The organism is Nocardia beijingensis NBRC 16342 (genome assembly GCF_001612785.1).
GTDB lineage: Bacteria > Actinomycetota > Actinomycetes > Mycobacteriales > Mycobacteriaceae > Nocardia > Nocardia beijingensis.
Genome location: NZ_BDBC01000010.1, coordinates 170496 through 285838 on the forward strand (window position 1 = coordinate 170496; position 115343 = coordinate 285838).

The window sequence follows — 115343 nt, forward strand, 5'->3', positions numbered from 1 at the left end:
TGAGGTCGAGGGATGCTACCGATCGGTTCCGTTGGGATGCTCACCGGCCGAGTGTACGTCCGCGACCTGCACCTTCGACGCGAAATCGCCTGCGCCGTAATTTCTTTCGCCTCGGTCACGAATCCCGCGCGAGTGGCCTCGAGAGTTCGCACGAATTTCGCGCCGAAAGTCTCCGACCAGTCACAACAATCGAAGATCAGCGCCTCTACGTCTCAATCGACCGAAACGGTTCGAACCGACCAGCACCTCGGCGGAGTCGCTCGCACCCGCGTCAGTTCGCCAGTCTCCTGGCCGAGACGCACGAGCACCGCGTCGGCCGCGCGGCGGTTATTCGTTCGACCAGTTGGATGAGGTCACAGTCGTAAATGGTGGCCAGGGCTTGCAGCGTCTCACGAAAGCGGCGAGGGAAATCGACATAGTCGGTGGCCAAAGGCAGCATGATTCGGCCTAGCAGGCCGTCCTCCCCTGGAAGTCGCCAGATCTCTTTGATGTCCTGATCGCGGGACTCTAGTTGCCAGTCGTGGAAGGCAAGGTACTGGGACACCACCGGTGGCGACAACACCGACGCGAATTCTCGGAGAGTGTTCTGCCGCGCGGTGATCGGCAGACCGCCGTCCACGCCGGTCGCCGTCTGAAGATCACCGCTGTCCACGACGTCGCTCATCGCCCCCTTGCCCCATCCCGCAGTGCAGCAACGCTCGCCAACAGTAGCTCAAATCCATTGTGGGATCACGTGTTCGGCGGTGAAAAAACGAAAAAGTGGCCCCGACCGTCCGGTCGGGGCCACTTCTGGGTCGCCGCGGGCGTCAGCCCTTGTGCGCCTTGACCGCTTCGGTCAGCTGGGGCGCGACGTTGAACAGGTCGCCCACGATGCCGTAGTCGGCGATCTCGAAGATCGGCGCCTCTTCGTCCTTGTTGACCGCGACGATGGTCTTCGAGGTCTGCATGCCCGCGCGGTGCTGGATCGCGCCGGAGATGCCCAGGGCGATGTACAGCTGCGGGGAGACCGTCTTACCGGTCTGGCCGACCTGGAACTGGCCCGGATAGTAGCCCGAGTCGACGGCGGCGCGCGAAGCGCCGACGGCCGCGCCGAGCGAGTCGGCCAGAGCCTCGACCACCGAGAAGTTGTCGGCGGAGCCGACGCCGCGGCCACCGGAGACCACGATGCTCGCCTCGGTGAGTTCCGGACGGTCACCGGCGACGACCGGCTCGCGCGAGGTCACCTTGACGACGCCCTCTTCCTGCGCGGGCACCTCGACGGTCACCTTCTCGCCGGCACCGGCCTGCGCGGAGGCCTCGACGGCGCCAGGGCGGACCGAGATCACCGGGACATCGCCGGTGACCTTGGCGTCGACGGTGAACGCGCCACCGAAGATGGAGTGCACGGCGGTGCCGTCGGACTTCACCTCGATGACGTCCACCAGCAGGCCGGAGCCGATGCGGGCGGCCAGGCGACCCGACACCTCCTTGCCTTCGGCGGAGGCGGCGACGATGACGGCGGCGGGCGAGACCGACTCGGTGAGCGCGGCCAGCACGTCGACCTTCGGGGTCACCAAGTAGTTCTCCACATCGTCGGACTCGGCGATGTAGATCTTCTCGGCGCCCGCGGCGGCCAGCGCGTCGGCCAGCTTCTCGCCGGTGCCCGCGGTGCCGAGCACGACGGCGGCGGGCTCGCCAAGGGCGCGAGCGGCGGTGAGCAGTTCGGTGCTGACCTTCTTGATCGCACCCTCGGCGTGCTCGACGAGCACGAGTACTTCAGCCATGTGTGTTCTCTCCTAGGAAGTCTGCGCTACCGAGATCAGATGATCTTCTGGCCGATCAGGTACTGGGCGATCTTGGTGCCGCCGTCGCCCTCGTCGGCGATCTTCTCGCCCGCGGTGCGCGGAGGCTTCGGCGTGGCCGCGGTGACGACGGAGCCCGCGTTGGCGACGCCGACGGTCGAGGGGTCGACGCCCAGGTCGGCCAGCGTGAAGGTCTGCACTTCCTTCTTCTTCGCGGCCATGATGCCCTTGAAGGACGGGAAGCGCGGCTCGTTGATCTTCTCGGTGACGCTGACGATGGCGGGCAGCGTGGCCTCCAGCTTGAACACGCCTTCGTCGGTCTCGCGCTCGCCGGTGATCTTGTCCCCGTCGACGGTCAGCTTGCGCAGGTGGGTCAGCTGCGGCAGGCCCAGGTACTCGGCGATGATCGCGGGCACCGCGCCCGCGCGACCGTCGGTGGCCTCGTTGCCCGCGATGACCAGCTCAACACCCTCGACCTGGCCGAGCGCGCTCGCCAGCACCCACGCCGTCTGCACGGCGTCCGAGCCGTGGATGGCCGGGTCGTTGATGTGGATGGCCTTGTCGGCGCCCATGGACAGCGCCTTGCGGATGGCCTCGGTGGCGCGGTCGGGACCGGCGGCCAGCACGGTGACCTCACCGCCCTGGGCCTCCTTGATCAGCAGCGCCTCTTCGACGGCGCGCTCGTTGATCTCGTCGAGGACGGCGTCGGCGGCCTCGCGATCGAGCGTGAAGTCACCATCGGTGAGCTTGCGCTCCGACCAGGTGTCGGGAACCTGCTTGATGAGTACGACGATGTTCGGCATCGGTCTTCGTCGACCTCCTGTTCTGGTTACACGTATGTGGTGGTCGCACGAACTGCGCCGTACGCCCCGGTGGGTGGCTCAGGCCGTGACATTACCCTACGTTAAGTTACCCGTGGGTAACTTAGTGGCTTCTCTCTCACAATTGGTTACCACGCACTACAGTGCGCCGTTCCAGCGGCCCCTTTCCCGGCGAGCGAAGCCGCACTCCGGGGCGGCCGGGTGGGGTATGCCCCGCGGATGCCGTGCCAGTAACGTCGGAGTGATGAGCGAGGCTGTGATCCCTGCCGCAGTAGGCGACCCGACCGGCATTACCGAGACGACTGTCGGCGCCGTCGAACCACTGCCGCTGACCGGCGAGCGCACCGTTCCCGGTATCGCCGAGGAGAACTACTGGTTCCGCAGGCACGAGATCGCCTACGCCCGCCTGCTCGACCGCTGCGCCGGAAAGACCGTGCTCGAGGCCGGTTCCGGCGAGGGCTACGGCGCCGACATGATCGCGGGCGTTGCCACCAAGGTGATCGGCGTGGACTACGACACCGGCGCCGTCGAGCACGTGCGCGCGCGCTACCCCCGCGTCGAGATGATCCAGGGCAACCTCGCCGAACTGCCGCTGGAGGACGTCTCGGTCGACGTCGTGGTGAATTTCCAAGTGATCGAACACCTTTGGGACCAGTCCCAGTTCCTGCGCGAGTGCCTGCGGGTGCTGCGTCCCGGCGGTGAGCTGCTGATCAGCACGCCCAACCGGATCACATTCTCCCCCGGTCGCGACACTCCGCTCAACCCGTTCCACACCAGGGAGCTCAACGCGGCGGAACTGACCGAACTGCTGGTCGAGGCCGGATTCGAGGTCTCGGAAATGATCGGCGTGCACCACGGACCCGGCCTGAAAGCGCTGGACGCCAAGCACGGCGGGTCCTTCATCGACGCGCAGATCGAGCGCGCGCTGGCCGGGGAACCCTGGCCCGCGGAGCTGACCGCCGACGTCGCGAGCGTCACGGTGGACGATTTCGAACTGCTCGCCGCGGACATCGACGCGAGCCTGGATCTGGTCGCCATCGCGGTGAAGCCTTGACCGAGCGCAGTACCCACGCAGCGAGCCCCGTGCCGGGCCAGTTCACCTTGGTCCTGCACTCGCACCTGCCCTGGCTGGCCAACCACGGGCGCTGGCCGGTCGGCGAGGAATGGCTCTACCAGTCCTGGGCAGCGTCCTACCTGCCGGTCGTCGAGGTGCTGCGCACCCTTGCCGCCGAAGGCCGTTCGCATCTGCTCAGCCTCGGCATCACGCCGGTGCTCGCGGCCCAGCTGGACGACCCGCACTGTCTGGCGGGCATGCACCACTGGCTGGGCAACTGGCAGCTGCGCGCCGACGAAGCCGCCATGGCGGGCAACGTCGCGCTGGGCAGGCACGAGCACCGCCTGGCCGCCGCCGCGCTGGCCGAGTTCGAGCGGCACTGGCGGCACGGCGCGGCGCCGGTCTGGCGCGCGCTCATCGACGCGGAGACCATCGAACTGCTCGGCGGCCCGCTGGCTCACCCGTTCCAGCCGCTGCTGGACCCGCGGCTGCGGCAGTTCCAGCTCACCGAGGGCCTGGCCGACGCGCGGCACCGCTGGGGCCACACGCCGACCGGCATCTGGGCGCCGGAATGCGGATACACCCCCGGCATGGAGGCCGGCTACGCCGCCGCGGGTGTGACACATTTCATGGTCGATGGCCCCGCGCTGCGCGGCGATACGACGCTCGGCCGCCCGGTTCGCGATTCCGACGTGGTCGCGTTCGGACGTGATCTGCAGGTCAGTTATCGCGTGTGGTCGCCGAAATCCGGCTATCCCGGCCACGGCGCCTACCGTGACTTTCATCACTACGACCATGCGACGGGTCTGAAACCCGCGCGGGTCACCGGCAAGACGGTCGCGGGTCCGGACAAGGCTCCCTACGATCCGGAACTGGCCGCCGCGGCCGTCGGCAGGGACGTGGACGACTTCGTGCGAACCGTGCGCGAGCGGTTGATCTCCGAGTCCGAGCGGATCGGCAGGCCCGCCCTCGTCGTCGCCGCGTTCGACACCGAACTGTTCGGCCACTGGTGGCACGAGGGCCCGCAATGGCTGGCGCAGGTGCTGCGCGCGCTGCCGGAGGCGGGCGTCACCGTGGGCACCCTCGCCGACGCCAGAGCGCGTGGCTACCTGGGCGAGCCGGTGCCGCTGGCCGACTCGTCCTGGGGTTCGGGCAAGGACTGGCGGGTTTGGGCGGGCGAGCAGGTGCGCGACCTGGTCGAGCTCAACGACGACATCGTGTGGCTGACCCTGGACACCGTCGACAAGATGCGCGCCGCGCAGGGCGGCGCACCGGGACTTCGCGACCACGTCGCCGATCAGCTGCTCCGCGAGGCGATCCTGACCGTCTCCAGCGACTGGGCGTTCATGGTCAGCAAGGACTCCGCAGCGGGGTACGCGCGCGACCGCGCGCACCGCCACGCCCACGCGGTCCGGGAAATCGCCGCGGCCGTCGGGGCGGGCCAACTCGCGAAAGCACGGCAGTTGGCGGCAGGATGGGGGGAAGCTGACGGACTCTTCCCCGGCGTGGACGCGCGACGACTCACCTCCGCGGGGTCCGTACCCAGCGCCACCGGGGCAGTTTCCGCCGCCGCGCCAGGCCATGGCCCCGCCACCGCGGATCACGGACCGGTTCCGGCGGACCCGGGCTCGGCCGCAGAAGGACTTGCATGAAGATTTTGATGGTGTCGTGGGAGTACCCACCGGTCGTGGTCGGTGGGCTCGGCAGGCACGTGCATCACCTCGCCGTCGAACTGGCCGCGGCGGGCCACGAGGTGGTCGTCCTGTCCCGGCGGCCCTCCGGCACCGACGCCTCCACCCATCCCACCCACTCCTACATCGCCGACGGCGTGCTGGTGGTCGCGGTCGCCGAGGACCCGCCGGTGTTCGACTTCGGCGAGGACATGCTCGCCTGGACACTGGCCATGGGGCACGCCATGGTGCGCGCGGGCGTCGCGCTCGGCAAGCCGGGCATCGGCGACGGCTGGACCCCCGACGTGGTGCACGCGCACGACTGGCTGGTCGCCCACCCCGGCATCGCCCTGGCCGAGTACTACGACGTGCCGCTGGTGTCGACCATCCACGCCACCGAGGCCGGGCGGCACAGCGGCTGGGTCGCGGGCAAGGTCAACAAGCAGGTGCACTCGGTGGAGTGGTGGCTCGCCAACGAATCCGACGCGCTGATCACCTGTTCGGCGTCGATGCAGGACGAAGTCGAGCGGCTCTACGGTCCGGAGCGGATCCCGATGACAGTCATCCGCAACGGCATCGACGTCGGCTCGTGGACCTTCCGCCCGCGCGCGCCGCGCAGCGGTCCGCCGCGGCTGCTCTACGTGGGCAGGCTCGAGTACGAGAAGGGCGTGCAGGACGCGATCGCCGCGCTGCCGCGCATCCGCCGCGCCCACCCCGGCACCACGCTGACCGTCGCGGGCGTCGGCACCCAGTTCGAGTGGTTGCGCGAACGCGCCCGGGTGCATCGCGTGGCCCGCGCGGTGAACTTCGCCGGTCAGCTCGACCACGCCGAACTGCTCGGCTGGCTGCACGGCGCCGACGCGATCGTGCTGCCCAGCCGGTACGAACCCTTCGGCATCGTCGCGCTGGAGGCGGCCGCGGCGGGCACCCCGCTGATCACCTCCACGGCGGGTGGGCTCGGCGAGGCCGTGATCGACGGCGTCACCGGCGCCTCGTTCGCGCCCGCGGACATCGACGGCCTGGTCGACGCGGTCCGCGCCACTCTCGACGATCCCGCCGCCGCGCAGCAGCGCGCCTACGCAGCCAGGGAACGGCTCACCGCCGATTTCTCCTGGGACGTGGTGGCCGCGGAGACCGCCCAGGTGTACCAGTCGGCCAAGCGGCGGGTGCGCAACCCGCTGGGCCGCCCGTCCATCGTGGAACGCCCGCTGCCGGAACGCGATCCGAAGTAGCCGCTAGGCCGCCAGTTTCTTGACGATGCGCTCGATGGTGAGCCAGGTGCGGGTGGTGATGTCCTTGCCGTACGTCTTCTCCAGCCAGGACATGAAGTCGGGCGTCTTGCCCGGCTGACTGTTGTCGATGATCGCGAGGATGGCGCGCGCCGCCGCGTCGTAGCCGACGACCTTGGTGAGCGGATCCGGCTGCTCGGGCAGGGTTGCCGGAGGCTCGGCGGTGTCCTTGAGGAACGTGGCGATCAAGTACGTGCCGCGGCCGTGGGTCAGGCCGTGGAACGGGTCGGTGTCCAGCAGCGCGCGCAGTTCGTCGTGGCTGCGGATGATGGTGCCGCCGCCGATGCCCAAGTCACGGATCAGCGCCCGCTGGATACGCTCCTCGAGCGCGGGCACGTCGGTCTCCGGGCTGCGGAACACGATGTTCCCGCTGGTCAGCACCGAACCGACACCCTCGAAACCGAGCGATTCGAACACCCCGCGCAACTTCGCGTTGCTCATGTTCGGATTGCTCGGCATGATCCCGCGCAACAGGGCGGCGTAGGCAGTCATGGCGCCGAACCTACTCGCCCGCACCGACGAATTCCCGACTCCGCCGCGCTAGGCGTTCTGCGTGGCCCCGTTCTTCTTGCGCGCGATGTCCTCCAGCGCGGCAAGGTATTCGGCGCGCTGCTCGGCGCCCGCCTCCCAGGCCGCCTTGCGGTTCTTGACCACCTTGGCCGGTGCGCCGACGGCGATGCTGTAATCCGGGATCTCGCCCTTGACCACGGCGTGCGCGCCGAGCACGCAGCCACGGCCGACGCGGGTGTCGCGCAGCACGGTCACCTTGGCCGCGATCCAGGTGTCGGGGCCGATGCGCACCGGGCTCTTCACGATGCCCTGGTCCTTGATCGGGACGTTGATGTCGTCCATCTTGTGGTCGAAGTCGCAGATGTAGCACCAGTCGGCGACCAGGGTCGATTCCCCGATCTCGATATCGAGGTAGGTGTTGACCACGTTGTCCTTGCCGAACACCACCTTGTCGCCGATGCGCAGGGAACCCTCGTGGCAGCGGATGGCGTTGCCGTCGCCGATGTGCACCCAGCGGCCGATCTCCATACGGCTCAGCTCGGGAGTGGCGTGGATCTCCACGCGGCGGCCGAGGAAGACCATGCCGCGCAGCACGATGTGCGGGTTGGCCAGTCGGAACTTGAACAGCCGGTAGTAGCGCACCAGATACCAGGGCGTGTACGCCCGGTTCGCGAGCACCCAGCGCAGCGACGCCAGCGTCAGAAAACGCGCCTGCTGCGGATCCCGGCGGCGCGATCCCCGCCAGCGCGAGCGCAACGGTGCGCCCCACATGCTCGTCACGAACGGTTCTCCTGTCGTGGTCCTACCGGCCGTCGCCCGCCTCGGCGGCGACGGGTAGAGCCTATCGCCCGTGGCGAGCATCGCGACGAGCACCCGCTACGACAAGGCCGGGACTCGTTCACCCGCGCAAAGGCCTCCCGTACAGTGACTCCTGCGCCGGACAGGGCGCGGATGCGAGCCAAACGACGACAGGAGTACGGCAGGTGCGAAGCGGCGGCGTACTGGCTACTTCCCTGTGGCGACCGTCCCGGAAACGCGCCGTGGTCGTGCTTGCCGCGGTCGGCGCGCTGACGCTGGCCGGTTGCGGCACCGACTACGACGACATCACCGTCGGCACCGGCAAGGGCTGGACCGCCGCCTATCACGACGGCCGCAACAGCGGCACCACTCCGGTCACCGGATCGCGCAAGATCGGGCTGAGCTGGCAGCGGCCGGTCGGCGGGCCGATCGCCCAGCCGGTCACGCTGGGGCCGGACAGTCAGCTGTTCGTCACCACGCGCCTGCCGAACTGCTCGATCTTCTCCTTCCAGATGGCCACCGGTCGCAAGCGGTTCTGCAACGCTCTCGGCCCGAGCGCGATCTCCGCGCCGTCGGCGGTCGACGGGATGACCAACGTCTACGTCGGCGACGACAGCAGGGTGATCTCCTTCAACTACCTCGGGCAGCCGCGGTGGGCGACGCCGGTGGCCGGAACGCCGGTCTCGGTGCAGTTCACCGGCGACGGCAAACTGCTGACGATCAGCCAGTCCGGTCAGGTCGACGTGCTGTCCAGGCAGACCGGCGATCGGACGGTTCCGACCGTGCAATTGCTCGGCGAACCCGATTTCCTCGCGCACGCCGGCCTCGGCTGGCCGGACGCGGGCCAGGGGTTGGACGACTGCGCCACCGGAGGGCCGCACTGCCCCGTCGCGAACATCTCCCCCATCGACGCGGACGGCCGTTTCTACGTGACGTTGTGGCAGCCCGGACGGCCCGCCGCGGCCCTGGTCGCGCTGCGCTACACCGGCGCCAAGGTCGCGCGGGAGTGGAGCGCCGAACTGCTGCTGGGCGGCAGCGCGACCAGCCCGGCCCTGTCCGCCGACGGCGGCACCGTCTACGTCGGCGACAACAACAACCGCCTGATCGCCCTCGACACCACCGACGGGCGGACCAAGTGGGTCCACCGGCTGGATTGGACGCCGCGCGGCGGCATCTCGGTGTCCGACGACGGCCTGATCATCCCGTCGGGCGAGGAAGGCTACCTGCTCGCGCTGCGGGACAACGGCGACACCGCCGAAACGGCTTGGGAGCGCAAGGATCTGGCGCTGCGCGGCCCGGCCGCGCAGACGGCGGGCGACACCGGCTACGCCACCGCGGCGATCGGTGACGGACTGAACCTCGTCACCTTCGACACGCGGACCGGAGCCACCATCGATTCCGACGTCCTGCCGGGCGCGAAGGGCACCACCACCGGCACGTCGGTCGGCGCGAAAGGCGAGGTCGTGGTCGCCACCCGGATCGGCGAGATCTTCGCGTTCGAGCCGGAGTAGCCGAACCGCAGGCAGCGTTCAGTCGGGATAGACCTGCGGGTCCAGGCTGTAGGCGGGCAACGGTCGCCGCGGCGTGGAGCTATCTTCCTTCGCCCATTCGGCCACGTCTCGGCATCGTGCGAATCGGACATCCGCGCACTCCTGCGCGTACCGCAGCAACCCGCGCAAGGCCATGATCCGACCGGGTCGCCCGGTCAGGAACGGATGCACGCACAGGTTGAAAAGGCTTCGGTAGTGGCGTGCTCCGCGCAGCTCGCAGCGCCACATCTCCTCCACCTTGATCGGTGATTCGATGACCGAGCCGATTCGGGGCTCGGGCAAGAACGCGTACTGTTCCCAGTCGTCGAGCGACCAGTGCACCGGCAGTTCCACGACCGGCGCATGAGGGGTGGCGACCAGGTATGGGCGGTCGTCACCCATCAGCGACGAGTCGTACCGGAGCCCGAACTCGGCGACGAGACCGAGGGTTTCGCGGCTGGCACTCCACATCGCGGCACGGTGCCCCGCGATCTCGATGCCCTGCTGCGCGAATACGTCCAACGCCCGGAGGAAATCGGCCCGCTCCGCGCCCGGCGGCATCGCGGTCGGCGGCCGATGGCTGTAGGAGTGATGGGCGACCTCGTGTCCACGGTCGACAATCGAGCGTGCCAGCCGTGGACGTTGCTCGGCGACCCAGCCGGGCACGAAGAACGTCGCGGGAACATCGAATTCGTCGAGCAGGTCGAGGATGCGCGGGACGCCGACATCCGGCCCGTAGGACTGATGCGACATCACCATCGGATGGTCGGCGAACCGGCCGCTTTCCGCCAGAATCGGTGCTTCGGCGTCGACGTCGAAGGTCAACGTGGCGACGGCCGCGGCTCCGCGAGTCCAGGATGGGGTAGTCACTTGCCGGACTTCCGCCGCCACGCCTGGGCGTTGTCGAGGGTGGCCATGGGATGCAGCATCTCATGGTCGAACACATCCAGGCTCGCTCCGCGCTCGACGCGCCGCGGTAGATCGGGATTGGCCAAGGCACCGCGTCCGAGGGAAAGGACGTCGGCATGCCCGCCGGTCAGCACGTCAGCGGCTTGGGCCAAGTCGTGCATTCCGCCGTTGGCGATCACCGGTCGACCCGAGACCTCGCGGGCGAGCGCCGTGATCGTGGCTCCACTGTCGAACCGGGCCGTCTCGATGAAGTCCCGTCCTTCGCTGGCGATATGCAGGTAGGCGGCATCGACCAGTTCGGCGAAGATCGCCCTGGCATCCGCCTCACCCCCCGGCCAGCGGTGCGTGAAGTCGTTGACCTTGGTCTGCGACAAGCGGACACCGACCGGGAATCCGTCGACAGCATCCCGGATCTTCGTGAGAATCTCAGCGGTCAATCGGATCCGGTTCGTCGCCGAACCGCCGTATTCGTCCTCGCGCAGGTTGGTGTAGTCGGTGATGAATTGATCGAGCAGGTACCCGTTCGCGGCGTGGAGCTCGACGCCGTCGAAGCCCGCTGCCCGCGCGTTCTTCGCCGCCGCGACGAAGCCGGCGACGACCTCGTCGATGTCGCCGCCTGCCATCGCCCGCGGCACCCCCCAAGGGCCACCGGCGCCGCCGTAGTCGCTCAGCATCACCCCGCGAGGACGAACCGCCGACGGCGCGATCGTCCCGAATCCATAGAAGTTGCCCTGCGACAGGGCGCCGGCGTGCATCAGCTGGGCGATGATGGGCGCACCCTCGTCGTGTACCGCACTCACCACGGCCTGCCAGGCGTCGATGTGCTCGTCGGACACCAATCCCGGCTGATTGAAGTACCCCTGGCTGTGCTTGGCGTCGGTGTAGATCCCTTCGGTGATGACAAGCCCGAAACCGCCCGCGGCGAAACCGCGGTAGTAGTCGGCCATCTGTGGAGTGGGGGTGCCGTCCGGTCGGGCGGACACGCGTGTCATGGGCGCCACGGCGAACCGGTTGCGCAGGTTCAGTGTGTCCAGCGCGAGCGGTGCCAGCGCCGGGTGGTCGAGGTCAATGGTCGGCATCTGCGGTTCTCCTGATACTCGTGGGCTGGACTTTCATCGCCAAGGATGTCGGTCCGGTTCCGTTGATGACGTTGTGGTCCTGCGGGCACGCGGAGACGACGACGATGCAATCCATCTCGGCGCGAAAGGTGATGGCGTCTCCGGGCTCGGTCGCGGCCTCCAGCCACGACAAGGTGCCATCGGCGGCGACCGGAATACGCATGAAGACGTTGATCGGCTGAGGGATGACCGGCAGGGCGCCGTGGCCGAGTTCGGCCATCGCGCGGCGCAGGTTCTCAGCACAGCTGGCATGATCCGGGTCACCGTATGCCGCATACCTTTCCGGATCACAGGCGGCGATGAGCATGTCGTGCACACCGGGGGAGGTGTCGTTCCGATACCCGAGAATGGGCCGACGACGGTTCGTGACGAAGTACTCCCCCAGCGCCGGAAACAGCCTGCCGTTGTGTGTGCGCGTATGACCTGCACTGTGGTACTCGGAGATGTCGTATGCGTTGTAGGCGAAAACATCCCCCACTTGCCCACCGCAGAGATCGATCACCGTCAGCTCGTCCCCCCTGCGTAACGTCACGGAGCGGGCTTGTCTCGCCGGGATGGTGATCGGCTCGTAACTCAACGCTGTCATGCGACCAGTCAACTACGACGGGTTCGCACTCAGGAATGTATTTGGATCCATCATTCGGCGGTCGTACCTGGATGTTCACACATAATGGCAGCATCCCGGTCGCGCTACCGTGCGTCATGCCCGATCACTACTCGACCATGAATCGTCACCGACCGATGAGTACCGCTACGGCACTCGGCGCAGCCCTCGACCGACGGGAAACGACGGCCACTCGCCTGACAGCGACCTCATTGGACCTCGGCCATCGCTACGCCTCGGACGCCGCGATGATCTCGCTGACCGAGGACCTGGCCCTTCGGCAGGCCGCTGCAAGCGAACGTCGCCGCGAGCTCGGACACCCTCGCGGCCCCCTCGACGGCGTGCCCATCGCGTGGAAAGACGTGTTCGATGTCCGGGGCACCGTCACGACCTCCGGATCGGCCGCGCACGCCGACGACCTGCCCGCCGTGAACGACAGTTACCTCGTCCGAAAAGCCCACCGCCGCGGATTGATCACGCTCGGCAAGACCAATCTCAGCGAATTCGCGTTCTCCGGCCTCGGAATCAACACTTATTTCGGCACACCGACGAACCCCTTCGACGCGAGCCTTGTCCCGGGCGGATCGTCATCGGGCTCCGCGGTCGCGGTTGCCCGCGGAATCGTCCCCTTTTCCATCGGCACGGACACATCCGGCTCCGTGCGAGTGCCTGCCGCGTATTGTGGCATCGTCGGATTTCGGGTCAGCGCCGGCCGCTACGGGCCTCACGACTTCGCGCCCTTGTCCCGCACGCTCGACAGCATCGGCACCTTCGCGAAGACGGTGACGGATGTGATCGCGCTGGACCGGGCTCTCGGCCCGGGGATTTTCCGGTACCAGGCCGGCATTCCCACCTTCGTCATCCCCGCGGGCGAGTGGTCCGAGGATACGACACCGGAAGTCGGTGCGGACTTCGCCGCTGTCGTGGATGCGCTTCGTGCCGGCGGAGCGAAGGTCGTCATCCGCGAGCTGCGCTCGATCGTCGCGGCGCAAACCCTGACCGACCGGTACGGCACGATCGTCGGCGCCGAGGCATACCAACTCCATCACCACCGACTCGACTCGAGCATGCCTCTGGAGGACGCCACACGGCGGCGCCTTCTGGACAACGCGCGCACTTGCGCCGGTATCGGTGCCGTCTACGCCGAGATGCCTGCTCTTCGAGCCGCGTTCGCCGAGGAACTCGCGGGCGCGACACTTCTGTGCCCCACAGTGCGGCACCTGCCGCCCTCCATCGGCGAACTGCGCGCCGACGCAGGTCGCTACGATGCGGCAAACGCATCGACCCTGCGGACCACGATGGTTCTCAGCCTCCTCGGCACCTGTGGGATCACTCTGCCCGCTCCGGCGGGCGCAGGCAGGCCGCCCGCAGGCGCACTGCTCTCCCGCCCCTGCCACGAGGACGACATTCTGCTCCAACACGCAGCCTGGAGCGAGCGCGCCCTGTACAAGGCCCACTCGCTGTGACCGCTGAACGCTACGGGAATTTCGATGTCCGGCGCCGCGAGCTCGCATCAATGCCGCGCACGGCGCCGGACATCCCCTCATCGACCCGAGTCCGAAGAATGCAGGTCAGGTAATCGACCGGCGGCTCGATGGTCTTCTGCCGCCGACGGCGAGTGCCGCGTATATCCCTCCGGCGACCAGACTTCCGGACAGCCAGGAGAAATCGGTATTGCCGAGAGCTGTGGCCAACGGGCCCCGCATGGCCGCAACCAGGCCGTATTGCCAGGACCACGCTGCGATCAACCCCGCGCCCAGGCTGATGAGACCGATCCAGTTGAAGGCGCCGACACCTGAGCGGGCATCAGCGGAGTACAGCTTGCCAACTGGTATCGCGCCGCGATGGACCAGAAAATAGTCGACCAGAAGTATGGCCGCCCACGGACTGATCCACATCAGAATGGAAACCATCCAGTTGTCGAATGCATGGGCGAAGTCGGACGAATTGATGAACACGGCCAAGACGATGGCAGCGATCAGCCCCGCGAACAGCGTGAGCTTCCAGCGGGCGACGCGTATGCCGACGGTCAATACGGCCAGAGAGCACGAGTAAAGGTTGAGGATATTGGTCGCGATCGGCCCGTGCATGATCAAAAGCAGAACGGGAACGGCAAGCGCGCCGAACGTGCCGACGACAAGTGCGGATGGATCCGCGTTCCCACCGGCGCCGGCCAGACATGCCCCGAGCGCCGCCAGCCAGACCGTGGGCACGTACATCCCTGCTGCCGACGCCCAGAAAACGGCTTTGCCGCTCAGCTTCGGCCGCACGAAACGACTGTAGTCGGCGGAGTACGGAATCCAGGTCAGGCCCCAGCCGACTCCGATAGCCGTGACGAGCTGCGTTACCGCGGTGACCTTCTCGCCGGTGGTGAGCGTCGAGGAAACGGTCCAATCGATCCGGGAATTCGCGAACGCGACCACCGTCATCACGATCATCACACAGACGGTGAGCGGAACGGTGTACTTCTCGAAGGCGCGGATCGCGTAGAACCCGTACAACGCCAGCGCCAGCTGAACGACCATCAGTACGCTCGCGACGAGCACTTCGAGTCCGAACCCTCCCCTGATGCCCAGCTGATCCAACACCGCCAGGACCAGGTCGAGGACGACCCACGTGTTGACACCGACCCAGGCCATGGTCAGAAGGCCCTGCACGGCCGCGGGAACAGCGGCGCCCTTGATGCCGAACGCCGAACGGCCGAGCACCATCTGGTTCACCGCTGTGCGATGTCCGATCACATTGAAGACACCGAAAACGGCACACCCGACCAAGTTGCCGACGACGATCACGACCAGGGTCTCGACGAGACTCAGCCCGAGCACGATGCCGAGGGCGCCGAGAACCCAATTGATCGGTGCGATGTTCGCCCCGCACCAAATCCAGAACAGCTCCCAGGCCGAGCAGTCCCGCTGGTTGTCAGGAATCGGCCCGACCCCGTGATCATCGAACCGGATACCCGAATCGGGTGCGGGCCGGATGGGATCGGAGGTGGCCGATAATTGTGGAGGCGCCATGATCTCCCTTTCTCATTAGTGATGCAAGTCATAGAAGCACCCGCACCACGGTCGGCCTATGTGCGAAAATCCACCCTCCAAGCTGGCGCCATGTATATTCCCTCAGGTGTTGACAATGCGTCGACTCATCGACCAGTCGGCGCTCGGACTACGTGTGGTGACGCCGGGGCCCATCGAGAGCCTCGATGCGGAGATTCGCTGGCTGCACACCACCGAACTGGCTGACCCGTCGCCCTATATCCGGCCCGGTGAGTTGGTGCTGACGAACGGTTTATGGCTGTCGCACGTGTCCGTCGATTCCTTCGTCGACTGCGTGGTCCGCGCACGGGCCACCGGCCTCGTATTCGGCCTGACGGAGCAGACTCCGCAGCTGCCACCCGGACTGGTCGAGGCGAGCCAGGCCAGAGAACTGCCGCTGCTCGAACTCGGCATCGGTGTCCCTTTCACGTCCGTGACCAGCGCCGCCGCCCGCATTCGAAACGAAGCTCTGCAGGCGGAGCTCACCGCGACTGTCCAGCGCGGCGAAGCACTCGCGTCGGCCTTGTCACGGGGCGGGGGCGTGGCAGGGGTCCTCGAACTTCTGCGGCGGGAAACAGATCTCCCGCTGGTGGTCGTCGACCGCACCGGACGGTGCCTGGCGAGTATCGACTGCCAACTGACCGATGAGCAGATTCGCATCGCCGCCGCGGCTCTGAACCGCACACCACCGCCGATCGAAGTGGCCATCGCGGATGGTGCACCGTCGGCGCTCTACCTGGTCGAGGGCGCGATGGGGGCCATAGACGCCGGGTTGTACTGCCTCGCCCCGATCGCATCGCTCACTCCGCAGGACCGAGAGGCGCTGGCCCAGGCCGCACGCTTCCTCAGTCTCGAGATCACGAAACAGCAAGCGGTGCATGCGATCGAGGCGCGATTCGCGGCCGAACTACTGGAGATGATCCTGTCCGGGGCGCGACGAACAGGCGAAGTCGCGCAGCGACTGCGGACCTACGGCGTGCCCGCGGATCGGCCCTTGGCCGTGTTCGCACTCGCGCCGGCGGCACCGCGCGAGACAACCGAGCGCCTGCGCATCGATGAGATCGCCGCCGCCACCGGTGCCGCCTTCTCCGCCAACGGGCTTCCGGTTTTCACCGCTGCCGGAAGTCATGATGTGGTGGCGATCTGTTCCTGGGACCGGACGCAAGAAGAGCTACGCCGATTCTCCGAACAACTCTCGGCCGAGGTCGGTCGACGCGTGCGCCGGCAACGCGTCGTCGTGGGCTTGGGCGAGATCTCGGCCGACGCCAGCGCGCTACGGGAACCGTTGGTGCGCGCGCGAGAGATCTGCCAGATCCTGCAAGCCAGGGGCGGACCGACTGCGGCGACCTTCGCCGAAGTCGCCACTTATCGCATGTTGCTCGGCCTGCTCGACGAGCACGTGCGCGACGCGTACGCCGACCAGGTCCTCGGTCCGATACGCGACTACGACAGCCGCGCCCACACCGAGTTGGAGAGCACCTTGCGTGCGTTTCTCGCTCATGACGGGCAATGGGCGGCGACGGCCGCGGCCCTGCACGTCCATGTGAACACCTTGCGGAATCGCATCGGCCGGATCACCGAACTGACGGGTCGCGATATCAACCGTCTGCCGGACAGGATCGACCTGTTCCTCGCACTCGAAGCGGAGACGACGGGACCGTCCGCGGCTGAGCGAAAGAGGCGGACTTCGTCCGATCACCGCCATCACGGCAGCGGCTCGAGTTCGTAGCGTAGCCACGCACGGCCCGAACAACCGTCCACTAGTGGGTTCGCGGGTCCACCGCGGTGCACAGAAAGGCGGTCGGCGTGCGCCCGATGCGAGTGATCACGAGCGTGAACGGTTGGGAGCCAGCCGGTTTCAGGTTGCGGCGCAGCCGGTCGGGGTCCACGTCGACGCCGCGGGCGAGGATCTCCAGCGGCCCGCAGTCGTGGCGGCGGAGTTCGGCGCGTAGGGCCTTCTCCCGGTAATCGAGACGATCGATGATGCGGAAACCGCGCGTCCCCGCTGGGATGCGATCGCCGGTCAGGTAGGCGATGCGCGGGTCCAGTTGCCACAAGCCGTGTTTCGCGGCGTAGTGGCGGACGAGTCCGGCGCGCACGACCGCGCCGTCGGGGTCGATGATCCATTGCCCCGGTGCGCGCTCCTCGATGACGTCGGGCTCGGCATCGGTGATGGTCCAGGCGGCGGACTTGGACGAGAGCACCGTGGCGCGGCGGGTGACACCGGACTCGGCGAGTCCCGGCGACCACAGGCACGCCTCGCGCACCGAGCCGTCGAGCGACACCACCTCCACCTCGCCGGGCCATCCGAGCCGGTCGAAATCCAAACCGGGAGCGCATTTCACGGCGAGATCGCGCCCGCGATAGGTGTCGAGCAGATCCGGCAGCGGCGGTTGCAGTTTGGCCGGGTCGTGGGTGCGGCGGCCGTCGGCGCGCCGGGCCGGATCGGCGATCACGACGGTGCCGACGCTGCACGACCTCAGCGCATCGGCCTTGACCAGCAGGACATTGCGATGGCCGGACAGATTGCGGGCCGCCATGGCCAGCCGCACCTCGTCCAGATCGCTGCCGAGCACGGCGGGACAGTGCGGCGCCAGCGCGGCCAGTTCAGCGCCGATGGAGCAGGTCACGTCGTGCACCGTCCGCCCGGCCAGGCGAGCGGCCCGGTGTTCGGCGACAGCCGTCGGGGTCGCTTGTTGCAGGGCGTCGTCGGTGAACAGCCACTCCTCCGCGTCGGCGAGTTTGGCCGTGGCGCGGCGGCGCAATCGCACCGTCTCGACCAGCGCAGCGGCCCGGTCGCCGTGGGCGCGGCGCACCTGCTCGAGATCCTTCAGCAGGGATGCCGAGGTGAGCGCCAGTCCGTCCAGCTCGGCCAGAGCGGCCCGGCCGGTCGCGCCGTCCAGATACCCGACATCCTCGCGGGTGAAGCGATAGGCCACTATCGGTTCCGCACCGGCGGGTGCGCCGAGTCGACCCGCCTGATTCCGCCGGTGGTGATCCCGAAGCCCTCGGCCCGGTCACGGCGCTCCCAGACCGGCGGCGACATGGGCTGGCCTCCGCCCGCCTCGGCAGCACCGAGCGTGCTGCCGAGGCGGGCGATGTGGTTGCGCGACACTACTTCCCGGCGGAGCTGGGCTTCACGCCGGTGATCATGGCGTTGTAGAAGAACTGGCGTGGGACCACCCGGCGCATGACGTTCTCGTCCACCCAGCTCAGCCCGAGCCACGCGCGGTACATCGCCATCCGGTAGCGCCAGGTGAGCTTCTCGGCGGGCACGGCCGCTTCGAAGGTGCGCACCGGCCAGCCCCACAGCGCCGCGGCGAATTCCTCCGTCTTGGCCGACACCTCCACCGCGCCCGCCGAGCGAGCCATGGCCTCCAGCTGGTGCGGATCGAAGGTGTGCAGGTCGACGACCGCCTCCAGGGCCGCCGCGCGCGAGGACTCGTCCAGCTCCTCCTGCGGACGCCGCCAGTCGCTGAGGATCGGCAGCTTGGTGACCGTGGTGGTGGCCTTCCAGGTGATGCGGCCGAGCCAGCGGGCGTAGAAGTTGCCGACCGTGGTGGGCTCACCGGCGAACACGAAGCGGCCGCCCGGCTTCAGCACGCGCAGGCACTCCTTGAGCGCCAGCTCGACGTCGGGGATGTGGTGGAGCACCGCGTGGCCGACCACCAGATCGAAGGTGTCGTCCTCGTAGGGGATGGTCTCCGCGTCGGCGACCCGGCCGTCCACGTCCAGTCCCAGGTTCTGCGCGTTGCGCAGCGCGACCTTCACCATGCCGGGCGACAGGTCGGTGACCGAGCCCGATTTCGCCACGCCCGCCTGCATCAGGTTCAGCAGGAAGAAGCCGGTACCGCAGCCCAGTTCGAGCGCCTTGCCGTAGGGCAGCGGCGCGGGGCCGACGGCCAAGTCGAACCGGCCGCGCGCGTATTCGATACAGCGCTCGTCATAGGAGATGGACCATTTGTCGTCGTAGGTCTCGGCTTCCCAGTCGTGGTAGAGCACCTGGGCCAGCTTCGTATCCTTGAGCGCTGCTTCGACCTCTGCCTCGGTGGCGTGCGGGTTCGGCGCGGGGTCGTCGGGACGTACCGTCATGGTCGGCAAGCCTACCCAAATCCGCAGTTGACGCCTGCTATCGGCCCACGAATTCGGCCGACCCTGGACCGTTGGCCAGATAGGAACCTGTTCCTATCAGGCGATCTTCCGTCGTGAACAGGGCCGACCACTCGCCACGGGCGCGATCGAGGCCGTGCGGACCGGCTTCGAAGACCGCTTTCGCCGCCGCCAGCGCGCGGGCAGGCCCGTCGGCGAACTGGCGCGCCCACCGCATCGCGGCGGTGTAGACGTCGTCCGGCGCGACGACTTCGTCGACGAGGCCGAGCGCCTTCGCCTCGTCCGGTTCGACGAACCGGCCGGTGTAGACGAGGTCCTTGGCCGCGCCGGGCCCGATCAGCAGGGCCAGGCGCCGGATGCCCGCGAGCGGGATGAGCCCCGTCTTGATCTGCGGCAAGCCCAGTTTGACGTTGTCGCCGATGACGCGGCGGTCGGCCCCCAGTGCCAGCTCCAGCCCGCCGCCGAGGCAGTAACCGCTGATCGCCGCGACGGTGGGCTGCGGGATCCGGGCCAGGCAGCCGAGGGCGTGCTGCACATCGGCCGCCATGGCGGCGGCCTGAGCGCTCCCGAGCCCGAACAGTTCGGCCACGTCGTCGCCCGCGCAGAACACGCGCTCGTCGCCGTACACGACCACCGCGGCGACACCCGGGTCGGTGGCGACGGCGTCGGCCGCCTCCGCCAGCTCGCGCGCCAGCTGCACGTTCAGCAGGTTCATCGGCGGGCGGGCGATCCGGAGGACGGCCACGCGCCGCGCGGCGGAACCTTCGGTCAGCTCCAGGGTCACGAATTCGGCCATGGGACGCACGCTACCGGGTGCCCACCGTCACCAGCGGTGAGCCCCGAGGACGGCGACGCCGGGTCACCGGGCGCGGGTCGCGCTCGGCACGATGAGCGAGCACGAGCGGCGGCGATCGACCAGGCGACCCGGTGCGCGGCTACGGATGGTCGGCGTCTTTCGAGGAGCGGCGTGGCGCGAGGTCGATCCGGACGTTGTCGGAGGTGGTGATGACGAAGACACGGTCACCGCGTTCCTTGTCCGCGGCTGAGGCGTTCGGCCGATCCCGAGAGGGTGACCCCTACCGCGATGACCCCGCACCCACCCCGGAAGCTACGCACTCCCAGGACGGGCGCGGGCAAGCCGGGCTCGGATCACCGGCGCCGTTCACGGGCGTACGGACCCCTTGAGCCGCCCGGCGTCGGGCAGGTCGGCGAAGTAGCGGTGGTTGTCGGGGAAGGACAGCAGTTGTTTGCCGTCCCGATCGGCCAGCACCGGCATGATCGGATCGATCCGGCGCTGCGCGGCCGAGATCTCGGCCGTGGAGCGGAATTCGCCGAGCGCCACCAGCTGCGCCCAGGTCGGCGGGAGCAGCACGTCGACGCCCGAGCGCCAGCGTGCCAGCGCCTCGGCCGGAGTGCTCCAGCGCACCTCCGCCGCCTCGGAGGTGGCGCCGTCGGCGCGCTGGCCCTCCGGCAGCACCGCGACGAAGAAGCGGGTGTCGTAGCGGCGCGGCTCGATGACCGGGGTGATCCAGTTCGCCCACGGCCGCAGCAGGTCGGCGCGCAGCACCAGCTTCTCCTCGGCGAGGAACGACGCCAGCGTCGTTTCCCTGCGCTCCAGCCTGCCGCGCGCGTCCCGGTAGCCGGTGGTGTCGGAGACGACGCTGTCGGCGGTCGGCCCGGCCAGCAGCACGCCGCACTCCTCGAACGTCTCGCGAACGGCCGCGCAGACCAGCGCCTTGGCCCTGGTCTCGCTGGTCGCGAACTGCTCGGCCCACCACGCGGGTTCTGGACCGGCCCAGGCGATATCGGCCGTTCCGTCGGACGGGTCGACGCCGCCGCCGGGGAACACGGTCATGCCGGCGGCGAACGCCATGGCGCCGACCCTGCGCTGCAGGAAGATCTCGGGTCCGTCGGCCCCGTCGCGCACCAGCATCACCGTGGACGCGTCCTTGAGCGGCGGTGCCGGTTGCTGAGAGTCTGCCTGCGCTTCTGTCTCACTCACCCTTGCACCATAACCGGCGCGGTCGGATGTCAGCGGGTGCGGTGGCTGCCCGCCCGACGCGAGCGCCGCGCGAAATAGCGGCCGTCGACGCAGTCGAGCGCGATCGACTGACTGAAGGCGTCGCTGAGGTTCTCCGCGGTGAGCACGTCGGAGAGCAGGCCCTGCGCGACGACTTCGCCCTCGTTGAGCAGCAGGCCGTGGGTGAATCCCGGCGGGATCTCCTCCACGTGGTGGGTGACCAGCACGATCGCGGGCGCGTCCGGGTCGGCGGCGAGATCGCCGAGCCGCTCCACCAGTTCCTCGCGGCCGCCCAGGTCCAAGCCCGCGGCGGGCTCGTCGAGCAGCAGCAGTTCGGGATCGGTCATCAGGGCGCGGGCGATGAGCACACGTTTGCGTTCGCCCTCCGACAGCGTCCCGTAGGTGCGGTCGGACAGATGTTCGGCTCCGAGACTTTCCAGCATGTCGATGGCGCGATCGGTGTCGACGTCGTCGTAGCGCTCCCGCCAGCGGCCGAGCACCGCGTAGCCCGCGGACACCACCAGGTCGCTGACCTTCTCGTCCACCGGAACCCGGCTGGCCACCGCGGCCGACGACAGGCCGATCCGCGGACGCAGCTCGCTGAGGTCCACCTTCCCGATCCGCTCCCCGAGCAGATGGGCGACGCCCGCCGTGGGGTGCAGCTCGGCGGCGGCCATCCGCAACAGCGAGGTCTTGCCCGCGCCGTTGGGGCCGAGGACCACCCAGCGTTCGTCGAGCTCGACCTGCCAGGTGACCGGGCCGACGAGGGTATTGCCGGAGCGGCGGACGGTCACGTCGGTGAAATCGATGAGCAGATCGGGATCCGGTTGCGGCACGCGCTCCATCTTGGCCCACCCGAGGGTGCACTTGCCAACGCAGGGAGGGAAATCGAGCCGGGCGGTCGGATCTACGCTGGAAAGTCGCCGTCCCGGCCGGATCGGCCGGACCGTCCGACACGCCCGCGACGCCGTAGCGGAGGGTTCACCAGGACAGGGCGGGCACCGCGATCACGGTCATGGAGCCCGGCGCCACTTCGGTGTACCCGGCGTCGCGCACGGCGACCGCCGCGCCATCGGCCACCTGTCCGGCCAGCGCTGCCCAGCGCTGCGCGTCGGCCTCGCGCACCGCGCAGCGGAAGCCGAGTTCCGCCCACCGCAGCGCGTGCTCCACCGGCAGCGCGCCGGCCAGGAGCATGCTCGCGTGGCCGACCTGCGCGGCGGACTTGCCCAACGTCATCCCGAGCCCGGCGTTCACCCACAGCACCGGCAGTCCCGGATCGGGCGGGCCAGGCTCGTCATGGGCGAGGTCGGTGCCGCCGATCTGCAGACGCTTGATCCGCGGATCGACCTGGCCCACCGGTCCAGGGACCAGCGCCCGCGCCTGCGCGCCGTCGATCTCCACGGTGACGCCGGCGACGGCGCAGGTCGCGGCCCACTGCGCGCCGCGAGCGCGCCGAGCCACCTTGCGGATGCGCGAACGCTTCCAGGCGAGATAGCGTTCCTCCCACTCGCCGCCCGGTCCGACGCGCTCGTCCAGGCACAGCGCCACCGCGGCCGACGCGGCGGCGGCCAGCAGCGCGCTGCGCGGCGGCGGATCGGTTTTCGGCAGGTGCAGGACCATCTGCATCGCCTGCACCATGGCCGGGTCGTCGGGATCGCCCGCGCCGTAGCCGCCTGCCAGTTCCGCGTGCCTGACCAGGAAACCCTCGATGTCCATTGCCGCCGTGCGGATTTCGCCGCCCTCCCGGACTTCGGCGCCGCATTCCGGAATGCTCGTCATCGCCCCACCTCCGGCGCGCCGCACCCGGTCATCGCTCCGATACGCAGCGCGAACAGGGAATCGCGCACCCGTCCTCCGATCGCCACATGATCAACAGCAGCGAGCCTACCGATGCGAGCGCGACCGGGCGCGGTGATCAACCCAGCGGGACGCGGCGCAGCAAACCGTCCCTGGCGTCGGCGGCCTCCACCTCGTGCCGGGTGACGCCGAGGATGAACAGGACGGCGTCCAGATAGGGATGCGAGAGCGCGGCGTCGGCGATCTCGCGTAGCGCCGGTTTGGCGTTGAAGGCGACGCCGAGCCCGGCGGCGTTGAGCATATCGATGTCGTTGGCGCCGTCGCCCACCGCGACGGTCTGCTCCATCGGCACCCCGGCGTCGGCGGCGAACTTGCGCAGGGCGGTCGCCTTGGCCGCCCGGTCGACGATCTCGCCGACGACGCGGCCGGTCAGCTTGCCGTTCACGACTTCCAGGGTGTTCGCCTGCACGAAGTCCAGTTCGAGTTCGTGCGCCAGCGGTTCGATCACCTGCCGGAATCCGCCCGACACCACGCCGCAGCGGAAACCGATCCTGCGCAGCGTGCGGATGGTGGTGCGGGCGCCTGGGGTCAGCTCGATCCGGTCGGCGACCTCCTCGATCACCGACTCGTCCAGCCCGGCCAGCGTCGCGACCCGCTGGCGCAGCGATTCGGCGAAGTCGATCTCCCCGCGCATGGCGGCCTCGGTCACCCTGCGAACCTCGTCCTCCACGCCGGCGTGCGCGGCGAGCATCTCGATGACCTCGCCCTGGATCAGGGTGGAGTCGACGTCGAACACGATCAGCCGCTTGCCCCGGCGGGCCAGCCCGGCCCGCTCCACGGCGACGTCCACCTGCTCGGCCACCGCGACCTCGGCCAGCGCCGTGCGCAGCCGGGAATCGGTGTCCGGGCCGGAGTCGGTCGCGGTGACCATCAGCTCCATGCCGGTCACCGGGTAGTCGGCGATACCGCGGATGGTGTCGATGTTCGCGCCCAGCGCGGCCAGTTGCCGCGACACCGCGCTGAACGCGCGCGCCGTGACCGGGCTGCCGAGGATGACCACCGCGTGGGTGGACATCGGCTGCCTGCCGATCGCCGCGTCCACCTCCACGTCGACGTTCATGCCGACGGTGTTCATCGCCTCTTCCAGCTCGTCCTGCAACGCCTCGGCGTCGGTCGGGCAGGTGACCAGGACGCCGAGGGTCAGCCTGCCGCGGATCACGACCTGCTCCACGTCCAGCAGGCTCACCCCGTGCCGGGACATGGCCGCGAGCAGCACGGACGTCACACCGGGGCGGTCGGGCCCGGTGACGGTGACGAGGACGGTGGTGTCGGCCAACTGATGCGCTCCATGTTCGATGTTCGCCGTCGCTGTGCTGGACGTCGTTGTCGCAACGCACGGTGCGTACTGATCTCCACAAACGAGTGTGCACCCGCTGGTGACCAGCGGGTGCACACTCGTCGCGCTGAATCCTACGGCGCGGCCGGACGTCGCTCGTCCGGCCCCGCCGAGCAAGCGTCCTACTGCGCCAGGACGTTCGGCTCGTGCAGGTCGGTGGCGTGCTTGCCCGCGCCCCAGCCGACGTGCGCCTCGGCGCGCATGCGCTCGACCATGTGCGGGTAGTGCAGCTCGAACGCGGGACGCTCGGAGCGGATGCGCGGCAGCTCGTAGAAGTTGTGCCGCGGCGGCGGGCAGGTGGTGGCCCACTCCAGCGAGTTGCCGTAGCCCCACGGGTCGTCCACGGTGACCACCTCGCCGTAGCGGTAGCTCTTGAAGACGTTCCACAGGAACGGCAGCATCGACGCGCCGAGCACGAAGGCGCCGATCGTCGAGATCGTGTTCAGCGTGGTGAAGCCGTCGCTGGGCAGGTAGTCGGCGTAGCGGCGCGGCATGCCCTCGGCGCCGAGCCAGTGCTGGACCAGGAAGGTGGTGTGGAAGCCGATGAACGTCGTCCAGAAGTGCCACTTGGCCAGGCGCTCGTCCAGCATCCGCCCGGTCATCTTCGGGAACCAGAAGTAGATGCCCGCGTAGGTGGCGAACACGATGGTGCCGAAGAGCACGTAGTGGAAGTGCGCCACGACGAAGTACGAGTCGGTGACGTGGAAGTCCAGCGGCGGGCTGGCCAGGATGACACCGGACAGACCACCGAAGAGGAAGGTGACGATGAAGCCGATGGAGAACAGCATCGGCGACTCGAAGGTCAGCTGACCGCGCCACATGGTGCCGATCCAGTTGAAGAACTTCACACCGGTCGGGACCGCGATGAGGAAGGTCATGAACGAGAAGTACGGCAGCAGCACGGCGCCGGTGGCGTACATGTGGTGCGCCCACACGGCGATCGACAGCGCGGCGATGCCAAGGGTGGCGTAGACCAGTGTGGTGTAACCGAAGATCGGCTTACGCGAGAAGACCGGGAAGATCTCCGAGACGATGCCGAAGAACGGCAGCGCGATGATGTACACCTCGGGGTGGCCGAAGAACCAGAACAGGTGCTGGTAGAGCAGGATGCCGCCGGTCGCGGGGTCGTAGATGTGGCCGCCCAGGTGGCGGTCGTAGGCCAGGCCGAACAGCGCGGCGGTCAGCAGCGGGAAGGCCAGCAGCACCAGGACGCTGGTCACGGCGATGTTCCAGGTGAAGATCGGCATCCGGAACATGGTCATACCGGGAGCACGCAGGCAGACCACGGTGGTCAGCATGTTCACGCCACCGAGGATGGTGCCCAGACCGGACACCGCCAGGCCCAGGATCCACAGGTCGGTGCCGACGCCGGGCGAGTGCAGGATGTCGGTGAGCGGCACGTACGCCGTCCAGCCGAAGTCCGCGGCGCCGCCGGGGGTGATGAAGCCCGCGGTCGCCATGCTGGCGCCGAAGGCGTACAGCCAGTAGCTGAAGGCGTTCAGGCGCGGGAACGCGACGTCGGGGGCGCCGATCTGCAGCGGGAGGATGATGTTGGCGAAGCCGAACACGATCGCGGTGGCGTAGAACAGCAGCATGATCGTGCCGTGCATGGTGAACAGCTGGTTGAACTGTTCGGGCGACAGGAACTGCAGGCCCGGCCTGGCCAGCTCACCACGCATCAGCAGGGCCATCAGGCCACCGATGAGGAAGAAGCCCATCGACGTGGTCAGGTACATGACACCCAGGACCTTCGGGTCCGTGGTGGTGACCATCTTGTAGATGAACGAGCCCTTCGGCCCGGTCCGAGCCGGATAAGGCCGAGTCGCTTCCAACTGAGGGACTGGCTGGGGCTCTACGGCAGTCACTGATCCTCCTGAAAGGTGCCTTTAGGTCGCTCCGCAGGCTCCGCTGATCGCATCCATTCCGATGTCGGAACAGACGACAGTTCGCTTGCGCTCTCCGAATCGTAAACCCGTCGGGATGCGCCCGACCGAACGGGTCCTACTCTCTGTCGTATTTGTTTGGCTGTGTTTGTTGCCAGCGCCTGCGGCGCTGGGTGTTCGCGGCCCCTCGATGGCTCGCGTCCGAGTGACCGCCGCTTGCTCCTTCGTCGCGGACGCGGCGGCCACTCGGACGCGAGCCGGGCCGCGAACGGCGGATGCTCGGTCTCGCTTCGCTCGAAAGACGTGGTCGAGGTGGGTGGTCCAGTAGTCGGCGACCGATGGGTTGGACGCGCGCTCGACAGTGGTGAGGCGGTTGCCAGTGACAGCACCCCAGGACCGATGCGCGCACGAACCCACTCGTGCCGGGACCGATTAGTTCTTCGAGCGGGGGGCGTCTGTAGAGGTGACACGAGTTCCACCACTGGCAGGAGGGCTGTGATGACCACACCGAAGCGCACGAGGATCGGCGATCCCTGTTGGGTCGACTTGTACAGCTCCGATCTCGATCGGAGTATCGCGTTCTACCGCGAACTGTTCGACTGGAGCGCGGAGAGCGCGGGCGAGGAGTTCGGCGGGTACGTCACCTTCCGCAAGGACGGGCGCGCGGTGGCGGGGGCGATGGCGAGGATGCCCGGCGACACCGACAGTCCCGAACAGTGGACCGTGTATCTGGCCAGTTCCGGCGCGCAAGCCACGGCCGACGCGGCGACGGCGGCGGGGGCGTCGCTGATCGTGCCGCCGATGGCGGTGGGCGAGCTCGGCACGATGGCCGTGCTCGGCGATGTCGGTGGCGCGGGCGTCGGCATCTGGGAGGCCGGTACGTTCCCCGGCTTCGAAGCCGTGGGTTTCGTCTCCGGTGGTGAGTGGCGCGATCACGCGGGCGCACCGTCCTGGTTCGAGCTGCACACCCGTGCTTACGACGCCTCGCTGACCTTCTACCGCGAGGTGTTCGGCTGGTCGGACGTCTTCACCGTCTCCGACGCCCCTGAGTTCCGCTACTCCACCATCCACGCCGAGAGCCCGATGCTCGGCGGCGTCATGGACGCCTCGGCTTTCCTGCCCGAGGGCGCGCCCGCGGGCTGGATCGTCTACTTCGGCGCCGACGACGTGGACAAGACCGTGGAGCGGCTCACCGAATTGGGCGGCACGGTGCTCTCGCCGCCGCAGGACACCCCTTACGGCCGGATGGCCGCGGTCACCGACGCCACCGGCGCCCGTTTCAGCATCGGCGGCAATCGAGCCTGACCGCAGCGGCCCGCACGAAGGTCCGCCGTCCACCCGCGCGTTGGGATCGGATTCACTCCGGCGGATTCTTCGATCGGGTGGTCGATTCCTCGCCCGCGAAGCGCAGCGCACCGCCTCGACCTCACCCACGGCTCGACGCGCGCCGACCTGTACCCTCACTCGCATGCCGGTGAGCGACGTGATGCAGGTACGCACCCGAATTCGCACGGTTGGTCAGCGCGGCGGCGCGGCCGGTCACCGGTTCCGGACGGTCGTGGCCGGGTGCGCCGCGCTTCTGCTCGCGGGCTGCGGCGGCGCCACCGACGACTCCCCCTCCATCGTGCGCACCACCACCAACATCGCCGGCGCGGGCGTGGTGGGGCTGGAGCGCGACACCACCCGGGCGTGCGCGCTGCCGAGCGCGCCGGATCCGGCGGCCGGCGACACCCGCAGCGTCACCCACGCGGCGGGCGTTTCCGAGGTGCCCGCCGACCCGCAGCGCATCGTCGTGCTCAGCACTTCCGCGCTGGACGCGGTCTGCGCGCTCGGCCTGTGGGAGCGGGTCGTGGGGACGGCGACCATCGACGGGCCGAGCCCGCAACCGGCCTACCTGGGCACCGGCGTGCTGAAGATTCCCGGCGTCGGCACCGTCGCGCAGCCGGACCCGGCTCGGATCGCCGCCATGCACCCCGATCTGATCCTCGGCGAGAACCCCGCGGGCGCAGCGACTTTCAGCGCGTTGCAGGCCATCGCACCGACCGTGCTGGTCGGTTCGAACAACAGTTGGCAGGCCGAATTCGCGGCATTCGCGGCGGGTATGGGACGGCGCGACGCGGCGGAGACCGCATTGCAGAACTACCGCACCGAGGCGCGCGACACCGGCGCCGCGCTGGCGGCCGGCCAGACCCAGGCGTCGGTCATCAGGTTCACCGCCGACGCCCAGCGGGTGCAGGGCAGCGACAGCTTCTCCGGCCAGGTGCTCGCCGACGCGGGCGTGCAGCGTCCCGCCGCGCAGCGCGGCACCTCGTTCGACGTGCGCGAGGACGAGTTCGCCACCAAGGCGGAGGGCGACGTGATCTACGTGATCCTCGCCGGCCAGGAGGGCAAGGAACACGGCGAGAAGGTGCTGCGCGGCGACGCGTGGAAGGAACTCGGCGCCGCCACCGATCGCCGGGTGTTCGCCGTGGAGGACACCGTCTGGCACGGCGACGGCCTCACCGCCGCCCACGCCCTGCTCACCGACCTGCGCAACACGCTCAACGGCTACGTGACCGACTGACCGCCCACCCCCTTGGGTGGGGTTTCCCCCACCCTGGGAGTGCGCGGACCAGCGCTGGGGTTGCTGTCGAAAAGCCCTTTCGAGGACGAGATTCAGAGGTACGCAAACAACCTCTCCATCGACCTCGAGGACACGACATGCACACGCTGACCGATTCGCTCGCCGACAACCTGTACTCCCTGCCGGTGGCACAGCCCGTCGCCGAGGTCGATCCGCACGCGGTCGTGGCGTCCACCGCCGATTGCGACCTGACCTACGCCGAGTTGGATCGCTGGTCCAACCGCATGGCCCGGCTGCTGCTTCGCCTCGGCGCCGGACCCGGCACCCGGATCGCGGTGGCGATCGACCAGCCGATCGAGTCCGTCGTGGCCGAGCGCGCCGCCACCAAGCTCGGCGCCGTCACCGTCCCGGTGACCGACGACGGCTCCTACACGCTCGGCACCGCGGTCGGCATCACCACCAAGGACCAGCAGCCCGAGTCGGCGGACGAGATCACCTGGCTGGTGCTGGACGAGCGCTCCACCCTGCAGCGCTACCTGACCAGCTCCTCGGCCCCGCTGCGGGCGGCCGACCTGGATCTTCTCCCGAAGGCCGCCTGACCGGACCCGAACCCATCCCCCGCGACCCGAACAGCGATGTTCGGGTCGCGCAGTGTGCCCAATACCCCGCAGCGCCGACCGCGCCGGTTCAGAATTGAGTTGCCGCGTGCTGTGCGGCGGCACGTACTACCGGTACCGCGGTGGCTGCGGGCGGTCACTGCCGATCGGCCCGATCGCGGTCAGAACGTAGGACACGTCATGCAACAGCCTTCCCTTTCGGCGAGAGATTCGGACACAGTTCTTCCCGACGGGGCCTTCGCCCTCTCGGCGGCACAGCGCGGCATCTGGTTCGCCCAGCATGTCGCGGGCGCCACTCCGATCTCGATCGCCCAGTACGTCGAACTGAACGGCCCGATCGACCTCGACCTGCTCGCGCGTTCGGCCCGGCAGGCCGGGCGCGAATTCGGCACCGGCTACCTGCGCCTGGTCGAAGTGGAGGGGCATCCGTTCCAGTTCGTCGACCCGACCCTCGACGACAGTCTGGAAACGCTCGACTTCCGCTCCCACCCCGATCCGGAGGCGGCCGCGCACGCGTGGATGCGCGCGGAGTACGAGACCCCGCTGGAGCTGACCCGCGACCGGCTGGTGCGCATCGCCATGCTGCGCGTCGGCGCGGACCGCTGGTTCTGGTACTCGCGGATCCACCACATCGTGCTCGACGGCATGGGCGCGCTGACCATGGTGCAGCGCACCGGAGAGCTGTACAACGCCGCGGTCGACGGCCGCGACGCACCGCCGGCGAAGGCGGAGGACCTGCGCAAGATCGTCGAGGCGGATCTGGCCTACCGCACCTCCGAGCGGTTCGGCGCGGACCGGGAGCACTGGCTGGCGCACCTGGACGGCATGGCGGATCCGGTGAGCCTGGCCGGCCGCACCGCGCCCGTGGACGGGCACCCGAGGCGGGTCACCGGCGCGCTGCCCGCCGAGACCGGACACCTGCTGGACGCCGTCGCCGAGCAGGTGTCCTCCGGCGTCGCGCCGACCGTGGTCGCCGCCTTCGGCGCGTATCTGTCCGCGATGACCGGCGCGCCGGAGGTCGTGCTGAGCCTGCCGGTGTCCGCGCGCACCACCGCGACGCTGCGGCGTTCCGGCGGCATGATCGCCAACGTGGTGCCGCTGCGGCTGCGGCTGACGCCCGCGACGACCGTCGGCGACGTGATCCGGGCGGCCCAAGGCGAGCTGACCGGGGCGCTGCGGCGCCAGCGTTACCGGCAGGAGGACATCTTCCGCGATCTGGGCTGGTCGATGGACGAGGCCGGGTCGTTCGGCCCGTCGGTGAACCTGATGATGGTCGACACCAGAATCCAGCTCGGCCCGGTCACGGGGCGGCTGCATGTGCTGACCTCGGGGTTGATCGATGACCTGTTCGTCAACCTGTATCCGGGCGTCGGCGGGGAGAGCACCCACATCGACTTCCAGGCCAACGGCAATCTCTACACCGATGCCGAGCTGACCGGGCAGCACCGCAGGTTCCTGTCGTTCCTGCATCGTTTCCTGGCCGCAGGGCCGGACGCGCCGCTGGCGAGCGTGCCGGTGCTGTCGGACGACGAGCGCACCGGCTTCGCGCCCGCTCGCGGACCCGATGGCGTCGCGGCGCGCACGCTGCCGGACATCCTCGCCGACGGCGCGGCCCGCGATCCGCTGGCGACCGCGCTGGTGGCGGGCGAGACCGCGCTGACCTACCGCCAGGTCGACGACTACACCGACCGGCTGGCCCGGGTGCTGATCGCCGCGGGCGCCGGACCGGAGCGCGCGGTGGCGATCTCCATTCCGCGGTCGATCCGGTCGGTGCTGGCGACGATCGCGGTGGCCAAGACCGGCGCGGCGTTCGTGCCGATCGACCCCACCTATCCGGCCGACCGGATCGAGCACATGGTCGGCGACAGCGGGGTCGTCGCGGGGATCACGACGGCGGCCGCGCGACAGTCGCTGCCGGGACGGGTGTCCTGGCTGATCGTGGACGACGAGGGCACCGAGCGGATGCTGGCCGAGCAGGACGCCGCGCCCGTGACCGACGCCGACCGCCTGGCCCCGGTGCACCCGGACCAGGCCGCCTACATCATCTACACCTCCGGCTCCACCGGGCTCCCGAAGGGCGTGCTCGTGCCGCACCGGGGGCTGGCCGATCTGGTGGCGAGTTCCGGCGCCGGATTCGGCGTCGACGCCGGGTCCGTCGTCGCCCATGCCGTGTCGCCGAGTTTCGACATCTCGGTGGAGGAGATCCTGGTCACCCTCGCGGCGGGGGCGACGCTGGCCGTGGTGCCGCCGTCGGCGTACGCGGGTGAGGAGCTGGCCGAGGTGTTGCGCGCCCATCGCGTCACTCACCTCAACGTGACCCCGGCCGTCGTGGGGTCGCTGGACCCGGCGGTCCTGCCCGACCTGCGCACCGTGATCGTCGGCGGTGACGCGTGCCCGCCCGAGCTGGTGACGAAGTGGGCGGGCCGCACCCTGCTCAACGGCTACGGGCCCACCGAGACCACCATCACCGTCACCCTCAGCGCCCCCCTGACGCCGGACGGTCCGGTCACCATCGGCCGTCTGGCCCGCGGCGTGTCGGCCGTGGTCCTCGATCCGTGGCTGCGGCCGCTGCCGCCCGGCACCGTCGGCGAGCTGTACCTCGCCGGTCCCGGCGTCGCGCGCGGCTACCACCGGCGCAACGGGCTCACCGCCGACCGCTTCGTCGCCGACCCGTACGGGACGGGCGAGCGCATGTACCGCACCGGCGACCTCGTGCGCTGGGTGTACAACGACGGACGCGTCGAACTGGAGTATCAGGGACGCAGCGACTTCCAGGTGAAGGTGCGCGGCTTCCGCATCGAACTCGGCGAGATCGACGCCGCCTTGCAGCGGCAACCCGGCGTCGACTTCGCGCTCACCCTCGGCGTGGAGACCGGTTCGGGCGCCACCGCGCTCGTGGCATACGTGCTGCCGGAGCCGGACGCGGAAGTCCACCCGGAGGCGCTGAAAGCCGCTGTCGGAGAAACTCTTCCGGCGTACATGGTGCCCGCGGTGATCATGGTGCTGGACCGTCTTCCGCTCACGCCGCTGGGCAAGGTGGACCGCAAAGCGCTGCCAGCACCGGACTTCGGCGCGCGCACCACCGCGAGCAGGCCGCCGTCCACGCCGCGCGAGGAAACGCTCGCCGCGCTGTTCGCGGAGGTGCTCGGCCTGGACTCGGTGGGAGTGGACGACAGCTTCTTCGCACTCGGCGGCGACAGCATCGTCTCGATCCAGTTGGTGTCGCGAGCGAAGGCGGCCGGGCTCGGATTCGGCGCACGGGATGTGTTCGAGCGCAAGACCGTCGCCGCGCTGGCCGCAGTGGCCACCGACGTGCCGACCGGAGTGGTGCGCGAGCTGCCCGGCGGCGGGGTCGGCGAGGTGGAACTCACGCCGATCGTGCACGCGATGCTCGACGCCGGCGACACCTGGCGGCGGTTCGCCCAAGCGGTGCTGATCGAGCTGCCCGCGGGCACGGAGCGCGCGGATCTCGTCACCGCGCTCGCGGCGCTGCTGGACCGGCACGACCTGCTGCGTTCGACGCTGCGCCGCAGCGGCGACGGCTGGAGCTGGGTGGTCGCCGAACCCGGCGCGGTGAACGCGGGCGCGCTGCTGGAAATCGTGACCGCGGACGCCGATCTCGACGCCAGCTGCGAGCGCGCGTTGCAGCGCGCCGCCGACCTGCTCGACCCGGAGGCCGGCGTGGTCGCGCGTTTCGTGTGGATCGAGCGCGCCGACGCCGCGCCGCTGCTGTGGCTGGTGCTGCACCATCTCGTCACCGACGGCGTCTCCTGGCGGATCCTGCTGCCGGATCTGGCCACCGCCGCGCTGGGCGCCGAGCTCGCGCCGGTCGGCACGTCCTTCCGCCGCTGGGCGCACGGCCAGCGCGAGCACGCGGCCACACGCACCGGCGAACTGCCGCTGTGGCAGCGCGTCCTCGCCACACCCGACCCCGCGCTCGGCTCGGCACCGATGGACCCGGCCGTCGACGTGGTCGGCTCCATGGCGCACCTGACCACCGTCGTGCCGCCGGACATCGCCGGGCCGGTGCTCACCAGCGCGCCGGACCGCTTCCACTGCGGCGCCGACGACGTGCTGCTGGCGGGGCTCGCGCTGGCGGTGGCGCGGTGGCGCGGGCGCACCTCGACGCTGTTCACCCTGGAGGGGCACGGCCGCGCGGAGTCCGTCCTGCCCGGAGCCGATGTTGCGCGCACGGTGGGCTGGTTCACCAGCGTTTATCCCGCCGCGGTCGATCTCACCGGCATCGACGTGGCGGACGCGTTCGCGGGCGGGGCCGCGGCGGGCGCGGCGATCAAGGCGACCAAGGAACAGCTGCGCGCCCTGCCGGACAAGGGCATCGGATTCGGGATGCTGCGCTACCTGGTGCCGAGCACCGCCGCGGCGCTGGCGGACGCGCCCACCCCGCAGATCAGCTTCAACTATCTCGGGCGGGCGTCCACCGGCGGCGACGCGGAACCGTGGCTGCCGCGCCGGTTCGCCGCGACCCAGGACGACCGCGCGCCGCTGGCCGCCGCGGTGGACATCAACGCCGTGCGCACCGACGCCGGGCTCGAGGTCACCTGGGCCTACGCCGGACGCCTGTTCGACGAGGCCGATCTCGGCGAACTCACCGCGCTGTGGGAGCAGGCGCTCGCCGCGCTCGCCCGGCACGCCGCGTCGGCGGACGCGGGCGGACGCACACCGTCGGACTTCGACCTGGTCACCGTCACACAGGCGCAGATCGACGCCTGGGAGCGCGCCTACCCGAACCTCGCCGACGTGTGGCCGCTCTCGCCACTGCAATACGGCCTGCTCTTCCACGCGCTCTACGACTCCGACACCGCCGACGGCTACACGGTGCAGTCGCTGCTCACCCTCGCGGGCACCGTGGACGCGGCCCGGTTGCGCCGCGCCGCACAGGCTTTGGTGACCCGGCACGAGAACCTGCGCGTCGCCTTCGTCGAGACCGAGGACGGGCCGCGCCAGCTGGTGCTGGCCGACGCCGAGATCGACTGGCGCGAGGCCGATGTCACCGGCATCGCCGACGACGGCGAGCGCGCCAGGGAGGTCGACCGGTTGATCGCGGTGGACGCCCGCACCCGGTTCGAACTCACCCGGCCCCCGCTGCTGCGCTGCACGCTCATCCGGACCGCCCCGGACACCTACCGGTTCGTGCTGACCAACCACCATCTGGTGCTGGACGGCTGGTCGACGCCGCTGCTGGTGCGCGAACTGCTCACCCTCTACGTCACCGACGGTGACGCCACGGCCCTGCCGCCCGCGCACTCCTATCGGGAATTCCTGACCTGGCTGGAAACCAGGGACGACGCCGAATCCCTCGCCGCGTGGACCGAGTCGCTGGCCGGTATCGACACGCCGACCCGCGCGGTGCCCACCCTCGCCGGGATCGAATCGACCGAAACCGGCATGATCTCCGTCGACCTGTCCCGCGACACCGTGGCCGGGCTGGAGACCGCGGGCCGGGAAGCGGGCGCGACGGTGAACACCTTGGTGCAGGCCGCGTGGGCGATGTTGCTGACCATGCTCACCGGTCGCACCGACGTGGTGTTCGGCGGCACCGTCTCGGGGCGGCCGCCGGAACTGGCCGGGGTCGAGGAGATGGTCGGCCTGTTCATCAACACGCTGCCGGTGCGGGTGCGCCTGGATCCGGCGGAGAAGGTCACCGACCTGCTCGCCCGGCTGCAATCCGAGCAGGCGCGGCTGATGGACCATCAGCACGTCGGACTCGCCGCCATCCACCAGGCGGTCGGCCTCGCCGAACTGTTCGACACGCTCACCGTGTTCGAGTCCTACCCCATCGATCGCGAAGCGCTGTCGCAGGCGCTGGACATCGCGGGCATGCGGGTGCTCGACGTGGAAGGCACCGACGCGACGCCGTATCCGCTGAACCTCATGGTGATCCCGCTGCGCGGCGCCGACGGCCGCGACACGCTGCGGATCACGCTGAAGTACATGGCCGACCAGCTGCCGATGCGGGAGGCGCGGCCGCTGCTGGATCGCTTCGTCCGGCTGCTGACCCAGCTCGCGGACAACCCGCACGCGCTGGTCTCCCAGATCCAGTACTGCGACGACGCCGAGCGCGCCGCGCTGGCGCCGGTACGCGGCCCGGAGCCGGTGCCGCCCGCCACGCTGCCCGAGCTGCTCACCGCCGGCGCGCGGATCGATCCGGACGCGATCGCGATCACCGCGGGCGAGCTCACCATGTCCTACGCCGAGCTCGACGCCTGGTCCAACCGCTTCGCCAGGGTGCTGCTGCGCCGCGGCGTCGGGCGCGAGGTGTTCGTCGTGCTCGCGCTCACCCGCTCGCTGGAATCGGTGGTCGCGGTGTGGGCGCTGGCCAAGACCGGCGCGGCGTTCGCCCCGCTGGACCCGAACTATCCGGTGGAGCGCATCGAGCACATGCTCAGCGACTCCAAGGCCCCGATCGGCGTGACGGTCACCGCGACCGGCGAGACGCTGCCCGGCACGATCGACTGGCTGCTGCTCGACGACCTGAACACCATCCGGCGGGTGATGACGGTCTCCGAAGCGCCGATCACCGACGCCGAGCGCGGCGGGCCGATCGACCTGGACCAGACCGCGTACCTGATCTACACCTCAGGGTCCACCGGCAAGCCCAAGGCCGTGCTGCTCAGCCACCGCGGCATCGCGAATCTCGTCACAGCGCAACGGCAGACCCTCGCGCTCGACCACACCGCCAGCGCGTTGCAGGTGGCCTCGCCCAGCTTCGACGCCTCGGTGTTCGAGCTGCTCACCGCGCACGGCGCGGGCGGCAGGCTGGTCGTGTCGCCGCCGGACGTCTACGGCGGGACGGAACTGGAGACGCTGCTGCGCACCCAGCGCGTCACCCACGCCGTGATCACGCCGTCGGCGCTGGCCACCATGGAGCCCGCCGGGCTGGAGCACCTGCGCGTGCTGGCGGTCGCGGGCGAGGCGGCGACGCCGGAGCTGATCGAGCGGTGGGCGCCGGGCCGGCGGATGGTGAACCTGTACGGCCCCACCGAGTTCAGCATCTGGGCGACCGGGCCGGGCGAACTCGTCACCGGCGAGCCGATCACGATCGGCGCGCCTATCCGGGGGGCGTCCACCGTGGTGCTGGACGCGTGGCTGCGTCCGGTGCCGATGGGGGTGCCCGGTGAGCTGTACCTCGCGGGTCCGGCGCTCGCGCGCGGCTATTTCAACCGGTTCGAGATGACCGCGAGCAGGTTCGTCGCCGACCCCTTCGGCGCGCCCGGCGGGCGGATGTACCGCACCGGCGACATGGTGCGCTGGGTCGATCACGGAGACGGTCCCGAGCTGGAGTACCTGGGCCGCAGCGACTTCCAGGTCAAGATCCGCGGCCTGCGCATCGAGCTGGGCGAGATCGACGCGGTGCTCTCCCGCGACGACGAGGTCGAGTACGCGGTGACCATCGGGCGCACCGGCCCGGCGGGCACCACCGTGCTGGTCTCCTACGTGCTGCCCGCCGAAGGCGTGCGACTGGACGTCGAGCGGCTGCGCGCGCAGGTGGCCGCCGAACTGCCCGGTTACATGGTGCCCGGTTACCTCGTCGTGCTCGACTCGATTCCACTCACGCCGGTCGGCAAGCTGGATCGCAAAGCCCTTCCGGTGCCGGACTTCTCGGAAAGCCACCGGCCCTACCTCGCGCCGCGCGGCCCCGTCGAGGAAGCGGTGGCCGCCGTGTTCGGCGAGGTGCTCGAGCGGGAGCGCGTCGGCGTCGACCAGTCGTTCTTCGAGCTGGGCGGCAACTCGCTGAGCGCGACCAAGGTGGTGGCGCGGGTGAACGCGGCGCTCGGATCGCGGATCGCGCTGCGTGATCTGTTCGACGCACCGACCGTGGCTCAGCTGTCGGCCCGGGTGGTGCCCGCCACCGGCGCGCAGCCGGGCGGGTTCGGTCTCGCGCCGCGCATCCGGCCGGATCGGGTTCCGCTGTCGCCCGCGCAACAGCGGATGTGGGTGCTCAACCGGATGGATCCGGCGTCGGCCGCCTACAACATCGCGGTGGCGCTGCGGCTGACCGGAAACCTGGACGTCGAGGCGCTGCGCGCGGCGCTCGTCGATGTGGTGGACCGGCACGAGAGCCTGCGCACGCTCTACCCGGCCGACGCGGAAGGGCCGCGTCAGGTCGTGATCGACGCCGACGTGGCCGTGCCCGCGATGCCGGTGGCCGACACCGAGGACGGCGCGCCGCTGCGGGAGCGGATCACCGAATTGACGGGCAGCGGGTTCGATCTCGCCACCCAGCCGCCGCTGCGGGTCGGGCTGTTCCGGATCCACGGCGGCGAGCCCGCCGCGAGCGCGGCGCCGGTGTCGTCGGCTGCTTCCACCGGTGCGGCGCCGGTCTCCTCCGTGCCCGCGTCCTCCACACCGGTCTCGTCGAGTTACACCGCGACCCCCGGCGAGATCGCCGCCGCCACGCCGCCGGTGCACGTCGTCGTGCTGGTGGTGCACCACATCAGCGCGGACGGCGCGTCGATGGCGCCGCTGGCCGCCGATCTGGTCGCCGCCTACTCAGAGCGAGCCGGGGGCGGGCACGCCGAGCGGGTCCCGCTGCCGGTGCAGTACGCCGATTTCGCGCTGTGGCATCGCGAGGTGCTCGGCGACGAAGCGAACCCGGAATCGCTGGCGGCGCGGCAGATCGAGTTCTGGCGCTCGGCTCTGGCGGGCGCGCCCGACGTGCTGGAACTGCCGTCCGACCGGCCGCGCCCCGCGGTGCAGACCATGCACAGCGCCGACTTCGGCTTCACCGTGGACGCCGAGACGCACCGGGCGCTGGCCGACTTCGCCACCGCGCACCACGTCAGCCCGTTCATGGTCGTGCACGCGGCGCTCGCGGTGCTGCTCGCCCGCCTGGCCACCACCGATGACGTGCTGATCGGCACCCCGGTCGCCGGGCGCGGCGAGGAGGCGCTCGACCAGCTCGTCGGCATGTTCGTCAACACGCTGGCGCTGCGCACCCCGGTCGATCCCGGCGCGGACTTCGCCGCGTTCCTCGACACCGTCCGGTCCACGGACCTCGACGCCTTCGCCAACGCGGACGTGCCGTTCGAGCGGCTGGTCCAAGTGCTGGACCCGGCTCGCTCGACCGCGCATCACCCGCTGTTCCAGGTCTCGCTGTCGTTGCAGAACTTCGTCGAACCCGTGCTGGAGCTGCCCGGCCTGCGGTTCGAGGTGGAGGACTTCGAGCGGGACGCCTCCCAGTTCGACCTGAGCATGGATCTGCGCGAGCGCTTCGCCGACAACGCTCCGGCGGGCATCGATGCCGTGCTCACCTACGCCACCGATCTGTTCGACGAGGCGACGGTGGCCGTGTTCGCCACCCGGTGGCGGCGTGTGTTGGCGACGGTGCTGGCGCGGCCCGAGATCCGCATCGCCGATATCGACATCCTCGACGACGCCGAACGGGCAACGCTGGTGCCGGTGCGCGGTCCCGCGGCCGCGGCGACCATCACCCTGCCCGAGCTGCTGGCCGGGACGGTGCGGCGGCACCCCGATCGCATCGCTCTGGTGTCCGACGGGCAGACCACCACCTATGCCGAGATCGACGCGCACGCCGCTCGCCTGGCCCGCGTCTTGCTCGAATCGGGCGGCGGTCCGGAAACCGTTGTCGCGCTCGGTCTTCCGCGTTCCGCGGAACTGCTCATCGGCATGTGGGCCGCGGCGAAGGCGGGCGCCGCGTTCCTTCCGGTCGATCCGAAGCACCCCGTGGAGCGCATCGACCACATGCTCACCGACTCCGGCGCGGCGCTCGGGCTGACGATCGCCGCGTTCCGGCCCATGCTGCCCGACAGCACGAACTGGCTGGTACTCGACGACCTCGCCCTGGTCGAGCGGTGGAGCGCCGCGAGCAGCCGCCCGCTGAGCGCGCGCGAACTGCCCCGCCCCATCCGGCCGGACAACGCGGCGTGGATGATCTACACCTCCGGCTCGACGGGCACGCCGAAGGGCGTCTCGGTCTCCCACCGTGGCATCGCTGATCTGGTGGCGGCGCAGAGGGTTTCGCTCGGCCTGGACGAGCATTCCCGGGTGCTGCAAGTGGCGTCGCCGAGTTTCGACGCGTCGGTGTTCGAGGCGATCATGGCGTTCGGCTCCGGCGGCGCGTCGGTGGTCGCGTCGCCGGAGGTGTTCGGCGGCAGCGCGCTGGCGGAGCTGATCGACACCGAACAGGTCACCCACATGGTGATCACTCCCTCCGCGCTGGCGACCCTCGACCCGGCCGAGGTGACCAGCGTCCGGGTGCTCGCGGTGGCGGGCGAGGCGGTCGGCGCGGAGCTGGTCGAGCGCTGGGCCACCGGACGCACCATGGTCAACCTGTACGGACCCACCGAATCGACCATCTGGGCGACGGGTTCGGCGCCGCTGACGGTGGACGCCCCGGTGTCCATCGGCACGCCGGTGCAGGGCGCGCAGGTGCTGGTGCTCGACGACCGGCTGCGCCCGGTTCCGTTCGGCGTCGCCGGCGAGCTGTATCTCGCCGGACCGGCGCTGGCGCGCGGCTACCACGCGCGGGCGAGCCTGACCGCGGCCCGCTTCGTCGCCGGGCCGTTCGGCACGGCGGGTGAACGGATGTACCGCACCGGCGATCTGGTGCGCTGGATTCGCGGCGACGCCGGCCCCGAGCTGGAATACCTGGGCCGCACCGACTTCCAGGTCAAGGTGCGCGGACAGCGCATCGAGCTGGGCGAGATCGACGCGGTGCTCGGCCGCGCCGACGGCGTGGACTTCGCGGTGACGCTCGGCGTGCCCGGCCCCACCGGGGCCACCGCGCTGGCCGCCTACCTGGTCCGCACGCCGGGCTCCGACCTCGACGTGGCGAAGGTGCGCGCCTTCGCCGCCGACATCCTGCCCGGCTACATGGTGCCGTCGGCATTCGTCGTGCTGGACGAGATCCCGCTCAACGCGGTCGGCAAGCTGGACCGCAAGGCGCTGCCCGCACCGGAGTTCGTCGCCGACCGCACCGAGTACCGGGCGCCGGTCACGCCGACCGAACAGCGGCTGGCCGCGATCTTCGGCGAGTTGCTCGGTGTGGCGCGGGTCGGCGCCGACGACTCGTTCTTCGCGCTGGGCGGTGACAGTATCCTGGCGATCCAGCTGGTGTCGCGCGCCAAGCAGCAGGGCATCACCTGCACGCCACTGCAAGTGTTCGAGCACCGGACGGTGGCGGCGCTGGCCGCGGCCGTCGACGCGGCGGGCGCCGCGGTGACCTTGGACGAGCTGCCCGGCGGCGGTGTCGGTGAGCTGCCGCTCACGCCGATCGTGCACTACATGCTCGAACGCGGCGGGAACTATGACCGCTTCGCCCAGACGGCGGTGCTCGAGTTGCCCGTCGGCATCGAGCGCGCGCAGATCGTCGCGGTGCTCGCCGCCGCGGTGGACCGGCACGACATGCTGCGCGCCCGGCTGGTGACCGACGGCGCGGACGGGCCGCGCGTGCTGGTCGGCCCGCCCGGATCGGTCGATGTGGACGCGTTGGTGCACCGCGTCGAGTTCACCGCCGTCGACCCGATCGAACTGCACGAGTTCGCGATGACCGAGCTGGACGCCGCGGCCGACCGGCTCGATCCGGCCGATGGCACGGTGCTGCAATTCATCTGGCTGGATCCGGTGGGCGACGCCGGGTCGCGCACCGGAGCGGGCCGGTTGATCGTGCTGGCCCACCACCTGGTGATCGACGGGGTGTCCTGGCGCATCCTGATTCCGGACCTGGTGGCCGCGTGGGCGCAGGTGTCGGCGGGCGCCACCCCGGTGCTCGCGGAGACCGGGACCTCGATGCGGCGGTGGGCCCACGCGCTGACCGACGAAGCGCATGCCGAGAAGCGGGTTGCGGAACTGGCGTACTGGCACGACGTGCTCGCCTGCTCCGATCCGCCGATCGGCGGCCGGGACCTCGATCCCGCCGTCGACCGGACCGGCACGCTGCGCATGGTCGAGCGGGAGCTGTCCGCCGAGGTCACCACCGCGCTGCTCACCACCCTGCCCGGCCTGTTCCACGGCAGCGTCAACGACACGCTGCTGGCCACTTTGGCGCTGGCGCTGGTGCGCTGGCGTGGCGGCGACCCCTCGGCGCTGCTGCGCCTGGAAGGCCACGGCCGTCAGGAGGAAGTGGTGCCCGGCGCCGATCTGTCCCGCACGGTCGGCTGGTTCACCAGCATCTACCCGGTGCGCCTCGACCTGGCGCGGATCGACATCGACGACGCGCTCGCCGGTGGACCCGCGTTGGGCGCCGCGATCCGCGCCGTCAAGCACCAGTTGCTCGCGGTGCCGGACAGAGGCATCGGCTTCGGCCTGCTGCGCTACCTCAACGCCGAGACCGCGCGGCAGTTGCCGGAACGGCTGCCGGGCCGGGTCGGCTTCAACTACCTCGGCCGCTACTCCACCGGAGACATCCCCGCCGGACTCGAGGGCCTGGGCTGGCTGCCGACCGACGACCTGGGTGACGTGCACGTCGCCGAAGATCCCGGCGTGCCGCTGCAATCGGCGATCGACGTGAACGCCGTCGTGATCGGCGACCGGTTGCGGGCGAGCTTCGGCTTCCCGTCCACCCTGCTCGATCCCGACGAGGTCGCCGAACTGGCCGATCTGTGGATCGAGGCCCTGCACGCCGCAGCCAGGTTCGCCCAGACCCCGGCGGCGCGGACCGCCGCCGAGGAGGAAGCGGCGGCCACGGCGGCTCCGGCCGTTCCCGCGGCGGGCGGCCTCGGACTCGACGTGGTGCTGCCGATCCGGCTCGGGGGCGAGCAACCCGCGCTGTTCTGCATCCACCCGTCGTCCGGGATGTCGTGGACCTACCTGGGATTCGCCGACACGCTCGCGCCGGGCCGCCCGATCTACGGGCTGCAAGCGCCCGACCTCGGCGGCCACGAACCACCCGCGCGCTCGATCGATGAGTTCGCCGAGCGCTACGTGCGGGAAATCAGGGCCCTGCAACCGGAGGGGCCGTACCACCTGCTGGGGTGGTCGTTCGGCGGCCTGATCGCCCACGCGGCGGCGGCGAAGCTGAAGGCCGAAGGCGCCGAAGTCGGCGTGGTCGCGCTACTGGACGCCGACACCGCCGACATCGACGGCGACAGCATCGAACCGCTCACCGCGGGCTCGTTCGCGCACACCTTCGGGGCGGTGTTCGGCATCGACGACATCCCCGCGGACGCGACCGCGCAGCAGGCGGTGGATCTGATCCGCGAGCGCCTCGGCGGCGTGTCCCTGATCGACGCCGCGACCCTGGAGCGCATGGCCGCGTCCTACAACGCCGCCGCGCGCACCAGAACCGGTTACCGCCGTCCGGTGTTCGACGGCGACATCGTGTACTTCAGCGCGATCGTCGACACCTCCGACATCTTCGGTCCCGACGGCTGGGGGCCGTACGTGACCGGCGAGATCATCAACCACGACATCGAGGCGACCCACGACGAACTGACCGCGCCGCACGTGCTGCCGGTCATCGCGCGCGTGCTCGATGCACATCTGGGAGGCCGAGGATGAATTCCGACCAAGGAGTCGTCGTCGAGGGGATCGAGAAATCCTTCGGCGCGGTGAAGGCGTTGCGCGGAGTCGACTTCGCGGCCGAGCCGGGCGAGGTGCTCGGCATCCTGGGGCCGAACGGCGCGGGCAAGACCACCACGGTGAACGTCCTGTCCACGCTGATCCGGCCGGACCGAGGTCGCGCGACGGTCGCGGGCCACGACGTGCTGGCCGATCCGGCCGCCGTCCGCCGCAGCATCATGCTGACCGGGCAGTACGCCGCGCTGGACGACATGCTCAGCGGCTACGAGAACCTCGTGATGTTCGGCAGGCTGATGGGCTTGCGCAAGCGGGCCGCCCGCGCCCGCGCGGACGAACTGCTCGCCGAGTTCGACCTCGAGCGCGCGGCGGGCCGCCGGGTCGGCACCTACTCCGGCGGCATGCGCAGGCGCATCGACATCGCCTGCGGTCTGGTGGTGCGGCCCGACGTGGTGTTCCTGGACGAGCCGACCACCGGGCTCGATCCGCGCAGCAGGCAAGGGGTCTGGGATCTGGTCGCCGGCTTCAAGAAGGCTGGCATCACCACCCTGCTCACCACCCAGTACCTGGAGGAGGCCGACGCGCTCAGCGACCGGATCATCGTCATCGATCACGGCAAGGTGATCGCCCACGGCACGGCCGACGAACTGAAGGCGCGCACGGGCGGCAGCTACTGCGAGGTGGTGCCGCTGAATCTGAAGGACCTGCCCGCCATCGCCGCCGCCCTCGGTTCGCTGTTGCCGCCGGAGAACCGGGACGCGCTCGGCCCCGATTCCGACCGGATCGCCGTCCCCGCTCCGGACGGCGCGAAGACGCTGCTCGAGGCGCTGCGCCGACTGGACAGCGCCGGCTTCGACCTGGTGGACGTCGCACTGCGCCGTCCATCGCTCGACGACGTGTTCCTCCAGCTGACCGGGCATCTGGCGACGACGGAGGAGCGCGCGCGGCGGGAGGTCGCGTCGTGACGGCGGCGACCTGGCTCAGCCAGACCCGCGCCGCGCCGCTGCGTCCGCAGCAGTGGTGGGTGCTGACCACCCGGCTGATCGTGCCGTCGGTGCAGACCGGCGAGGTGCTCACCTCGGTGCTGGCGCCCGTGACGTTCACAGCCAGCTTCTACATCCCGCTGAAAACCATCATGACCGTCATCGGCACCGGCTTCAGCAGTTACGCGCAGTACATGATGCCGCTGGTGATCCTGCAGGCCGCCGCGTTCACCGCGGTCTCGGCGGCCTTCCGCGCCGCCACCGATTCGGTCGCCGGGCTGAACCGGCGCTTCGGCTCGATGCCGATCGGCCCGCTGGTGCCGGTGACGGCGCGGCTGTCCGGCAGCGTCTTCCGCCTGGTCATCGCGTTGATCGCGGCGTTGATCTGCGGCCACGTCATCGGGTTCCGCTTCTATCTCGGCGCGGCGCACATCCTCGGCTTCGTGCTGTTCTCGTTGCTCATCGGGGTCGCGCTGATCTGGGGCGGGGATGTCATCGGCACCTTGTCGCGCAACCCGGAGGCGACGGCGCAGGCACTGGTATTGCCGCCGCTGATCCTCGGCATGCTGTCCACCGGTATCGCTCCCGCCGACCAGTTCCCGGCGTGGGTGCAACCGTTCGTGCGCAATCAGCCGGTGTCGCAGTGGGCCATCGCCCTACGGGCATTCGCCGGTGACAGCGGGCCGAACGCGGGTGAGGTGACCTGGTCGCTGATGTTTCCGCCGGTGGCCTGGGCGCTGGGATACCTGGGCGTCAGCATCCTGATGTCGCTGCGGCTCAGCTCGAGGAGGGCGTGATGGCACTGCTGACCGACCACCGGGATCAGTTGCTCACCGGCTCGGAGATGTCGGTGTCCGCACTGCTGCGGCACACGCTCATCCAGACCCAGCGACTCCTGCTGCGCTGGGCGCGCAACCCGGTCACGCTGCTGGAGACGCTGATCATCCCGTGCCTGCTGCTGGTCATGCTGAACACCGTGATCGGCGGGCAGATCAAGAAGTTCACCGGCGAGAGCCCGCTCTACGGCTCGGTGCCGATGGTCGCCTTGGTCGGCGCGCTCTCCGGTGCGGTCGCCGGGGGTGTGCTGCTGGGCCGCGAACGCGACGCGGGCCTGCTCGCCCGCTTCTGGGTGCTGCCGGTGCACCGCGCCTCCGGTCTCGCCTCGCGGGTGCTCGCCGAGGGCTGCCGCATCTTCGCGTGCACCCTCGCCGTCGTGCTGGTCGGCTTCGTGCTCGGGTTCCGCTTCCACGAGGGCGTCGCGGCGACGATCGCCTTCCTGTTCCTCCCGATGCTCTTCGGCCTGGCCTTCGCCACCGTCGTCACCTCGGTCGCCGTGTTCACCGCGAAAGCGACGCTCGTGGAGGGCATCACGATCCTGACCTCGCTGATGATGTTCTTCAGCACCGGCTTCGTGCCGCTGGTCGCCTTCCCGAAATGGATCCAGCCGGTGGTGCGCAACCAACCCATGTCGGCCGGGGTCGACGCCATGCGGGCGCTCGCCTTCGGCGGGCCGCTCGCGCGCCCGCTCACCCTCACCGTCCTGTGGTCGCTGGGCGCGATCGTCCTGTTCGCCGTGCCCGCGAGCATCGGCTACCGCAGGGCCAGCAGGCGCTGAGCCACACAGCGAACTCCCAGCGGGAACCCAGCCGAACCCGAGTGCCCGTTCCTAACGTCGCGGAAGACGAATCGGCGATCGAAAGGACGGACAGTGAGCGCACGACGCGATGAGGTGCACGAGCACGATCTCGGCCTCGCACACGACATGAAAGTGCTGATGCCCCGGCGGCGCGCCCTGTTCTTCCTCGGGGCGAGCGCGGGCGCGGCGGCGGTCGCGGCCAGTTGCGCGTCGGCGTCGGACGACACCGCGGCCACGACGACCGCCGCCGCATCCACCACCACGCAATCCGGCGCCACCGCCGCCGCCCCCCAGGAGACCGCGGGACCGTACCCGGGCGACGGGTCGAACGGACCCAACATCCTCGTCGAGTCCGGCGTGGTGCGCAGCGACATCACCAGCTCGTTCGGATCCTACTCCGGTGTCGCGCAAGGCGTCCCGATGACGCTCGAACTGACGCTGCGCGACTTGGCGAAGAACGGCGCCGCCGGAGCGGGCATGGCGGTGTACGTCTGGCACTGCGACCGCGACGGCAACTATTCGCTCTACAGCAGCGGTGTCACCGAGCAGAACTATCTGCGCGGCGTCCAGGTGGCGGGCGAGGACGGCAAAGTGATCTTCACCTCGATCTTCCCGGCCTGCTACTCGGGCCGGTGGCCGCACATCCACTTCGAGGTCTACGACTCGCTCGAGACCGCCGTTGCGGGCCAGAACGCCCGCCTGACCTCCCAGATCGCACTGCCGCATGACACTTGCGATGCGGTCTTCGCCCACGATTCGGGTTACGCGCGCAGCGTCACCAATCTCTCGCAGGTCACGCTCGCCTCCGACAACGTCTTCGGCGACGGATGGGACGCGGAACTGGCCACCGTGACCGGCACGCCGTCCTCCGGGCTGCGCGTCGCGCTCACCGTCGGCGTCGCCGAGAAGTCGCAGAACACGCAGTCGGGGAACGGTTCCGGGCCGCAGCAAGGTGGGCGCGCGCCCGGCGGCGGCGCTCCCGGCGGCCGACCGCAGCGGTGACCGGCGGCTGCCGCCGTGACGGCGGTGCCGATGCGGTCCCCCACGTGCGCGTGCCGCACAATAAGGGCCGCGCGCGGCGCGTCCCAGCGGTCTCCCGCCGGTCGGACGCCTGCCGCCGCGACACAAGGTGTTGTGCTGAGCGGACATGTCGGCCACAAGGAGTAGTGTCCCGAGGGTAGATATTCCGTGACGGCAGCGTGCTCGGGAAAGGCGTGGAGGCAGGATGAAGCTTATCGATCGGGTGTCGGCCATCAACTGGAATCGGGTGCCCGACGAAAAGGACGCCGAGGTCTGGGACCGGCTCACCGGCAACTTCTGGCTGCCGGAGAAGGTCCCGGTCTCCAACGACATTCCGTCGTGGAACACCCTGACCGCCGACGAGAAGCAGCTGACCATGCGGGTGTTCACCGGCCTGACCCTGCTGGACACCATCCAGGGCACGGTCGGCGCAGTGAGCCTGATCCCCGACGCGCTCACCCCGCACGAAGAGGCGGTGCTCACCAATATCGCGTTCATGGAGTCGGTGCACGCCAAGAGCTACAGCTCGATCTTCTCCACGCTGTGCTCCACCCGCGAGATCGACGAGGCGTTCCGCTGGTCGGAGGAGAACCGCAACCTCCAGCGCAAGGCCGAGATCGTGCTGGAGTACTACCGGGGCGACGATCCGCTCAAGCGCAAGGTGGCCTCGACGCTGCTGGAGAGCTTCCTGTTCTACTCCGGGTTCTACCTGCCCATGCACTGGTCGTCGCGGGCCAAGCTCACCAACACCGCGGACATGATCCGGCTGATCATCCGGGACGAAGCGGTGCACGGCTACTACATCGGCTACAAGTACCAGAAGGGCCTGGAGCTGGTCACCCAGGCCGAGCGCGACGAACTCAAGAACTACACCTTCGAGCTGCTGTTCGAGCTCTACGACAACGAGGTCGACTACACCCAGGACCTCTACGACGAGGTCGGTCTCACCGAGGACGTCAAGAAGTTCCTGCGCTACAACGCCAACAAGGCGCTGATGAACCTCGGCTACGAGGGCCTGTTCCCGAAGGACGAGACCGAGGTGAACCCGGCCATCCTCTCGGCCCTGTCGCCCAACGCCGACGAGAACCACGACTTCTTCTCCGGATCGGGTTCCAGCTACGTCATCGGCAAGGCCGTGAACACCGAGGACGAGGACTGGGAATTCTGAGCCATCGGTTAGGGTGACAGACACCGGGGCCCGGCAGCACTGCCGGACCCCAGCCTTGTCTCCGATTCCCGCGTTCACCGTCGGTGACCGCGTACTGACTCTCTTCCCGTAAGGGCCCGGGCTTCCGCGCGGTCGACCGGCCATGATCGTCGACCGCGTCGGGCCCTCAGATGCCCAAGACCAGTTTCGCCGTCGTGAAGTAGATGATCAGGCCGGTGGCGTCGACCAGGGTGGTGACCATCGGCGCGGAGACCACCGCGGGATCGATGCGCAGCTTCTTGGCCAGCAGGGGCATGGTGCCGCCGATGGTGGCGGCCCAGCCGCAGATCAGCACCAAGGTGATGCCGACGACCAACGCGATGCGCGGACCGACGAACAGGGCGCCGATCGCCAGGCCGACCGACGCCAGCAGTGACCCGAGCACCAGACCGACGCGACATTCCCGCCAGATCACCCGGAACAGGTCCGACACGCGGACCTCGCCGACCGCCACCGCGCGCACGCAGGCGGTGGCGGCCTGCGCGCCCGCGTTACCGCCCGCGCCGATCAGCAGCGGGATGAACAACGCCAGATGCGCCGCCTGCTGCAAGGTGCCTTCGAAGAAGTCGGTCACGCTCACCGTGAGGGTCGCCGCGAACAGCAACAGCAGCAGCCACAGCGCGCGGTAACGGGCCAGCTGGAACACTCCGGCGGCCATGTAGTGGCCTTCCCACGGCGCCGACCCGGCCTGCAGCGCGACGTCCTCGCTGTCGGCGGCCTCGATCACCTCGACCGCGTCGTCGATGGTCAACAGCCCGACCAACCGGTCCTCGCTGTCCACCACCGGCAGGTTGATGTCGTTGGTCTCGCGCATCAGACGGGCCGCCTTCTCCGCGGCATCGGTGGCGCGCGCGAAAGCGGGCTCGGTGACCACCAGTTCCGACACCATCGTCTCCGGCTTGCTGAGCACCAGTTCGCGCAGCTCGACGATGCCGGTCAGACGCCTGCCCGCGTCGACGACCGGCAGCGTGTACACCGTCTCGGCGTTGCCGCCCTTGGCCCGCACCATGCCGAGCGCCTCGGCCACCGTGAGGTCGCGCGGCAGCGCCACCACCTCCGGCGTCATGTACTGCCCCGCCGAGCCCTCCGGGTAGCCGAGCAGGCTCGCGGTCATCCGCCGCTCGCGCGGGCTCAGCCCGGCCAGCGCCTTCTTGGCGACCTTGGCGGGCGCCTCGCGCAACATGCGGGCGCGATCGTCGGGCGCCATGCCCTCGACCAGGTCGCGGAAGCTCTGATCGCGCAGCCCTTGCAGGATCTGCTGCTGGTCCACCGGTTCGAGTTCTTCGAAGACGGCCAGCGCCTGGTCTTTGTCGAGCAGGCGGAACGCCATCCCGGCCCGCACGGCGTCCATCCGGGCGAGCTGATCGGCGATGACGTGCGGCGGGTGGTTGCCGAGCCAGTCCAGCGCGGCGTCCACGCGACGGGTTTCGACGATGTCCTGCAGGGATTCGGACAGCGTCGGACGTACTTCGATGATGTCGGTTTGCGACATGAGAGGACCTCAGCACATGCGTGAGTGAACGGAGAACGCGAAATTCACACCGCGGGCGCCGGCCCCTGCCGTCGCGACCTGATCAGGAATGCGAAGGGGCGGCGCCGCGCGGCCTTCGACTGGGAGGTTCGCTGCGCATCGCTACCCCACCTCCCTCTCGTCGTGGCCGCGGATCTCGGTATCCGCACCGTTCTGGTCAACATCACGGGACGCGAGAACGTCCTCGTGCAGCTTACATCGCTTCGGAGACGATGATCACCTTACGACGGACCGCTGTGACCGATGCCGCTCCGCACCGGTGTCGGCGCGTCGCGCGCCACACCACGAACCCCCGCCCCCGTTCATAGGCCATCGACCGCCGTAAGACAGGGTTATACGCAGTCGGCGTCGAACTGTTGCTCCCATGCTTGGGAACCGGGACAGTGTGTGCCAAGCAAGTACCCCGAACCATCGGGCGCTTACCCGCACCAGTTCAGCTCACGGAAGTCTCGAAGTGTCGACAGCCACCGCCTTGATCCGCCGTCGCGCGGTCGACTTCATGCGCGTTTCGCACGGAATCTGTTGCCGCTGAAGCATCGCGGCCCGCATCTCCGACCGGAACCCGCACGGTCGTCCACCGCCGCATCGCTCCCGCTGTGGTGTCTCCGGACGCCGGGCGTCACATCGCACGGCGTCTTCTCGTCTTCGAAAGAACAACAATGCCTTTCCCCCCATCGTCCCGGCGCGTCGCCCGCGCTCTCTCCGCCGCCGTAGCGGTGGTCACCGGCCTGTCCGTGCTCACCGGCTGCGGCGAGTCCGCACCCGCCAAGACCGCCGACGGCAAGACCGTGCTGCGCTACCAGGGTGCCACCGGGCAGGTCAGTCCCTTCGAACTAGCCGACGACCTGGGCTATTTCACGAAGATCAGCTTGCACTGGGAAGGCGATACCACCAGCGGCCCCGCCAATATCCAGGCGGCGGCGACCAACCAGGTCGAATTCGGCAGCGCGTTCAACGGCGCGGTGGTCAAGCTGATCGCAGGCGGCGCGAAGGTCACCTCGGTGCTCAGTTCCTATGGCGCGGACGAGCAATCGTTCACCGGCTACTACGTGCGCGACGACTCCGGCATCACCTCCGCGCGCGATCTGATCGGCAAGAAGGTCGCGCTCAACACCCTGGGCGCGCACCACGAGTTCATCACCAGGGAGTGGCTGCATCAGCAGGGCCTCACCCAGGACGAGATCAAGCAGGTGCAGCTGATCGTCGTGCCCCCGGCCAACACCGAGGAGGCGCTGCGCAAGGGACAGGTCGACGTCGCGGCCTTGGGTAGCGTGTTCCGCGACAACGCCGTCCAGCGCGGCGGCATCCACCCGCTCTACACCGACAAAGCCATCTTCGGCACGTTCGACTACGGCACCTACGTCTTCCGCAACGACTACATCGCCAAGAATCCCGAAGCGGTGGAGGACTTCGTGCAGGGCACCGCGCGCGCGATCCGCTGGCTTCAGGTGACGCCGGGCGATCAGGTGCGCGAACGGTTCGTCCAGATCATCGGCAAGCGCGGCCGCAACGAGAACACCAGCTTGGTGCCGTACTGGCACAGCTCCGGCATCCCGGTGCCGGGCGGGGTGGTCGCGGAGAAGGAACTGCAGATCTGGATCGACTGGCTGGTGCGCAACGGCGAACTGCCGAACGGCAAGTTGAAGGCAGCCGATCTGTTCACCAACAAGTTCAACCCCTACGCCAACGGCAAGTACAAGCCGGAGGCGGGACCGACCGGAGAGGTGGTGGCCGCGAAATGACCACAGCGACGAAACTATCGCTCACCGCGGTGCGCAAGGAGTTCGCGGTGCGCGGCTCGCAGGAGCGGTTCACCGCCCTGCAGGACATCTCGCTGGAACTGCGCGAGGGCGAGTTCCTCGTGCTGGTCGGCCCGAGCGGGTCGGGCAAGTCCACGCTGCTGGACCTGCTCGGCGGCCTGAGCACACCGACCTCCGGTGAGATCCTGCTGGACGGCAGGCCGATCACCGGCCCCGGCCTCGATCGCGGCATCGTCTTCCAGCAGTACGCGCTGCTGCCCTGGCGGACGGCCCGCGCCAACATCGAATTCGGGTTGGAGGCCAAGGGTTTGCGCCGCAAGGAGCGTCGCGCACTCGCCGAGCACTACCTGGAGCTGGTCGGGTTGTCCGGCTTCGGCGACCGCTACCCGCACGAGCTGTCCGGCGGCATGAAACAGCGCGTCGCGATCGCGCGCAGCCTGGCGTTCGATCCCGAGGTGCTGCTGATGGACGAACCGTTCGCCGCGCTCGACGCGCAGACCCGGGAGTCGTTGCAGGACGAGCTGTTACGCATCTGGCGGGCCACCGGCAAGACCGTCCTGTTCATCACCCACGGCATCGATGAGGCGGTGTACCTCGGCCAGCGAGTGGCCGTGCTGACCTCGCGGCCCGGCCGGATCAAGGCCATCGTCGACGTCGAGATCGACCGCGACACCGACGACGACGTCCGCTCCTCCCAGCGCTTCCGGGACTACCGCCACGAGATCTGGACGCTGCTGCACAGCGAGGTCCAGCGGGCCGCGAGCCTGGAACTGGAGTCCTTGTCCGACCACACGGCCGAGATCGAATCCATTACCGAGAGGACGGCCGATGTCTAGTGCCATTCAGCTGAGCGAGCGGCCGGTACGGGGAAGCGCCGCCGCGCCGGCCCGGCCCGCCCCGGTGCGCGAGGCCGAGGCCGCGCCCACCGCCGCGACGCAAGCCGTCCGCGCGGTGAGCCGGTTGGCCTGGCGGGTGTTCAAACCGACGGTCGTCATCGCCCTGTTCCTGCTGCTGTGGCAGCTCGCCCCGACGCTGGGACTGGTGGACGAGGTGTTCCTGCCACCGTTCTCGGTGGTCGCCCAGGCGTTCGCCGACCTGGTGGCGAGCGGGGAGATGTGGACCCACGTCTCCGCGAGCCTGAGCCGTTCGCTGGCCGGGTACTCGCTCGCCTTGGTCGCCGGCATTCCGGTGGGCATCGCGATCGCCTGGTACAAGCCGGTCGCGGACTTCCTGAACCCGATCCTCGAAATGTTCCGCAACACCGCCGCGCTGGCGTTGCTGCCGGTGTTCCTGCTGATCCTCGGCATCGGAGAGACCTCGAAGGTCGCCATCGTCGTGTACGCGAGCTTCTTCCCGATCCTGCTGAACACCATCACCGGCGTGCGCACCGTCGATCCGCTGCTGGTCAAATCGGCGGCCTCCCTCGGTTTCTCGCCGATCCGGCTGTTCCAGAAGGTGATCCTGCCCGCGGCGCTGCCGTCCATCTTCACCGGTCTGCGGATGGCCGCGGCCAGTTCGATCCTCGTGCTGCTGGCCGCCGAGATGTTCGGGGCGAGGGCGGGGCTCGGTTATCTGATCACCGCCGCACAGCAGAACTTCGCGATCCCGAACATGTACGCGGGCATCCTCGCGATCTCGCTGCTCGGTCTGGCCTTCAACGGCCTGCTGGTCGCCCTCGAACGCCGCCTGTCGCGGTGGCGCGCCCCGGCTGAGTCCTGAGCCATGGCCGCCCGCGTCGTGCCAGGAAGTCAGTCGCCGTGCAGGCGCTGACCAAACGTCGCGTCGTCGACTTCATGCGCGTCTGCCGCAGCGCTTGTCGCCCTGCCGCAGACTCCGCCTCTCCGGTTGACGCCGGCCCGATCCGCTAGTTCGAAATGAGTTCTTCCGATGACCGCAGTACACGAAACCCCCGTCTCGACCACCACCGACGACGCGGTGCGCGTCGCCCCCGTCGCCGGTCACATCGGCGCCGAGATCTCCGGCGTCGATCTGCGTGAGCCGCTGACCGACCAGCAGGTCGCGGCCATCACCGACGCCCTGCACACCTACAAGGTGCTGTTCTTCCGCGACCAGCACATCGATCACGCGCAGCAGATCGCCTTCTCCCGGCGCTTCGGCGCGGTCACGCCGTCGCACCCCTACGACGACGACGCGCCGACGGAGTACCCGGAGATCCTCGCGGTCGACAGCAGGCTGTACGAGAAGCGGTTCGGCGTGCGCAAGCACAGCTACACCAACCACTGGCACACCGATGTCTCCGCGCTGATCAACCCGCCCGCGGCCTCCATCCTGCGCGCCGAGATCGCCCCGGAGCGCGGCGGCGACACCGGCTGGACCAACCTCGTGGCCGCCTACGAGAACCTCCCGGAGTCGCTCAAGCGATTCGTCGAGGGGCTGCGTGCCGAGCACCGCTTCGGCGGCAGCAGGCCCGCATGGGACTCCGAGAGCGACTACGCGAAGAAGGTCGCCGCCGCACCGCTGATCACCGAGCATCCGGTGGTCCGGGTACACCCGGTGACCGGCGAGCGGGCGCTGTTCGTGAATCCCGGCTTCACCACCAGGATCGTCGGGCTCAGCCCGAGCCAGAGCGACGCGGTGCTGAAGCTGCTGTTCGACGAGGTCACCCACCCCGCCTACACGGTCCGCTTCCGCTGGCAGAAGGGCAGCCTCGCGTTCTGGGACAACCGGGTCACCGCGCACCTCGCCCCCAGCGATCTGGACCATCTCGATGTCACCCGGGTGCTGTACCGCACCACCCTCGAGGGCGACATCCCGGTCGGCGTCGACGGTCAGCCGTCGAAGTCCGTGGCCGGAGCGAAGTTCACCGGCGCGTAGTCACCGATCAGGCGATATCGGCCGGGCGCACACGCTCCCGGCCGATATCGTGCTATCGCCGCCCCACGTGCCATGGGGTGGCACGAAGTGGCACCACATGGCACACCGCTGATACGATGAGTCCATGCCTGCGCAGCCTGAGATCACCCAGCGCGACCTGCGAAACCGGTCGAAGGAGATCATGGATGCCGTCCAGCGAGGGCAAGCCTTCACTGTCACCCGAGACGGACATCAGATCGGTGAACTGATTCCACTACGCCGACGCCGACGCTTCGTTTCCCGCGCAGAGTTCGCGGCGATGTCGCGCAGCGCGCCGAACATCTCGATCGATGCCTTCCGCGCCGACCAGGCCGCCACGGCCGAACAGGAAGCGGACGACCCGTATGCCCGCTGATTTCGAGCAGGGGCTGCTCGACACCAACATCATGATCCTGCGCAGATGGATCGATCCCGAGCAACTGCCCGAAGCGATGGCGATCAGCGCGATCACCTTGGCGGAACTGTCGGCCGGACCGCATGAGGTCCGGCGCAACGACGAGCAAGACGCCTATGACGAACACGTCGAGCGCGCCCGCCGCCTGGACGTGCTCCAGCGCGCCGAGAACGAATTCGACCCGATCCCATTCGGCGTGGAAGCAGCGCGAATCTACGGCAGGGTCTGCGCGGGCGTCATCAGCGCCGGGCGCAAACCTCGTCGCCGAGTCGCCGATCTGATGATCGCCGCCGTGGCGATCGCCGAAGAGCTGCCGCTGTTCACGACGAACCCGGATGACTTCCGAGGATTGGACCACCTATTGACCGTGGTCGCTGTGACACGCCCGGAAGTGCCGACCGACCTGGCAACCCGCTGAGCGTCGAACACGAACGTCTCTCGAGCGGTCGGGCACATGCGCGAAGGCCACGTTCATTCGCGGTCGGCGGCGAGCGGATGCGGGCGCGGAATTCGGTGCGCCGAGCGCCGAACGGTTGCCAGACCGCGGTGGACTGGTAACAGTGAGGTACGGAAGCCGCGGCGATCGCCGCGGCGGTTCGGGTACACACGAAGGAGATATTCGTGCGCTTCGGCATCTTCATTCCGCAGGGCTGGCGGCTCGATCTGGTCGGCATCGACCCGGCGGACCAGTGGGGGGTGATGCGAGACCTCGCCCAGCGCGCCGATGCCAACCCGGCGTGGGAGTCGCTGTGGGTGTACGACCACTTCCACACCGTGCCGGTGCCCACCGAGGAGGCGACGCACGAAGCGTGGACGCTGATGTCGGCGTTCGCCGCGACCACCTCGCGCGTGCGCCTCGGCCAGATGTGTACCGCGATCAGCTACCGCAACCCGGCCTACCTGGCGAAGGTGGCCGCGACGGTCGACCTGATCTCCGGCGGACGCGTCGAGATGGGCATCGGCGGTGGCTGGTACGAACACGAGTGGCGCGCCTACGGCTACGGCTTCCCCTCCGCGGGCGAACGTCTGGGCCGCCTCGACGAAGGCGTGCAGATCTTCCGGCAGGCGTGGACAACGGGTTCGGCCACCCTCGACGGCAGGTACTACCAGGTGGACGGCGCCATCGTGCGTCCACTCCCCTTGCAGCAGAACGGAATTCCGCTCTGGATCGCGGGCGGCGGCGAGAAGAAGACGCTGCGCATCGCCGCGAAGTACGCCCAGTACACCAACTTCAGCGGCAATCCCGACGAGTTCACCCACAAGTCCGAAGTGCTGCGCGCGCACTGCGCCGACGTCGGCACCGACTTCGACGCGATCGTCCGCAGCTCCAACTTCAATGTCGTCATCGGCGCCACCGAGGCCGAAGTCGAGGAGCGCATCGCGGCGCTGAAAGCCCGCCTGACGCCCGTCATCGGCCCCGACGCGACCAAGTCCTACTTCGAGCAGCTGTACGGCAGCGGCGCCACCACCGGCACCCCCGAGCAGATCACCGAGCACTTGCTCCGCGTCCGCGACCTCGGCCTCGGCTACGCCATCTTCAACTTCCCCGAATCCGCCTACGACACCTCCGGCATCGAACTCTTCGAACGGGAAGTGCTCCCGGCCCTGAGCTGATCCCTTGGGCAGGGGCCGCGGCGGCTGAGCCCCGCGAACCCCTGCCCCGGGCACCACCCCGCGGACGAACTCTCACACCTTGCGGCCGACCGCGGCCCAGCAGTTGACCTGCGAGTCGAGCCAGGACGGTGACTCGCCCTGCGGTCGCCATTGGTTGCTGGCGACGATCCCTGGATCCAGTAGTTCCAACCCGGTGAAAAATCGGGCGAATTCGTCCCGGGTGCGGGTCTGGGCATAGACACCGCTTTGCCGGTACACGTTCAATGCGTCGGTCATCATCTCCGGTTCCAGGTCAGCGGTGACATGCGAGATCACGAGGAAGGAACCCGGCGAAAGGGCATCCAGCAATGTCTCGACGATTCCGTAGGGGTCGTCATCGTCGGACAGGAAGTGCAGCACGGCGACCAAGCTCAGCGCTACCGGACGCTCCAGATCCAGGGTCTCGAGCAGTTCGGACGCGGACAGGATCGCCCGGGGATCCTTCAGGTCGGCGTCGACGTAGGCGGTGCGTCCCTCCGGCGTGCCCGTGAGCAAAGCGCGGGCATGGGACAACACGATCGGGTCGTTGTCCACGTAGACCACCCGCGCTTCCGGCGCCGGCGCCTGCGCCACCTGGTGCAGGTTCGGCTCGGTGGGGATACCGGTGCCGACGTCGAGGAACTGCGTCACGCCCAGCGCGGTGAGCGCGTTCACCGCGCGGTGCATGAACTGCCGGTTCTGCCGGGCCGCGACCCGAGTGGTGGGAAACGCCGCGATCACTTTCTCGGCCGCGTCCCGATCCACCTGGTAGTGGTCTTTCCCGCCGAGGACGTAGTCGTATATCCGTGCGCTGCTCGGCACGCTCGCGTCGTGAATCGGCTTGAGCGGCTTGCCGCCGAGATCGGTCATCCTGGTTCCCATCACTACCGGATTGCTTCTGCCCCAGCCTATTCCAGAAGCGAACGCCGCACCGCACGTAGACGGCGGCCCGGGACCGGCTTGTGGCGGTTGCCCACCTGCCGACTGTGCCGCTCGACCGCGAAACCCCTCGGCCCTGAGCAGCAGAAGACGGTGACGCTTCCCGCCGCACGGGACGCGTCACCGTCTTCGTCAACGAACTACAGCATGCAGGAGACGCAACCCTCGACTTCGGTTCCCTCCAGCGCCATCTGGCGCAGCCGGATGTAGTAAAGGGTCTTGATGCCCTTGCGCCAGGCGTAGATCTGGGCGCGGTTGAGGTCGCGGGTGGTGGCCGAGTCCTTGAAGAACAGCGTCAGCGACAGGCCCTGGTCCACGTGCTGGGTGGCCGCGGCGTAGGTGTCGATGATCTTCTCGTAGCCGATCTCGTAGGCGTCCTCGTAGTACTCGAGGTTGTCGTTGGTCATGTAGGGCGCCGGATAGTAGACGCGCCCGATCTTGCCTTCCTTGCGGATCTCGATCTTCGACGCCACCGGGTGGATGGAGCTGGTGGAGTGGTTGATGTAGGAGATCGACCCGGTCGGCGGCACCGCCTGCAGGTTCTGGTTGTAGATGCCGTGCTCCATGACCGAGGCCTTCAGCTCGCGCCAGTCGTCCTGGGTCGGGATGTGCACGCCCGCGTCGGCGAACAGCTGCCGGACGCGCTCGGTCTTCGGCTCCCACACCTGATCGGTGTACTTGTCGAAGTACTCGCCGCTGGCGTACTTCGATTCGGGGAAGCCGCCGAAGTAGGTGCCGCGCTCGATCGCGATCCGGTTCGAGGCGCGGAGCGCGTGGTACACCACGGTGTAGAAGTAGATGTTCGTGAAGTCGATGCCCTCGTCGGACCCGTAGTGGATCCGTTCGCGCGCCAGGTAGCCGTGCAGGTTCATCTGCCCGAGGCCGATGGCGTGCGAGGAGTTGTTGCCCTGCTCGATGGACGGCACCGAGTAGATGTGGGTCTGGTCCGACACCGCCGTCAGCGCTCGGATGGCCACCTCGATGGTCTGCGCGAAGTCGGGCGAGTCCATCGTCTTGGCGATGTTCAGCGAGCCGAGGTTGCAGGAGATGTCCTTGCCCACCTTGGCATACGACAGGTCGTCGTTGAACTCCGACGGCGTGGAGACCTGCAGGATCTCCGAGCACAGGTTGGAGTGGGTGATCTTGCCCGCGATCGGGTTGGCCCGGTTCACCGTGTCCTCGAACATGATGTACGGGTAGCCCGACTCGAACTGCAGCTCGGCGATGGTCTGGAAGAACTCGCGCGCCTTGATCTTCGACTTGCGGATGCGCTTGTCGTCGACCATCTCGTAGTACTTCTCGGTGACGTCGATGTCGGCGAACGGCTTGCCGTAGATGCGCTCCACGTCGTAGGGCGAGAACAGGTACATGTCCTCGTTCTTCTTGGCCAGCTCGAAGGTGATGTCCGGGATGACCACGCCCAGCGACAGCGTCTTGATGCGGATCTTCTCGTCCGCGTTCTCCCGCTTGGTGTCCAGGAATCGGTAGATGTCGGGGTGGTGCGCGTGCAGGTAGACCGCGCCCGCGCCTTGGCGCGCGCCGAGCTGGTTGGCGTAGGAGAACGAGTCCTCGAGCAGCTTCATGATCGGGATGACGCCCGAACTCTGGTTCTCGATCTTCTTGATCGGCGCACCGTGCTCACGAATGTTGCTCAGCAGCAGGGCGACCCCGCCGCCGCGCTTGGACAGCTGCAACGCGGAGTTGATCGAGCGCCCGATCGACTCCATGTTGTCCTCGATGCGCAACAGGAAGCAATTGTGGACGACCGTACCGCGGATCGAGTAGGTGTGGGTGTCCTCGACGTGGAGGTTGTACACCTTCTCCGGGATCTCGGTGGTGTGCTCGACAGCGCGCACGCCGTATACCTGGCGACCGTGCACGACCTGGTACGTCGCACGCTTCGTGCCTTTGCGGCCGACGTAGTTGTACAGGTTCTTGCCGATGTCGAAGATGAAGTCTTCGTTGTTGCCCGGCAGGCCGGGGACGAATACCTGGCCGGTCGTTTTGCCCGCCCGGTTGACGTAGCTACGGACGACCGACACGATGCCGAGGCGGCGCAGGATCAGCTGCACCTGGTCGATGAGCTCGGGGTTGACCAGGTCGAGCATCATGCCGCCTGATGTGCTGCAACCATCGCCGCGGAACAGCCCGGCCAGCAGGCCTCGTTGGAAGTCCTCGTCGGCGGTGAGCGCATCACCGCTCAATCGTTTGGTGCCATAACCCGTCCCAGCCAAGGACAACAGCAGCGATGCGACGATCTTGCTGTTGCACACCATCCGGGTGGAGTGATCGGAGTGGTTGGTGTGCAAGGACAGATCGACCCCGAACACCTGCTTGAATGCCATGCCGAGTTCGACGTGGTATTCGACCTCATGCGCGCCGAGGGTGAAATGTACGCCGTTGGGCACGCTCACGTCGGTCGACCGCTTGGACACGTGGCCTTCGGCCAGATACCAGCCGAGGATGAGGCCGAGTTCGTAGGATTCCTCGACAAAGCGGTTGACCGCTACGAAACGCTGGTTGTGGCGCTGCTTATTGCGGTGCTTGGCGTCGGTGTTCACCTTCTGGATCAGCCCGTCGACCTCTTCGTACACACCTTCGCCGGTGTGCTCCATGAGGTCGAACACGCGCCGGTCCCGTTCGCCCAGCGGCGCGGTGGTCACGATGAAGTCGGTCGGGTGCACGTCCCGCGCGGCCAGCCACACGAAACCGTTGAACGGGTCGGCGCCGTCCGCGTCGATGAGCGTGTCGACCTCACGGGTGGTCCACACCAGGATCGGATGCTCAGGGGTGCATCGGATCGGCTCCTTGTGGCCGAAGTGTGAAATCGAGACCAACGCTTGGTGGTTGGGATTCTCGATCAGCGCCTCGACCGCACGGTAGGAACCGTCGTGGGACAAGACCCGGTCACCCGGCTTCAGCGTCTCGATGGCGCGTGGACCGTCGATCGTGTCCACCGGTGTACCCGCCGGGAAGCACGACACCGGCTCGCCGCGCTGCTTCTTGCCCGAGTTCAGGAAGGTCGGGGTGGCCGGCTGGAAACGGCCGTCGATGATCTCGTCGACCAGCTTGCTCGCCAGCGCCTCGTCACCGGCGGCGAGCGTGAGCGCGACCATGCACACCCGGTCCTCGAACCGCTCCAGGTAACGCTTGCCGTCGAAGGTCTTCAGCGTGTACGAGGTGTAGTACTTGAACGCGCCGAGGAAGGTGGGGAACCGGAACTTCTTGGCGTACGCCTGCTGGAACAGCTTCTTGATGAACTCGCGGCTGTACTGCTCGAGTACCTCGGCCTCGTAGTAGTTCTCGTCGATCAGGTAGTCCAGCTTCTCGTCCAGGTTGTGGAAGAAGACGGTGTTCTGATTGACGTGCTGCAAGAAGTACTGGTGGGCGGCCTCACGGTCCTTGTCGAACTGGATCTCCCCGTTCGGACCGTACAGGTTCAGCATCGCGTTGAGAGCGTGGTAGTCGAGGACCTCGCCCGCGTCGCCGCCGCGCACCGGGGGCTGCTCTAAGCGAGCTGTCTTTCCGGCCGGTGCTGTCGTTGCTGTTGCCAAAACAATCCCAATCCCTCTCGGACGCGTTCGACGTCCTCAGCGGTTCCCATGAGTTCGAAGCGGTACAGGTACGGCACCCCGCACTTGCGCGCGATGAGTTCGCCCGCATAGCAGAAGGTGTCGCCGAAGTTCGTGTTGCCCGCCGCGATCACCCCGCGCAGCAGCGCGCGGTTGTGCGGATCGTTGAGGAACTTGGCGACCTGCCTGGGCACGAAGTCCTTGTCGGAACGATCGCCACCCAGCACGGGCCGACCGCCCCCATAGGTGGGGACGATCAGCACGTACGGACGGTCGACGCGCAGTGAGTCGGCGGTGTGCAGTGGTATGCGAGTCGCCGGGAGGCCCAGCTTCTCGACGAAGCGATGCGTGTTCTCCGAAGCGCTGGAGAAGTAGACCAGCGCCGTCGTCTCCGACATGGTCGCCTTCCCCTTTTCGGGAGCGCCGCGGCGCTCGCCCATCGGATGAACCGGATGCGCGTCAGGCCGCCACGGTCGCGAGCGACTTGATGCGGTCGGGCCGGAAGCCCGACCAGTGATCGTCTCCGGCCACCACGACCGGCGCCTGCAGGTACCCGAGTGCCATGACGTAGTCACGCGCCTCGTCGTTCTCCGAGATGTCGATGACCTCGTAGTCCACCCCGGCCTTGTCGAGGGCCTTGTAGGTGGCGTTGCACTGGACGCAAGCGGGCTTGGTGTACACGGTGACGGTCATTGGTATCCCTCTCTCCTTGTGCCTGATCCACAGCCTGTGATCCGTATGCAATGCACGATCCGACGTATGCTGCGCAAACTCCTGGATCCGAGCCCGAATCCCCTGATCAGCCACCTGTGCCGAGCGAGGTCTCCAGCCGTCTTCCAGTACCGAAGACACTACACCTAGTGGCCGACAGATTCCTACAACACGACATGTAGCGAGTCACATTGATGAAATTCCACGGAGAGAAGTACCAGTACGCTCGATTCACCCCCCGGCCAAACAGTGGCGCAGATCACTTTTCGGCGCGTCAGCTTACTTTCAGCAAACTTTATGGGCAACGAAGAGGGCCACCGCCGCGCCCCGCGGCGATGGCCCTCGTTCAGACCGGAGGAGGAGCTTACACCGAGGCCAATTCGCCGCGCGTGGCCTCCACCAGATCGCGCACGGTGCCGGCCAGCTGGGTCAGCGCCTCGGCGTCGTCGCGCGGATGCGTGGCGGCGAACCGCTCGCCGATGACCCCGAAGTGCAGGTGCGCGGACTCGACCACCCGCGCGCCGGCCACGCCGAGCGCCTTGACCGCGTCACCGTGCGCCCACTGCGCGGCGTTCGGGCTGATCGACGCGCTCACCACGGCGGCGGGCTTGCCCTTGATGGCCCCGGCTCCGTACGGACGGGAGGCCCAGTCGATCGCGTTCTTCAGCACCGCCGAGAGCGTGCCGTTGTACTCGGGAGTCACCACCAGCAGGCCGTCGGCCTCGGCGACCGCGTCGCGCAGCGCCTGGGCGGCGGCGGGAACGGAGCCGGGGACGTCGATGTCCTCGTTGTAGAACGGGATGTCGGCGAGCCCCTCGTAGAGGGTGACCTCGACACCCTCCGGCGCGGTGTGCGCCGCGGCCTCGGCGATCCGCCGGTTGACCGAGGCCGCGCGCAGGCTGCCGACGAGTGCGAGAATGCGGGTCTGGCTCATGACGACTCCTGGTGTACTGATGAGTGATGTCCGTACGTTCACCACACACTAACCGGACCATGGTCCGATTACTTCCCGCGGAGTCTGCGTGAGCGCTGTGAACTACCCCACACCGGACGTGTCCCCCGACGGCGCGCCCCGGCTGCTCGACGTCGGCACGCCGTTGCCCGGCACGGCGGAACCCGCCGAACGCGCCGACGCGGCGCGCAACCGCCGGCTCCTGCTGGACGCGGCGCAGCAACTGGTGCGCGAGCAGGGCGTCGACAGTCTCACCATGGACGCCCTGGCCAAACGCGCGGGGGTCGGCAAGGGCACGGTGTTCCGGCGGTTCGGGAGCCGATCCGGACTGTTGCTCGCGCTACTGGACCACTCGGAACGGAAATACCAGGAGTCGTTCATCTTCGGGCCGCCGCCGCTCGGCCCCGGCGCGCCTCCGGTGGAACGATTGATCGCCTTCGGGCGCGCCCGGCTTCTGGACATCGAGGTGGCGGGCGAGCTGCACCGCGCCGCCGAACTCGGGGAGGCGAGCGAACGCTATTCCGGTGGGCCCTACAGCTTGCTGCGCGCGCACGTCACGATGCTGCTGCGCGAGGCCGAGATGCCGGGCGAGGTCACGCTGGTGGCCGACTGGCTGCTGGCGATGCTGGGTGCGGCGCTGGTCATGCACCAGATGCAGGTGCTCGGCTACACCCGCGAGCAGATCGGGGACAACTGGGAGCGCGTCGTTCGGCGCGTTGTCGCCCGCTGAGTCATCAGTAGACTCGGGCGCCATGGGGAACCTGCGCGAACAGATCATCAGCGAATTGGGTGTCCGGCCCACGATCGAACCGAAGGACGAGATCCGCCGCCGGGTCGACTTTCTCAAGGACTATCTGAACGCGACGCCCGCACGAGGTTTCGTCCTCGGGATCAGCGGCGGGCAGGACAGCGCTCTCGCGGGCCGGTTGTGCCAGCTCGCGGCCGAGGAAGTGCGCGCGGACGGCGGGGACGCGACCTTCCTCGCCGTCCGGCTGCCCTACGGCGTGCAGGCCGACGAGGCCGACGCGCTCACCGCGCTGACCTTCATCCGGCCCGACCGGCAGGTCGTGGTGAACGTCCGGCCCAGCGTGAACGCGGCGGCCGCGGAGACGGCGACGGCGTTGCAGACCGACCAGCTGCGGGATTTCGTGCGCGGCAACATCAAAGCGCGCGAACGCATGGTGATCCAGTACGCGCTGGCCGGGCAGGAGAACCTGCTCGTGGTCGGCACCGACCACGCGGCCGAGGCGGTCACCGGATTCTTCACCAAGTACGGCGACGGCGGCGTCGATCTGACTCCGCTCACCGGTTTGACCAAGCGCCAGGGCGCAGCCCTGCTCCAAGAACTCGGCGCGCCCCCCAGCATCTGGGCCAAGGTGCCCACCGCCGATCTGGAGGACGACCGGCCCGCACTGCCCGACGAGGAAGCGCTCGGTCTGCGCTACAGCGAGATCGACGACTACCTGGAGGGCAAGGAGGTCACCCCCGAGGTCGCCGAACGGCTGGAGAGCATCTTCCGTAACACCCGGCACAAGCGCACCGTCCCGGTGTCGCCGCTGGACACCTGGTGGCGCTAACGGACCTCGGCGCACGACGCGGCATACGGCGCCGCGCCGACGCCGGAAAAGCCGCCGTCGACAGCTGACACAGTTGCTCGTGGCGGCTGAGGTGTCGGCGCGGCCTATCCGCCCGCGAAGGGCGGCAGGACGTCGACGCGCGGGCTCAGCGCGACCGCGGGGTCACGGGTGAGTTCGTCGCCGACCAGATAGGCGCACACCGACAACATCTTGTCCAGGTCGGGGCCGTAGGTCGCCGCCAGGCTCGCGCGCAGGTCGGCGACCGTCGCTCCGGCCGGGAAATCGATGGTCTCGCCGTCCTTGCCGACGGCGTCGGCGATCGCGGCGAAATAGCGGATCTCAACCACCGATGGCTCCCATCGTCCGCTCCGGGGGGACGAAGCCCTCGGCGTCGATGCCGTGACCTGCCCACTTGTTCCACATCGCCCCGCGCCACAGCGTCGCGACCTCGTCGTCGCCCGCGCCGGAGCGCAGCGCCTGACGCAGGTCGAATTCCTGGTCGCTGAACAGGCAGGAGCGCAGCATGCCGTCCGCGGTGAGCCGGGTGCGATCGCAGGTGTCGCAGAACTTCCTGGTGACCGTGGCGATGATGCCGACGGTGCCGGGACCCCCGTCGACCAGCCACTTCTCCGCGGGGGCCGACGGGTCGGGGCGGCCCACCTCGTCGAGGGAGAACCGGGTGCCGAGCACGCCGAGTAGTTCGGCGGCGGTGACCATGTTGGCGCGGGCCCACTCGTGGTCGGCGTCCAACGGCATCTCCTCGATGAAACGCAGCTCGCAGCTCTCGTCCAGGCACCAGCGCAGCAGATCGGGCGCGCCGGCGAGGGTTTCGCGCATCAGGACGGCATTGACCTTGACCGGGGCCAGTCCGGCGGCGCGAGCGGCGCGGATGCCCGCGAACACCGACTCGAGACGGTCGCGGCGGGTCAGCCGGGCGAATCCGGCCCGGTCGACGGTGTCCAGCGAGACGTTCACCCGGTGCAGACCGGCGGCGGCGAGCCCGAGGGCGCGGTGCTCGAGTCCGATGCCATTGGTCGTCATGGCCAGCGGGATGTGCGGCACCGCGGCGTGGCAGCCCGCGATGATCTGTTCCAGGTCGCGGCGCATCAGCGGCTCGCCCCCGGTGAACCGGACCTCGCGCACCCCCAGCTCGCGCACCGCGAGGCGCACCAACCGGACGATCTCGTCCACCGTGAGCAGCTCGTGCCGGGGAATCTCCGGCAGCCCCTCCTCCGGCATGCAATAGGTGCAGCGCAGCGAACACTTCTCGGTGATGGATACCCGGAGGTCGCGGGCGACGCGTCCGAAACGATCCAGCAAGTAGGGGGTGTCGGGACGGCCGGCGAGCGAGGGACGCCCGGAACGCACCGTGGGAATCCCGATCTCGACCAGAGTCACACGTCCATTATGACCGCCTGTCCCGATTCGTCTGTGGGCGGAATGCTCTACTTCGGCTCACCGCGGCCGCGAATCGGCGGTGAGGGCTCGCACTGGCTCGGATGACCGCGGCGCGGCGACGGACGCGGAAAACCGCCCGGATCGGGCGTTAGGCTGACTCCCATGAACCCTCGGCCCGCCGACGTCGCGGCCAGGCCCGTCGACGACCACCGCGACAGCATCGAACAGCTGCTGCGGCCGCTGGCCGCGCGCGCGGTCGAGTCCGTCCCGATAGCGCGGGCGCTGGGCAGGCAACTGGCCGAAGACGTCCGCTCGCCGATCGAGCTGCCGGTGTTCCGCAACTCCGCGATGGACGGGTACGCGGTGCGGGCCGACTCGGTGCTGGTCGCGCCGGTCACCCTGCCGTTGGCCGGGGTCGTCGCCGCCGGCGCCGCGGGCCGGGCGCCGCTGCCGCACGGCGCGGCGATGAAGGTGATGACCGGTGCGCCGATGCCGCCGGGCGCGGACTGCGTGGTGCCGGTGGAGGACACCAGCGCGGGCGACGGCACGGTGACCATCGAACGCGGCCGCGGCGCGGGCGAATTCGTGCGGGAACCGGGCACGGACGTCCGCGCGGGCGACCTGCTGGCACGGGCGGGCACCGTGCTCGCCCCCCGGCATGTCGCCGCCCTGGCCGCGGTGGGGTTGTCCGCGGTGGAGGTCTTCCGCGCGGTGCGCGGTGCGGTGATCACCACCGGCGACGAACTGGTCGCGGCCGGGAAACCGCTGCGTCCCGGCCAGATCTACAACTCCAACGGCGTCGCGCTCGCCGCGGCCCTCGCGGCCAACGGCGTCGAGGTCGTCTCGGTGGCGCACAGCACCGACGATCCGGCGCGTTTCCGCGCGTTGCTGTCGGCCGCGCTGGAGCGCGCCGATGTGGTGTTCACCTCCGGTGGTGTGTCCAAAGGCGACTTCGAGGTGGTCAAGGACGTGCTCGAACCGTTGGGCGGGCGGTTCGGCTCGGTCGCGATGCAACCGGGCGGCCCGCAGGGGCTGACCGTCGTCGACGGAGTGCCGGTGCTCAGTTTCCCCGGCAATCCGGTCAGCACGATGGTGTCGTTCGAAGTGTTCGCCCGTCCGATCCTGCGGCGTCTCGCCGGTCTGCCCGAGGTGGACGCCTACGAACTTCCCCTGTTCAACGCCGTGGCGCGCTCGCCGGAGGGCAAGCGTCAGTTCCTGCGGGGCAAGCTGATCCGCGAGCATCAGGGCGAATCGTGCGCGCACGGACGGCCCCGGGCGGTCGAGGTGGTGTCCGGTCCCGGCTCGCATCTGGTGGCGGCGATGGCGAACGCCGACGTGCTGATCGATGTGCCCGCGGAGGTCACCGCGCTGCCCGCAGGGGCGCTTGTGCGAGTCTGGTCCTTATGAGCGAGCTGTCCCATGTCGACCACGAAGGCCGTGCCCGCATGGTCGACGTGAGCGAGAAGAGCGAGACCACCAGGATCGCCGTCGCGGCAGGCGAGTTGCGCACCACGGCCGAGGTGGTCGCGCTGGTACGGGCCGACGACATGCCGAAGGCCGATGTGCTGTCCACCGCTCGCATCGCGGGCATCGCGGGGGCGAAGAAGACCTCCGAACTGATCCCGCTGTGCCATCAGCTGGCGTTGTCGTCGGTGCGGGTGGAGTTCGGTTTCACCGAGAGCGCCATCACCATCGAGGCCACCGCGAAGACCAAAGGTCCCACCGGCGTCGAGATGGAGGCGTTGACCGCGGTCGCGGTCGCGGGGCTCACCCTGCACGACATGGTGAAGGCGGTCGATCCCGCGGCGGTGCTCACCGGCGTGCGCCTGCTCTCCAAAGAAGGCGGCAAACGCGGACATTGGGAGCGCCCGCAGGACGCGGCCGCCGACGAGGGCGAGGTGGAGCCCACCGGCGACGACCTGTCCGCCGACGCGGACGAGCAGGACACCTCCGACTACGTCGAGCCGGAATTCGGCGAGGACGAACGCTCGGCCGTGGTGCTGGTCGCCTCGACCGGGGTCGCGGCGGGCACCCGCGAGGACACCACCGGTCCGATGCTCGTGGACTGGCTGTCCGGCCTCGGCTTCTCGGTGCGGGGCCCGCTGGTCTACGCCGACGCCGAGATCGAGTTCGGCCTTGCCGACGCGCTGCGCTTCGAACCGGCGCTCGTCATCAGCACCGGCGGAACCGGCGCCTCCCCCACCGACGCGACCCCCGAAGCGACCCTCGCCTTGCTCGATCGCGAACTACCCGGTGTGGCGGAGGCGATCCGGCAGCGCGGCACCGCGAAGTTCCCGCTCGCGGCGCTGAGCCGCGGCGTGGCCGGGCTGGCGGGGCGCTCGGTGATCGTGAATCTGCCCGGCTCGCCGGGTGGCGTGAAGGACGGCATCGCGGTGCTGGAGCCGCTGCTGGATCATCTGCTCGCACAAGTCGCCGGAGGTGGAAGTCATGACAACGGCTGAGGCCACGGTCCGGCTCGCCCGGATCAGCGACCAGCCGCTGGACCCAGCGGAGGTCGAGGAAGCGGTCTCGGGACCACATTACGGCGGGGTCGTGGTGTTCACCGGGAAAGTCCGCGATCACGATGGCGGGCAGGCGGTCTCGGCGCTGGAATACTCCGCGCACCCGCAGGCGGAGCGGTTCCTGCGCAACGTCTGCGCGGACCTCGCCGCCGCCCACGGTTTGCCGGTCGCGGCCGTGCACCGCGTCGGCTCGCTCGGCATCGGTGACCGCGCGATCGTCGTCGCGGTGGCGGCCGCGCATCGTGGCGCGGCGTTCGCCGCTTGCTCGGAACTGGTGGACCGGATCAAGCACGAAGTCCCGATCTGGAAGCGCCAGTTGTTCGCCGACGGACTGTCCGAATGGGTGAACGCCTGCGGGTGATCCGACCGTGACATGAATCTCATGACGAATCAACACGGCCGGTATAGCGTGTGCGCGCGGTATCGCTTCACTCGGAGACCGGCGGCGCGCCGATCGGTCGCGGCGGCAGAAGGGAGCACGCCATGGGAACCGACCAGGTTCTGCTCCACCGGTTCGTCATCTCGCAACTCACCGCGGCCGGCGTCGACCGCGACCGGCTGCTGCGGGAAGCCGGATTGCCCGAGTGGACCATGGCGGGCGACGACGTGCACCTGCCCAGCCAGACGTTCTCCCGGCTGTGGGAGATCGGGGAACTCGAACTCGGCGACCCGGACGTCGCGCTGAACGTGGCGAGCCGCTACCAGCTGACCTGCCTGGGGCTCTACGACTATCTGTTCTCCTCGGCGCCGACGCTGGGGGCCGGACTGGCGACCTGCGGGCCGTACGTCACCGCGGTGACCACCAACCACCGTTTCGACCTGGTCGCGGAGAACGACGACGAGGTCACCTTGTATCTCGACATCATCGACGGGGAAGGCCGCGGCCGCGATCTCACCCAGCTCTGGGGGCTGAGCGCGGTGCTCAGCCGCGCCCGGCGCGTGGTGCGTGAACCGCTTGCTCCGCTGCGGGTGGCGTTGCGCCAGCAGGCGCCCGCCAAGATCGGCGCCTTCATCGAGGTTTTCGGCACCACAGCGATCGAGTTCGACGCGCCGGTGGACGCCATGACCTTTCGCGCCTCGGACATGGATCTGCCGCTGACCACGAGCGATCCGGTTCTCGCAGGCATCCTGCGGCCCTTGGCCGCAGCGCTTCCGCCACCGCCGCCGCTGGCCACCGCATGGCCGGAGCGCGTCGCGACCGCTCTGGCGGAATGCCTGGACGAAGGCGACGCGTCGTTGGAACGGGTCGCGCGCAGGCTGGCCACCAGCCCGCGCACGCTCCAGCGGCGGTTGCGTGAGGCGGGCACCACCTGGCGCGCCGAGCTGGACCGGGCTCGCGGTGCGCGGCTGGTCGCCGCGACCGCCGCGGGGCCGCTGAGCCCATCGCGCAAAGCCGAGATCCTCGGCTACTCCGACCCCGGATCGCTGCGGCGCGCGGCTCGGCGCTGGTCGCTGGCCGGCCACGCCCCGCGCACGGAGCCCAGCGTCACGGCCTGATGAACCGCGCGGCGATCGACCAGAACGTAGCGTCCTCGATCGCGCGGAAATCCCAGCTGTTGGTGATCGCGTGAGTCTCGGCGACGATCGCGGGAACGTCGAAGTCCTCGCGAGTGGCGGTGCCCTTGGCCTCCAGTACCTCGATGACGTACGCGGTGGCGCTCTCCATGGAATCTGACACGGAAACTCCCATCGGTCGCGGAACGATTCGGTCGGTCATCGGCTGCCGAGCGGCGCCGCGCGCGGCAGTACGCTCCCGGTGCCGGCCCACCGGCGGACACGCATTCAGTCTCATGAAAAGACCGCTCTGTCACCAGCACCGAACGCGACACGTCGCGGCCGAACGCGCCAATCTGCGCGCTCAGTGCGGCGTATAGCGCCACACCCCGAGCATGCTCTGCGCATCGAGCGGTTCGGCGTCGTCGTGCACGGTGTCGCGAAGCCGGGTCAAGGCCGCGTCCGTGGGCAGACCCGCACCGATGAGCACCAGTCGCGCTCCCCGCGACTCACCGCGTGACCACCCGCCCGGCTCGAAGACGATGTGGCGGCCGACCATGTGCAGGACGAATTTCCTGCGTTCGCCCGCCACTGCGAACGCGGCGAAGCCCTTGGCCCGGAACAATCCCGCGGGCGGGTCCTCCAGGAAACCGATCAATTTGCGCGGGTCGAGTTCCCGCTCGCTGGCGAAGGAGACGCTGGTGTAGTCGTCGTGCAGATGACGGTGTCCGGCGTGGTCGTCGTGATCGTGCTCGACGAGCAGTTCGTCGAAGCTCAGTTGCTCGGCCACCAGCGGGCGCTCGCGCCGGGGTCGGTCGAACAGCAGCCCCGGATCGATCCGGCCGTGCGTGGTCGCGTACACCGGGACCGGCCCGACCAGCGCCGCGATATCCGCGCGCAGCCGGTCGAGTTGCTCTGGCGTCACCCGGTCGGCCTTGTTCAGCACCACCAGGTCGGCCAACCGCACATGCGTGCGCAGCTCCGGATGACGGGCACTGCTGTCCGGGAACTGTTCGGCGTCGACCACCTCGACCAGGCCGCCGTAGCGCAGGCGCGGATTGTCGCTGCCGAGCACCATCCGGATGAGGTTGCGTGGCTCGGCCAAGCCGCTGGCCTCCACCACGATGACGTCGATCCCGGCGCGCGGCTGGGTGAGCCGGGTGAACAGCTCGTCCAGTTCGGTGACGTCCACCGCGCAGCACACGCATCCGTTGCCGAGCGAGACCATGGCGTCGACCTGCCCCGCCACCAGCATCGAATCGATGTTGATCGCACCGAAGTCGTTGACCACCACGCCGATCCGGGTCCCCCGGTTGTCCCGCAGCAGGTGATTGAGCAGCGTGGTCTTCCCGGAACCGAGAAACCCCGCGACGAGCACAACAGGAATCCGGTCAGCCATTCCGCTCACCCTAGTGCGCCGCGCGACCCGCGGGAAAAGCCGGACGCCACCCTCGGCGGTGCCGGGGATGGCGTCGGGTGGGTTCGGTGTGCGGACTATTTCGCGGGGCCCAGCAGCATGCCCGCCAGGCTGTAGCCGAGATTGATCAGTTCCGTGGCGATGGCGTTGTTGTCCAGGCCGAGCATCTTCGCCAGCGGCATCAGCAACTCCATGATCGAGGCGTTGCCTCCGGAGGCGCCGGGTGACTGCTGCGCGTTGGGCGTCCCCGGCGACTGCGTTCCGGACGTGCCCGGCGATTTCGGCGCCGCGGACGTGCCGGACGACTGTGGTGTCGCCGTCCCCGGCGCGGGCTTCGGCGTCGTGCTGCTCGGCGCCGACTGCGCCTGCGGCACCGCGGGGGCAGCGGGGCTCTGCGGCACACTCGGAGTCGTGGAACTCTGCGGCACCGCGGGAATCTGCTGGGCCTGCGGCACCACCGGGTTCGTCTGCGCCTGGGGCGCGAACGGGTTCGTCTGCGCCTGGGGCGCGAACGGGTTCGTCTGGGCCTGCGGCGTTCCGGCCTGCGCCTGCGGCGTTTCGGTGGCGACGGCGGGATGGTCGAACGACGCGCTCTGGCCGCCCTGCTGATCCGGTGCCGCGCCGGGCTGCGGTGCGCCGAGCAGGTATCCGACCACGCCCGTGGTCAGCGCGATCGCATGCTTGAGCTGCCCGTCCGGTGTCTCCAGCGATGCCGCGTCCTCGGGATTGGCGCCGTTGCCCATCTCGAGGAAGACCAGCGGAACGGTGGTCAACGCGGGCCCGGCGATGTCCCTACGGGTCTGCAGACCGTCCACCACGCCGCCGTAGTTGGCGGGCGGGAATCCCGCGTCGCGATACGCGTCGCGCACCGACCTGGACGCGGCGAGTCCGGCCCCCGACTGGACCTGATCGACGATCGGATCCGGGATGGGCAGCTCGGGAACGATGAGGTGGAACCCGCGATCCTGCGCCGGCGCGCTGTCGGCGTGGATGCTCACGGCGACGTCGGCGCCGGACTGGCTCGCCGCGCGGGCACGGTCGTCGACGCAGCCACCCCAGTTCATATCGTCCTGGCGGCTCAACACGACATGCGCGCCGAGCGTCTCCAGCGACGTCTTGACGACCTGCGCGACGTTCCAGGTGATGGTGTGCTCGGGAACGCCGTTCATGGTGGTCATGCCGGTGGTCTGGCAGTCCTTGGTGCCGCCGCGACCGTCGCTGACCTGTCTGGCCAAGTCCTGGGAGTGGTTGGACCCCTGATGGCCGGGGTCGAGGAATACGGTCTTGCCCGCCAGTTTCTTCGACATGTCCAGCGGCGACGGCGCCGCCTGCGCGCTGACCGGAAGCAATCCGGACAACGTCACCGTCACCGCGGCCGTCACCGCGGTGCAGATACCGGCTTTGACGATGCTTGGCTTCATAGTGCGGTCGGCGCCCTCGGAACGGAGCGCCCCTCCCTTCCCACTTGTAACACCAAACCCAATGGTCACTTTGGCAACGCATGTATCAGCAAAGCAAGCGGTGTAATCGAAGCGTTACAGCGTGCGCGACGCCCCGGCGGGCGAACCGGCCCCGGCGATTTGCGCAGAGATAGCAGAGCGTAACGCCACCGGCTCGACATTGTCGCTTTCGGCACGCCGAAAATCCAAACTGTCTCCTAATTTGTCAGGATCATCCCGAATTTCCTTGGCGATTGCCCAGTTCGTAGGGGCCGGGCTGAAATCGCGGATTCGGGCACACCACCCGGTCGGTTCTGGTATTGGTTGCCGCGGAGATGCGGGGATCTCCCGATTCGGCCGCGACGGCGGGCGTACGACGACGCGGCGGGAGTACAAGTCAAGGAGAACCGGTATGCGTGCTAGCGCGCTCCTACTCGCGGGAGCCATGAGTTCCGCCGTCACCCTGCTCGGCGCCGCGACGGCGGCGGCCGAACCCGCGAACACCATCTCGTACGACGGCGTCTACTTGGTCGGCGTCGACATCGCGCCAGGTCTCTGGGAAGCGCCCGGCACGCCCGACCCCGCCTACGCCTGCGACTGGCGCAGGCTGTGGAAGCTGGAGGGGGACAACACGAACATGCAGTACATCATCGCGAACAACTACACCCGGCTCGGCCCGGTCCGCGTGCAGATCAAGCCGACCGACGTCGGGTTCAAAACCGAGAACTGCGGACCGTGGCGGTTGCTGGCCAGCCCACCACCGACCGGCTCGTCCGGCGGCTGAGGGCGTAGCCTTCGCTCCGGCCAGGCGCAGGCCGACGACGGACAGAGTCGGATTGCGCCGTTAGGGTCGGCCGCATGACGCGGAAGAAAATTCTGATCACCGGGGCGAGTGCGGGTCTCGGAGCCGCCATGGCACGCGATTTCGCCGCCGAGGGCCGCGATCTCGCACTGTGCGCCCGCAGGCTGGACGCGCTCACGGCACTGCGCGACGAACTGGTGGCGGCTCGTCCCGGGATCACCGTCGCGGTGCGCGCGCTCGATGTGGACGACCACGCGGCGGTGCCGGTCGTCTTCGGCGAACTGCGCGACGAGCTCGGTGGTCTGGACCGGGTGATCGTCAACGCCGGGATCGGCAAGGGAGCGCCGATCGGCAGCGGACGGGCCGACGCGAATCTCGCCACGGCGACCACGAATTTCGTCAGCGCTCTCGCGCAGGCGGAAGCGGCGCTCGAGATCTTCCGCGCACAGCGGGCGGGGCACCTCGTGCTCGTCGCGTCGATGAGCGCGGTGCGCGGACTCCCCGGAAAGAAGGCGGCCTACTCGGCGAGCAAGGCGGGACTCGCCGCGCTCGGCGCGGCACTGGCCACCGAATTCGCGCGCTCGCCGATCGCGGTGACCACCCTGCTGCCGGGTTTCATCGCCACCGACATGGCCGCCAAGGCGGGCGACGCGCGGATGGTCGCGCCCTTGGACAAGGGCGTCGCGGCGATGGTGGCCGCCATCGAGCAGGAGCGGCGCCGGGCCTGCGTTCCCGGGTGGCCGTGGCGGTTGATCGACCTGGCGCTCCCCCATCTGCCCGACGCCTTGGTCACGCGGATGAGCTGAACCGCACGAAGCGACGCAACCGCACGGAATCGCAGCCCACGGTCGGGTCGAGCCGGACCTGCGCGCATCGCGCTTTCCGTGACGGAAGTCGTGCCGATTCCCGAGCGGCGAAGTGCGGCGATTACCCGCGAGGTAATCGACCCCGCGACCGGCGGCGGGCAGGATCGCGGCCATGATCGATGAGATGGGCACCAAGCTGTTCCACCAGACCATGCCGTTCACCGAACGCCTCGGCGTCGAGGTGCTCGCCCACGGGCCCGATCTGGTGCGCAGCCGCTTGGCCTGGGACGAATCGCTGTGCACGCTCGGCGGCGCGCTGCACGGCGGGGTGCTGATGTCGCTGGCCGACGCCACCGGCGCGGTCTGCGCGTTCCTCAACCTGCCGGAAGGCAAGCAGGGCACCACCACGGTGGAGTCGAAGACGAACTTCCTGCGCGCCGTCCGCTCCGGGCATGTCGTCGCGTCGTCGGCGCCGCTGCATGCCGGACGCTCGTTCATCGTGGTCGAGACGGTGCTCAGGGACGACGCGGAGAAACTGGTCGCGAAGGTCACCCAGACCCAAGCGGTGCTCTGACCGACGCCGACCGCACGATCCCTTGCAGGCACATCGATGCCATCACCGTGCGGCCGAGCGAGAGCCGATGGGCCAGGCGCGCGTTGCCGGGTGTCCTGTCGCAGCGATACAGCAGCAGACTCGGCACTTACCAGCCGAACAGGTGATTCAGCAGCCGGTCGACGGTCGTGTGGCGAACCAGCAACCACCGGCCCGCCAGCACGGCCGCGACGAACCCGATGACCGGCCACGCGATGATTCCCGGAATCGATGTCGTCAACCGGCCGACCTCCCACCCACGAAACTGTCCCTTGCGAACGATAACGTTGCCGCGTGTTCGTGACCGCGCAGAGGGAGAATCGGCAGCCACCGATTACCGAGGTGTCCACCGGGTCCATGTCTTATTTGTCCAATTCACGACATCGCGCGCCCGGCGCCGAGCCGACGGCGATTGTCATCGGCTCCAGAACTCGGGCCCGAATGTCCTCCGATGTCACAACCACGTGGCTTGCGATGAATTCGGATAGCGCGCAAAACATTTGGCCGAATGACTGTGGATGTTACGCTGTATCACATAGAGTTTCAGTGACGACACTCACCTCCGACACGCACCTCCCGGCGGGTGCGTCTGCTCTTCGTAGCCCGCGAACGCGGCTCCACCTCATGCTCTGCCCGCCCGTTCGTGCGGCAAGAACGGAGATATCTGTGCGCGATGAACCACGATCAGCTTTCCGGACCGGGCGAATCGATGGTGCATCGATCGAAGTCGACGTCGTTCCACCCGCCCCGCGATCGATGGCCGGCGCGGTGATGAGGACCGGGGCGCCCGCGGTCGAGCGGCGATACCGCCTTCCCGAAGACAGCGCAGCGGTGCGGCTATGCGTCACAGCGTGACCGTGTAGGGGGAAACGGAAGCGATGACCAAGCAGACTGCCGGAACAACCGAACTAGCCGTGCGCCCGGCCGCCGGGACGGACACGATGAACACCGCGCTGCGCGATCGCCTGATCGACGCGACCGTCGAGGTGGTGTCGACCGAGGGGTTGCACGCGCTCACCGTCCGCCGCGTGTCCCGCATGTGCGGGGTCTCCACGATGGCGGTGTACTCCAACTTCGGCGGGATGCCCGGCCTGATCCGGGCGGCGGGTTCCGCCGGCTTCGCGCAGCTGGCCGAGCGCATGACCGCGGCCGGGGTGACCGACGAGCCGATCACCGATCTGCTCGTGCTCGGCCTGGTATTCCGCGACGAGGCCCAGCGCAGACCGGAACTGTTCCAGCTCATGTTCGGCACCGGGACGCGCATCGACCTGAAGATCAACCGCGGCAATGTGCTCGTGGCCGGGCACGATTCGGAGTTCGAACACTACGCGGAGACCTTCGACCACGTGGTCGGCGCGGTGCAGCGCGCACAGGACGCCGGACTGATCAACACCGCCGACGTCCGTTCCGCCGCGGCGCAGCTGTGGATGGGACTGTTCGGCTTCATCCAATTGGAGATGGCCGGTCACCTGGGCGACGACGGTTTGCTGGAAGTGCTGGTGCCCGCGATCGTGAATCTGCTCGTCGGCATGGGCGCCGAGCTGGAATCCGTCGGCGCCTCGGTGCTGCTCGCGGTGGAACGGTTCGCCACGCTGTTCGGCGAGTGAGCCGGGTGGCCGGGTTCAGAACGGCAGCTTGGACCTGAACCGCTGGGCGCGTGCCATCGCGCGCTCGGCGGCGCTGCCGCGCGGCGGCATCAGACCCAGTTGCAGCAGCATCTCCGTCAGGTCCCAGGTGGCCTGGCTGCGCCAGATCAACCCGGAGCGGAACTGCCACGCGTCGATGACCAGCAGATCGATCGTCTTTCCGGTCGGGCCGAAACCGGGCGGGTCGATGGGGCCGAGATGGGTGCCGGTCATCCGCCACGGCACCAAGGCCAGCCGGTTGTCCGCGGCGAGCACCGGAGGGAACGGGTTGGTGTAGGCGACATCCGGGAACGAACGCACCGTGTCCGCGACGAACTTCTCCACGCCGGCGGGCCCGTGCGCGGGCGCGTCCAACGAGGGGTCGTGCCAGATCGTGTCCTCGGTGACGCATTTCGCCACCGCCGCGCCGTCGCCGCTGTTCCAGCCGGCGATGTATTGCTCGGTGAACGCCAGCAGCCACTCCAGGCTTTCGATGGGTTCGGCCTCCGCCTCGATGCGGAACTGCCCGGTGTTGTACGAATCCACGCCCATCGCCTTTCGCCCCACTGCGTTATGCCGAGCCATCGTAGCCACGAATGGACCGCGCACTCAACACCTTCCGGCGGCGTGCGGGCGAACGACGCGGAATAACACCGGAATAACGATGTAATTCACACCGGTTCCACCCGGCGATAACTCTGTAATAACGTCAGAATAATCCCGTCATAAGCGCTCTGAACTGCGTCGATGACGAAGTTGTCATTAGTTGCCCGCCAACGTTTTCGAGCTGCGGCGAGAACAATTCCGTATTGACCTTCGCGAATCGCCCCTCCTACCATGGGTGGACACTGACCTCCTACCGCGGAACCACTTCACCGCCGGACGACGCCAAGGCCGAACAGGTTTACCGGCGCCGCGATTCCGGCTGTCTCCACGCTGATTCGACGATGCGGGCGCTCGACCGTCCGCGTATTCGAATGCCCGAGCATCAGGGGATTTGCATGCCCAATGTAGCAATTGTCGGTATCGGCTGCCGTTTTCCGGGCGGCATCGACGGACCGGACTCGTTCTGGGATCTCGTCGTGCGCAAGGGCGACGGGATCGTGGAGATACCGGCGGACCGCTGGAATATCGCCAAGTTCTACGACCCGGACCCGGACGCGCCGGGCCGGATGTACACCAGGCACGGCGGATTCCTCACCCAGCCGCTGTGGGAGTTCGACGCCGAGTTCTTCGGCATCTCCCAGCGCGAGGCCTCGATCATGGACCCGCAACAACGGCTGCTGCTCGAGGTCGCGTGGGAGGCGCTCGACGACGCGGGGATGGCGGGCCGGGTCGGCGGCCGCGAGGTCGGGGTGTTCGTCGGCGGCTTCATGAACGACAACGCGCTGGTGCGCAGCGGCTCGGTGGCGCGGGCCTCGATCAACAGCCACAGCCCGACCAGTTCGTCGCACACGCTGCTGTCGGCTCGCATCGCGTTCCTGCTGGATCTGCTCGGGCCGACCATGACCATCGATACCGCGTGCTCGTCCTCGCTGGTCGCGCTGCACCAAGCGGTGCTGGCGCTGGAGTCGGGCGAGTGCGAGACGGCGATCGTCGGCGGCGCCAACGCGATGCTGCGCCCCGAGGCGTTCATCTCCATGTGCAAGGGCCGGTTCCTCGCGGTCGACGGCCGGTGCAAGTCCTTCGACGCGGCCGCCGACGGCTACGGCCGCGGCGAGGGCGCTGGCGCCGTGGTGCTGAAGACGCTGGACGCGGCGGTGCGCGACCGCGACCGGATCTACGCGGTGGTGCGCGGCAGCGGCGTCAACCAGGACGGCCGCACGCTGGCCATCCCGGTGCCGAACTCGGCGGCGCAGGAGGCGCTGGCCCGGCGGGTGCACCGGCTGGCGGGCATCGACGCCCGCGACATCCGCTATGTGGAGGCGCACGGCACCGGCACGCCGGTCGGCGACCCGCTCGAATTGGCCGCCCTCGGCGCGGTGTACGGCGCGGTCGACGGCCGCGACGAGCCGCTGCCGGTCGGCTCGGTGAAGAACAACATCGGCCACACCGAGGCCGCCGCAGGCGTCGCCGGTCTCATCAAGGCCGCGCTGACCCTGCACCACGGCATCATCGCGCCGCAATTGCGGCTGGACAACCCGAACCCGGAGATCCGGTTCGACGAACTGCGGGTTCGGATTCCGCTGGAGACCGAACCGCTGCCCAACGACGACGGCCGGGCCGCGGTGGCGGTCAACAGCTTCGGCTACGGCGGCACCAACGCCCACGCGATCCTCACCCGTGCGCCGGAAGCGCCCGCGCAGGCGCCGACGGCCGCGCCGATCACGGTGCTGCCGCTGTCGGCCCGCAACGAGACCGCGTTGCGCACGATGGCCACCCAGGTGCACGACCTGACCGAGACCACCCCCGTGGACGCGGTGACCGGGGCCGCATGGACGCAGCGCGCGCACCATCCGATCCGCGCGGCGTTCGCCTACCGCGACGCCGACGACCTGCGCGCGCAGCTGGCCGATTTCGCGGTGGGCGCGGGCAAGTCGCCCGCCCGCGCGCTCACCGACGGCTCCACCAAGCCGGTGTTCGTGTTCAGCGGCATGGGCCCACAGTGGTGGGGCATGGCCCGCGGCCTGCTCGAGGCCGGCGGGCACTTCGCCGCCGCCGCGCGATCGATCGACGAGGTCTTCCAGGAGATCGCGGGCTGGTCGATCGTCGCGGAACTGCTTCGCCCCGAGGCGGAATCGCAGATCACCAGGACCGCGTACGCGCAGCCGGCGAACTTCCTGGTCCAAGCCGCGCTGGTGGCCGAACTCGCCGAGCTCGGCATCCATCCCGCCGCGGTGGTCGGCCACAGCGTCGGCGAGGTGGCCTCGGCCTACGCCTCCGGCTCGCTGTCGCTGCGCGACGCGCTTTTGGTGAGCTATCACCGCGCCCGGTTGCAGGCCACCACCGCGGGCACCGGCGGCATGCTCGCCGTCGGGTTGTCGGAAGAGCAACTGCGCGAGCGCCTCGCGGGCGTGGCGGGGGTCTGCGTCGCGGCGATCAACAGCCACTCCGCGGCGACGCTGTCCGGCGACCTGGCCGAATTGGACCGCATCCGAGAGGAGCTCACCGCCGAAGGCGTCTTCGCCAAGGCGCTGCGCGTCGAGGTGCCCTACCACAGCCACCTGATGGACCCCATCCTCGGCGAACTCACCACCGCGCTCGCCGGACTCGCGCCGCGGGCCGCGCGGGTGCCGATCTGGTCCACCGTCACCGGCGGCGAACTGTCCGGCCCCGACTGGGATGCCGAGTACTGGTGCCGCAACGTGCGCGAGCCGGTGCGGTTCGGCGCGGCCGTCGACAGCCTGCTCGACGCCGGACATCGGGTCTTCCTCGAGGTGGGACCGCATCCGGTGCTCAGCGGCAACATCAAGGAGGCGTTCGTGCGCCGCGGCCTGGACGGCGCGGCGATCAGCACACTGTCGCGCACCGCCGACGACCGCGACAATCTGCTGCGCGCGGTGGGCGAGCTGTACCAGGCGGGTGGGTTGGACACCGCGCACGCGCCCGGCGCGCCGGAGACCCCGGTGGCGCACCTGGACCTGCCCCGCTACCCGTGGCAGCGCCGCACGCTGTGGACCGAGGATCCCGCGATCGAGGCCGATCGCATCGGCGCCGTCGACGGCTACGTCATGCTCGGCCAGCGCACCGCGGCGTCCGCGCCGGAATGGGAAGTCGAACTGTCGGTGGCCGCGCTGCCGTGGCTGCCCGATCACGTGGTCGACGGCTCCGTCGTGCTGCCGGGCGCGGCCTATCTGGACGCCGCGCTCAGCGCCGTCGCGGTGCGGACCGGTCGCGCCACCTTCGGGCTGGAGTCGGTCCAGTTCGTCGCGCCGCTGGTGATCGGCCAGCACGACGTGCCGGTACTGCGTCTCACCGTGGAGGAGACCACCCACCGGTTCACCCTGCGTTCGCGCGCGGCCACCGCGACCACGTGGACGATCAACGCGCACGGCAGGCTGATCGAGGCGGACGTCGACGCGCGCACCGTCGACCTCACCCCGGCGGCGGACGCGGTGGAGGTGTCCGCGGCGACGCTCTACGACGGCCTCGCCGCGCACGGCTTGGCCTACGGGCCGAGTTTCCGGCTGATCACCTCCGCCGCCGTCGGCGCCGACTCGGTGCTGGCCCGGCTCGATCTCACGCCGCTGGCCGGGAGCGCGCCGAGCCTGCCGCACCTGGCCCACCCGGCGGCGGTCGACGCCGCGTTGCAGTGCTTCGCCGCCTTGTACGCGCAGACCGCGCACGGCGCGAGCGTCGTGGTGCCGTCCTCGGTCGACGGGGTCCGCTGGACCGGGCCGCTGCCCGAGCAGGCGGTCGTGCTCGTCCGCCGCGTCGACGGCGACCCGCTGTGCGCGGACATCACTGTCGCGTCACCGGAAGGCACTGTGGCACTGTCCCTTTCGGGGGTTCGGTTCGCCAGCCTTGCGGCCGAGCCCGATCTGCACGACCAGCTCGACGAGCTGTTCTACGAGCCGGTGTGGGCCATCGTCGACGACACCGCGCCCGCCGACGAACCCGTGGGCGGCGAGGAGTTCCTGCTCGTGGTCAGCCTGGGCAGCACCGTCTCGCAGCGCGCGAAGGAGATCGCCAGCGCGCGGGCGTCGGCGGAGATCCTCACCCTGGCGCCGGAAGAGGCCGGCGCCTCGGATCGGGTCCTCGCCGCCTTGCGGGCCGCGCAGGCGCGGCCCGGCGTCACGCGCGGCCGCCTCGTCGTGGTGTCCGGCGCGGAGCTGGACGCGGTGCCCAACGCCTACGGGCTCGCGCAGGTCGCCAAAGCGGTCGGCGAGCTGGTGGTCGGCGAGGAGGACGACGAGGCCCCGGCCGCCGAGGTGCGCGCGGTGGTGGTCACCGAGCAGGCGTTCTGCCTGCCGGTCGACGCCTTCGCCCATCCCGCGCAGGCCGCGCTCACCGGCGCCAGGCGCACGCTGCGCAACGAACAACCCGCGGTGCAGTGGCGGCTGGTCGACACCGAGCCCGCCACACGCGCCGCGGACGTCGTCGAGCAGGTGTTCGGCGACGGGCGAGCCGACGAGGTCGCGTTGCGGGCGGGCGCGTGCTGGGCGCTGCACCTGCGCAAGTCCCTGCGCGATCATCTGGCGATCTGGGACGAGGCCGCGCCGCTGACCGACCCGGAAAGCTCCTTCCGCCTGGAGATTCCGCGTTCGCGGCTGCTGTCGGACCTGACCTGGCGCGCGGTCGATCGCGTGCCGCCGGGGCCGGGCGAGGTCGAGATCCGGCTGGACGCGGTCGGCCTCAACTACAAGGACGCGCTCAAAGTGCTCGGCGTGCTCACCGAAAAGGAGCTTGCGGGCACGTATTTCGGCACCGACCTGGGCATGGACGGTTTCGGCGTGGTCGAGCGGGTCGGCCCGGGTGTGACCGAGGTAGCCGTCGGGGACGAGATGTCGGTGTGCGCGAGGGATCTGGTTCGCAGGCACGTCACCCTGCGGCCGGACGAGGGCGCCACGATGCCCCTCGACTACCCGGACACCGTGCTCGACCCGTGCCACTCCAGCTCGGTCCTGCCTTTCCTGACCGCCGAATTCGCCTTCGGCGAGCTCGCGCACCTGCGACCGGGTGAGACGGTGCTGATACACGGCGCCGCGGGCGGCATGGGCATGGCCGCGGTCCAGGTCGCGGTGCGCCTCGGCGCGCGGGTGATCGCGACGGCGGGCTCGGACGAACGCCGCGCGGTGGCCGCGGCGGCGGGGGCGCACGAGGTGGTCAACTCGCGCTCGATCAGCTTCGTCGACGACGTGCTCGACCTGACCGATGGACGCGGCGTCGACGTGGTCTACAACTCCTCCCCCGGCGAGATCCTCCAGCAGAACCTGCGGGCGGCCGCCGAATTCGGGCGGATCATCGAGATCGGCAAGGCCGACATCTACGGCGGCGGCGCGATCGACCTGCGCCCGTTCGACCGGAACCTGTCGTTCTTCGCCGTCGACATGGACCGCGCCTTGGCCGTGCGGCCCGAACTGGTCCGCCGTGCGGCACGCCGCGCGATGGACGCCCTGAACGACGGCACCTACGACTACCTGCCCTACACCGCGTTCCCCCTCACCGCGACCACCGAGGCGTTCGAAACCGTGGTGCGGTCCAAGCAGATCGGCCGGGTGGTGCTCGATCTGCGCGACCCGGAACCGACCGTGCTGGTCAAGCGGCCGAGTCTGCCGATCGACCCCGCGGCCAGCTACCTGGTGACCGGCGGCTTCGGCGCGTTCGGTCTGGCGACCGCGCGCTGGCTGGTGCGGGTGGGCGCGCGGCGGCTGGTGCTGGCCGGACGCAGCGGCGCCACCAACGACGCGGCACGCGCCGCGGTCGCCGAGCTCACCGCCACGGGTGCGGAGGTCGTCGAGGAGCGCCTCGACATGGCCGACTACGACGCCGTCGCCGCGCTGATCGAGCGCATCCAGGGCAGCGGGCATCCGCTGCGCGGGGTGTTCCACGCGGCCGGTGTGGTGAACAACCTCGAGGTCCCGCAGATCACCGCCGAGTCACTGGCGGAGATCTTCGGGCCGAAGGTCGCGGGCGCGGTCAACCTGGACACCGCCGTCACCGCGGCAGGCATCGACCTGGACATGTTCGTGCTGTTCTCCTCGGCGAGCAGCATCGTCGGCATCTCGCCCCAATTCGGTTACGCGGCGGCGAATTCCGTGCTGGACATGATCGCGGCGGCCCGCCGGGCCCGCGGCGCCGCCGCACTCGCGGTGAACTGGGGCTTCATGAGCGGCGGCGGTGGCATGGCCGATTACGAGGCGGTCAGCCGATACGCGGAGATGACCGGCTACCGCTCGGTGGACATGGACGTGGCCACCGATCTGCTCGGCGAGTGCCTGCGGCTGAACCTGCCGCAGATCGTGCTGTTCGACGTGGACTGGAGCCAGTGGGCGCTGGCGCATCGCCCGTCCACCCGCACGCCGCGTTTCGCCGACCAGGTGGCGGCCGCCGGCGGCGGCGCGGCGGGCGCGGGCGCGCTGCGGGCGGAGATCCTCCAGCTGGGCGTGGAGCAGCGCGGCGAGGTGGTGGCCTACCTGCTCGCCGAGCAGCTGGCCGCGGTGCTCGGCGTCGACGCGGAGACGATCGACCTGAACACCCCGCTGCCCGAACTCGGCATGGATTCGCTGATGGGCATGGAGTTCGGCGCGCGCGTGGTGCAGGTGCTCGGCACCCAGCTGTCGGTGCTCGCCGTGATCGGACTGACGTTGCGCGGGCTCGGCGCGCGGATTGCCGAGCAGATTGCCCAGGAAGAAGAGCGCGCGGCGAGGAGCGAGGACGAATGAGCGGCAACAACAGGGAACTGGCCCGCGCACTGCTGGCCAGGCACGCAGGCGGCGAGCACACCGCCCCGGCGAACGGCAACGGCGCGCGAGCCGCGAACGGCTCCACCGCCCCGGCCGCGGCTACCGGTAACGGCGGCGCGGCGCGCGGGGTCGCGCACACGTCGTTCCGTGACCACCCCGGCGTGCTCGAGGCCGCGCAGCGGTTCGGGCGGTTCGACGCCTGGGTCAACGAGGTCGGGCTGGTCAACCCGTACTACCTGCCGCACGAGGGCATCAGCGGCGCGGTGACCAGGATGGCCGACCGGGACGTGGTGAACTTCAGCAGCTTCGGCTACCTGGACCTGGCCGCCGACCCGCGGGTGCGGCAGGCCGCCAAGGACGCGATCGATCGGTACGGCACCTCCGCCGCCGCGGTCCGGATCGTGGCCGGCGAGTTGCCGATCTATCGCGAACTGGAAGCCGAGATCGCGGGCATCTACGACACCGAGGCCGCGCTGGTGACTGCGAGTGGCTACCTCACCAACGCCGCCGCGGTCGGATTCCTGCTCGGCAAGCGCGATCTCGCGGTCTGCGACGCGCTCATCCACCACAGCGTGGTGTCCGGCACCGAGTGGTCGCGCTGCAAGCGAGTCTCCTTCCGGCACAACGATCCCGAGTCGCTCGAGACGATCCTCAAGATGTCGCGGCGCAGTTTCGACCGGGCCATGGTGATCATCGAGGGTCTCTACAGCATGGACGGCGACGTGGTGCGCCTGCCCGAGATCATCGAGGTGGCCAGGCGCTACGACTGCTCGATCATGATCGACGAGGCGCATTCCTTCGGCACCCTCGGCGCCACCGGGCACGGCGTGCGCGAGCTGTTCGACCTGCCCGGCGACGCCGTCGACGTCTGGATGGGCACGCTGTCCAAGGCGCTCGGCAGCGTCGGCGGCTATCTCGCGGGCAACCGGGAACTGGTCGACGGATTCAAATACGTCGCGGGCGGTCTGAGCATGTACACCGCCGCGCCCGCGCCGTCGGCCATCGGCGCCGCGCTGGCCGGGCTCGAAGTGCTCCGCGACGAGCCGGAACGCGTGACGCGGCTGCGGCACAACAGCGAGTACTTCCACCGCCGCGCCAAGGAGTACGGCTTCGACATCGGCACGTCGGAGGGCTCGCCGATCATCCCGGTCATGACCGGCGCCGACGAACCGGCCGTGCTGGCGGCGCTGGCCATGCTGCAACGCGACTTCAGCGTCAACGCCATCACCCACCCGGTCGTCCCGGCCGGAGAGGCCAGGCTGCGCTTCTTCATCAACTGCAGGCACACCGAGCAGCAAATGGACCAGGCGCTGGCCACGCTGCGCGAGGTGCTCGACGGACTCGCGGACACCGCGGGACAGCAATTCACACTCGCCCATGAGGAGCAGCACTCGTGAAAATTCCCCTCAATCGATCCCTCCTGCGAAAAGCGGTGGTGCCAGGGGTGGCGCTGCTGCTGATGGGCTCGCTGTTCATTCCCGCGCGGTCGGCGCTGCTGCCGACCTACGACGAGGCGGGCGGACCCATCGCGAGCAAGTTCGACTTCACCGCGATGCCGATCGCGCTGCCCAAGGGCCTGCCGACCGACCGCAAGATCCGCGAGCTGCGCGAGCCGTACAAGCACCTGTCGGCCTGGATCTCCTCGGTCGGCGCCGCCATCGCGATGAACGACTTCGACGGCAACCGGCTCGCCGACGACCTGTGCGTGGTCGACCCGCGCTCGGACACCGCCTTCATCACCCCGACGCCGGACAGCAACACCGCCCGGTACGAGCCGTTCGTGCTCGATCCGAAGCCGCTGCCTGCCGACTCCTCCACGGTGCCGTCCGGCTGCATCCCCGGTGACTTCAACGGTGACGGCCGCATGGACGCGCTGGTGTCGTACTACGGCCGCACCCCGATCCTGTACCTGCAGCGCGCCAACGCGACCCGCCTGGACGCCAAGGCGTTCCGCCCGATCGACCTGGTGCCGTCTCCGAACACCGCGGACGGGCACTACGAGGGCCAGCGCTGGATCACCGCCGCGGTCTCGGTCTCGGATTTCGACGGCGACGGCAAGCCCGACATCTACCTGGGCCAGTACTTCAACGACATGGACGTGCTCTCCAAGGACGGCCAGCTCGCGCTGTGGATGACCGACTCGCTGTCCAACGCGCGCAACGGCGGCAAGGACCGCATCTTCACCCTGGCCTCCGCCAAGTCGGGTGACGAGCCGACCGCCGAGTACCGCGAGGTGGCCAACCCGTTCCCGATCGGCATGGACACCGGATGGGCGCTGGCCGCCGCGGCGGCCGACCTCAACGGCGACCAGCTTCCCGAGTTGTACGTCGCCAACGACTTCGGGCGCGACCGCCTGTTCGTCAACAAGTCGACGCCGGGCCAGATCCGCTTCGGCTTCGCCGAGGGCGAGCGCGGCATCACCGAGCCGAAGTCGTATGTGCTGGGCCATGATTCGGACAAGGGCATGGCCGCCGACTTCGGCGACCTGAACGGCGACGGCATGCCTGACCTGTTCGTCAGCAATATCGCGGTGCGCTTCGCGCTGATGGAAGGCCACTTCGCCTTCTACAACACGGCCAAGGACACCGCCGACGCGGCACGTCAGCTGGCCGAGGGCGTGGCTCCGTTCAAGAACCGCGCGACCGACGTCGGCCTGGCCTGGGAGACCTGGGGCTGGGACGCCAAGATCGACGACTTCGACAACGACGGTCGCAACGAGCTGATCCAGGCCACGGGCATGATCAAGGGCGAGACCAACCGGTGGCCGCAGATCCAGGAACTCGGCACCATGAACGACGACCTGACCAAGTACCCGTGGTCCTGGCCGATCATCGGCAAGGACGCCGACATCGCGGGCAGCAACCCGGTCGGTTTCTTCAGCCGCGGTGACGACGGCAAGTTCGCCAACCTCACCCACGCGCTGGGCATGGACACCCCGGTGCCGTCGCGCGGCATCGCGGTCGGCGATACCTCGGGCAACGGCGCGCTCAGCTTCGCCGTCGCCCGGCAGTGGGGCGATCCGACCTTCTACCACAACAACAAGGCCAAGGGCGGCCAGTTCCTCGGCCTGAAGCTGTTCCGGCAGGCCTGGGACGGCACCGCGACCACCAACACCATCGCCGGTCTTCCTACCCAGGGCGTGCCCGCGGTGGACGCCCAGGTCGAGGTCCGCACGGCGGACGGCAGGCTGCTCACCAGCCACCTCGACGGCGGCAGCGGGCACACGGGCAAGCGGGCCACCGAGGTGCACATCGGGCTCGGCGAGGTCGATCCGGCCGCCCCGTTGAACGTCACGCTCCGCTGGCGGGAAACCAACGGCACCCCGCACGAACAGTCCCTCCAGCTCGCGCCGGGCTGGCACACCGTGAACCTCGCCTCGGACGCGCAGGAGGTCAAGCAGCGATGAGCGACAACGACAACAAGGATCCGGGCGAGGCGAAAGCCGCCTCCAACGGCCATCACGAAACGCCAGCGGCCGAAGGCAACGGCAGCGCACCTGCCAACGGCAACGGCGCCGCGCACCAGGCCAATGGCGCCACGACCACCGCGGAACGCATCTCCTCCATACAGCGCTCGGGCACCGAGTTCGCCAAGGAATGGATGGAGAAGCCCGCGCCGACGAAGGACCCGCGCTACCTGGCGCTGCGCAACTTCGCCATCTCGATCACGATCTTCAATCTGATCGGGTTCCCGCTGCTCGGCTTCGAGCAGCCGTTCCTCTGGCCGTTCATCGCACTGGCCACCGCCTACACCACCGAGATCGGGCTGGAAGTCCTGGCGGCCTGGGCGTACAAGCGCCCGCCCGCCTTCCGTGGCCGCGGGCCGCGTGGGCTGTTCGAGTTCCTGCTGCCCGCGCACATCACCGGTCTGGCGTTCAACTTCCTGACCTTCGCGCACGACAAGCTGTGGCCGGTGATCTTCGGCATCGTGGTCGCGGTCGGCACGAAGTGGGTGCTGCGCGCGAAGATCAACGGCAAGATGCGCCACTTCATGAACCCGTCGAATTTCGGTGTGGTGGTGTGCTTCCTGGTGTTCCCGATGATCGCGGTGGCGCCGCCGTACCACTTCACCGAATACATCACGGGACCGGCGGACGCGCTCATCGTGCTCGGCCTGCTGACGACCGGCACCATGCTCAACGCCAAGCTGACGCTGAAGATGCCGCTGATCATGGCGTGGGTCGGCTCGTTCGCGCTGCAGGCCATCGTGCGCGGGCTCATCGAACCGAACATCTCGATCCTGGCCGGACTGAGCATGATGACCGGTCTGGCGTTCGTCTTGTTCACCAACTACATGGTCACCGACCCCGGCACCACGCCGTCGGGCAAGAAGCAGCAGATCATGTTCGGCGCCTCGGTCGGCATCATGTACGGCGTGGTCACCGCGCTGCACATCTCCTACGGGTTGTTCATCGCGCTGGTGATCGTCTGCGGCGCTCGCGGCGTCTACTGGTGGGCACGCGGCATCGCCGAATGGTGGGGGCAGCGGGGCGCGGCGCCGGAGGCGGCGCAGCAGCCCGTCGTGGCCGACGACCTGGAGGCCGACATCACGGGCGAACCGGAACCGGAGAAGGAGGCGGCCCGCTCATGACCGACCGCGCCGAGCTGCGCCGCGTGCTCGGCGCGTTCACCACCGGTGTCACCGTGGTCACCACCGGGTGGCCACGGCCGCACGGCATGACCGCCAACGCGTTCACGTCCGTCTCGCTGGATCCCCCGCTGATCCTGGTGTGCGTCGCCCACACGGCGCGCCTGCACCGGGCGATCCACGAGGCGGGCGCGTTCGCCGTTTCGGTGCTGTCGGCGGAGCAGGAGCCGGTGGCCCGGTATTTCGCCGACTCCGCGCGTCCCGACGGCAACGCCCAATTCGACCAGGTCGAGTGGTTTCCCGGACCGCACACCGCGGCGCCGCTGCTGGCGAACGCGGCCGCGGGCCTGGAGTGCAAGCTCGACGCCGTATTCGACAGCGGCGACCACAGCATCGTGGTCGGCGAGGTCGTGCACGCCGAACGCGACGCCCGACTGGCCGCCACGGGAGCGCTGACCTTCTTCGACGGCGGCTTCCGTCGCTTGATCCTGTGACGATCCCCCACTCCTCCGACGAATGGAGAACCCCCATGCCCTCGCCATTGGGACCGCTGCGCGCGGCCCTGTTCGTCCCCAGTCCGGCCAGCGTCCGCCGAGTGCTCGGCAAATTCGAGCAGCCCGACCAGCACACCGCGCTCGAACTCGAGCAGGTGACCATGCACCTGGTCGGCGGCATCGACTCCGCGGTCCGCAGTTCGGACAACGACGAGCTGATCGCCACGCTGGCGCAGGTGCCGCCGAAGTACCGCGGGTTCGCCTACGAAGGCGCCGCGGTCGGCCTCACCGCGATCGACTCGCTCTCGCCCGGCCGCCGCGCCGCCGACCTGATCGACGGCCCGGCCAGCGAGTACGCGCTGACCATGTATGTCGGCGTCGGCCTTGCCATGGCGAAGATCCCGAAGTCGCGGTGGAAGAAGCTGTTCCCGCAACACCCGCTGTTCCGCTGGCTCGCCATCGACGGCTACGGCTTCTACAAGGCGTTCTTCCAGATGCAGCGCTATGTGCGGGACAAGCACGTCGAGACCCGCTACCCCGGCTGGCTCGGCGACCGCGACAACCTGAAGCGCATCGCGGACCAGGGCATGGGCCGCGCGCTGTGGTTCATCGGCGGCGGCAGCCCGGCCGGTGTGGTGCGGCTGATCGGGGAGTTCGAGCCGAAACGGCACGCGGATCTGTGGAGCGGCGTCGGCATCGCCGTCACCTTCGCGGGTGGTGTGGAGCCCGCCGCGATGGAGGAACTGTGGGACGTGGCCGGTGAGTTCCGGCCGCAGCTGTCGCTCGGCTCGGCCATGGTCGCCCGCATCCGGCAACAGACCAACAGCGTCAACGAGCACAGCGAGGCGGCGGCGCAGGTCTTCTGCGGCACCACCGTGGCGAAGACCGACGCGCTGATCGAGAGTTCGCTCGACGATCTGCCCGGCGACGGCAGTTCCGCCACCTACCTGCTGTGGCGGGACCGGATCGCCGACATCGTCACCTCGAGCCGGGCCTGAGCCGCCGCGATGGCACGGGTCGAGGACTGGGTCGGCAAGCACGTCGTCGTCACCGGCGGATCGGAGGGAATCGGCGCCGCGGTGGCGGAGGCCTTCGCTCGGCGTGGCGCACGCGTCTCTCTGATCGCACGGCGGAAGCTGCCGCTGCGCGACACCGCGAAGCGATTGGACGCGGACTGGGCCACCGCCGACGTCACGCGCGCGGAGGAACTGGCCGCGGCCATCACGGAACTGGAGCAGCGCAACGGGCCGTGTGCGGTCATCGCCTGCTGCGCCGGTCTCGCGCTGCCCGGCCGGTTCCTCGAGGTGGACCCCGACGAATTCGAGGTGCAGATGTCGGCGAACTACCTCGGTGCGGTGCACGCGGTGCGGCGGGTGCTGCCCGGCATGGTGGAGCGGGGCGAGGGAAAGATCCTGCTCGTGAGTTCCACCGCGGCGTTTCTCGGCATCACCGGGTACACCGCCTACGGACCGACCAAGGCGAGCGTCCGGCAGCTGGCGTTGTGCCTGCGCTACGAAGTCGAGCCGAAAGGCGTCGATGTCACGGTGATCTATCCGGCCGACACCGACACACCGGGGCTGACCATGGAGAACACCAGGAAGCCGGTGGAGACCAAGGCGATCACCGGCTCGATCGAGCCGATGCCGGCCGAGCGCGTCGCCGAGGCCGCGGTGCGCGGTCTGGAACGCGGCCGCCACCACATCGCGCTCGACCCGCTCACGCGGTTCTTCCTGGCCTGGGCGAACCTCCCGGAGGACCTGGCGCGGCCGTTCATGCGCCGCACCATCGCCAAGGCGTTGCGCGGCGACTGACCGCGATCGCGACGAAAGGCCCGCTCACCCATCGAAACCCGATGCGTGAGCGGGCCTTTCGGCATATTCACCCGATGATGACGATCACGCAGGCCGCGACGAAGAGCACCTGAACCAGCGCCCGCAGCGGCAGGGGCATGGTCTTGATGCCCAGTTCGGCGCGGGCGGCGCGGACATTCGCCGGGAACAGCGCCACCAGCAGCGCGATCAGGCAGGCCGCGGCCAGGTCCGCGGTCGCGGGAACGAGCACGCCCGCCGCGCCCGCCAGCTCCAGCACGCCGGTCAGCGTCACCAGCGCGGGGGCGTTCGGCAGCCGCGGCGGCACCATGGCGATCAAAGCGTCGCGGCGCGGCTGGAGGAAGTGCGCGCTGGAGGTGAGGACGAGCATCGCGGCCAGCCCGAGCGCCGTCGCGTGCGCCCACGAATCGAGCCAGCCGTTGCCGGTCAGCCAGCCGATGAGCCGGACGACTGCGGTGACGACGACGAGGACGACCAGCGGTGCCATCGGAATCTCCTGTGGATCGAAGAGCAAATCTTGACAGTGGAAAGATAGGCTCGTCGCCATGAACTTGTCAATGTCTAGATGATCGGTCACCATCGAGACATGGCGAAGGACGGCTACCACCACGGAGATCTCCGCGCGGCACTGCTCGCCGCGGCCGCGGAGCGGATCGCCGCCGACGGCGTCGACGCGGTTTCGTTGCGCAACCTGGCCAGGCACGCGGGCGTCTCGCACGCGGCGCCCGCCCACCACTTCGGCGACAAAGCCGGACTGCTCACCGCGCTGGCCACCGAAGGCTTCGAACTGCTCGCCGCGCAGCTCGCGCAGGCCGGGGACGATTTCCGTGAGGTCGCGGTGGCCTACATTCGTTTCGCGCGCGAGCACCCAGGGCACTTCGACGTCATGTTTCGGCACAGCCTGCTGCACGCGGAGGACCAGACATTGCGCGACGCGCGGGAGCGGTCGGCACTGGCGCTGCGCTCCGGCGTCTCGGGCATCCAGCCGACCCACGGCCACGAGCACCGGAAGGCGACCCAACTGGCCGCCTGGTCACTGGTGCACGGCTTCGCTTCACTGTGGCGCGAAGGGGCACTGCATAATTCGACACTGGCCGACGATCCCGATCCGGAGGCCGTGGCGCGCAAGATGCTGTCGACCATCCGCTTCGACTGACCGGAAACCGGCTTGCGACCAGCCGCCACCGTGCTATCCACAGACCCGGAAGGAGCGGGCGGCCACCTCCCAGCTGCCATCGACACATGGACATCCACGCCTACCCCACGGACGCGACCACACCGGTGGACCCGGCCGAGGCACACCGGATCGCCGACCGGCATCTCGTCACCGACGACTACGCCGCACGCGGAATCACCTACCGGCTGGCCGAATTCGACACCTGCTTCGTCGCCGTCGCCACCTTCCCCCGTTCACCGCACGCCGACCCGGACAGCCCGCCGGTTATCGTCGGCGGCTCCGTCTGCGTCATCGACAAGCCCACCGGTGCGGTCTCCTACTGGCCGACCTATCCGGCCGACCTGGTCGCCGACCAGTACGCGACCGCGTTGCGCGACGGCACCCTCGTCGTCGAGGACGGCTGGCCGGAAGACGACGAGTCGCCCGCATAATCGAAGTCGTTGTCGCCATCGACAATTGGGAATCGGCGCACGACCATGATCAACGACGCCGTCCCATGAGAGATCGAGCAGGCGTCGAGCTTCCAACCGCGGCGGGCCGTACCGCGTTCATCACCGGAATCGCGCTCGACAACGTGGTCAAGGCCCACACCGGAAAGGTCGTCGTCTGGTCCGCCACGCAGTAGCGCTTCTCCTCGCCGAGCACCACGCCGCCCGAGTCAGAACGCAGGTTGGGCGGGGAAGCCGGGCTTTGGGTTCGGGGCTGGCTCGCCCGCGTCGGGGACTTCGGTGCCGCGCAGCGAGGCGCCCGCGGTTTCGCGCAGGTGGTTCCAGGCGAGCAGACCGATCAGGGACGCGCCGACCATGTAGACGGCGGGGAACAGAGCCCAGCCGGTCGCCTCGATGACGGCCTCGTTGATCAGCGGGGCGGTGCCGCCGAAGAGCGCGGTGGAGACGTTGTAGGCCAGCGCGAAGCCCGCGTACCGCACATGGGTCGGGAAGATCGCGGGGAACGTGGAGCTGATGGTGGACAACTGCGGCACGTACAACAGTCCGAGCACGATGAAGCCGAGGATGGCCCAGACCGTGCCCTGACCCATCAGCCAGTACAGCGGCACCGCGAGCACGCTGAGACCCGCCAGCGAGAACAGCCACATCGGGCGGCGGCCGACATCGTCGGACAGCCGGCCGAACAACGGCAGCACCAGCATCATCACCACTTGGCCGAGCAGCATCATCGCGGTGGTGGCCGACTCGCCCATGCCGATGGTCTTCTGCAGATAGGTGGGCTGATAGGTCAGCAGCGTGTAATTCACCACGTTGAGCGCGATCACGAGTCCGGCCAGCGTGAGGGTCTCGCGCCGGTAGGTGGTCAGCACCTCGCGCAGGCCGCCCGGCGGACGCTCGTGCTCGGCGACCTCGGTGAATACCGGGCTCTCGTCCAGCTTGGCGCGCAGGTACCAGCCGGTCAGGCCGAGCGGGACGGCGATCAGGAACGGGATGCGCCAGCCCCAGTCGTGCATGGTGTCCGAACCGAGCGCGAGCTGGCAGGCCAGCACCGTCGCGGAGCCGCCGACGAAACCGGCCATCGTGCCGAATTCCAGGAAGCTGCCCAGGAATCCGCGTTTGCTGTCGGTCGCGCATTCGGCGAGATACGTTGCCGCGCCGCCGTATTCGCCGCCGGTGGAGAAGCCCTGCACCACACGCAGCAGGATGAGCAGGATCGGAGCCAGCACACCGACGGACGCGTGGGTCGGCAGCAGGCCGATGGCGCCGGTGGCGGCGGCCATGAGCAGGATCGTGGTGGCCAGCACGGCTTTGCGGCCGATCCGGTCACCGAGCGGTCCCCACACCATGCCGCCGAGCGGCCGCAGGACGAACGAGATGGCGAAGCCGAGCATGGTGCCGAGCGTGCCGAGTTCCCCGGGGAAGAAGGCATCGGTCAGGTACGTCGCGGTGGCGGCGTAGACGCCGTAGTCGAACCATTCGGTCGCGTTGCCCATGGCGGAGGCCGCCACGGAACGCCGCAGCGGAAAACTCCTGGATGCTCGATCGGTCACGTGCACGTCCTCTCCAGTCCGTCACGGACCTCGGTTCCTTCCGCCTCCGGTCTCGACGACCGAAGGCGTGGCACGAAACAGACCGATACCCAGGATTCGACGTCGGCAAACAGTCGCGGAACAGGAAGAGGCCGAGCGCATCCGCGCTGACCTGCCGCTCCACCACCCATTGTGACTCCGGTCACACAGTCGCGAAGTGATGCGACGAAGCCCGCGATTACCGCCGTCCGAGCATGGCGGCGATACCGGCGGTGACGTCCCGCGCCAGCGCCCCGTCCACCGGGGCATGCCGACTCAGCAGTCGGTACCACATGGCCCCGAAGGCGAAATCCACCACCAGATCCAGCGGCACCGCCCCGGCGAACTCACCACTGTCCACCCCGCGCCGCAGCAGGGTGCGCAACGCGGCACGACGCGGGCCGATCACCGTGCTCTGCAACCGCTCGGAGAGGGCGGGGTCACGTTGCGCGTCGGCCATCAGGCCGACCAGCGCCTGGCCGGTCAGCTTGCGGGTGAGTTCGTAGGTCACGGTGAGCAGGCCTTCGACCTCGGCGAGCACGTCGGCGGACTCGGCTGGCACGCGCAGCGCCGGATCCTCCGCGAGCCCGGCGAGCGCCTCCATGAGCACCGCCGCCTTGTCCGGCCACCAGCGATACACCGTCTGCCTGCCCGCGCCCGCCGCGTCGGCGATCGCCTTGATGGTGAGGTCCTGATAGCCGTCCCGTTCACACAGTTCGAGCGCGGCGCGCAGGATCGCGCGCCTGGTCTCCTCGCTGCGCGGGCGGCCACGGGTTCCGGTCATGCCGACACTTTACAAGACACCGTGACTCGTTTATATTTCGAGACACAGAGCTTCGAAAATCAGGAGGACGTTGTGCGCAACCGAATCGTCATCGTCGGCGGTACCTCGGGCATCGGCCTGGCCGCGGCGCGCAGGCTCGCGTCCCACGGGCACGAGGTGATCATCGCGGGTCGCGACAAGAGCAGGCTCGAGGCCGCGCTCGCCGGTCTGGGCGAAAACGTCACCGGCCGGACCGTCGACGCGCGTGACGAGGCGGACCTGACCCGGTTCTTCACCGAGATCGGGTCGATCGACCATGTGGTGGTGACCGTGACCGGCCCGTCCGGCACAACGCCGTTCCGCGAACTGACCCTCGGGCATGTGCGCGAGCACGTCGAGGGCAAACTGCTCGCGCACACGGCCGCGATGCAAGCCGCGCTGCCGCACCTGACGCGGGGCGGTTCGATCACCCTGGTCTCGGCGGCCTCGGCGGGCGGCTCGATGCCCGCCACCGCGGCGCTGGCGGCGGTGAATTCCGGTGTGGAGGCGATGGTTCCGGTGCTCGCCGTCGAGCTGGCGCCGCTGCGGGTGAACGCGGTGTCCCCCGGCGTGATCGACACCGACTGGTGGAGCTTCCTGCCGGACGGCGCGCGCGCCGAGGTCTTCGACTCGATCGCCTCGGACACCCCGGTCGGTCGCGTCGGCACCGCCGACGACGTGGCCCACGCGATCGAGTTCCTGGTGGAGAACTCCTTCACCACCGGGATCGTGGTGCGCGTCGACGGCGGCGCGCGATTGGGAGCGCCGAAATAGGCGCGCGCCCCTACAGCGGGGTCACGTACGCGCCCGCGATGCCACCGTCCACCAGGAACTGGGACGCGGTGATGAACGAGGAGTCGTCGCTGGCGAGGAAGGCGACGGCGGCGGCGATCTCCTCGGGTTCGGCGAACCGGCCGACCGGCACGTGCACCAGGCGGCGGGCGGCGCGCTCGGGGTCCTTGGCGAACAGTTCCCGCAGTAGCGGGGTGTTCACCGGACCCGGGCACAGCGCGTTCACCCGGATGCCGTCGCGGGCGAACTGCACACCGAGTTCGCGGCTCATCGCCAGCACACCGCCTTTGGAGGCGGTGTAGGAAATCTGCGAGGTCGCCGCGCCCATCACCGCGACGAAGGACGCGGTGTTGATCACCGAGCCCTTGCCCCGCTCGAGCATGTGCTCGATGGCGTACTTGCTGCACAGGTACACGGAGGTCAGGTTGACCTCCTGGACCCGCCGCCACGCGTCGAGGCCGGTGGTGCGGATCGAATCGTCCTCCGGCGGGGAGATGCCCGCGTTGTTGAACGCGATGTCCAGCCCGCCGTAGGTGTCCACCGCGGTCTGGAACATGGCCTTGACCTGGTCTTCGTCGGTGACGTCCACGTGCACGTACCGGCCGCCGACCTCCTTGGCGGCCGCCTCGCCGGTCCCGGCGTCGATGTCGGCGACCACCACCTTCGCCCCCTCCGCCGCGAAGCGACGGACCGTGGCCAGCCCGATACCGCTCCCGCCGCCGGTGACGACGGCGACTCGATCCTGTAAGCGCTGCAACGTATCTCCTGTCGGATGTGCGGGTGTCACTACGTGGCGAGGAAGACGTTCTTGGTCTCGGTGAACGCGAGCGCGGCGTCCGGCCCGAGTTCGCGCCCGAGCCCGGAGTGCTTGAAACCGCCGAACGGCGTCCAGTACCGCACGGACGAATGCGAGTTCACCGACAGGTTGCCTGCCTCCACCCCGCGGGCCACGCGCAGCGCACGGCCGACGTCCCTGGTCCAGATCGATCCGGATAGGCCGTAATTCGTGTCGTTGGCGATGCGCAGCGCGTCGGCCTCGTCCTCGAACGGGACCACCGCGACCACGGGGCCGAACACCTCCTCGGTGAGCACCCGGTCGGTGGGCGCGGCGGGCAGTACCACGGTCGGGGGGTACCAGAATCCGGCACCGTCCGGCGCGCTTCCGGTGAACGCCACCTTGGTCGACGGCTGCACGAACTCGGCCACTCGCTCCCTGTGCGCGGCCGAGATGAGCGGCCCCATCTCGGTGGATTCGTCGGACGGATCGCCGACGCGCACCCCTCGCACCGCGGGTTCCAGCAATTCGAGGAAACGGTCGAACACACTGCGTTGCACCAGAATCCGGGACCGGGCGCAGCAGTCCTGTCCGGCGTTGTCGAAGACGCCGTAGGGCGCGGTCGCCGCCGCCTGCTCCAGGTCGGCATCGGCGAACACGACGTTCGCGCTCTTGCCCCCGAGTTCCAGCGTCACCCGCTTCACCTGCCGCGAGCAACCCGCCATGATCCGCGTGCCCACCTCGGTGGAGCCGGTGAACACCACCTTGCGCACGGCCGGGTGGTCGACGAAGCGCTGGCCCACCACCGATCCCTTGCCGGGCAGCACCTGGAACACTCCCTCGGGCAGGCCCGCCTCGAGCGCGAGTTCACCGAGCCGCAGGGCGGTCAGCGGCGTGAGTTCGGCGGGTTTGAGCACCACGGTGTTGCCCGCGGCGAGCGCGGGCGCGAAACCCCACGCCGCGATCGGCATCGGGAAGTTCCACGGCACGATCACCCCGACCACGCCGAGCGGTTCGTGGAAGGTGATGTCCACTCCGCCCGCGACCGGGATCTGGCTGCCGAGCAACCGTTCCGGCATACCGGCCGCGTAGTGCAGGACGTCGCGGACATTGCCCGCCTCCCAGCGCGCGTTGCCGATGGTATGCCCCGCGTTGGCGACCTCGAGCTGGGCCAAATGCTCCAGATCCGCGTCCACCGCGTCGGCGAACCGGCGCAGCAACCTGGCCCGGTCGCCGGGCGCCACCTCGCGCCATGCCGCGGAGGCGTGCCGCGCCGCGGCGATGGCGGCATCGGTCTCCGCTTCGCCGACGAGCTCGACGGTCGTGACCACCTGTTCGGTCGCCGGGTTGAGCACCTGCGCTGTCGTCACGAGTCCCGCTCCCTTCGATAGGTGTCCGCCGCCTCGGTCAGCGCCAGGACCAGCCTGCGGTCGGTGGCGTCGGCCTCAGGATGCCACTGCACGCCGACCAGGAAGGACCCGTCGGTGGCCTCGACGGCCTCGATCGTGCCGTCGGCGGCGTACGCGGCCGCGGTCAGGCCATCGGCCAGCCGATCGACGGCTTGATGATGGTGACAGTGCACCTTCACCTCTGGACCGGCCAGCCGCGCGACCCGGCTGCCCGCGATGGTCAGCACCCTGGTGGCGGTGAACCCGCCCTCGACGCCGGAGTGCTCGTCGTGGCCGACCAGATCGGGCAGATGCGGGATCAACGTGCCGCCGAGCGCCACGTTCGCCAGCTGCAACCCGCGGCACACCGCCAGGATCGGCATGCCTGCGGCCCTGGCCAGCTCGAACAGGCCGAACTCCGACTCGTCGCGGTCCGGCCTGGTGTAGCCGGGGATCCCGGTCGATGGGCCGCCGTAGCGCGCGGGATCGATGTCCGCGCCGCCGGTCAGCAGCAACCCGTCCAGCCGTCGCACCAGCTCGGGCCGCGCGGCGCCCGCGGGCGGAAGCAGCACCGGGATGCCGCCCGCGGCGGTCACCATCTCGACGTAGGCGTGCGGCAACACCGCGCACGGCAGATCCCAGGCGTTGAAGCGGGCCCGCTCCACATAGGTGGGCAGCCCGATCACGGGACGGGCTGCCACGACCTCAGAGTCGTTCGAAACCACGGATACGCTCCCAATCGGTGACCGCGGCGTCGTAGGCGTCCAGCTCCACCCGCGCCGCGTTGCGGTAATGCTCCACTACATCATCACCGAAGGCCGCGCGTGCCACCGCGCTGTCACCGAAGAGCTTGGCCGCTTCGCGCAGCGTACGCGGCACCCGGTGGCGCTGGGAGTGATAGGCGTTGCCCTTGAACTCCGGCTCCAGCGGCAGCGCTCGATCGATGCCGTGCAGCCCCGCCGCGATCAGCGCGGCCACGGCCAGATACGGGTTCACGTCGCCGCCGGGCACCCGGTTCTCCAAGCGCAGCGCATGGTCCTCGCCGACCACGCGGATGGCGCAGGTGCGGTTGTCCCGGCCCCACGCGATGGCGGTGGGCGCGAAGCTGCCCACGGCGAATCGCTTGTAGGAGTTGATGTTCGGCGCCAGCAGATAGGTGAACTCGCGCAGGCAGTCCAGCTGGCCCGCGATGAAGTGCCGCATCAGCGGCGACATGCCGTCCGCGCCGTCCCCCGCGAAGACCGCCTCGCCCGCCTCGCCGCGCAGGCTCAGATGGATGTGGCAGGAATTGCCTTCGCGCTCATTGTATTTCGCCATGAAGGTGAGGCTGCGCCCTTCCTGCGCCGCGATCTCCTTCGCACCGGTCTTGTAGATGCTGTGGTTGTCGCAGGTGACCAGGGCTTCGTCATACCGGAAGGCGATCTCGTGCTGGCCGGGGTTGCACTCGCCCTTGGCCGACTCGACATACATGCCCGCGCCGTCCATCTCCTTGCGGATACGGCGCAGCAACGGCTCGACCCGCCCGGTGCCCAGCATCGAGTAGTCGACGTTGTACTGATTGGCCGGCGTCAGCCCGCGATACCCCGCGTTCCAGGCCGCCTCGTAGCTGTCGTCGAACACCAGGAACTCGAGTTCGGTGCCCACGAACGCGCGCAGGCCGCGCTCGCTCAGCCGGTCCAGCTGCCTGCGCAGCACCTGACGCGGCGAAGCCGCGACCGCCCGCCCTTCCGGCACCACGTGCTCGACGTCGCAGAGCACCATGGCCGTGCCCGGCCACCACGGCACCGTCCGCAACGTGCGCAGATCCGGCCGCAGCACGACGTCGCCGTACCCGGTCTCCCAGGAGGAGATGGCGTAGCCGTCGACGGTCGTCATGTCCACGTCCACCGCGAGCAGGTAACCGCACGCCTCGGTGGCGTGCTCGAGCACCTCGTCCAGGAAATAGCGTGCCGCGCAGCGCTTCCCTTGCAGTCGCCCCTGCATGTCGGTCATGGCGACCAGCACGGTGTCGATCTCGCCCGTGTCGACCCGGTCCCGCAATTGCGCCACACTCAGCATCCCGCTACGCATCCACGACCCCTCTCGGCACCGACCGTGCTCACGCTAGAGCAAAACGGACACCTATGTGACGTGACACCGGAATCTCGTGCCCGCCGCGCGGCGGCAGGTGATCGGGCCGGAGGGATCAGGACAACGGATTGCGGAGGGCCGCGGTGAGGACGGACAGCGGGCGAGGACGCGACGGCGCGGGCGGGCGCGGCGCGCGGATCGGCCGTCCGAGCCACATGCGCAGGAGCAGGCCCGCGAAACGCAGGTGACCGCGAAACGCCGGACCGGCACACGCGAGCGACCACCGGGTCCAGGTGCCGGCCGGGGGCAGCTCTCGACCGGCGAAGCGACCGGCGAGCCAGTCCACCATCACCGGCAGCGCCAGGAATTGCAGCAGCAGATGGGTGCTGAGCCGATCGCGCAGATAACGCACGTGGACGCCCGCGGCGACGTAGCGCGCGACGTGGCCGTCCACGTCGGCGACCGCGATCACCTCGTCGTGCATGCCTTGCAGCACGAGCATCGGCATGGCCGGCGCGCGGCCGCCGGGGTGGATGTCGTCGAGGATGCGCCGCAATCCGTCCTGCTCGAGCATGGCGGTCAGACCGGCGTCGCTGTGCTTGTCGATGTCGCGGCGGGCGAAGCGATACAGCAGGGGGAACGTCGCGGTGGTCTCGGTCTCGGCCAGCCAGCCGAGATACCGCGCGTCCAGATGGGTGCGCAGCAGGCGGTCCAGTTCCGGATAGCCGCGGCGCAGCCCAGCGGTGAAGACGGCGGCGAATCCCGCGAAGAGGGTGCCGTTGAGCCGGACGAACGCGGCGGCCGGATCGCCCACCGGCGACCCGGCGACCGCGCCGACGACATTCAGCTCCGGCGCGTACTCCGCGGCCATCTCAGCGGCCCAGGCCGTGGCCAATCCCCCGCCCGAGTAACCCCACAGCGCCACGGGCGTGGCCGGTTCCAGTCCCAGCGGCATGAAGGCGAGAGCGGCGCGCACCGCGTCCAGCGCGCGATATCCCGGCTCCCTGGCCACCCCGAACCGGCCCGCGGTGCCACCGTGGTCCGGCACCGACACCGCCCAGCCCCGCGCCAAGGCGCTGGCGATCAGCGGCAGCTCCAGCTGGGGAATCGAGCCGGCCGCCCGCGCCCCGCGCCGCAGCGCATAGGAGGGAAGGCATTTCGAGGCCACCGCGTCGATCGCGCACTGGAACGAGACCAGCGGTCGCGGCTCGGCCGGGTCCGCGCCCCACGGCAACAGCACGGTGGTCACCGCGACCTCGGGCTTTCGGTGCAGATCACACGTCCGGTAGAGCAGCTGCCAGGCCGAGATGCGCTGGGACACAAGGCCGAAGAAGCCGATCCGCACCGCCCGTGTGCGGACGATCGCGCCGGGGCGCAGGCGTCCGACCGCGGGCGGCGGGAGGTAGAACGGATCGTCCTCGGGCAGCATCGGCCGAGGCGAGAACACCGCCGGATCGGGTGGCGGCTGGCCGCCATCCGTTTCGAGTCGCACACTCATCCGGTTCTTCCTTTCCGACGGCACGGCCGTGATCGCGGGCATCCGAATCCCTAATTCAGCCAACCAAGGTCGCGGCCGGAAAAGAATTGTCCCGAGTGCCAATCAAACGCTCGCGGATTCTCGCGTCGATGCAGTGACAGCGGCTCACAAGCTGCCGTTGCCGCCGATCATCCACGGATTGAAGGTGCATTCCAGCGACGGCTGGGCGACCGGGTCGAGCGCGTGCAGCACGATCGACGCCGCCCGTGGGGAATACATCATCGTCAGATGGTCGGACATATCCTGCTCGCACCCGTCTTGCAGGGTGACGTTGTCCACCGTCGCGTCCGGCCCCGCCTGTAGGAACGTCCATTGATAAGGGTTGGTGACCTCGTCGTGCCTGGAGCCGATCGCCGTGTACGCGACGCCGGGCACCGTGTCACCCTGCGCGTTCAGTGCGGCGTAGAACGGCGAGCCGACCGCCTGCTGGATATTCGCGATCCCGACCAGCGGCTCGTAGAAGCCGAGAATGTTGACGCCCAGATTGTTGATGATCCGGCCCAGCGTGGCGATGCCCATCAGCGACGTGCCGTGATGCGTCGCCCCCAGGCTCACCAGCCTGCCGACTTTGCCCTGCCCGCCTTCGAATTTCAGATAGTGGTCGGCGACCGTGCCGCCTTGCGAGTGGCCGACGATGTCGACGGCCTGCGCACCGGTCGCGGCCAGCACCCGGTCGACGAAAGCGCGCAACTGCGCCGCCGAATCCTCCATCCGGCCCACCCCGAAACGACCGGGCAGGATCGGGCCGAGACCGCCGCCGTCCAGGATGCCGGAGCGCCCGAAATTGAAGGCGAACACGCAGAATCCGGCGCGGGCCAGGCGCGGGGACAGGTAGGAGAAGGTGTCGTAGGCGTTGAGCCAGGTGCCGTGCAGCAGCACCACCGGTCGCGGGTGTTCCGCGGTAGGAGTGCAGTTCCAGCGGTTGGCTCCGGGTGGGGCGGCGTCGGGGTGGGTCAGACCGTAGGCGAACGCAGCCAGATACGCCGACATCTCCGGGCCTTCGCCGAACGCGTCGGACGCGACGCTGGTCGCCCAACCCGACGAACTGCCGGTGTCCACGATCGCGCGCGGCTGCCTGCCGTCCGGAGCTGGTGTCAGGCCCGCGCTGATGTAATCGGCGAGCGCCTGCTGTGTCGGTTCGATCTCTTGCTGCGCGTGGGCCGCTCCGCCCCCGAGCGCCGTCGCCATGGTCACGCCCGCGATCAGCGCGGCCCCGAGAATCGCCTGCCGAGCGTTGTGCATCATTGCCAACATTCAGTTCACTTCCATTCGCTCCGAACGAATGCGGCCCGGTGCCGCGGAGAGCACCGCGACGAAATGTCTGCCACGACACATTCGGAGATGGATGTGATCGAGACCATAATCGTGAGCCGCTTTCCGAATGTAGAGCGCGCGCCGCGGCGGTGTCACTGCACCTCGAGGAGAACATTTCATCCGGAATGTTGGCGCGCGAGCCAAAAATCGAGCGACCGCGGTCGCGACCTTGCCGCGGGTTTCTGTGGTCGGAAACAATCGGCCCATGTCCGTCGTGTTGTCCCCGGTGGCCGGAGACGCTCCCCTCGTCGCCCGGTTGCTCACCCGCTGGCCGCAGATCGCCGAGCGCATGCTCGCCGCTGGCCTCGGCACCACTCCGCCCGCCGCCGACCTGCCCGAAGGGCATTTCACCGCGGAGGTGCTCCCCGCGATCTACGCCTGCGGCCGCGCCGTGCTCCAAGCGATCGGTGAACAGCGCAGTTTCACCAAGACCGAAGTCGCGACATTCGTCGCCCCGGTGGCCGAGCGGCACGCCGAGGACCGGTTCCCCCTGCCCGTGCTGATCGAGGCCATCCACGGTTCCGCGCAGTCGGTGCTCCAGGAGGCGGCCGCGCTGGCCTCCCGCGAGGAACTCGACGATCTCGTCCTGGTCGGCAGCAGGCTGCTCGACCTGCTCATGCAGATCAACATCACGGTGGTGGAGACCTACGCCGAGGTCGAGCAGTCCATCTACAACGCCGAACGGGAGGCGCGCCGGGCGCTGTGCTCGGCGCTGCTGCACGGGTTGCCCGCGGCGGAGCTGGCGGCGCGAGCGGACACCGCCCTGGCCGAGCGCTACACGGTGCTCGCCATCCACATCCGGCCCGACGACCAGCCGAGCAAGGTCGCCACGCTCGTGGGGCGCCGCCGTATCCGCCTGCTGCACCGCGCCCTTGACGCACTGGCGGGCACCACCACGCTGGCCACCTTCGACGGCTGGACCGGAATCGCGTTGCTGCCCAGCGGTTCCGACGCCGAACCCGACGACGCGCGCCACACCGGACTAGCCGCGGAACTGACGGAGAACTTCGGAGTTCCGGTGTTCGTCGCCGCGTATCCCGCCGTGCCGAGGGACGCCATTCCGCAGACCGCGCGGGAAGCCACCGACCTCGCCGAACTCGCCCGCCTGCTCGGCCGCCCCGCGGGCGTCTACCAGCTCGACGACCTGCTGCTGGAGTACCAGCTCACCAGGCCGGGCACCGCCCGCACGCGGCTGGCCGAGCGCATCGCCCCGATCCTGGACAGCCCGCACCTGCTGGAAGCGCTCGACGCGCACCTGCGCCACGGCTCCGACCGCAAGGCCGCGGCCGCCGAGATCCACGTGCACCCCAACACTTTCAGCTATCGGTTGCGCCGCATCGCCGAACTCACCGGCGTCGATCCCGCCGACCCCCACGACTCCCGGCTGCTGGCGGCCGCGCTGACGATCCAGCGCCTGTATCCGGGCAAGCCGCCCGCCGAGGTCAAGTCCTAGACCGATCGATCGCTGAGCGAATACCGCGCTTGCGACGCGATGCACCCCGGCATGGCCCACAGCAGTGAATCTGTGTTAACTTAATCGCGAATGGCAGTTAACTTATCTGATCGGAGATGGCCATGAGGTCCGCCGTCGTCGTCGATGTCGTCCGCACACCGTCCGGTAAGGGCAAGGCAGGCGGCGGCCTGTCGGACGTGCATCCGGCCACCCTGCTCGCGGGCGTGCTCGCCGAACTCGTCGCCCGCAACGACCTCGATCCCGCCGTGGTGGACGACGTCGTCGGCGGTTGCGTCACCCAGAGCGGGGAGCAGGCGTTCAACATCAGCAGGACCGCCGCGCTGGCCGCCGGATTCCCGGAGTCGGTGCCGGCCACCACGGTGGACCGGCAGTGCGGGTCGAGCCAGCAGGCCGCACACTTCGCGGCGCAGGGCGTCATCGCGGGCGCCTACGACGTCGCGATCGCCTGCGGCGTCGAATCGATGAGCCGCGCGCCGATGTTCTCCAACGGCCAGGGCAAGGACGCCAACCGCGGTCCGCTGGCCCACCGCTACCCGGACGGCCTCATCCAGCAGGGCATCGCGGCCGAGGTGATCGCCGCCCGGTGGAAGTTCGACCGCGCCGCGCTCGACGAGTTCGCGGCGCGCTCGCATCGGCTCGCCGCCGAGACCGCGGCGCGGGGCGGTTTCGACAACGAGCTGGTCGCGGCCGGCACGCTGACGGCCGACGAGACGATTCGGCCCGCCACCACCGGCGAAAGCCTGGCGAAGCTGCGGCCCGCCTTCGCCGACGACCAGTACACGGCACGTTTCCCCGAGATCGAGTGGTCGATCACGCCGGGCAACTCCTCCCCGCTGACCGACGGCGCCTCGGCCGCGCTCATCATGAGCGAGGAGGCGGCGACGAAACTGGGCCTGCGCCCGCGCGCCCGGTTCCACTCGTTCTCCGTGGTGGGCGACGACCCCCTGCTCATGCTCACGGCCGTCATCCCGGCCACCCGCAAGGTGCTCGAACGCGCCGGGCTGAGCATCGACGACATCGATGCCTACGAGGTGAACGAGGCGTTCGCGCCGGTGCCGCTGGTGTGGCGGCACGAGCTGAACGCCGATCCGGACAAGCTGAACCCGCGCGGCGGCGCGATCGCCCTCGGTCACCCGCTCGGCGCCTCCGGCACCCGCATCCTGGCGACGCTGGTCAACCACCTGGAGCAGACCGGAGGCCGCTTCGGCCTGCAGACGATGTGTGAGGCGGGCGGCCTGGCCAACGCGACGATCATCGAACGCCTCGGATGAGCGTCCGCACCGCACTGGTCACCGGAGGCTCGCGCGGCATCGGCGCCGAGGTGGCGCGCCGCCTGGCGGGTGAGGGGTATCACCTGACCCTCGCCGCGCGCACGCTCGACACGCTCGAGCAGACCGCGGCGCGCCTGCGCGCGGAAACGGGGGCCGAGGTGCACCCGATGGTCGCGCAGATGAACGACCTCGAGCAGGTGCGCGCCGTGGTCCAGGCGCACGAGGAACGGTTCGGCGGCATGAACGCGCTGGTATTGAGCGCGGGCACCGGCACGGCAGGCGCCGTGGCCGATCTGCCCGCCAAGGCGTACGAGCGCATGCTCGATGTGAATTTCCGCGCGCCGCTGACGCTCATCCAGGCCGCGCTGCCGTTGCTGCGCAAGAGCGCGGACGAGGATCGCGAGCGCGGCGCGAAGATCGTCGCGCTCGCTTCGATCACCGGCGTCGCGGGCGAGGCCGGCCTCGCCGCCTATGGGGCGACCAAGGCGGCGCTGATCTCGCTGTGCGAGACGGTGTCGCTGGAGGAGTCCGCGAACGGCGTCAGCGCGACGGCGGTGTCCCCCGGGTACGTCGACACGGACATGACCGCGTGGAAGCGCGATGTCCTCGACCGGTCGGCCATGCTCACCACCGGTGACATCGCCGAGATGGTCCTGGCGATCACCCGGCTTTCCCGCAACGCGGTGGTGCCGAACATCGTGCTGTCGCGCGCCGGTGACCAGCTGTGGCGGGCCTGAGCACCGTTACCCGACAGCGACCGGAACCGGCCGTGCATGGCGCACGCCTGCGCCGTGCACGGCGTTACCTGACGCCGATCGGCGCGACGCCGCGCAGTCGAGGAGCGCGGCGAATTCGGGTTCGGTGAATCCGAATTCGGAATTGCTGGTCGAATTGCGCATTGCCAGCGAGATTCCGCAGATAATGACAGTTCGAGCCGATTGGTATTATCGACTAAAAAAATCCGGCGCCTACCGCGCAATTGCGGTAGGCGCCGGGGACGCATCAGAGGTAAGCGCCGCACACGGGCCAGGCGCCCGGACCCTGGGTCGCGAGGACGTTCTCGGCGACGCGGATCTGCTCTTCCCGGCTGGCGTTCGACGGGCTGCCGCTGCCGCCGTTGGCCTCCCAGGTGCTCTGGGTGAACTGCAGGCCGCCCGAGAAGCCGTTACCGGTGTTGGTGGACCAGTTGCCACTGCTCTCGCACTGCGCGACGGCGTCCCAGTTGTGGGCCGAAGCGGTCGCGGTCGACAGGCCGAACGGCACGGCGACGAAAGCGCCGATGGCCGCGGTGAAGCCGAGAACACGAGTGGTGAATTTACGGTTTTGCGACATGAGATTTCCCGCCTGCGCCCACCGGCTCGGCGAATTCGCCGTGCCCCTGTCCCCAGGAAGGTCGTGGACACTCGAACCGCGGGACAGGGTTTCCGGCGTTCTGCGATTCGAGCTCGATCTCGGTGTTGCCCCGAGCCGTCACCGACGTTAGCGAAGATGTCGCGGCAGATCACGTTCGAATAACGCGGGACGAGGTTTAACCCCTGGTCGAGACTCCAGGGCATTCGCGCTGGTCGTGCGCGGGAAATCGCTCGATACAGAATCGCTGTTACGGGTCCGTTATGTGATCGAGATCACCGGGATATGGTGAAGCAGGTCGCATTTTCGCAGGTCCACGACTTGCGGTAGTAGGCACAACGGGCTTCCTCTCCGACGCCACGAAGTCGGCAGCTACCGAGTCGTTATCTGCCCGAGACGCCGGAGATGGTTCCGTGACGCCGAGGCTCGTCCTCCGGCCCGCAACCGCGCCGTGACCTCGGCGACCTCGCGGAAACGGCGATCGGCCCCGGCGGGCCGCGCCGCGGGATGCGGCGGACCGGCGCGGGAAGCGCGCTCCACGCGTGCTTCCGGCGCCGGCGCCGGCTACTTGCCGTGCGCCCGCAACTGGTAGAGCCCTTCGGTCTCCGCCACCACCACGCCGTCGGCGTCGGTGACCACGGCACGCAGCGTGAAGTCGGACTTGCCGTTCGCCGCCGCCTCCGCGGTGATGCGCGCGATCTCGTCCTCCGTCAGCGTCGCCTCCGCGCGCACATCCGTCTTGGCCGGCTTGCGGAAGAAGATGCGCAAGTCCTTCACCAGCGGATAGAACGCCGAGTTGTCGAAGGTGGCGACCGCGATCGCACCGCCGAGGATCTCGGCGACGGTGAACAGCACCCCGGCGTACATCACGCCGAAGTGGTTGCCGTTGCCCTCGGCGGGCACCGAGGTCGCCGCGTAGCCGGGCCGCACCTCCACCGCCTGCACACCCATCTTGTGCGCGATCGGGATGGTGAATTCCAACGCACCGTTGACGATGTCCTTGAACGGAGGAGTTTCGACGTCGCTCATCGCAACCGTCCCTTCACGCCGGAGGTGGCTGGCACCTCGTTGTCTCTGCCACGGCCACCTCGGTGGACGTCACCGAAGCGTAGGCCCTCCGGTACGCGGCCCGACAGGGTGTTGGCGCTTCGCCAACACCGTCGGCCGCGCGATCACAGACTGCGGGCGATGATCTCCTTCATGATCTCGTTGGTGCCGCCGTAGATCTTCTGGACGCGGCTGTCGGTCCACATCCGCGAGATCGGATATTCGGTCATGTAGCCGTAGCCGCCGTGCAGTTGGAGGCACTCGTCGGCCACCGCCATCGCGCGGTCGGTGGTCCACCACTTGGCCATGGCGACGGTCGGGATGTCCAGTTCCCCGCGCAGATGCCGCATGATGCAGTCGTCGAGGAACACCCGGGCCACCCTGGTCTCCGTGGCGGCCTCGGCGAGGGTGAACTTGGTGTTCTGGAAGGCGAACAGGGGCTTGCCGAAGGCGTGGCGCTCCTTGGTGTAGCGCAGCGTCACCTCGAGCGCGGCCTCCATCCCGGCCACCGATCCGACGGCGATGATCAGCCGCTCCTGCGGAAGCTGCTGCATCAGCTGGACGAAGCCCTGCCCTTCCTGCGTGCCGAGCAGGTTCGACACGGGAACCCGGACGTCCTCGAAGAACAGTTCGGAGGTGTCCTGGCCCTTCTGCCCGACCTTGTCCAGCACCCGGCCACGCCGGAAGCCGGGGCGGTCGGCCTCGACCAGGATCAGCGAGATGCCGCTGGCCCCTTCGCTGGTGTCGGTCTTGGCGACCACGATGATGAGATCGGCCTGGCTGCCGTTGGTGATGAAGGTCTTGGAGCCGTTCACCACGTACTCGTCGCCCTCGCGGATCGCCTTGGTCTTGACGTTCTGCAGATCCGATCCCGTGCCCGGCTCGGTCATCGCGATCGCGCCGACGACCTCGCCGCTGGCCATCTTGGGCAGCCATTGCCGCTTCTGCTCTTCGGTGCCGTAGTGCAGCAGATAGTGCGCGACGATGCCGCTGTGCAGGGTGGCGCCCCAGGAGGTGTCGAACGCCTTGGCCTGTTCCTCGATCAGGACGGCCTCGTGGGCGAAGGTGCCGCCGCCACCGCCGTACTCCTCCGGGATCGATGCGCACAGCAGGCCGAGCGCGCCCGCCTTGATCCAGAATTCGCGGTCGACGTGGTGCTGCTCGATGAACTTGTCGATGTTCGGCGTCAGCTCCTTCGCGAAGAACGAGCGGGCAAGCTCGCGCAGGGCGTCCAGGTCGTCGTCGAGCCAGGCGGACCGGTAGGTCGTCATCGGGGGTTTCCTTGCGAAAGTCTGATACCGACAGTTACGGGTACAGTGTGTACCAAGGAGCTGCCGGGTACAAGGTGTACCAACCGATTCCCTGCCGATACGCTGAGCGCCGTGGCACGACAACCTTGGGTGGACACCGCGGAAGCGCGGCGTTCCACGCGCGATCGCCCCGGTCGCGACGAGCGCCGCCGGGCCATCGTGCAAGCCGCGATCGCGGCGATCGAGGAGGACGGGCCGCACGCGCTGACCGGAAAGATCGCCGACCGCGCCGGACTGGCCCGCACGCACGTCTACCGGCATTTCGCCAGCAAGGAGGAATTGGACCTGGCCGTCGCCCGGCACGCGCACCACGATCTGACGGAGCGGATTCGCGCGCGGCTGGCGGTGGACGGCACGCCCATGGACGTCATTCGCGCGCCGCTGGCCCAGCACGTGCGCTGGGCCGCCGAGCACCCGAATCTCTATCGTTTCCTGGTCGGACGCGACTACCGGCGCGGCCGCAACGAGCCACGCGTCGGCGGGAGCGCGTTCGCCGCCGAGATCTCCGCGGCGGCGACGCGCTATCTGCCGGAATTCGGGGCCGACCCGCTGGCCGCCGACCGGGTGGTGGTCGCGCTGCTCGGTTTGGTGGACGCCTCGGTGCGCTGGTGGCTGGAACACCACGACACCACCGAGACCGCACTCGTCGACCGCCTTGCCACCGAGTGCTGGCTGCTCGTCGACAACCGGCTGCGCGCGCTGGGCATCACGATCGATCCACGAAAACCCCTGCCGGGCAAGTGATTCGGTGGCCGTCGCGGGTCAGCGCGCGGCAGGCACCACTTCGCGGGTGATGGCGTGCACGAAATCGGGCAGATCACCCGGGTTGCGCGACGTGAGCAGAGTCCACCCGCCCTCGGCGGAGCGCACCGCCGCTTCGTCGACCCACTCGCCGCCCGCGTTGACGATGTCGGTGCGCAGCGAGAAGTAAGAGGTCAGCGTCTTGCCTCGGACCAGTTCGGCGTTCACCAGCAGCCACGGGCCGTGGCAGATCGCGGCGATCGGCTTGCCCGCGCCGGCGAACTCCTTGGCCAGCTCGATGGCCCGGTCGGTGACCCGCAGCTTGTCCGCGTTCACCGTGCCGCCGGGCACGACGAGCACGTCGTAATCGTCCACGGAGACCTCGTGCAGCGACGCGTCCGGCCGCACGGCGGTGTCCTTCTCGGTGTCGTGCAGGTAGGTCTGCACTTCTTCTCGCTTCGGCGCGGCATGGGTGACCCGCGCGCCACGCTCGCGTAGTTCGTCGCGCGGCACCAGCAGTTCGTCCCGTTCCACTCCCGTGTTCGAGGTGATGATCAGCACCCGCGTCCCATTGAGCTGATCGGTCATGAGTGCTCTCCTTCCGTCGGGATGGTTCTTCTTTCCGGCATGCCGCACACGGGCCGGGCTAAACCTCGCCGGAGGCGCGATCGGCGGCGCTGGGCGCGGCGGGCCTCTTCCTCGCACGCACCCGCCGACCCTCGGGGCTGGGGCTCGCCGCATTGTTCGTCGTCATGCTGCCCGCCAATGTCTACGCGGCTGTCTCCGGCATCCCGTTCAACGGCGCACCCGCGACGCCGCTGTGGGCGCGCATCCCGGAACAGGTGCTGTACATCGGCGTCGCCCTGTGGGCAGCCGGGATACTGCGGTCCTGGTGGCGCGGGGCCGGAAGCCCCCGGACGACCGCCGCGGCGAACCGCACGATCGCCTGACGTTCATCCGAAAGCCGCCGCTCCCAAGACCTTCGACGGCGACATTCGCGAATCATGCACAGTCGCAGGCGTACTGGCGTCCGAGGCGGGTACACCGAGATGGTGAGTGCTTCCAGGTATTGGGGCGCGCTCGTCAGCGCGCTCGCGACCGCTGTCGCGGCATCCGTCCTTTCCCTCGCCCCCGCAGGTGCCGAGCCCGCGCGGGAGCGCGTGGTCGGGCAAGTCCCGCTCGGCGGCTCGGTTTCCCAGATCGATGTCTATTCGCCGTCCATGGATCGGGTGGTCACCAATCGGGTGATCCGCGCGGCGGGCGGCGGTCGGGCGCCCACGCTCTACCTGCTCACCGGCATCGGCGGTGGCGTCGACGGAATCTCCTGGTGGGACGACACCGACGTCCGGGAGTTCTTCGCGGACAAGCACGTCAACGTGGTGATGCCGGTCGGCGGCGCCTACAGCATGTACACCGACTGGCTCGCCGACGATCCGGCGGTCGGGCGCAACCGCTGGCAGACCTATCTCACGCGAGAACTTCCCGCGACGCTCGACGCCGAACTCGGCGCGTCCGGGCGCAACGCGATCGCGGGCGTCTCGATGAGCGCGGGATCCGCGGTCGACCTCGCGATCCAGGCGCCCGACGTGTACGACGCGGTGGCCGCCTACAGCGGATGCCCGTGGGCCGCCGACGCGGCGGGCGCGGCGATGGTGAGCGCGCAGGTCATCCGAGGCGGGGGCAATCCGGCGAATATGTGGGGCGCTCCGGGCGAGGTGGTCTGGCGGGCGCACGACGCTTTCGCCAACGCGGCCGCTCTGGCCGGGAAGACCATCTACTTGTCCGCCGCCTCCGGCACGCCGGGCGCGATCGACCGCGGTCTGCCCTTTCCGCCCATCGAGGCGATAGCCGGCTCCTGCACGGCGGCCTTCGCCGATCGTCTCGACGAACTCGGGCTGCCCGCGATCCACGTGAACCGCGCGGAAGGCTCGCACACCTGGGGGCAGTTCGAGACCGACCTGCACGATTCGTGGCCACACCTGGCGCGCGCCCTCGGCGCGTGAGGCAGGCCGCGCCTGCCTCGTCGTGACCGCAGCGGCGCGAGGCCCGGCCTTGGCCGCGACGGGCAGGAGCACACCGGAATCCGCTGGCGCCGAGTGCTCTTCGAAGCCGCCCACGAGGGTGACCACGTCGTTTCACCACGCTCACAGCCGACGCTGTCTCGCTCGAGTGAGCCGAAGACCCGACACGATCGCCAGCCCGACGGCGGCGAGCAGCGCCGCGACGGCGAAGGTCACGTGCGTTCCCTCGGCCACCTGTCCCGGCGTAGCGCCGATCACATCGCTCGTCCCCGCCGCCAGAGCGAAGACCGACCCCATGACCGACGCACCGGTGACGAGACCCAGATTGCGGGAAAGATTCAGCATGCCGGAGACGAGGCCCCGCTCTCCCGGGTCGACGTCTCGCATGACCGCGGTGTTGTTGGCGGCTTGGAACAGGGCATACCCCGCGGTGGTGACCACCAGCGGCAGCACGTACCCGATGACGCCCGCGCTCACGGGCAGCAGCGCCAGCGCGGCGGTGCCGCCGATGACACCGGCCAGCCCGGCGCTCACCATCGTCGCGGCCCCGAGGCGATCCGTAGCGCGCCCCGCCGGCACGCCGATCAGAGCCGACACCGCGGGACCCGCCGACATCACCAGACCGACCGCCGCCGGGTCCAGGTGCAACGCACGGGCCAGGTGGAACGGCCCGACGACGAGCGTGGCCATCATGACGGTCGAGACCAGCGCACTGGTCGCCAGGCCCGCGGCCAGGGCCGGATCCCGCAGCAGCGCGATCCTCAGCAGCGGCGCGGAGATACGCGTCTCGACGAGGACGAACAACGCGAGGCAGGTTCCGCCTGCCAGCAGCAAGCCGACACCAAGCGAGCCGAACGCGCTGCCCCCGATGGTCATGGCCGAGGCATAGGCCCCGAGCGCCAGCGCGAGCAACACTGTGCCCGGGATGTCGAAACGCGCACGCGCCGCGGGTGGTTTCGCCGCGGCATCCGGCACGCGCCTGGCGAGAACGAGGGCGAGCAGCCCGAGCGGCGCGACGGCGAGGAAGATCGCGCGCCAGCCGAACGCCGCGATGAGCACTCCGCCGAGGGACGGGCCGAGGGCGGTGCCGACCGCCGACATCGTCCCGAGCAGTCCCATCACGCTGCCGGTGCGGTCCTTGGGCACGATCTCGCCCACGAAGGCCATCGTCAGCGCCATCATGCACGCCGCGCCCGCTCCTTGCAGCGCGCGGGCGACGCCGAGGAAGACGAGATCCGGCGCCAGACCGCACAGCACCGTCGCGGCCGTGAACAGAGCGATACCGCCGAGCAGCAGACGGCGCCTGCCCGCGATGTCGCCGAGACGACCGGCCCCGACGATCAAGGTCGTGGTGGACAGCAGGTAGGCGAGCACCACCCACTGCACTTCATGGAAGGAGGCGTCGAACGCCACCGCCATGGTCGGCAGGGCGACGTTCGCGATGCTGATGCTCAGCGAGGGCAACAGCATGGAAAGCGACAACGCCAGTAATCCAAGAGACGTGGATGGACGGCGCACGGACGTGTGTGGGAGGGATTGCGCTGATCTCAAGACGACCTCTTCCGTAAGGATGACGCTCTGGACGCTAGGCCCGGCTCTCACCTGGCGGAAGACGCAAAGTCGGAAACTAGTCTGTGCACCGAACGCCATATCCCACGCTTCTGTGAGATCGTGAGCGCATGGCCCGGCCCGATCTGAATCTGCTGATCACCTTGGACGTTCTGCTCGAGGAGGGCAGCGTGACCAGGGCCGGCGAGCGGCTCGCGCTCAGCCCTTCGGCGATGAGCCGCCAGCTCGCGCGGTTGCGTCGGGCCACCGGCGACCCGCTGCTGGTACGGGCAGGCCGGGGGCTGGTGCCGACGCCACGCGCCGTCGAGCTGCGCGAGCGTGTGCGCGGCCTGGTCCGGGATGCCGAAGAAGTGCTGCGCCCCGCCCACCACCTCGATCCGGCCGAGCTGGCGAGAACGTTCACCGTGCGCAGCAGCGACGGGTTCGTGGAGCGGTTCGGACCAGAGCTGGTGGCCGAGATCGGCCGCGCGGCGCCGGAAGTGCGACTGCGGTTCGTGCGGAAGACGAAGAAGGACACCGCCCCGTTGCGCGACGGCGGCACAGACCTGGAGACGGGCGTCATCGAGCGCGCGCTGCCGCCCGACATCGCGAGCAGGCCGCTGTTCACCGACCGGTTCATCGGAGTGGTGCGTACCGAGCACCCGCTGAGCGCCGGAAAGGTCACCGCGGCCCGGTACGCCGCCGCGCGGCACGTGCACGTCTCCCGGCGCGGTCTGGACGAGGGGCTGGTGGACCAGGCGCTACATCCGACCGGCCACCGGCGCGACGTCGTCACCGTCGTGGACGGCTTCGGCGCGGCCTTGGCGCTGGCGCGGGCGGCGGATCTGGTCGCGACGGTCCCCCGGGAGCACACCGCGATTCTGCGGCATGGCATGCATTCGTTCGATCTGCCGTTCCGCGCTCCTGAGGTGACCGTGTCACTGCTGTGGCACCGCAGGCTCGACGCGGACCCGGCTCATCGGTGGCTGCGCGACCTGGTGTTCGGGGTGTGCGTTCGACTGTGCGGAGCTCACAGACCTTCGTCGACGGGATAGCGGGCGGCGAGCCCGGACCGGTCGCCGAGCCCGAAGTTCATGACGAGGTCGTCGGCGACCCGCACCAGCACGTCGCGACCCTCGACCGCCGCCGCCCACTCCATCGGCAATCCGGAGACACCGTGGACGGCGCCGATCAGATTGCCCGCCACCGCGCCCGTGGAATCGGAATCGCCGGAGTGGTTCACCGCGAGCAGCAGCGCCGCGCGGGCGTCGCCGGTCCTGGCCGCGCGCAAGGCGCAGTACACCGCGATGGCCAGGCATTCCTCGGCGACCCACCCTTCACCCACCAGCTCGACCTGCTCGGCGGAAACCGGATGCTCGGACAATTCCGCGGCCCGGGTCAGCGCCGCGACCGTCTCCGCGCTCGAAGGGACGGCGGCGAGCTGAGCGATCGTGTCCCGCAAGGCGATCGGCAGCTCGATTCCGCTCACCACCCGGTCGACCAGTGCCGCGAACGCCCCTGCGGCGAGATAGCCCGTCGGATGCCCGTGGGTCAGCTGCGCGGCACGCGCGGCGGTGGTGAACGCGAGATCCGCGCCCATTCCGCACAATCCGAAGGGCGCCGATCGCATGACGGTGCCGCATCCCTTCGAGTGCGGATTCACCGGTCCGCTCTCGCCGAACGCGACCGGTGCGAGATATCCCCGTGCCTGCTGCCCGAGACCGGACATGCACGCGTTCCCCGGCGCCCGCACCGCGTACAGGAACGGCAGGCTCGCCAGCCACCCGTCGACGTGCGGCGCGGGCCCCTCCTGCCGCTGCGTCTGCAACCAGCGCAGATAGGCTCGGCGCAACGCGGGCACCGGGTCGGCGCCTGGCACCGTACGCAACAGCCCTTCCGCGGTAAACAGAGTCATCTGGGTGTCGTCGGTGACCTGTTGCGGCGCGTCGCCGTCGTGCTGAGGCAGGAAGCCCGTCACGCCCTCCTCGCCGTACCGCTGCCGGATCTGCTCCAACCGCAGGAACTCGATCGGCCAGCCGAGCGCGTCACCCACCGCCCCACCCAACAGAGAACCCCGGACCCGATCGAAGACCGCCATGTAATCCGCCACGGCACACCATCATCGCGCATGGCGCGCCATGCTGGTCATCGCACTCGGCCCGGACGGCACGACGCGCGCCCGTGCCGTCACTCCCCCTACCGAGGCGCCGCCGGGAAACTAGCGGCGCAAGTATCCGGTCGGCTGCCTGCGACAATGCGAGCACCGAAAGGAGAGCCCATGGCACGACCACGCCGGCCGCTGCTGACCCGCGACCGCATCATCGACACCGCCCTCGCCCTGGTCGACGCCGAGGGCTTGGCCGCTGTCTCGACGCGGCGGCTGGCCACCGAGCTGGGCGTGCAGGGTCCCTCGCTGTACAACCACGTCCGCACCAAGGACGACCTCATCGATGCCGTGGTCGACGCCGTTCTCGGCGAGATCGACGTCTCGATGTTCGCCGGATTGTCGGCCGACGATCCGGACTGGCGCACGTCATTGCGCGAGTGGGCCCGCTCCTACCGCACCGCC

At 69.3% G+C, this 115343-nt stretch carries 96 protein-coding genes and 1 pseudogene (2 of these 97 cut by a window edge); 51 read left to right on the plus strand and 46 right to left on the minus strand.

The genetic code is table 11. The annotated features are described in order from the left end of the window. The 4 genes from NB3_RS06080 to NB3_RS06095 form a co-directional block, all read right to left on the minus strand. Nucleotides 1-44 carry the 5' end (the start) of a cobalamin-independent methionine synthase II family protein gene (locus tag NB3_RS06080; RefSeq protein WP_067797727.1) on the minus strand. 1012 nt of this gene lie to the left of the window's left edge, so the window shows 44 of its 1056 coding nt (coding positions 1-44); its start codon is at nt 42-44; its stop codon lies beyond the left edge, outside the window. Nucleotides 45-271: 227 nt separating this feature from the next. After that, nucleotides 272-664, minus strand: a complete 393-nt coding sequence (locus NB3_RS06085; RefSeq protein ID WP_067797731.1) for a hypothetical protein — start codon at nt 662-664, stop codon at nt 272-274. 142 nt (nt 665-806) lie between these two features. Continuing rightward, on the minus strand, nt 807-1763 hold the full coding sequence (locus tag NB3_RS06090; RefSeq protein WP_067797734.1) for an electron transfer flavoprotein subunit alpha/FixB family protein: 957 nt from the start codon (nt 1761-1763) through the stop codon (nt 807-809). A gap of 35 nt (nt 1764-1798) precedes the next feature. Further along, on the minus strand, nt 1799-2584 hold the full coding sequence (locus tag NB3_RS06095; protein WP_067797737.1) for an electron transfer flavoprotein subunit beta/FixA family protein: 786 nt from the start codon (nt 2582-2584) through the stop codon (nt 1799-1801). A 262-nt stretch (nt 2585-2846) separates the two neighbouring features. Between NB3_RS06095 and NB3_RS06100 the strand changes: the two genes are divergently transcribed. Genes NB3_RS06100 through NB3_RS06110 form a run of 3 tightly spaced genes read left to right on the plus strand, consistent with a single transcriptional unit; the run spans nt 2847 to nt 6558 of the window. Next, complete coding sequence (locus NB3_RS06100; protein WP_067797740.1) at nt 2847-3656, plus strand: class I SAM-dependent methyltransferase; 810 nt, start codon at nt 2847-2849, stop codon at nt 3654-3656. Continuing rightward, complete coding sequence (locus NB3_RS06105; protein ID WP_244891784.1) at nt 3653-5308, plus strand: 1,4-alpha-glucan branching protein domain-containing protein; 1656 nt, start codon at nt 3653-3655, stop codon at nt 5306-5308. Before NB3_RS06100 ends, NB3_RS06105 begins: the two co-directional genes overlap by 4 nt. After that, nucleotides 5305-6558: a glycosyltransferase family 4 protein gene (locus NB3_RS06110; RefSeq protein WP_067797743.1), complete on the plus strand. Its 1254-nt coding sequence runs from the start codon at nt 5305-5307 to the stop codon at nt 6556-6558. The genes NB3_RS06105 and NB3_RS06110 overlap by 4 nt, the downstream gene beginning before the upstream one ends. Before the next feature lie 3 nt (nt 6559-6561). Here NB3_RS06110 and NB3_RS06115 read toward each other — a convergent pair whose 3' ends face one another. After that, a complete protein-coding gene (locus NB3_RS06115) occupies nt 6562-7107 on the minus strand; it encodes a DUF1697 domain-containing protein (RefSeq protein WP_067797746.1) in 546 nt (181 codons plus the stop codon). Nucleotides 7108-7155: 48 nt separating this feature from the next. Next, entirely contained in the window at nt 7156-7905 is a 750-nt protein-coding gene (locus tag NB3_RS06120; RefSeq protein WP_067797748.1) for an acyltransferase, read from the minus strand. A 260-nt stretch (nt 7906-8165) separates the two neighbouring features. Here NB3_RS06120 and NB3_RS06125 point away from each other — a divergent pair, with 260 nt between their 5' ends. Further along, nucleotides 8166-9434, plus strand: a complete 1269-nt coding sequence (locus tag NB3_RS06125; RefSeq protein WP_084485834.1) for an outer membrane protein assembly factor BamB family protein — start codon at nt 8166-8168, stop codon at nt 9432-9434. A gap of 18 nt (nt 9435-9452) precedes the next feature. Here the strand turns inward: NB3_RS06125 and NB3_RS06130 are convergent, their stop codons facing one another. The 3 genes from NB3_RS06130 to NB3_RS06140 are packed head-to-tail and all read right to left on the minus strand — an operon-like array spanning nt 9453 to nt 12065. After that, nucleotides 9453-10322, minus strand: coding sequence for a polysaccharide deacetylase family protein (locus tag NB3_RS06130; RefSeq protein WP_067798449.1), 870 nt, complete (start codon nt 10320-10322; stop codon nt 9453-9455). Next, on the minus strand, nt 10319-11440 hold the full coding sequence (locus NB3_RS06135) for an oxidoreductase (protein ID WP_067797750.1): 1122 nt from the start codon (nt 11438-11440) through the stop codon (nt 10319-10321). Before NB3_RS06135 ends, NB3_RS06130 begins: the two co-directional genes overlap by 4 nt. Continuing rightward, entirely contained in the window at nt 11427-12065 is a 639-nt protein-coding gene (locus tag NB3_RS06140; protein WP_067797752.1) for a DUF1989 domain-containing protein, read from the minus strand. The genes NB3_RS06135 and NB3_RS06140 overlap by 14 nt, the downstream gene beginning before the upstream one ends. A 116-nt stretch (nt 12066-12181) precedes the next feature. Here NB3_RS06140 and NB3_RS06145 point away from each other — a divergent pair, with 116 nt between their 5' ends. Beyond that, nucleotides 12182-13549, plus strand: a complete 1368-nt coding sequence (locus tag NB3_RS06145; RefSeq protein WP_169810646.1) for an amidase family protein — start codon at nt 12182-12184, stop codon at nt 13547-13549. A gap of 105 nt (nt 13550-13654) precedes the next feature. On the opposite strand, the gene NB3_RS06150 is transcribed toward NB3_RS06145, so the two are convergent. Beyond that, nucleotides 13655-15100, minus strand: a complete 1446-nt coding sequence (locus NB3_RS06150) for a cytosine permease (RefSeq protein WP_067797759.1) — start codon at nt 15098-15100, stop codon at nt 13655-13657. Nucleotides 15101-15215: 115 nt separating this feature from the next. Between NB3_RS06150 and NB3_RS06155 the strand changes: the two genes are divergently transcribed. Next, complete coding sequence (locus tag NB3_RS06155; protein ID WP_244891785.1) at nt 15216-16847, plus strand: PucR family transcriptional regulator; 1632 nt, start codon at nt 15216-15218, stop codon at nt 16845-16847. Between the two features lie 31 nt (nt 16848-16878). Here the strand turns inward: NB3_RS06155 and NB3_RS06160 are convergent, their stop codons facing one another. From NB3_RS06160 to ctaD, 8 genes are all read right to left on the minus strand, one after another. Next, the gene (locus NB3_RS06160) at nt 16879-18057 is read right to left on the minus strand and encodes a class I SAM-dependent methyltransferase (protein WP_067797765.1); all 1179 of its coding nucleotides are present in this window, start codon (nt 18055-18057) and stop codon (nt 16879-16881) included. A gap of 175 nt (nt 18058-18232) precedes the next feature. After that, nucleotides 18233-19210: a class I SAM-dependent methyltransferase gene (locus NB3_RS06165; protein WP_067797768.1), complete on the minus strand. Its 978-nt coding sequence runs from the start codon at nt 19208-19210 to the stop codon at nt 18233-18235. Between the two features lie 37 nt (nt 19211-19247). Beyond that, nucleotides 19248-20024 carry an enoyl-CoA hydratase-related protein gene (locus tag NB3_RS06170; protein WP_067797771.1) on the minus strand — a complete coding sequence of 259 codons (777 nt, stop codon included), beginning with the start codon at nt 20022-20024 and terminating at the stop codon, nt 19248-19250. Between the two features lie 366 nt (nt 20025-20390). Further along, entirely contained in the window at nt 20391-21161 is a 771-nt protein-coding gene (locus tag NB3_RS06175; RefSeq protein WP_086006354.1) for an NUDIX hydrolase, read from the minus strand. A gap of 98 nt (nt 21162-21259) precedes the next feature. Next, a complete protein-coding gene (locus NB3_RS06180) occupies nt 21260-22093 on the minus strand; it encodes an ABC transporter ATP-binding protein (protein WP_067797776.1) in 834 nt (277 codons plus the stop codon). Nucleotides 22094-22229: 136 nt separating this feature from the next. Continuing rightward, nucleotides 22230-23027: an aminoacyl-tRNA hydrolase gene (locus tag NB3_RS06185; RefSeq protein ID WP_067797779.1), complete on the minus strand. Its 798-nt coding sequence runs from the start codon at nt 23025-23027 to the stop codon at nt 22230-22232. Nucleotides 23028-23163: 136 nt separating this feature from the next. Further along, nucleotides 23164-24381, minus strand: coding sequence for a phosphoserine phosphatase SerB (gene serB / locus NB3_RS06190; protein WP_067797781.1), 1218 nt, complete (start codon nt 24379-24381; stop codon nt 23164-23166). A gap of 182 nt (nt 24382-24563) precedes the next feature. Further along, nucleotides 24564-26306 (minus strand): aa3-type cytochrome oxidase subunit I, encoded by a 1743-nt coding sequence (gene ctaD / locus NB3_RS06195; protein ID WP_084485840.1) that lies wholly within the window; start codon nt 26304-26306, stop codon nt 24564-24566. Nucleotides 26307-26822: 516 nt separating this feature from the next. Here ctaD and NB3_RS06200 point away from each other — a divergent pair. From NB3_RS06200 to nrdF, 9 genes are all read left to right on the plus strand, one after another. Further along, nucleotides 26823-27629, plus strand: a complete 807-nt coding sequence (locus tag NB3_RS06200) for a VOC family protein (RefSeq protein ID WP_067797785.1) — start codon at nt 26823-26825, stop codon at nt 27627-27629. A gap of 163 nt (nt 27630-27792) precedes the next feature. Beyond that, on the plus strand, nt 27793-28887 hold the full coding sequence (locus NB3_RS06205) for an ABC transporter substrate-binding protein (RefSeq protein WP_084485842.1): 1095 nt from the start codon (nt 27793-27795) through the stop codon (nt 28885-28887). A 137-nt stretch (nt 28888-29024) separates the two neighbouring features. Next, nucleotides 29025-29486 (plus strand): AMP-binding protein, encoded by a 462-nt coding sequence (locus NB3_RS06210; RefSeq protein WP_067797787.1) that lies wholly within the window; start codon nt 29025-29027, stop codon nt 29484-29486. A 198-nt stretch (nt 29487-29684) separates the two neighbouring features. Next, entirely contained in the window at nt 29685-42983 is a 13299-nt protein-coding gene (locus NB3_RS06215; protein WP_067797790.1) for a non-ribosomal peptide synthetase, read from the plus strand. Further along, on the plus strand, nt 42980-43966 hold the full coding sequence (locus NB3_RS06220) for a daunorubicin/doxorubicin resistance ABC transporter ATP-binding protein DrrA (protein WP_067797793.1): 987 nt from the start codon (nt 42980-42982) through the stop codon (nt 43964-43966). The genes NB3_RS06215 and NB3_RS06220 overlap by 4 nt, the downstream gene beginning before the upstream one ends. Further along, entirely contained in the window at nt 43963-44781 is an 819-nt protein-coding gene (locus NB3_RS06225; protein WP_067797795.1) for an ABC-2 transporter permease, read from the plus strand. The genes NB3_RS06220 and NB3_RS06225 overlap by 4 nt, the downstream gene beginning before the upstream one ends. Next, nucleotides 44781-45599, plus strand: a complete 819-nt coding sequence (locus NB3_RS06230; protein ID WP_067797798.1) for an ABC transporter permease — start codon at nt 44781-44783, stop codon at nt 45597-45599. Before NB3_RS06225 ends, NB3_RS06230 begins: the two co-directional genes overlap by 1 nt. A gap of 147 nt (nt 45600-45746) precedes the next feature. Then, a complete protein-coding gene (locus NB3_RS06235; protein ID WP_157111596.1) occupies nt 45747-46622 on the plus strand; it encodes a peptidase associated/transthyretin-like domain-containing protein in 876 nt (291 codons plus the stop codon). 223 nt (nt 46623-46845) lie between these two features. Further along, nucleotides 46846-47808, plus strand: coding sequence for a class 1b ribonucleoside-diphosphate reductase subunit beta (nrdF, locus tag NB3_RS06240; protein WP_067797805.1), 963 nt, complete (start codon nt 46846-46848; stop codon nt 47806-47808). 166 nt (nt 47809-47974) lie between these two features. Here nrdF and mgtE read toward each other — a convergent pair whose 3' ends face one another. Further along, nucleotides 47975-49339 carry a magnesium transporter gene (mgtE, locus tag NB3_RS06245; RefSeq protein WP_067797808.1) on the minus strand — a complete coding sequence of 455 codons (1365 nt, stop codon included), beginning with the start codon at nt 49337-49339 and terminating at the stop codon, nt 47975-47977. A 698-nt stretch (nt 49340-50037) separates the two neighbouring features. Here mgtE and NB3_RS06250 point away from each other — a divergent pair. The 7 genes from NB3_RS06250 to NB3_RS06280 all read left to right on the plus strand — a co-directional run bounded on the left by NB3_RS06250 (nt 50038) and on the right by NB3_RS06280 (nt 56020). Next, nucleotides 50038-51120, plus strand: coding sequence for an ABC transporter substrate-binding protein (locus tag NB3_RS06250; protein WP_067797811.1), 1083 nt, complete (start codon nt 50038-50040; stop codon nt 51118-51120). Further along, nucleotides 51117-51974 carry an ABC transporter ATP-binding protein gene (locus tag NB3_RS06255; protein ID WP_067797814.1) on the plus strand — a complete coding sequence of 286 codons (858 nt, stop codon included), beginning with the start codon at nt 51117-51119 and terminating at the stop codon, nt 51972-51974. Before NB3_RS06250 ends, NB3_RS06255 begins: the two co-directional genes overlap by 4 nt. Beyond that, on the plus strand, nt 51967-52857 hold the full coding sequence (locus NB3_RS06260; RefSeq protein ID WP_067797817.1) for an ABC transporter permease: 891 nt from the start codon (nt 51967-51969) through the stop codon (nt 52855-52857). Before NB3_RS06255 ends, NB3_RS06260 begins: the two co-directional genes overlap by 8 nt. Nucleotides 52858-53025: 168 nt before the next feature. After that, nucleotides 53026-53973 (plus strand): TauD/TfdA dioxygenase family protein, encoded by a 948-nt coding sequence (locus tag NB3_RS06265; protein ID WP_067797819.1) that lies wholly within the window; start codon nt 53026-53028, stop codon nt 53971-53973. 124 nt (nt 53974-54097) lie between these two features. Continuing rightward, nucleotides 54098-54367: a type II toxin-antitoxin system Phd/YefM family antitoxin gene (locus tag NB3_RS06270; protein WP_067797822.1), complete on the plus strand. Its 270-nt coding sequence runs from the start codon at nt 54098-54100 to the stop codon at nt 54365-54367. Then, the gene (locus NB3_RS06275) at nt 54357-54824 is read left to right on the plus strand and encodes a type II toxin-antitoxin system VapC family toxin (protein ID WP_067797824.1); all 468 of its coding nucleotides are present in this window, start codon (nt 54357-54359) and stop codon (nt 54822-54824) included. Before NB3_RS06270 ends, NB3_RS06275 begins: the two co-directional genes overlap by 11 nt. Nucleotides 54825-55027: 203 nt before the next feature. After that, on the plus strand, nt 55028-56020 hold the full coding sequence (locus NB3_RS06280) for an LLM class F420-dependent oxidoreductase (RefSeq protein WP_067797827.1): 993 nt from the start codon (nt 55028-55030) through the stop codon (nt 56018-56020). A gap of 72 nt (nt 56021-56092) precedes the next feature. Here NB3_RS06280 and NB3_RS06285 read toward each other — a convergent pair whose 3' ends face one another. From NB3_RS06285 to NB3_RS06305, 5 genes and pseudogenes are all read right to left on the minus strand, one after another. Beyond that, nucleotides 56093-56908: an SAM-dependent methyltransferase gene (locus NB3_RS06285; RefSeq protein WP_218020533.1), complete on the minus strand. Its 816-nt coding sequence runs from the start codon at nt 56906-56908 to the stop codon at nt 56093-56095. Between the two features lie 209 nt (nt 56909-57117). Further along, nucleotides 57118-60453, minus strand: a pseudogene (gene nrdE / locus NB3_RS06290) (class 1b ribonucleoside-diphosphate reductase subunit alpha); the annotation flags it as partial. 32 nt (nt 60454-60485) lie between these two features. Further along, on the minus strand, nt 60486-60947 hold the full coding sequence (nrdI, locus tag NB3_RS06295) for a class Ib ribonucleoside-diphosphate reductase assembly flavoprotein NrdI (protein WP_067798461.1): 462 nt from the start codon (nt 60945-60947) through the stop codon (nt 60486-60488). A 61-nt stretch (nt 60948-61008) separates the two neighbouring features. Then, nucleotides 61009-61242, minus strand: coding sequence for a redoxin NrdH (locus NB3_RS06300; RefSeq protein ID WP_039799742.1), 234 nt, complete (start codon nt 61240-61242; stop codon nt 61009-61011). Nucleotides 61243-61624: 382 nt separating this feature from the next. After that, nucleotides 61625-62194, minus strand: coding sequence for an NAD(P)H-dependent oxidoreductase (locus tag NB3_RS06305; RefSeq protein ID WP_067797830.1), 570 nt, complete (start codon nt 62192-62194; stop codon nt 61625-61627). Between the two features lie 142 nt (nt 62195-62336). Between NB3_RS06305 and NB3_RS06310 the strand changes: the two genes are divergently transcribed. Then, a complete protein-coding gene (locus NB3_RS06310) occupies nt 62337-62942 on the plus strand; it encodes a TetR/AcrR family transcriptional regulator (RefSeq protein WP_067798464.1) in 606 nt (201 codons plus the stop codon). 22 nt (nt 62943-62964) lie between these two features. Continuing rightward, nucleotides 62965-63789 carry an NAD(+) synthase gene (nadE, locus tag NB3_RS06315; RefSeq protein WP_067797832.1) on the plus strand — a complete coding sequence of 275 codons (825 nt, stop codon included), beginning with the start codon at nt 62965-62967 and terminating at the stop codon, nt 63787-63789. Nucleotides 63790-63893: 104 nt separating this feature from the next. Here nadE and NB3_RS06320 read toward each other — a convergent pair whose 3' ends face one another. Together NB3_RS06320 and moaA are read right to left on the minus strand one after the other, a co-directional pair. Beyond that, nucleotides 63894-64136, minus strand: coding sequence for a MoaD/ThiS family protein (locus NB3_RS06320; protein ID WP_067797835.1), 243 nt, complete (start codon nt 64134-64136; stop codon nt 63894-63896). Further along, nucleotides 64129-65187 (minus strand): GTP 3',8-cyclase MoaA, encoded by a 1059-nt coding sequence (gene moaA, locus NB3_RS06325; protein ID WP_067797838.1) that lies wholly within the window; start codon nt 65185-65187, stop codon nt 64129-64131. Before moaA ends, NB3_RS06320 begins: the two co-directional genes overlap by 8 nt. Nucleotides 65188-65349: 162 nt before the next feature. Between moaA and NB3_RS06330 the strand changes: the two genes are divergently transcribed. The 4 genes from NB3_RS06330 (at nt 65350) to NB3_RS06345 (ending at nt 69206) form a co-directional block, all read left to right on the plus strand. After that, entirely contained in the window at nt 65350-66594 is a 1245-nt protein-coding gene (locus tag NB3_RS06330; RefSeq protein ID WP_067797841.1) for a molybdopterin molybdotransferase MoeA, read from the plus strand. Continuing rightward, nucleotides 66591-67649: a bifunctional molybdenum cofactor biosynthesis protein MoaC/MoaB gene (gene moaCB / locus NB3_RS06335; RefSeq protein WP_067797844.1), complete on the plus strand. Its 1059-nt coding sequence runs from the start codon at nt 66591-66593 to the stop codon at nt 67647-67649. The genes NB3_RS06330 and moaCB overlap by 4 nt, the downstream gene beginning before the upstream one ends. After that, on the plus strand, nt 67636-68070 hold the full coding sequence (locus NB3_RS06340; RefSeq protein ID WP_067797846.1) for a molybdenum cofactor biosynthesis protein MoaE: 435 nt from the start codon (nt 67636-67638) through the stop codon (nt 68068-68070). The genes moaCB and NB3_RS06340 overlap by 14 nt, the downstream gene beginning before the upstream one ends. A gap of 122 nt (nt 68071-68192) precedes the next feature. Then, complete coding sequence (locus NB3_RS06345) at nt 68193-69206, plus strand: AraC family transcriptional regulator (RefSeq protein WP_067797853.1); 1014 nt, start codon at nt 68193-68195, stop codon at nt 69204-69206. Here the strand turns inward: NB3_RS06345 and NB3_RS06350 are convergent. From NB3_RS06350 to NB3_RS36775, 3 genes are all read right to left on the minus strand, one after another. Further along, a complete protein-coding gene (locus NB3_RS06350) occupies nt 69196-69387 on the minus strand; it encodes a hypothetical protein (protein WP_084485926.1) in 192 nt (63 codons plus the stop codon). The two genes, NB3_RS06345 and NB3_RS06350, sit on opposite strands and share 11 nt — an antisense overlap. 180 nt (nt 69388-69567) lie before the next feature. Beyond that, nucleotides 69568-70602, minus strand: a complete 1035-nt coding sequence (locus NB3_RS06355) for a CobW family GTP-binding protein (RefSeq protein WP_067797859.1) — start codon at nt 70600-70602, stop codon at nt 69568-69570. 95 nt (nt 70603-70697) lie between these two features. Next, entirely contained in the window at nt 70698-72041 is a 1344-nt protein-coding gene (locus NB3_RS36775) for an N-acetylmuramoyl-L-alanine amidase (protein WP_067797862.1), read from the minus strand. A 430-nt stretch (nt 72042-72471) separates the two neighbouring features. Between NB3_RS36775 and NB3_RS06365 the strand changes: the two genes are divergently transcribed. The 3 genes from NB3_RS06365 (at nt 72472) to NB3_RS06375 (ending at nt 74241) form a co-directional block, all read left to right on the plus strand. Next, nucleotides 72472-72843, plus strand: coding sequence for an Rv1352/Rv1906c domain-containing protein (locus NB3_RS06365; RefSeq protein ID WP_067797865.1), 372 nt, complete (start codon nt 72472-72474; stop codon nt 72841-72843). A gap of 74 nt (nt 72844-72917) precedes the next feature. Next, entirely contained in the window at nt 72918-73667 is a 750-nt protein-coding gene (locus NB3_RS06370; RefSeq protein ID WP_067797868.1) for an SDR family oxidoreductase, read from the plus strand. A 172-nt stretch (nt 73668-73839) separates the two neighbouring features. After that, the gene (locus NB3_RS06375) at nt 73840-74241 is read left to right on the plus strand and encodes a PaaI family thioesterase (RefSeq protein ID WP_067797871.1); all 402 of its coding nucleotides are present in this window, start codon (nt 73840-73842) and stop codon (nt 74239-74241) included. Between the two features lie 127 nt (nt 74242-74368). Here NB3_RS06375 and NB3_RS36520 read toward each other — a convergent pair whose 3' ends face one another. Continuing rightward, complete coding sequence (locus NB3_RS36520) at nt 74369-74500, minus strand: hypothetical protein (RefSeq protein ID WP_280516568.1); 132 nt, start codon at nt 74498-74500, stop codon at nt 74369-74371. A 637-nt stretch (nt 74501-75137) separates the two neighbouring features. Between NB3_RS36520 and NB3_RS06380 the strand changes: the two genes are divergently transcribed. After that, the gene (locus tag NB3_RS06380; RefSeq protein ID WP_084485850.1) at nt 75138-75866 is read left to right on the plus strand and encodes a TetR/AcrR family transcriptional regulator; all 729 of its coding nucleotides are present in this window, start codon (nt 75138-75140) and stop codon (nt 75864-75866) included. Between the two features lie 15 nt (nt 75867-75881). Here the strand turns inward: NB3_RS06380 and NB3_RS06385 are convergent, their stop codons facing one another. Beyond that, on the minus strand, nt 75882-76430 hold the full coding sequence (locus NB3_RS06385; RefSeq protein WP_169810647.1) for an ester cyclase: 549 nt from the start codon (nt 76428-76430) through the stop codon (nt 75882-75884). Nucleotides 76431-76885: 455 nt separating this feature from the next. On the opposite strand from NB3_RS06385, the gene NB3_RS06390 reads away from it, so the two are divergent. The 7 genes from NB3_RS06390 to NB3_RS06420 are packed head-to-tail and all read left to right on the plus strand — an operon-like array spanning nt 76886 to nt 90122. After that, nucleotides 76886-83209 (plus strand): type I polyketide synthase, encoded by a 6324-nt coding sequence (locus tag NB3_RS06390; RefSeq protein ID WP_067797880.1) that lies wholly within the window; start codon nt 76886-76888, stop codon nt 83207-83209. After that, complete coding sequence (locus tag NB3_RS06395) at nt 83206-84627, plus strand: aminotransferase class I/II-fold pyridoxal phosphate-dependent enzyme (RefSeq protein ID WP_067797883.1); 1422 nt, start codon at nt 83206-83208, stop codon at nt 84625-84627. Before NB3_RS06390 ends, NB3_RS06395 begins: the two co-directional genes overlap by 4 nt. Further along, nucleotides 84624-86636, plus strand: a complete 2013-nt coding sequence (locus tag NB3_RS06400) for a CRTAC1 family protein (RefSeq protein ID WP_218020534.1) — start codon at nt 84624-84626, stop codon at nt 86634-86636. Before NB3_RS06395 ends, NB3_RS06400 begins: the two co-directional genes overlap by 4 nt. Next, complete coding sequence (locus tag NB3_RS06405) at nt 86633-87820, plus strand: RnfABCDGE type electron transport complex subunit D (RefSeq protein ID WP_067797886.1); 1188 nt, start codon at nt 86633-86635, stop codon at nt 87818-87820. Before NB3_RS06400 ends, NB3_RS06405 begins: the two co-directional genes overlap by 4 nt. Then, nucleotides 87817-88311 carry a flavin reductase family protein gene (locus tag NB3_RS06410; RefSeq protein ID WP_067797889.1) on the plus strand — a complete coding sequence of 165 codons (495 nt, stop codon included), beginning with the start codon at nt 87817-87819 and terminating at the stop codon, nt 88309-88311. The genes NB3_RS06405 and NB3_RS06410 overlap by 4 nt, the downstream gene beginning before the upstream one ends. Before the next feature lie 35 nt (nt 88312-88346). Then, nucleotides 88347-89309 (plus strand): DUF1702 family protein, encoded by a 963-nt coding sequence (locus NB3_RS06415; RefSeq protein ID WP_084485854.1) that lies wholly within the window; start codon nt 88347-88349, stop codon nt 89307-89309. 9 nt (nt 89310-89318) lie between these two features. Next, a complete protein-coding gene (locus NB3_RS06420) occupies nt 89319-90122 on the plus strand; it encodes an SDR family oxidoreductase (RefSeq protein ID WP_067797892.1) in 804 nt (267 codons plus the stop codon). A 67-nt stretch (nt 90123-90189) separates the two neighbouring features. Here the strand turns inward: NB3_RS06420 and NB3_RS06425 are convergent, their stop codons facing one another. Then, entirely contained in the window at nt 90190-90627 is a 438-nt protein-coding gene (locus tag NB3_RS06425; protein ID WP_067797895.1) for a DoxX family protein, read from the minus strand. A 99-nt stretch (nt 90628-90726) separates the two neighbouring features. Here NB3_RS06425 and NB3_RS06430 point away from each other — a divergent pair, with 99 nt between their 5' ends. From NB3_RS06430 to NB3_RS36525, 3 genes are all read left to right on the plus strand, one after another. Further along, on the plus strand, nt 90727-91296 hold the full coding sequence (locus NB3_RS06430) for a TetR/AcrR family transcriptional regulator (protein WP_067797898.1): 570 nt from the start codon (nt 90727-90729) through the stop codon (nt 91294-91296). A gap of 86 nt (nt 91297-91382) precedes the next feature. Beyond that, a complete protein-coding gene (locus tag NB3_RS06435; protein WP_067797901.1) occupies nt 91383-91748 on the plus strand; it encodes an SUKH-4 family immunity protein in 366 nt (121 codons plus the stop codon). Nucleotides 91749-91813: 65 nt separating this feature from the next. Beyond that, nucleotides 91814-91942, plus strand: coding sequence for a hypothetical protein (locus NB3_RS36525; protein ID WP_280516569.1), 129 nt, complete (start codon nt 91814-91816; stop codon nt 91940-91942). A gap of 33 nt (nt 91943-91975) precedes the next feature. Here the strand turns inward: NB3_RS36525 and NB3_RS06440 are convergent, their stop codons facing one another. Further along, nucleotides 91976-93259 (minus strand): MFS transporter, encoded by a 1284-nt coding sequence (locus NB3_RS06440; RefSeq protein WP_067798471.1) that lies wholly within the window; start codon nt 93257-93259, stop codon nt 91976-91978. Nucleotides 93260-93533: 274 nt separating this feature from the next. Then, a complete protein-coding gene (locus tag NB3_RS06445; RefSeq protein WP_067797904.1) occupies nt 93534-94118 on the minus strand; it encodes a TetR/AcrR family transcriptional regulator in 585 nt (194 codons plus the stop codon). Between the two features lie 72 nt (nt 94119-94190). On the opposite strand from NB3_RS06445, the gene NB3_RS06450 reads away from it, so the two are divergent. Next, nucleotides 94191-94910 carry an SDR family oxidoreductase gene (locus NB3_RS06450; protein ID WP_067797907.1) on the plus strand — a complete coding sequence of 240 codons (720 nt, stop codon included), beginning with the start codon at nt 94191-94193 and terminating at the stop codon, nt 94908-94910. Between the two features lie 10 nt (nt 94911-94920). On the opposite strand, the gene NB3_RS06455 is transcribed toward NB3_RS06450, so the two are convergent. The 6 genes from NB3_RS06455 to NB3_RS06480 all read right to left on the minus strand — a co-directional run bounded on the left by NB3_RS06455 (nt 94921) and on the right by NB3_RS06480 (nt 101943). Then, entirely contained in the window at nt 94921-95715 is a 795-nt protein-coding gene (locus tag NB3_RS06455) for a 3-oxoacyl-ACP reductase (protein ID WP_371855878.1), read from the minus strand. Next, nucleotides 95715-97073 (minus strand): aldehyde dehydrogenase family protein, encoded by a 1359-nt coding sequence (locus NB3_RS06460; protein WP_067797913.1) that lies wholly within the window; start codon nt 97071-97073, stop codon nt 95715-95717. Before NB3_RS06460 ends, NB3_RS06455 begins: the two co-directional genes overlap by 1 nt. Beyond that, entirely contained in the window at nt 97070-97792 is a 723-nt protein-coding gene (locus NB3_RS06465) for a gamma-glutamyl-gamma-aminobutyrate hydrolase family protein (RefSeq protein WP_244891786.1), read from the minus strand. Before NB3_RS06465 ends, NB3_RS06460 begins: the two co-directional genes overlap by 4 nt. Before the next feature lie 4 nt (nt 97793-97796). Then, nucleotides 97797-99161, minus strand: coding sequence for a glutamine synthetase family protein (locus tag NB3_RS06470; RefSeq protein WP_084485856.1), 1365 nt, complete (start codon nt 99159-99161; stop codon nt 97797-97799). A 115-nt stretch (nt 99162-99276) separates the two neighbouring features. Then, entirely contained in the window at nt 99277-100659 is a 1383-nt protein-coding gene (locus NB3_RS06475) for a lipase family protein (protein ID WP_084485928.1), read from the minus strand. A gap of 144 nt (nt 100660-100803) precedes the next feature. Beyond that, a complete protein-coding gene (locus NB3_RS06480) occupies nt 100804-101943 on the minus strand; it encodes an esterase/lipase family protein (protein ID WP_067797921.1) in 1140 nt (379 codons plus the stop codon). Nucleotides 101944-102217: 274 nt separating this feature from the next. Between NB3_RS06480 and NB3_RS06485 the strand changes: the two genes are divergently transcribed. From NB3_RS06485 to NB3_RS06495, 3 genes are all read left to right on the plus strand, one after another. Further along, on the plus strand, nt 102218-103465 hold the full coding sequence (locus tag NB3_RS06485; protein WP_067797924.1) for a PucR family transcriptional regulator: 1248 nt from the start codon (nt 102218-102220) through the stop codon (nt 103463-103465). Nucleotides 103466-103587: 122 nt separating this feature from the next. Beyond that, a complete protein-coding gene (locus tag NB3_RS06490; RefSeq protein ID WP_067798474.1) occupies nt 103588-104757 on the plus strand; it encodes a thiolase family protein in 1170 nt (389 codons plus the stop codon). Next, complete coding sequence (locus NB3_RS06495; RefSeq protein ID WP_067797927.1) at nt 104754-105494, plus strand: SDR family NAD(P)-dependent oxidoreductase; 741 nt, start codon at nt 104754-104756, stop codon at nt 105492-105494. Before NB3_RS06490 ends, NB3_RS06495 begins: the two co-directional genes overlap by 4 nt. Nucleotides 105495-105759: 265 nt before the next feature. Here NB3_RS06495 and NB3_RS06500 read toward each other — a convergent pair whose 3' ends face one another. The 3 genes from NB3_RS06500 to NB3_RS06510 form a co-directional block, all read right to left on the minus strand. Continuing rightward, on the minus strand, nt 105760-106089 hold the full coding sequence (locus NB3_RS06500; RefSeq protein ID WP_067797930.1) for a transglycosylase family protein: 330 nt from the start codon (nt 106087-106089) through the stop codon (nt 105760-105762). A 582-nt stretch (nt 106090-106671) separates the two neighbouring features. Next, complete coding sequence (locus NB3_RS06505) at nt 106672-107136, minus strand: PaaI family thioesterase (RefSeq protein ID WP_067797933.1); 465 nt, start codon at nt 107134-107136, stop codon at nt 106672-106674. 143 nt (nt 107137-107279) lie between these two features. Then, nucleotides 107280-108425 (minus strand): acyl-CoA dehydrogenase family protein, encoded by a 1146-nt coding sequence (locus NB3_RS06510; RefSeq protein WP_067797936.1) that lies wholly within the window; start codon nt 108423-108425, stop codon nt 107280-107282. 111 nt (nt 108426-108536) lie between these two features. Here NB3_RS06510 and NB3_RS06515 point away from each other — a divergent pair, with 111 nt between their 5' ends. Continuing rightward, on the plus strand, nt 108537-109208 hold the full coding sequence (locus NB3_RS06515; RefSeq protein ID WP_067797939.1) for a TetR/AcrR family transcriptional regulator: 672 nt from the start codon (nt 108537-108539) through the stop codon (nt 109206-109208). A gap of 18 nt (nt 109209-109226) precedes the next feature. Here NB3_RS06515 and NB3_RS06520 read toward each other — a convergent pair whose 3' ends face one another. Further along, nucleotides 109227-109793, minus strand: coding sequence for a type 1 glutamine amidotransferase domain-containing protein (locus tag NB3_RS06520; protein WP_067797942.1), 567 nt, complete (start codon nt 109791-109793; stop codon nt 109227-109229). A gap of 89 nt (nt 109794-109882) precedes the next feature. Between NB3_RS06520 and NB3_RS35795 the strand changes: the two genes are divergently transcribed. Continuing rightward, the gene (locus NB3_RS35795) at nt 109883-110155 is read left to right on the plus strand and encodes a DoxX family protein (protein ID WP_503826324.1); all 273 of its coding nucleotides are present in this window, start codon (nt 109883-109885) and stop codon (nt 110153-110155) included. Between the two features lie 99 nt (nt 110156-110254). Then, nucleotides 110255-111208: an alpha/beta hydrolase gene (locus tag NB3_RS06530; protein WP_067797949.1), complete on the plus strand. Its 954-nt coding sequence runs from the start codon at nt 110255-110257 to the stop codon at nt 111206-111208. Between the two features lie 141 nt (nt 111209-111349). On the opposite strand, the gene NB3_RS06535 is transcribed toward NB3_RS06530, so the two are convergent. Next, complete coding sequence (locus tag NB3_RS06535; RefSeq protein WP_218020535.1) at nt 111350-112708, minus strand: MFS transporter; 1359 nt, start codon at nt 112706-112708, stop codon at nt 111350-111352. A gap of 197 nt (nt 112709-112905) precedes the next feature. On the opposite strand from NB3_RS06535, the gene NB3_RS06540 reads away from it, so the two are divergent. Further along, nucleotides 112906-113829, plus strand: a complete 924-nt coding sequence (locus NB3_RS06540) for a LysR family transcriptional regulator (protein WP_067797955.1) — start codon at nt 112906-112908, stop codon at nt 113827-113829. Here the strand turns inward: NB3_RS06540 and NB3_RS06545 are convergent. Further along, on the minus strand, nt 113805-114884 hold the full coding sequence (locus tag NB3_RS06545; RefSeq protein WP_157111564.1) for an ADP-ribosylglycohydrolase family protein: 1080 nt from the start codon (nt 114882-114884) through the stop codon (nt 113805-113807). The two genes, NB3_RS06540 and NB3_RS06545, sit on opposite strands and share 25 nt — an antisense overlap. 168 nt (nt 114885-115052) lie before the next feature. Here NB3_RS06545 and NB3_RS06550 point away from each other — a divergent pair, with 168 nt between their 5' ends. Next, on the plus strand, nt 115053-115343 hold the beginning of the coding sequence (locus NB3_RS06550; RefSeq protein WP_067797958.1) for a TetR/AcrR family transcriptional regulator. The gene runs 360 nt beyond the window's last position; 291 of the gene's 651 nt are visible here — the first part of the coding sequence; it begins with the start codon at nt 115053-115055; the stop codon falls past the right edge of the window.

Bases quoted from the DNA above. Each gene is read 5' to 3' on its own strand.
- NB3_RS06085 (WP_067797731.1), bottom strand. From the start codon at position 664: ATGAGCGACGTCGTGGACAGCGGTGATCTTCAGACGGCGACCGGCGTG.
- NB3_RS06090 (WP_067797734.1), bottom strand. From the start codon at position 1,763: ATGGCTGAAGTACTCGTGCTCGTCGAGCACGCCGAGGGTGCGATCAAG.
- NB3_RS06095 (WP_067797737.1), bottom strand. From the start codon at position 2,584: ATGCCGAACATCGTCGTACTCATCAAGCAGGTTCCCGACACCTGGTCG.
- NB3_RS06100 (WP_067797740.1), top strand. From the start codon at position 2,847: ATGAGCGAGGCTGTGATCCCTGCCGCAGTAGGCGACCCGACCGGCATT.
- NB3_RS06110 (WP_067797743.1), top strand. From the start codon at position 5,305: ATGAAGATTTTGATGGTGTCGTGGGAGTACCCACCGGTCGTGGTCGGT.
- NB3_RS06115 (WP_067797746.1), bottom strand. From the start codon at position 7,107: ATGACTGCCTACGCCGCCCTGTTGCGCGGGATCATGCCGAGCAATCCG.
- NB3_RS06135 (WP_067797750.1), bottom strand. From the start codon at position 11,440: ATGCCGACCATTGACCTCGACCACCCGGCGCTGGCACCGCTCGCGCTG.
- NB3_RS06140 (WP_067797752.1), bottom strand. From the start codon at position 12,065: ATGACAGCGTTGAGTTACGAGCCGATCACCATCCCGGCGAGACAAGCC.
- NB3_RS06145 (WP_169810646.1), top strand. From the start codon at position 12,182: ATGCCCGATCACTACTCGACCATGAATCGTCACCGACCGATGAGTACC.
- NB3_RS06150 (WP_067797759.1), bottom strand. From the start codon at position 15,100: ATGGCGCCTCCACAATTATCGGCCACCTCCGATCCCATCCGGCCCGCA.
- NB3_RS06155 (WP_244891785.1), top strand. From the start codon at position 15,216: ATGCGTCGACTCATCGACCAGTCGGCGCTCGGACTACGTGTGGTGACG.
- NB3_RS06165 (WP_067797768.1), bottom strand. From the start codon at position 19,210: ATGACGGTACGTCCCGACGACCCCGCGCCGAACCCGCACGCCACCGAG.
- NB3_RS06170 (WP_067797771.1), bottom strand. From the start codon at position 20,024: ATGGCCGAATTCGTGACCCTGGAGCTGACCGAAGGTTCCGCCGCGCGG.
- NB3_RS06175 (WP_086006354.1), bottom strand. From the start codon at position 21,161: ATGCTGGTGCGCGACGGGGCCGACGGACCCGAGATCTTCCTGCAGCGC.
- NB3_RS06180 (WP_067797776.1), bottom strand. From the start codon at position 22,093: ATGGAGCGCGTGCCGCAACCGGATCCCGATCTGCTCATCGATTTCACC.
- NB3_RS06185 (WP_067797779.1), bottom strand. From the start codon at position 23,027: ATGACGAGCATTCCGGAATGCGGCGCCGAAGTCCGGGAGGGCGGCGAA.
- NB3_RS06200 (WP_067797785.1), top strand. From the start codon at position 26,823: ATGACCACACCGAAGCGCACGAGGATCGGCGATCCCTGTTGGGTCGAC.
- NB3_RS06205 (WP_084485842.1), top strand. From the start codon at position 27,793: ATGCCGGTGAGCGACGTGATGCAGGTACGCACCCGAATTCGCACGGTT.
- NB3_RS06210 (WP_067797787.1), top strand. From the start codon at position 29,025: ATGCACACGCTGACCGATTCGCTCGCCGACAACCTGTACTCCCTGCCG.
- NB3_RS06215 (WP_067797790.1), top strand. From the start codon at position 29,685: ATGCAACAGCCTTCCCTTTCGGCGAGAGATTCGGACACAGTTCTTCCC.
- NB3_RS06220 (WP_067797793.1), top strand. From the start codon at position 42,980: ATGAATTCCGACCAAGGAGTCGTCGTCGAGGGGATCGAGAAATCCTTC.
- NB3_RS06230 (WP_067797798.1), top strand. From the start codon at position 44,781: ATGGCACTGCTGACCGACCACCGGGATCAGTTGCTCACCGGCTCGGAG.
- NB3_RS06235 (WP_157111596.1), top strand. From the start codon at position 45,747: ATGAAAGTGCTGATGCCCCGGCGGCGCGCCCTGTTCTTCCTCGGGGCG.
- nrdF (WP_067797805.1), top strand. From the start codon at position 46,846: ATGAAGCTTATCGATCGGGTGTCGGCCATCAACTGGAATCGGGTGCCC.
- mgtE (WP_067797808.1), bottom strand. From the start codon at position 49,339: ATGTCGCAAACCGACATCATCGAAGTACGTCCGACGCTGTCCGAATCC.
- NB3_RS06250 (WP_067797811.1), top strand. From the start codon at position 50,038: ATGCCTTTCCCCCCATCGTCCCGGCGCGTCGCCCGCGCTCTCTCCGCC.
- NB3_RS06255 (WP_067797814.1), top strand. From the start codon at position 51,117: ATGACCACAGCGACGAAACTATCGCTCACCGCGGTGCGCAAGGAGTTC.
- NB3_RS06260 (WP_067797817.1), top strand. From the start codon at position 51,967: ATGTCTAGTGCCATTCAGCTGAGCGAGCGGCCGGTACGGGGAAGCGCC.
- NB3_RS06265 (WP_067797819.1), top strand. From the start codon at position 53,026: ATGACCGCAGTACACGAAACCCCCGTCTCGACCACCACCGACGACGCG.
- NB3_RS06270 (WP_067797822.1), top strand. From the start codon at position 54,098: ATGCCTGCGCAGCCTGAGATCACCCAGCGCGACCTGCGAAACCGGTCG.
- NB3_RS06275 (WP_067797824.1), top strand. From the start codon at position 54,357: ATGCCCGCTGATTTCGAGCAGGGGCTGCTCGACACCAACATCATGATC.
- NB3_RS06285 (WP_218020533.1), bottom strand. From the start codon at position 56,908: ATGACCGATCTCGGCGGCAAGCCGCTCAAGCCGATTCACGACGCGAGC.
- nrdI (WP_067798461.1), bottom strand. From the start codon at position 60,947: ATGTCGGAGACGACGGCGCTGGTCTACTTCTCCAGCGCTTCGGAGAAC.
- NB3_RS06300 (WP_039799742.1), bottom strand. From the start codon at position 61,242: ATGACCGTCACCGTGTACACCAAGCCCGCTTGCGTCCAGTGCAACGCC.
- NB3_RS06305 (WP_067797830.1), bottom strand. From the start codon at position 62,194: ATGAGCCAGACCCGCATTCTCGCACTCGTCGGCAGCCTGCGCGCGGCC.
- nadE (WP_067797832.1), top strand. From the start codon at position 62,965: ATGGGGAACCTGCGCGAACAGATCATCAGCGAATTGGGTGTCCGGCCC.
- NB3_RS06330 (WP_067797841.1), top strand. From the start codon at position 65,350: ATGAACCCTCGGCCCGCCGACGTCGCGGCCAGGCCCGTCGACGACCAC.
- moaCB (WP_067797844.1), top strand. From the start codon at position 66,591: ATGAGCGAGCTGTCCCATGTCGACCACGAAGGCCGTGCCCGCATGGTC.
- NB3_RS06340 (WP_067797846.1), top strand. From the start codon at position 67,636: ATGACAACGGCTGAGGCCACGGTCCGGCTCGCCCGGATCAGCGACCAG.
- NB3_RS06345 (WP_067797853.1), top strand. From the start codon at position 68,193: ATGGGAACCGACCAGGTTCTGCTCCACCGGTTCGTCATCTCGCAACTC.
- NB3_RS06355 (WP_067797859.1), bottom strand. From the start codon at position 70,602: ATGGCTGACCGGATTCCTGTTGTGCTCGTCGCGGGGTTTCTCGGTTCC.
- NB3_RS36775 (WP_067797862.1), bottom strand. From the start codon at position 72,041: ATGAAGCCAAGCATCGTCAAAGCCGGTATCTGCACCGCGGTGACGGCC.
- NB3_RS06365 (WP_067797865.1), top strand. From the start codon at position 72,472: ATGCGTGCTAGCGCGCTCCTACTCGCGGGAGCCATGAGTTCCGCCGTC.
- NB3_RS06370 (WP_067797868.1), top strand. From the start codon at position 72,918: ATGACGCGGAAGAAAATTCTGATCACCGGGGCGAGTGCGGGTCTCGGA.
- NB3_RS06375 (WP_067797871.1), top strand. From the start codon at position 73,840: ATGATCGATGAGATGGGCACCAAGCTGTTCCACCAGACCATGCCGTTC.
- NB3_RS06380 (WP_084485850.1), top strand. From the start codon at position 75,138: ATGACCAAGCAGACTGCCGGAACAACCGAACTAGCCGTGCGCCCGGCC.
- NB3_RS06390 (WP_067797880.1), top strand. From the start codon at position 76,886: ATGCCCAATGTAGCAATTGTCGGTATCGGCTGCCGTTTTCCGGGCGGC.
- NB3_RS06395 (WP_067797883.1), top strand. From the start codon at position 83,206: ATGAGCGGCAACAACAGGGAACTGGCCCGCGCACTGCTGGCCAGGCAC.
- NB3_RS06405 (WP_067797886.1), top strand. From the start codon at position 86,633: ATGAGCGACAACGACAACAAGGATCCGGGCGAGGCGAAAGCCGCCTCC.
- NB3_RS06410 (WP_067797889.1), top strand. From the start codon at position 87,817: ATGACCGACCGCGCCGAGCTGCGCCGCGTGCTCGGCGCGTTCACCACC.
- NB3_RS06415 (WP_084485854.1), top strand. From the start codon at position 88,347: ATGCCCTCGCCATTGGGACCGCTGCGCGCGGCCCTGTTCGTCCCCAGT.
- NB3_RS06420 (WP_067797892.1), top strand. From the start codon at position 89,319: ATGGCACGGGTCGAGGACTGGGTCGGCAAGCACGTCGTCGTCACCGGC.
- NB3_RS06425 (WP_067797895.1), bottom strand. From the start codon at position 90,627: ATGGCACCGCTGGTCGTCCTCGTCGTCGTCACCGCAGTCGTCCGGCTC.
- NB3_RS06430 (WP_067797898.1), top strand. From the start codon at position 90,727: ATGGCGAAGGACGGCTACCACCACGGAGATCTCCGCGCGGCACTGCTC.
- NB3_RS06435 (WP_067797901.1), top strand. From the start codon at position 91,383: ATGGACATCCACGCCTACCCCACGGACGCGACCACACCGGTGGACCCG.
- NB3_RS36525 (WP_280516569.1), top strand. From the start codon at position 91,814: ATGAGAGATCGAGCAGGCGTCGAGCTTCCAACCGCGGCGGGCCGTACC.
- NB3_RS06440 (WP_067798471.1), bottom strand. From the start codon at position 93,259: ATGGGCAACGCGACCGAATGGTTCGACTACGGCGTCTACGCCGCCACC.
- NB3_RS06445 (WP_067797904.1), bottom strand. From the start codon at position 94,118: ATGACCGGAACCCGTGGCCGCCCGCGCAGCGAGGAGACCAGGCGCGCG.
- NB3_RS06470 (WP_084485856.1), bottom strand. From the start codon at position 99,161: ATGCGTAGCGGGATGCTGAGTGTGGCGCAATTGCGGGACCGGGTCGAC.
- NB3_RS06475 (WP_084485928.1), bottom strand. From the start codon at position 100,659: ATGAGTGTGCGACTCGAAACGGATGGCGGCCAGCCGCCACCCGATCCG.
- NB3_RS06480 (WP_067797921.1), bottom strand. From the start codon at position 101,943: ATGATGCACAACGCTCGGCAGGCGATTCTCGGGGCCGCGCTGATCGCG.
- NB3_RS06485 (WP_067797924.1), top strand. From the start codon at position 102,218: ATGTCCGTCGTGTTGTCCCCGGTGGCCGGAGACGCTCCCCTCGTCGCC.
- NB3_RS06490 (WP_067798474.1), top strand. From the start codon at position 103,588: ATGAGGTCCGCCGTCGTCGTCGATGTCGTCCGCACACCGTCCGGTAAG.
- NB3_RS06495 (WP_067797927.1), top strand. From the start codon at position 104,754: ATGAGCGTCCGCACCGCACTGGTCACCGGAGGCTCGCGCGGCATCGGC.
- NB3_RS06500 (WP_067797930.1), bottom strand. From the start codon at position 106,089: ATGTCGCAAAACCGTAAATTCACCACTCGTGTTCTCGGCTTCACCGCG.
- NB3_RS06505 (WP_067797933.1), bottom strand. From the start codon at position 107,136: ATGAGCGACGTCGAAACTCCTCCGTTCAAGGACATCGTCAACGGTGCG.
- NB3_RS06510 (WP_067797936.1), bottom strand. From the start codon at position 108,425: ATGACGACCTACCGGTCCGCCTGGCTCGACGACGACCTGGACGCCCTG.
- NB3_RS06520 (WP_067797942.1), bottom strand. From the start codon at position 109,793: ATGACCGATCAGCTCAATGGGACGCGGGTGCTGATCATCACCTCGAAC.
- NB3_RS06530 (WP_067797949.1), top strand. From the start codon at position 110,255: ATGGTGAGTGCTTCCAGGTATTGGGGCGCGCTCGTCAGCGCGCTCGCG.
- NB3_RS06540 (WP_067797955.1), top strand. From the start codon at position 112,906: ATGGCCCGGCCCGATCTGAATCTGCTGATCACCTTGGACGTTCTGCTC.